This window comes from Okibacterium sp. HSC-33S16 (assembly GCF_024171565.1).
In the GTDB taxonomy this organism is placed as follows: Bacteria; Actinomycetota; Actinomycetes; order Actinomycetales; family Microbacteriaceae; genus Mycetocola_A.
Window position 1 is genome coordinate 569,467 of sequence record NZ_JALJZZ010000001.1, and the last position, 115,343, is coordinate 684,809.

The following is a 115,343-nucleotide window of genomic DNA, read 5'->3' on the forward strand; positions in this document are numbered from 1 at the left end:
CGAGTTCTCCATTCTCTCTGTGACGAAAGGTGACGCAATTCGGCATCTTCGCGACTACACCGGCGCCACGGCGGTCCTCTACGCCGGTGACGATGTGACGGATGAGGACGGCTTTGCCGCGCTGGGCGCTGGCGATCTCGCCCTCAAATGTGGAGAGGGAGAGACGGGGGCGAAGTACCGTGTTGCGTCGCCTTCCGAGGTGGCTGCTGTCCTTGCAAGGCTCGCCGAGGACCGCGCTGCAACCGGCCGATGAATTTCAGGGCATGTTCGAGGTTCTAGACTCGATCTATGTCAGAGATCGACCTGAAACCTCGCAGTAGAGCAGTAACAGACGGAATCGAAGCCACAACGTCGCGCGGAATGCTCCGTGCCGTTGGAATGGGCGACGAAGACTGGGACAAACCCCAGATTGGTATCGCCTCAAGCTGGAACGAAATTACCCCGTGCAACCTGTCGCTCGATCGGCTCGCTCAGGGCGCCAAGGAAGGCGTTCACTCAGGTGGCGGATACCCGCTGCAGTTTGGAACGATCTCCGTTTCTGACGGCATTTCCATGGGGCACGAGGGAATGCACTTCTCCCTGGTCTCCCGCGAGGTTATTGCCGACTCCGTCGAAACCGTCGTGATGGCCGAGCGTCTTGACGGCACCGTGCTTCTCGCCGGCTGCGACAAATCGCTGCCTGGAATGCTCATGGCCGCGGCCCGTCTCGACCTGGCCAGCGTCTTTCTCTACGCCGGTTCCATCGCGCCGGGTTGGGTGAAGCTCAGCGACGGTACAGAAAAAGATGTCACCATCATCGACTCGTTCGAAGCCGTCGGTGCCTGCAAGGCCGGGACGATGAGCGAGGAAGACCTCAAGCGCATCGAGTGCGCCATCGCCCCGGGCGAAGGCGCCTGTGGCGGTATGTACACCGCCAACACGATGGCATCCGTTGCCGAAGCACTTGGAATGAGCCTGCCGGGGTCCGCTGCACCGCCCTCGGCTGACCGTCGCCGGGACTACTTCGCGCACCGCTCAGGTGAGGCCGTCGTCAACATGCTCCGTCTCGGAATCACCGCACGTGACATCCTCACGAAAAAGGCTTTTGAGAACGCAATCGCGGTCGCTATGGCATTCGGCGGATCTACCAACGTTGTGCTGCACCTGCTCGCGATCGCTCGCGAAGCCGAGGTCGACCTGACGCTGGACGACTTTAACCGCATCGGCGACAAGGTGCCGCATATCGGTGACCTCAAGCCATTCGGCAAGTACGTCATGAATGACGTCGACCGCCACGGCGGAGTGCCCGTTGTGATGAAGGCCCTGCTTGACGCCGGCCTGATCCACGGCGACTGCCTTACGGTCACCGGCAAGACTGTTGCTGAGAACCTCGCGGAGCTGAACCCCATGCCGCTTGATGGTGAAGTTATCCGCACGCTGGATAACCCCATCCACGCGACCGGCGGTATCACGGTTCTCAGCGGTTCGTTCGCTCCCGAAGGTGCCGTCGTGAAGACGGCCGGGTTCGATGCTGACATCTTTGAAGGCCCTGCGCGGGTCTTTGAACGTGAGCGTGCGGCCATGGATGCTCTCACCGAGGGCTCGATCGTCGCTGGCGACGTTATCGTCATCCGGTATGAGGGACCGAAGGGTGGCCCTGGTATGCGAGAGATGCTCGCCATCACGGCAGCCATCAAGGGCGCTGGGCTCGGAAAAGATGTACTACTATTGACGGACGGTCGATTCTCAGGCGGCACAACCGGCCTCTGCATCGGCCACATAGCACCCGAAGCGGTGGACGCTGGTCCCATCGCCTTCGTGCGCGATGGTGATCTGATACGGGTCGATATCGCAGCTCGGTCGCTCGACCTACTTGTCGACGAAACAGAGCTTGCAGCCCGCCGCACTGGCTGGGCACCGCTTCCCCCGCGCTATACCCGTGGCGTCCTCGCGAAATACTCCAAGCTCGTGCACTCCGCCGCGGAGGGTGCGATCACTGGATAGTGTGACGCCTCGATTCAGATCTCTACTCAACAAGGGAACCCATACGATGCCTGCGGATTCTTCTCCCGCCATATCGCCATCCACTCTCAAAGCTGCTCACACTAACGACGCGCAGACGCCAGAACTCCTCACAGGAGCACAGGCTGTCGTTCGTACCCTGGAACTGATCGGGATCACCGACGTCTTCGGCCTGCCCGGCGGCGCGATCCTTCCCGTCTATGACCCGCTGATGGACACGACGAAAATCCGTCACATCCTTGTCCGTCACGAGCAGGGTGCCGGCCACGCTGCCGAGGGTTATGCGGCCTCCACCGGGAAGGTGGGCGTCGCGATCGCCACCTCGGGGCCAGGCGCGACCAACCTTGTCACGGCCATCATGGACGCGCACATGGATTCGGTGCCGCTTCTCGCGATCACCGGCCAGGTGTTCTCAACCCTGATGGGGACCGACGCATTCCAGGAAGCGGACATCGTCGGCATCACCATGCCGATCACGAAGCACTCCTTCCTGGTGACCGACGCGGCAGACATCCCCTCGACCATTGCGGCGGCGTACCACATTGCCTCTACCGGTCGGCCGGGCCCCGTGCTCGTGGATATTACAAAGGACGCACAGCAGGACACTGTCCCGTTCATCTGGCCGCCGAAGATCGACCTTCCGGGCTACCGTCCGGTGACGAAGGCGCATGGCAAGCAGATTCAAGCCGCAGCTCAGTTGATGGTCGACGCGAAGAAGCCCGTGCTCTACGTCGGTGGAGGAGTCATTCGTGCCGAGGCTTCCGCCGAGCTTCTCGAGCTGGCAGAGCTGAGCGGCGCTCCGGTCGTGACGACGCTCATGGCACGGGGAGCGTTCCCCGACTCACACGCGCAGCACCTGGGAATGCCTGGAATGCACGGAACTGTACCCGCTGTTCTCGCGCTGCAGGAATCCGACCTGATCGTCGCTCTCGGCGCTCGGTTCGATGATCGTGTGACGGGCAAGACTGCTCTCTTCGCGCCACACGCCAAAGTTATCCACGTCGACGTCGACCCCGCTGAGATCTCCAAGATCCGCACGGCCGACGTGCCGATCGTCGGCGATGCCAAGGACGTCATCGTCGACCTCACCGCGGCGTTTACGTCGGCTCGTCAGGAGACGACCCCCGACATCGAGGCGTGGTGGAGCTACCTCAACGGCCTCCGCGAAGAGTTCCCATTGGGTTACACCGAACCGACCGACGGTCTGCTTGCGCCTCAGCATGTCATCGAACGAATCGGCCAGTTGACCGGGCCTGAGGGTGTTTACGCGGCCGGTGTCGGTCAGCACCAAATGTGGGCAGCCCAGTTCATCAAGTACGAGCGTCCCAACTCGTGGCTGAACTCCGGCGGCGCAGGAACCATGGGTTACTCCGTGCCTGCGGCTATGGGGGCCAAGGTCGCGGAACCCGATCGTGTGGTGTGGGCCATCGACGGCGACGGGTGCTTCCAGATGACCAATCAGGAACTCGCTACCTGCGCCATTAACAAGATCCCGATCAAGGTGGCGATCATCAACAACTCGTCACTCGGCATGGTTCGCCAGTGGCAGACCTTGTTCTACGACGGCCGGTACTCAAATACAGACCTCAACACCGGGCACGACACCATCCGCATACCTGACTTCGTGAAGCTCGCGGAGGCCTATGGCTGCCTCGGCATTCGGGTGACATCGGCTGACGAGGTGGACGCGGCCATCCAGCTTGCGTTGGATACCAACGACCGCCCCGTCGTGATCGATTTTGTGGTGAGCGCCGACGCGATGGTGTGGCCCATGGTTCCCCAGGGCGTCAGCAACAGCTACGTCCAATACGCCAGGGATCACAGTCCGTCGTTCGATGAGGAGGCCTAAAGATGACCACCCATGTATTGAGCCTCCTCGTCGAGGACAAGCCAGGTCTGCTCACCCGCGTTGCCGGACTCTTTGCACGACGCGGATTTAACATTGAATCCCTCGCCGTCGGTAAGAGCGAAGTTCCCGGGCTCAGCCGGATCACCGTCGTCGTCACCGTCGAAGGCCTCCCACTTGAACAGATCACGAAGCAGCTCAACAAGCTGGTCAACGTGATCAAGATTGTTGAGCTGGACCCTGCCCAGTCGGTACAGCGCGAGCACCTTCTCATTAAGGTTCGTGTGGATAACACCACGCGGTCCCAGGTACTCGAAGCGGTCAATCTCTTCCGTGCACGAGTTGTCGACGTCGCCACGGACGCCGTTGTGATCGAGGTGACCGGGGACTCGGGAAAGACGAACGCCCTGCTTAAAGTGCTCGAACCATACGGCATTAAGGAGATGGCGCAGTCCGGCCTCCTGGCCATCGGGCGTGGCTCCAAATCCATCACTGAACGCGTATTCAAGAACTAAATGGCGAGTGGTCCGTGCAGAGCACGGTCCGCCGCATCACAACCTCAACAACAAGGAGATAAATAAGTGGCTGAGATTTTTTACGACGCTGACGCCGACCTCTCGATCATCCAGGGCAAGAAGGTTGCCGTTGTTGGATACGGTTCGCAGGGGCACGCCCACGCACTGAACCTCCGCGACTCGGGTGTCGAGGTCGTCATTGGCCTCAAGGAAGGCTCCAAGTCGATCGCCAAGGCTGAAGAGCAGGGCTTCGTCGTCAAGAGCGTTTCCGACGCAGCCGCCTGGGCCGACGTCATCGTGATTCTCGCGCCGGACCAGTTCCAGCGCACCATTTACGCCGAGTCCATCAAGGACAAACTGTCCGAGGGTAAGGCACTCGTCTTCGGCCACGGTTTCAACATCCGGTTCGGTTACATCGAAGCTCCTGAGGGCGTCGACGTTCTCATGGTTGCGCCTAAGGGACCAGGCCACACCGTTCGCCGTGAGTACGAAGCTGGCCGCGGCGTTCCCGTTATCGTTGCCGTTGAGAAGGACGCATCGGGCAACGCGTGGCCGCTGACCCTCAGCTACGCCAAGGCTATCGGTGGACTTCGCGCCGGTGGCATCAAGACGACCTTCACCGAAGAGACCGAGACCGACCTGTTCGGTGAGCAGGCCGTTCTCTGCGGTGGCACCTCACAGCTCGTCCAGTACGGCTTCGAGGTTCTCACCGAGGCTGGCTACCAGCCGCAGGTCGCCTACTTCGAGGTTCTCCACGAGCTCAAGCTCATCGTTGACCTCATGTGGGAGGGTGGCATCGCCAAGCAGCGTTGGAGCGTTTCCGACACCGCTGAGTACGGTGACTACGTCTCCGGCCCCCGAGTCATCGACCCGTCGGTCAAGGAGAACATGAAGGCCGTTCTCGCCGACATTCAGTCCGGTGCGTTCGCGAAGCGGTTCATCGACGACCAGGATGCCGGAGCTCCAGAGTTCCTCGAGCTGCGCGCCAAGGGCGAGGCTCACCCGATCGAAGAGACCGGCCGCGAGCTGCGCAAGCTCTTCGCGTGGAACGCGTCGAACGATGACGACTACACCGACGGTTCCGTCGCGCGTTAGTCAGCACTCCCAACAGTAAACGGCTCCTGCCTTCGGGCAGGAGCCGTTTGTGCGACGTGCATCAGGTTGAACCGGCGAGGTCGCTTAAGCCCTGCTGAGGAACACTTCGATGACCGGTACCGGTACCGGTACCGGTACCGGTACCGGTGTCGCTGGCCGTCGGACCGGCACGTGCAGGGTCACGGTGTTGTCCCCGAGGCCCGTCGGCCGAGTGTGCTGGTTGGGCTGGTCGTGCTCGGGGAGATGCACCGCGCAAATGCCCCAATGAATGAAGAGCCCGAAGCACCCGTGGTCGAACTAGGAAAAGTCGGGTGAGGAAAGCGGGCCAGTAGTCGTGGTCTTCTTTCGCGACAGGTTCGGCGACGGTGATGCTGCTTTCTGAAACACGGCCTCCCTCCACTCGATGTTCGCTTCTGGACTCGTTCCGCTGGCGTGTGTAGCCGGCCGGGATGCGGGTCGTGGGTGCGAGCAAACGGCTACGCTGTAAATCATGAGCACGGATGGCACTGACGACGATGCACTGACCTGGGCCGGTGACGACGAACCAGCGCAAACCACGCCACCCGGTCGTTCCACCCCGACTGAATCGCCGACACCGCGGGTCGCGTCAGGGTGGAAAGTCGTGGGAAAAACGGGCACAACCGTCAAGACGGCAGACGCAACACCGCCGCGCACCCAAATGGGATCGGTTTCCCTGGTTGTGCATGGAGTCCTTGGAGGGGTCTACCTGCTGTACGTCATCGGCTGGCTTGTCGCCGCCCAGCGTGATGGGGCGGCGCCCTCTGACATCGTCGGAAGCGCGATGTACACCGCAGGACTGTGGTTGGCTGTGCTCGCGCCCGCCCTGTGGTTCGGGACCGTACTGTGGCTGACCCGGGCAGCAGCATCCTCCCGGATGAGGCTGATCGCGCTGGGAATCGGCGTTCTTGTCCTCGTACCCGTTCCGTTCCTCGTCGGAGGTGGCGCATGAGCGCGGAAGTGCCCGTCGTCGATACGCCGTCTCGTCGCGTCCCACGGTGGGTCACGACAACGCTGGCCGTTATTTTTGGTCTCCTCTTCGCCTATGACGTGTGGGAAGCAGTCGGCAACGTTATCGGCATCAGTTGGCTCGTCTCAGGGACGGAGACCGCGATCTCGGTCTTCGGGTGGGTGGTCCTCAGCACCAACATCCTGGTGCCGATTGCGCTCTTCCTCCTGGCGTTTCGACTGGGGCGGCGCAGGGACCTGCTCGCCCAAATACTGCTCTACCTCACCGGCCTCGGTGTCTCCGCTGTGATCGCTCTGGACATCGTTGCGCTCTTCGGTGCGGGCCAGCTGCTGACGTAATACGCCATTCCAACCGAGTAAAGTTCAAGTACGAGCGCTCCGACCGCTGCAGCGCCCGACACCATCCCCGTTGCAAACAAAGGATTCATCTGTGTCAAAACCGGTCGTGTTGATCGCCGAAGAACTCTCCCCAGCGACCGTTGATGCCCTCGGGCCCGACTTTGACGTCCGGAACGTCGACGGCACAGACCGTCCGGCTCTCCTCGCTGCGCTTGCGGACGCGTCCGCGGTTCTCGTGCGCTCGGCGACCAAGGTCGACGAGGAAGCCATCGCCGCCGCCCCGAATCTCAAGGTGATCGCGCGTGCCGGCGTCGGACTGGACAACGTCGACATCAAGGCGGCCACCACGGCCGGCGTCATGGTCGTGAACGCACCGACCTCGAACATCATTTCGGCCGCCGAACTCACCGTTGGCCACATCCTGAGCCTCGCCCGGCACATCCCGCAGGCGCACAACGCTCTCGCTGCTTCGCAGTGGAAGCGTTCGAAGTACACCGGCACGGAGCTCTACGAGAAGACCATCGGCATCATCGGCCTCGGCCGCATCGGGGCCCTCATTACGGCGCGACTGCAGGCCTTCGGCACCAACGTCATCGCGTACGACCCCTACGTCACAAGTGCTCGGGCCCAGCAGCTCGGCGTTCAGCTGGTGACCCTCGACGAGCTCCTCGCTCAGGCTGACTTCATCACCATTCACATGCCGAAGACCCCTGAGACCACCGGGATGATCAGCACCGAACAGCTCGGGCTGATGAAGTCGAGCGCATACATCGTCAACGTGGCTCGCGGTGGACTCATCGACGAAGACGCGCTCTACGACGCTCTGGTCTCCGGCACGATTGCCGGCGCTGGCCTCGACGTGTTCGTCTCGGAGCCGCCCACCGACGAGAAGCTTCTCTCGCTGCCCAACATCATCGTTACCCCGCACCTCGGCGCATCGACCGAAGAAGCACAGGAAAAGGCAGGTGTCTCGGTCGCGAAGTCTGTGCGCCTTGCCCTCGGCGGCGAGCTCGTTCCCGACGCGGTCAACGTTGCGGGCGGCGTCATCGACCCCTACGTGCGTCCGGGCATTCCGCTCGTCGAGAAGCTGGGCCAGATCTTCGCGTCCTTGACCACCTCGCCGCTCACGAGCGCCGACGTCGAGGTTCACGGCGAGCTCAACGACTACGACGTGAGCGTGCTCAAGCTGGCTGCCCTCAAGGGCATCTTCACCAACATCGTGAGCGAGACGGTGTCGTACGTCAACGCGCCGCTGCTTGCGGAGCAGCGCGGCATTGTCGTTCGATTGATCACGGATGCCGAAAGCAACGAATACCGCAACGTCATCACCCTGCGCGGTGCGTTGAGCGATGGGTCACAGGTTTCGGTGTCTGGAACGTTGACCGGTACCAAGCAGATTGAGAAGCTCGTCGAGATCAACGGCTATGACGTTGAGGTTCCGATCTCACGCCACCACATCGTGATGCTCTACACCGACCGTCCGGGAATTGTCGCGGTCTACGGTCGGCGGTTCGGCGAAGCATCCATCAACATCGCCGGTATGCAGGTCGCACGCCGCGAGGCCGGGGGACAGGCGCTCAGCGTTCTGACCGTCGATTCGCCGGTACCCGATGAGATCCTCGAAGCTGTGCGCGCCGACATCGACGCGACGGTACTTCGTGAGATCGACATCACCGAGTAGCTACACGCACAGACAAAGGGAGGGCAACCGCGGTTGCCCTCCCTTTGTCTGTGCCGGCTAGAGCGTGTCGTTGCGCTCCGCGGTGTCAATGCGTCCGCCGGTGGCGGGGTCGACGGTACTGCGGTTGGTGACGACCGAGCGACGCTTGCGGGTCATCAGCGCGAGGCCGACGATGAAGACGACGAGCCCTGCGCCCATCAGGATGTAACCAATGAGGTCGAGGTCGACCCACTCGACCGATACGTTGACGGCAAAGGTGAGAATCGCGCCAACCGCGATCAGGAAGATTCCCAAACCAATACTCATGGTGCTGCTCCTCTAATCGGAGGATCCGCGGTGGATCCACTCACGACCGATCGAAACCGGTCTGCCGACACAGTACTGGCGGAGGATTAATCCACGCTAGGGGTGGAGAATCGGTCGAGAACTGTGAGAAGGCTGTCGATGCCCTCGGCAGACACGTCGGCGGGGTCGGGCGTTCCCATGCCGCGCATGGCCGAGTTGAAATAGAGGCCGTCGCTCACAAGTACGATGGCGCGGGCCGTGGCCGGGTCGCCAACCGCCTCGGTGATCACTGCCAGCCATTGGCTCCGGATGCTTGCGAGGGCTTCGCCAGCGCGAGCGTCTGCCGCCTGAGCGAGGCGCGAAGTGGCGATGAGGGCGCGGTCGAGCGGGCTTGATGCGTCGATCGAGGTGCGGATGAGGTAGTCGACCGGTCCAGCCGGGGCCGCCATCATCAGCACCAGGTCCTCGTCGGTGAGCCGGTGCAGCCGCTCCACCAACCCGGAGGAGAGGGCCTCCTTCGAGCCGAAGTGGTAGAGCAGGCCGCCCTTTGAGACGCCGGCGCGGGAGGCGACCGCCTCGAGAGTGGCACCTCGCTCACCCAGTTCAAGGAGGAGGTCTTCATAGGCGATCAGGATGCGCTCCTGGGTCGAAGCGGCCCGCGGCATTCGCTCATCTCCGTGTTCATGGTTCGAGGTCACTTGTTCACTGTACCGTCCAGCCGGTACAGTGGTCGAGGCGCACGCCATATTTGTGAAGGGAAAATTCCGCAATGACCACGTCACTTCCGACGCAACAGGCCTCCGTTTCGGAGAGAGTCGGGGCACGTGGATGGTGGGCTCTTGCCGTACTGATGTTGCCCGTGCTGCTCGTTTCCGTGGACAACACGGTCCTGAATTTCGCGTTGCCCGCCATTTCGGAAGATCTGACGCCGAGCGGAACGCAACTGCTCTGGATGATCGACATCTACCCGCTCGTGCTCGCTGGACTGCTCGTTTCGATGGGGAGCCTGGGGGACCGGATCGGGCGTCGGCGGCTGCTCCTCATCGGTTCGGCGGGTTTCGGCGTCGTGTCGCTCATCGCGGCCTTCGCGCCCACAATTGAGTTGCTGATCACGGCGCGGGCCATCCTGGGGTTCTTCGGCGCGATGCTGATGCCGTCGACGCTGTCGCTCATCCGCAACATCTTCACCGACCGAGACCAGCGCCGGCTTGCGATTGCGGTGTGGGCGAGCGGATTCGCCGCCGGGAGTGCGCTCGGGCCCATCATCGGTGGGCTGCTGCTCGAGCAGCTCTGGTGGGGCTCCGTCTTCCTCATCGCGGTGCCCGTGCTGCTGCCGCTGCTCGTTTTCGCCCCAGTGCTCGTGCCCGAATCCCGTGACCCGAACCCCGGCCGCCTTGACCCAGTGAGCATTGTGCTGTCGCTTGGCACGATGCTGCCGCTGGTGTACGGCATCAAGCACGCTGCGACAGAGGGGCTCGACGTTCTGGCGGTGGCCTGCATTGCCGCTGGCGTTGTCGCCGGGGTGCTCTTTGTGCGTCGGCAGTTCCGGGTTGAGTCGCCGATGCTCGATATGGCACTGTTCCGGATTCCGCAGTTCAGCGGCGCGATTGTGGTGAACCTGTTCAGCGTCATCGCCCTCGTCGGTGGATTGTTCTTCGTCACGCAGCACCTGCAACTCGTGCTCGGACTGTCGCCCCTCGCTGCCGGATTCGCGCTCGTTCCGGGCCTGCTGACGATGATCGTTGCCGGGCTGGTCATCGTGCCGATCGCGGCGCGCGTTCGGCCCACCATCGTGATTCCGGTGGCCCTTGCTTTCTCGGCCCTGGGCTACGGGGCTATTGCCCTCACCGGCGGCGACGTCTCCGCGAACGGCATAGCCCTGTGCTTTGTGGCACTCGGCTTGGGAATCGGTTCGGCAGAGACCGTCTCGAATGAGCTCGTCCTCGCCCATGCGCCCGCCGCCAAAGCGGGAGCAGCGTCTGCCGTCTCGGAGACGGCGTACGAACTGGGTGCTGTGCTCGGAACGGCGACGCTCGGTACCATCCTGACGGCGTCGTACCGAAACGCGGTCGTCGTGCCCGACGGCCTCACCGGCGAGCAGTCGCGAGCGGCGGCCGAGACACTCGGGGGAGCGGTGGCGGTTGCAGCCGAACTGCCGGCTGAGATCGGAGCGCGACTGCTCGACTCAGCCAGGGTTGCGTTCGACAGCGGGGTTGGCCTGGCCGCTTGGGTCGGTTTCGCACTCATCGTCGCCGCCGGCGTGGTCGGTGCACTCTCGCTCCGCAACGTGCGGGGGAGCGGCGAGGCGGCGCAGTAGGCTGGAACACAGTCATCCTTGTCCTTTCGCACCCATGGAGCGCACATGCCCGGTCCCGTCAAGCTTGCAGTCATTCCGGGAGATGGGATCGGACCGGAGGTCGTCGCTGAAGCGATCAAGGTGCTGGATGCTGTCACGGCGGCGAGTGGGACAACCTTTGAGAAGACGTGGTTCTCTCTCGGTGCTGGCCGGTTCCTCGAGACCGGGGACGTTCTCACCGACGACGACCTCGCGAGCATCGCGTCGCACGACGCCATCCTTCTCGGTGCCGTGGGCGGTGTCCCGGGTGACCCCCGACTGAGAAACGCCAACATTGAGCGCGGGCTCCTGCTGCGGTTGCGCTTTTCCCTCGACCACTACGTCAACCTGCGGCCCACGCGGGTGTATCCCGGCGTTCCCAGTCCGCTCGCGAACGCCGGCGATGTTGACTTCGTCGTGGTTCGTGAGGGCACCGAGGGGCCGTACGTCGGTAACGGTGGAGTGATCCGCCAGGGGACGCCTCATGAAGTGGCCAATGAGGTATCCGTGAACACCGCATTCGGTGTGGAGCGTGTCGTGCGGTTCGCTTTCGCGCAGGCGGCCCAACGGCGAAACAAACTCACGCTCGTCCACAAGACGAACGTGCTGACCTTCGCTGGCGGCATGTGGCAGCGCATCGTGAACGAGGTTGCCGTGGAGTTCCCGACGGTCACCGTTGACTATCTGCACGTGGACGCCGCGACGATCTTCATGGTGACGGACCCTGCTAGATTTGACGTGATCGTCACAGACAACCTCTTCGGCGACATCATTACAGACCTGGCCGGCGCAATCAGCGGTGGTATCGGGCTGGCGGCCTCGGGAAACATTAACCCGGATGGCGCCTTCCCGAGTATGTTCGAGCCGGTCCACGGTTCAGCCCCCGATATTGCGGGACAGCAGAAAGCGGACCCGACCGCCGCCATCCTCAGCGTCGCGCTCCTGCTCGAGCACCTGGGCCTCGTTGACGAATCAGCGGCGGTAACGACAGCCGTGACCGCAGACATTGCCGGTCGGGATTCCCGCGCACGCAGCACCTCGGAAATCGGGGATGCGATCGCTCGCGCTCTCGGCGCACACTAGACAAAACGCAACATTGAGCGTCAGCTCACCGAAGGATCGAAATCATGGCTCTCGCAGCAGACACAGAAACCGAATACTTCCCGCTCAGCTTTGAGCAGCGGCCGAACGACAGTGTTGTCGCCGAGGCCGAACGCGAAGTCATTCTCGCCAACCCCGGGTTCGGAAAGCACTTCACCGACCACATGGTCGCCATCGACTGGACCGTCGAGGAGGGGTGGCATGACGCACGGGTGCAGCCGTACGGACCTTTGCAATTGGACCCCGCAGCATCCGTTCTTCACTACGCCCAAGAAATCTTCGAAGGCCTCAAGGCGTACCGGCATGCCGACGGATCTGTGTGGACCTTCCGCCCGGAGAAGAACGCGGAACGGTTCCAGCGATCTGCGCGACGACTCGCGCTTCCTGAGCTGAGCGTCGAGGACTTCATCGAGTCGATCGCCCAACTCGTGCGCACAGACATTAACTGGGTTCCTGACGGTGACGACACGAGCCTGTACCTCCGACCGTTCATGATCGCCAACGAATCATTCCTCGGTGTGCGTGCGGCACAGCGCGTCGGGTATTACGTCATCGCGAGCCCGGCTGGCGCCTACTTCTCCGGCGGCGTGAAGCCGGTATCGATTTGGCTTTCCACCACATACAGCCGCGCCAGCCGTGGGGGAACCGGTGCAGCCAAGTGCGGCGGCAACTACGCGGCATCGTTGCTGCCCCAGCAGGAAGCGGCCGAGAACGGCTGCGCCCAGGTACTCTTCCTGGACGCCGAGTCGAACAACCGCATTGAAGAGCTTGGCGGCATGAACATTTTCTTCGTCCACAAGGACGGAAAGGTCGTCACGCCGGAACTCACGGGCAGCATCCTCGAAGGCGTGACTCGAGACAGCATCCTCCAGCTCGTGCGCGACCGCGGCTTCGCGGTTGAAGAGCGCGCCGTCACCATCGACGAATGGCGTGAGGGCGTCGAGTCAGGAGACATCACCGAGGTGTTCGCGTGCGGTACGGCCGCGGTGATCACCCCAATCGGTGAGCTCAAGAGCCCGGACTTCTCGATCGGAGCGCCCGACGCCGAGCCGGGAGAGCTCACCCTCAGCATTCGTGAAGAACTGACCGACATCCAGTACGGCCGCCGCGAAGACACCCACGGCTGGCTCTACCGGCTCGACGCTTAATTCGACAGAAGGATCCCTGTGAAAATCGCACGCTTCAGCCACGACGGCGCCATCAACTTTGGAATCCTCGACGAGACGGACTTTGTCGTTCTCGCGGGAGACCCCATGTTCTCGGGGTTCGAGACCACAGGGGAGCGCGTCCCGCTCGCCGACGCCGTTCTCTTGGCACCGGTGATTCCTCGGTCGAAGGTTGTGTGCGTTGGTAAGAACTACGCGGACCACGCCAAGGAGATGGGCGGGGAAGCCCCGGAAGAGCCGCTGCTATTCCTCAAGCCCAACACGTCGGTGATCGGGCCGAACGACCGCATCGCGCTCCCGTCACTGTCCCGGCAGGTCGAGCACGAGGGCGAGCTGGCCGTCGTTATCGGGTCTGTCGCCAAGAATGTGCGGGCTGAGGACGCCGACAGTGTCATCTTCGGCTACACCATCGCGAACGACGTCACCGCGCGCGACCTCCAGCGTTCCGACGGTCAGTGGACCCGAGCGAAGGGCTTCGACACCTTCTGCCCCCTCGGCCCGGTGATCGAGACCGAGTTCAGCTTTGACGGCGCAAGCCTCGAGACCCGGGTGAACGGTGAGGTTCGTCAGAACGCGCCGCTCACCGACATGATCCACTCGGTTGCCGAGATCATCGCGTACGCGTCGGCTGTCTTCACCCTTCTCCCTGGTGACGTCATTCTCACCGGTACACCGGCGGGCGTGGGGCCGATCGTATCGGGCGACGTGGTCGAGGTGGAAATCGGCGGGCTCGGCACTCTGAGGAACGCCGCCGTCTAGCGTATCCCCGGGGCGCCGGGCGTTGAGCGACTAGGATTAACCCTGATGTCCAGCGCAACTACACCCCAGTTCTCCACGGCCACCGGCACGGACGTTCGCGTTCGATTTTGCCCTTCCCCGACAGGTACGCCCCACGTCGGACTGATCCGCACGGCCCTTTTCAACTGGGCATACGCGCGGCACACCGGCGGCAAATTGATCTTCCGTATCGAAGACACCGACGCGGCGCGAGACAGTGAAGAGAGCTACCAGCAGATCCTCGACGCACTGCGTTGGCTCGAGCTTGACTGGGACGAGGGTGAGGGAGTCGGCGGAGACCAGGGTCCGTACCGCCAGTCGCAGCGTTTCGACATCTACTCCGATGTGATCGAGCGGCTCAAGGATGCCGGTCATGTCTACGAGAGCTTCTCGAACGCCGAGGAGATCGACGCCCGCAACACGGCTGCCGGTCGCCCCAAGCAGTTCGGATACGACAACTTCGACCGCGACCTCACCGAGGAGCAGAAGGAGGCCTTCCGCGCCGAAGGTCGTTCACCAGCACTTCGCCTCCGCGTGCCCGACTCCGACCTGAGCTTTGACGACCTTGTCCGTGGTGAGATCACCTTCCCGGCCGGTTCCTTCACGGACTTTGTCGTCGTGCGTCCGAACGGGCAGCCGCTGTACCCCTTCGTGAACCCGGTCGACGACGCTCTGATGGGTATCACCCACGTCCTCCGCGGCGAAGACCTCCTGCCATCGACCCCCCGACAGATCGCGCTCTATCACGCGCTCATCGACATCGGACTGACCACGTTCGTGCCGCGCTTCGGTCACCTTCCCTACGTCATGGGTGAGGGCAACAAAAAACTCTCCAAGCGTGACCCCGAGTCGAACCTGTTCCACCACAAAGACCGTGGTTTCATCCCTGAAGGACTCGTCAACTACCTCGCACTACTCGGGTGGGGTCTCTCGGCTGACCGCGATGTGTTTTCGCTCGACGAAATGGTCGCAGCGTTCGATGTTGTCGACGTCAACCCGAGCCCTGCGCGCTTCGACCTGAAAAAGGCGGAGTCGATCAACGGCGACCACATTCGTTTGCTGGCCGCTGACGACTTCGCAGAACGCACCATTCCGTACCTGGTGGATGCGGGCATCCTCACCGAACCGCTCACCGACGACCAGCGCCGCATCCTTGCCGAAGCGGCCCCGCTGGTTCAGGAACGCATCGCCTTGCTCGGCGAAGCTCCCGGAATGCTCGGATTCCTATTCACGGATGCCACGGGCTTCGTTTATCAGGACGACGCGCTGAAAAGCCTTCCGCAGAATGCCACCGAGGTGCTCGATGCGTCGCTCACCGCTCTCGCCGACATCAACGATGCTGACTGGAATGCGACAAACATCCAGGGCGCACTCGCTGCGACGCTGATCGAAGGGCTGGGGCTCAAGCCCCGCATTGCCTATGGCCCCCTCCGCGTCGCCGTCTCGGGCCGCCGGGTGTCCCCGCCGTTGTTCGAGTCCATGCACATCCTCGGCAAGGCTGACGCTCTCGCACGCCTCGAGCGACTGAAGACCCACCTCGCGTCGTGAGCGAGACCTTCGACGTCGTCGTGATCGGCGGTGGGCCTGCCGGGCTCTCCGCCGCGCTGAACCTCGTGCGCGCTCGCAAGCGGGTGCTCCTCCTCGACGGAAACCGCCCGCGTAACGCGGCCACACTGTTTTCACACGGGTTTCTCACCCGTGACGGTGTCTCACCGCTCGAGTTGCGCAAGATCGGGCGTGAGGAAGTCGCCGGGTATGCCAACGCCGACGTGCAGTTCGCCCGCGTCACGCGGGTGACTGCACACGACGACGGATTCCGGGTCGAGGCCGAGGGCATCCGCGGCTCGGCTGATCGCGACGTGGTGACGCGTCGCGTGCTCGTCGCGACCGGGCTCACCGAAACGCTGCCGGCGATTGGCAACATGCGTGCCTACTACGGCACCGCTCTGCACAGCTGCTTCGAGTGCGACGGTTACGAAAAGGTGGGGGAGGAGCTCGCCATCATTGGCGAGAGCGACGATCTGTACGAACGCGCACTTCTCGCAACGGTCTGGTCAGACGACGTGATCGTCTTCACGAACGGTGTGGGGATCGTGTCAGATTCCGATGAGCGGATGCTTTCGGATCGCAATATTCCCGTCGAACGTCGCGAGGTGGCTGAGTTCGTCGGAGACCGCGGGCAGCTCAGCGGACTGAAGCTCGTCGATGGAACGATCGTTCCTCGCACAGCGGGGTTCGTGCGGCCGCTCTGGCACGCGACTCACTCCTACCTGGACGCCCTCCAGCCGCGAACTGACGAGCTGGGACTCCTTCTCGTGGATCAGGGTGGCCGGACGAATGTCCCGGGCTTATATGCCGCTGGAGACATCACTCCACCAGGACCGGAGCAGCTCATCGTCGCCGCAGGCGCCGGTGCGCGGGTCTCGGCTGCCATCGTGCGTGACTCAATTTGAGAGTGGGTCGCGGTTAGGCTACAGTTGACTCTCGGCCGGGGGTAATACCTAAAGGCCCTTGGGGTATGGTGTAATTGGCAACACGGATGATTCTGGTTCATTTGTTCTTGGTTCGAGTCCAGGTACCCCAGCAGTAAGACCCTCGCTTCGGCGGGGGTTTTTTGTTTCGCCGTCGTTGGCGCCTCCCACGTTTTTGCTTGCCTCGTCACCGCTTCGTGGCCTGTACGAGAGTGCCTTGGATACCGGGGCAATCGCCGGCGCCCACCTGATGCATCAGGGCTCGCCAGTCTCAGGGGCGAGAATGGAGGGCATGAATGCAGAACCGGATCACGAGCTTGACGCGCTGATCAGGGCGATACCAGAGGGCTGGACGCGGGTACGGATGGCAGGCCAGGACTGGGGTGTCACGCGTACAACGCGAGCGGGCGGCAAGGTCATGTCCCTTGATGCCGACCGTCTCGGCGACAGCGAGCATTTCGGCGCAAACGTGTGGATTACTTCTGAGGGCTACTTTCTCAGACCATGCGAGGTGCCCGCAGAGAAAGTCATGCAGCTTCTGCGTGATGCCGCGGAAACCCTGGAAGGGTGAGCGATATCGCGTGCCCTGTACGCAATAACGTCATCGGCGGCGCGCGTGCCACGACTGAACTCAACGCGCAGTTGACGGCACGTGACGTCTTCGCTGAGAACACGCCAGTTGGATACTGAAGGCGCCGGCTATCGACGCGGTCCGCGGCGGTCGTGCCGGTCAGTCGCCCTACCAGATCGTGCCGCCGCCGACCGAGATGCCGGCCCACGTGATTGCAATGAAGATCCCTGCGAATACGACGGGGGCGATGCCTTTGCCGTTACGCGCAATCCCCTTGAAGAGCGCAATAACGGCCAGAATCGCGGCGATGACGGACAGTCCGCCGCCAAGAATCAGCCCGATGAACAGGGGGATAGGCATGAGCACGAGGCCAGCCAGCGCGAACCAGAAGGCGGCCCAGGCGGTCGGATTTGAGGGGCGTGCGATGAAGGAAGACATGCGTCTATCATCTCCCGCTTCGTAAGGCGGTTGGTCGACCTCGCCTGCACCCGAGGTGTCAGCCGGTCCGCCCTCATCCCGGCCAGAAATATCTTCAATTGCGGGGACGGTGGCGGCCGCCTCGCTCTTCGGTCGCTCAACTTCTGTCGCTACTCTCCGAAGGTTCTGAGGCGGCGCGGCTTGGCGACGAAAGGGTCTGTTACGGAACGTGACGAACGTGGTCCGGATCCGAAGCTTCGCCAGATATTTTGGCTGTAGAGCCACAGTCGATGCGGGATGACCCACACCCCGAACCCGGAGATGTGTGGTTCCGAATCATCTATCTGACGGTATGCACCGCACCCCATACCCCAAGCGCGAAAAATAGGAGCCACCGTGACGAAGTCATCCCCCAAGAAACTCAAAATACGCATCCTTGCCTCGCTGGCCGTCGTACCACTTGCAGCGCTCCTGGCGGGTTGCGTTGGAAGCGCCGGTGCCTCCGAGGACACATCGGCTGAAAACGAAACCGTCAAAATCGGTGTCGTCGGTGCGAGCGACCCGTACTGGGAGACTTACGTCGACGCAGCAGCTGATGAAGGGATCACCGTCGAACTCGTCGACTTCTCGGACTACAACCAGCCGAATCCGGCACTGGCCCAAGGTGAACTCGACCTCAACCAGTTCCAGCACATCATCTACTTGGCGCAGTTCAACGAAGCCAATGACGAGGACCTCGTCCCCGTCGGGTCGACAGCGATCTACCCGCTCGGCCTGTACTCGACACAGTACGACAGCGTGGAGGATATCCCGGATGGTGCCACCGTCGCCGTTCCGAACGACCCCAGCAACCTGGCCCGCGCCCTCCTCGTGCTGCAGTCAGCCGACTTGATAACCCTCACGGGAGGTGGAAGCACCTATTCAACGGTTGCCGAGATCGATGAATCGACGTCGCGTGTCAAAGTCACTGAACTGGACCCCACCCTCACGGCGACGTCCCTTCCCGACGTCGCAGCGGCAATCATCAACAACGACTTCATCGTCGACTCCGGTCTCGAAGCAAGCGATGCGATTGCACAGGACGACCCGTCCGACCCCAATGCGCTTCCGTACGTCAACATCTTCGCCGCACGTGCTGAGGATGCGGACAACGAGACGTACAAGAAGCTCGTTGAGATCTACCAGAACACGAAAGCTGTCACAGACGGCGTGATTGAAAACTCGGGCGGCACGGCCGTGATTGTGAAGAGCGATGTCAAGGATCTGAGTACCTCGCTTAAGACCGAGCAGGAAAACATCGCAAAGCAGGGTTAGCCGCGACTCGGCACGAGAGGCGAGAGGCGCTGGAGCTACGGGTCCGGTGCCTCTCAGCTTGATGAAGCCTTCATCCGAGGACCGTCGGCGTGGCTGGGGTCGTGGCCAGCGCGCACGGAACCTCCAGCAGCATGCGGACGGAGCCTCCAACTTGGCCCGTGATCCACGAGGTCGCATGATTTGATGGGCTACTGCGAGTAGCGTCCCGCCTACACAGATAAAGTTTGCGCACCGGAGAGCTTACGGAAACAGAAACTCTGGTGGAGAGGAGACGCCGTGGTTGTGTCGAGCGCGGGCATCCTGCTGTACCGACTGACAGATGAGGCGGAGCTGAAGGTGTGGATCGCCCACATGGGCGGTCCGTTTTGGGCAAGAAAGCAGGCCGCGGCTTGGTCGATCCCGAAGGGGGAATTCGACACTGGAGAAGACCCATTCGTGGCGGCTCGGCGGGAGTTTGAAGAGGAGATCGGTGTGCCAGCCCCTGACGCGCCCTATTCCTGTTTGGGTAAATTCCCGCAGCCCTCGGGCAAGATCGTAACCGTCTTTGCGGCGGAGGCAGACTTCGATGTTGATCGGGTGCAGAGCAACACTTTCGAATTGGAATGGCCCAAAGGATCCGGGGTGTTGAAGGAATTCCCCGAGGTGGACGATGCGCGGTGGGTGGGGCTTGAAGACGCCCGCACAAAGCTCGTTCGCGGGCAGGTCGCCGTGCTCGATGCCCTGACGCAGATGTTACGGGCCGAAGGCCGTCTCGGTGATTCAGCTCGCGGTTAGGAGTACGCGCCGAGCACCTCGCGGCGGGACGGCACCAGCGCTCGTCTGAGACGCTGATGTGATAGCCGATCAGTCAGAGGCCGGAACTCTCCGAGGTCGTAGCCCGCTTGATATCGTCGTGGGTCCGCTCGAAATTCTCGAGCTCATCGCGATCTTCGGGAAGGGCTGGCCGCGATCGACGAGCACGGGATATCCCGTATGCACTAAGAAAGCCGACTGGACCGACCGAAATGACGTTGTCCCGAGTGGCAACGAGCGGCACGCCGCAAGCAATTCGAAGAGCAGAAGGATCGATACTCCTTAACCTGTTGCGCAGCAGGGCATCATGAGAGCCTTCTACCAGAAGTGCTGCCGTGTAGTTCGCTCGCACACCGAGGGTTGCTGCACAGCACTCAAGTGTGCTCATCTTGGTTCGACAAAGGAGGCCCCAAATGAGCGATCCGTCCTGGACCCAAGTGGTTAAGACTGTCGAACCGGAACAACCCGAGCTGAAGAGGGTGCTCGGACCGGGACTGCTGCTCCTGTTCATCGTCGGGGACATCCTCGGCACGGGCATCTATGCACTCACGGGCCAAGTCGCCGCTGAAGTGGGAGGCGCTGCCTGGCTCCCATTCCTGCTCGCCTTCGCCGTGGCAACGGTGACTGCCTTCTCGTACCTCGAACTTGTCACGAAATACCCTCAGGCAGCGGGCGCTGCGTTGTATACGCATAAGGCGTTCGGTATCCACTTCTTCACGTTCATCGTCTGCTTCGTGGTGATGTCCTCCGGAATCACGTCAGCATCAACGGCCTCCCGCGCGTTCGCGGCGAACCTCGCCGTGGCTTTCGGGATCCCTGACGAGACGGTGACGACGATGCTCATCGCGCTCGCATTCATCGTCCTGATCACCGTGGTCAATCTGCGCGGCGTCGCCGAGAGTGTGTGGCTCAACGTTGTGTTGACTCTCGTGGAGCTCTCCGGTCTTCTCCTCGTCATCCTGATCGGTATGTGGGCAATCGCGGGCGGTAACGCTGACTGGTCGCAGGTTGTCGCGTTCGAAACTCCCGAGGACAAGAACGTATTGCTCGCGGTCAGCACAGCCACGTCGTTGGCATTCTTCGCGATGGTTGGTTTTGAGGACTCGGTCAACATGGCCGAGGAGACCAAAGACCCGAGCCGGATCTTCCCCAAGATGATGTTGACGGGACTTGGGATCGCGGCGGTGATCTACGTCCTCGTTTCGATCACCGTGGTGGCTCTGGTGCCCATCGGTGATTTGGTCGGCAGCGAGACTCCTCTGGTTACTGCGGTCGAGGCGGCGGCACCGGGTTTCCCCATCAACGACCTTCTCCCGTTCATTTCCATGTTCGCCGTCGCCAATACCGCGCTGATCAACATGATGATGGCAAGCCGTTTGCTCTACGGCATGAGCCGGCAACAGGTCTTGCCGCCGTTCCTGTCGAAGGTCGCGCCCAAGCGGCGCACCCCCTGGGCGGCGATCCTCTTCACCAGCGCACTGGCCATCGGCCTGATCGTCTACGTTTCACTTGACGCTGAGGGATCGATCGTCGCGTTGCTTGGCGGAACAACCTCGTTGCTGCTCCTCACCGTTTTCGCCGTGGTGAACGTTGCTGTGCTCGTGCTGCGTCGGCAGCCCGTCGATCACAAAACCTTCCGGACGCCGGTGGTCCTGCCGATTATCGGAACACTCACCTGCCTTTATCTGGTTCTCCCGTGGACTTCGGGGCGGCCGGTGGGGCAGTACTGGATCGCGGTTGTGCTCCTGGGAATCGGCGTTTTGCTGTGGGGAGCCGAGCGGCTCTACACGATGAGTAGACGCCGCCGTGAGAGCCACACATAGCGGCGACCGCGCTCTCGAGCTTTAACCGTTAACGGCAGTTCAACCACGCGAAATCGGCCGAGAAAGCACCTCGAAGCCGTCTTGAGACGTCCAACGGAGTTCACCGCGTTGGAACGTTTGCGTGACCGTTCCGTCCTCGTGGGAGACGGTATCGCCCGTCGGGTGGCCGAGCTCGGAGAGTCCTCCGCCGAGGCGTCGATGCTGGACAGCGAACTCAGCCGTCATGACGTGCGTGCCGCCGGTAAGCGATGAATAGAGTACGCCGTTCTTGAATTGCTGGCTCTGCCCGCGACCGTCGACGGTACGAACGTCGCCTGTTGGCATGCCGAGCTGACCGTCCGGCCCACCAAGCTCCGCGTAGCGGGTAGCGATCAGCCCCGAGACGATTCGCGCGCCGTCCGCCTGAGAGACATAGATGAAGCCGCGTTCGAATTGTTGACCCGACTTGCCTGACGGGTACGTGGTGGTATCGGTTACCGGCGCGCCCAGCGTCTCACTGGTTTTGTCATAGAGGGCAATGACCCGGTCGAGGACCATGTGGGCGGTGTCGCCCACCTGAATAATGGCCCCGTTCTTGAACGGCTGACGGGTGACGCCGGATGCAGTGTCCGCGGCGTCAGTGGGAGAGCCCAGGGCGCTATCCGGGCCACCGAGGCGTTCATAGGTTTCGCCGATGGTGCCGGTGGTCTGATGGATGCCGGTTCGGCGGGAAATGAACAGCCACCCGTTCGAGAACTTCTGGCCGATCGTTCCGTTCTTGTACGTCACAGTACTGCCCGCGGGTGATCCGAGGGACCCGGCAGCCCCTCCGCGCTCACCATAGACGTTGGCGGCTGCCGTCAGGAGGTATTGCGCGCCCTGCTCCGGGGTATGGATGGCAATACCGTTTTCAAATTCTTGTTGTGTCAAACCGGTCGAGAGGACAGATGCGGGTGCGAGGGGGGCCCCGAGCACCCCGGATGGACCGTTCTCAACCACGTAAAGATCACCGATCGCGCCCGTCACAGCGATAATCTCGCCGTCGGCCGACGCGCGGTGAAGCCATCCGTGTTCGAAAGACTGGCTCGACTGATCGCCTTGTGTCTGAGTGTTCGTCGTCGGGTATCCGAGCGGACCGCTGACGCCGCCCGCCGTAGTGAGGGCTGAGTGAAAGTCTCGCAGAACGAATCGCACACCCGTCTCTGTGGACGAGTAGAGGACGCCATTCCGGAACGTCTGCGAGTGCTCCTTGGCAGGGCTGGCGGGATATCCGAGGAACCCCGCCGGTCCTCCGGTGAGGTTGTACGCCTCACCGAGGTCGCCGGTGGTCGCCGTTGCGGTGTCGGTAGACTTTTCCCAGTACGCCCAGCCCGATGTGAATGCCTGGCCGATTCCGCCGTCGGTATAAGTCAGCACTTCGCTGGTCGCGACGCCCAGACCGTCAGCAGCCTGAGACAGCTCTGGCGCTGTGCTGAAACGCAACGGCCCCCGCTGCGCGACCGGCGTGGAACCCGCGCGGACCGATCCGAACCACGTCGTGAAGAGATTGAAAAAGTTGCGGTTTCCATAGGCGGAGCACGCATCTCCGGTACCCGTCCCCGCCGCGAGTGCGGCCGCGTTCGGCTGGTACGGAGTGTAGGTGTAGAGAGAAGCCGTCGCCATATTCTCGATGTGCACCTCAGATGAGCCGCATGACGCGGTGGGTGACCATCGAATGGCGACCCTTTTTCCGGGAGCGTACTGAGTGAACGCTTTCGACGTACCCTCCGGGTTGGTGTAACGAATGAACTGGGACGCTGACTTGTACACTTGGTTGAAGAATCCGAAGTATTCACTGTCGCACGGGGCCGTGTCGGGGCATCCGTAGCCCATCGCGATGGTGTACTTCCGTTCGGTGGGCCTCGTCGTCGTAACGAGACCCTGCTCCTTCTCCATCAGGACAAGAAGCACCTGCGGGTTGATGCCGCAGGCGGTTGCGACCGAGGAAATAATGCGGGCAGCAGACTCCCTCGACCCGCCGTTGTATCGCGAGCACATCGCATCCGCAGGTCTCGGGGTGGTGGCGAAGGTCGCTGCCCGAAGGCAATCGGTGGCCTCGCAGGCGCTGCCTTTGTCGTCGAGAAAATTCTGGATTTCGCTCTCGGTCATCGACTGCGCGTTGTAGAAGACCGCGTCATCGATGATGTTTCCGGCGTTGAAGACCGGCGCATCCGCACGCGCAGACAGCACGGCCCCCGTGGCCAGAACGACGGCGATCACCGCAACGACTGCAACGATGACTGCAGCCCGTCGTGGCAGGCTTCCGCGGCGCTGTGCACGGAGCGGAAACGGAGGGGTGTTAATGGTTGATCCTTGAAACGAGTGAGGCGTCTTGGGTTCGGCTTCTCGTCATACTGTCGGCCGGCCCGCCGTGTTCGTCAGGTGCGCTTCGATGCCGATGAACGGGCATCCGCTCAGATCACTGCATGATGCTGCTCGGCGGTCACCGGTTAACGCAGCAGAGCCCCGGCAAGCGAGGCTCTGCTGTGCGGCGCGGGAGAGATCAGTTCTCGACGAGAGCGTCCATCGGTTCGATGGGCTCCTCATCCGGGTCCCGACCGAGCAGGAACAATCCTGCATACGGTTCGAGGCGCACGGTGAAGCTCTGCAGGTCGTCGACGTGACCGATCTCCTCACCGGTCTGGGCGTTGTAGACGATCCGTCGCGGCGTGAGCGCAGATGATCGCACGGTTCCTTCGATCGTCTCACCCGTGAAGTTGAGAACGGTCACCTGGAGCCGTGCGTCCTCGAGGGTCGGGTCGCCACCGTCGAGCCGGTGCACCATCACGAGCATCCCGGGGTGGGCGACGTCCGGGATGTCGAGCTGCGTGCCGATGTCGAGTCCGAGCGTGCTGCGGGTCTCGAGAATACGAGCGACCTGGCTGGCGAATGAGTTCTCATCGTCGAGCTGATGCGGAAGCGAACCGTACAGCGAACGGCCACGAGGCATCCCCGAACTGGAAGAATTCGCTTCGGGTTCGGAGTCCATCAGATCGTGCGCGCCCCGGTGTACCCAGCGCGTGTCACCTTCGGCGATGAGGTCCTTCACCTGCTCGGACGGCAACGGCAGCATGCCCAGCAGATCCCAGGCGCTCAGTGCGAACACCCCGGGCTGCCAGGCGTTGAACATGACGAGAAGAAGATGAGCCTTGCGGATGTTGTCGATGTGCTCTTCGGTGATGGCGTCGAGCGTCGTCAATCCCTGGGCAGCTGCGATAGCGGATGCTGTCGTGCACGCAATTCCGTTGGTCGTAAAAACGAGATTGTAATCGGCAGCATCGCCGGTGAGCTTCTCCACCAGGTCAGCCCTGATGGTTTCGGCAAGCTGCGCCCCGGTGATGTCCTCGTCGCGGAACGGGTAGACGTCGTTGCGGTGCAGTGTTGCCCAGTGCACCAGCTCGTAGGTCAACTCGTCGTGGTTTTGGAGGGCGTGCACCAGGCTGACCGGCTCGACACCGGTGGAGAGTGAGGTGCGGAGGGTAAGCCGGAGGAACTCCGTGTCGCCCATGGCCAGAGCGTGCTGGTAGGCGGGTCGGTTGATGAAGTCGTAGGAAAGGTCGGCGCCGACACGGCCGGTGTCGCGAATGTCCTCCATCGTGAGGTTGAGCTCCTGGAAGGAGAAACCGCCGACTTTGCGCACCATGCTCGCAATGACGTGGTTGGCCGCCTCGGAGAGCGGGTGGCCCTCAGACCAGGCCGGTGACCCCTCAGCGCTCTTCTCCACGCCGAGGAATCCGTTGGCGTCGAGACGCAGTGCGCTCGAGCCGAGGTCACCCAGGGAGTGCAGCGCGTCGCCGATGACCAGGCGCATGCCGGCGAAGGTCGGGTCGAGCCAGTTGATCGAGGGCTGGCCCTGCTTGAAGTAGTGCAGGTACACCCAGCGGCGGGTTCGGCCGTCGGCGCCGAGGACCGGGGCCGTGACGCTCCAGTTTGTTTCCTTGTGGCCGGGGGAGTAGAAGATGACCCGCTGCAGCTGGCCGATGATGTACCCCAGGTCGGCGAGGCGTGCTTCTGTCGCCGGATCCAGGTTGACCGAATCGCGGTGCTCGGGAACGTCGGGGAGTTCGTGCCAGTCTTCTTCCGGGATTTCGACCATGTGGTAGATGCCCGGGTAGTCCTTGTACCCCATTTCGGCCAGTCGGAAGTCGGCGCCCTTGCCAGTGTGACCCGGGACGATGTCGTCGATGACGCTTCCGCCATACTGGTCGGCAACATCGGAGAGCTGACGGAATTCGTCGTCGGAACCGAACGCCGGGTCGATCTGGGTGCTGATGCGGTCGAAGTGACCGTCGACGCTTGCGGTGCTCGTCCAGCCGGTGATGCCGCCGGCCTGCTTGACCGGCCCGGTGTGCACGGCAGTGATGCCGATCTTCTGGAACGCCTTCCACAGTTCCTCGTCGCCGAGGGCAGCGAGGTAGGACTGCCCGGAGGCGGTGATGAGCGAAATTGGGTATGCCGTGAACCAGACCGACGCCGTCTGGATGGCTCGCCGCGCGTCAGGTCGCGCGTAGGGGTTGCGCCACATGCTTGGCTGGCCGGAGAGACCGCGGCCGAGGACCTCGGCGTCGCGAAGCATGGATTGCCGGATCAGCCACTCGACGTACGAGGGGTTCGATGCGTCCGCAGAACGCGGATCGGAAAATGACCGGCGAATGCTGCTCGCCCGCATGTTTGAGCGCGGGCGGAGGCGCTTGGGACGCGCCGGATAGAGATCTTCGTCGTACGTGATTTCGATTGGCTCGATCTCGATCTCGATCTCGGGTTCGTCAGTCATCGTGGCGTGCTCCTCTGCCCGTGCATACCAAACGGCGGTCGACCGTTCTGCGTAAGCACGAGTATGCCGGTTATCCGGAATAAGCGGCAATGAGAGTCGACCGGTGGTGTGCCGCGCCCAATTGGTGTAACGGAGTTGACGATGCCACCTGACCCCTAGAGTGGTCGCATGGCCTTTGAGGGGAGACCAGTGATAACTCAATCGTTCCGTGCCATCGTGGTCGAAGACGATCCCGATGTGCTGTTCTATGTGCAGACGCTTCTGACGCGCCGGGGGTTCGACGTTCGCGCGTTATCTGACCCGCTTCTCGCCGCTGAGGCGACCCGGCAATTTCACCCCGACGTCGTCATCACCGACATCGAAATGCCCGGGCTCAGCGGACTGGACCTCATTGCCCAGGTCCGTGATGCGCAACCCGGAACACCGGTTGTCGTGATGACCGCACACGTGTCGGTGAACTACGCGGTTTCTGCGCTGCGTAACGCCGCCGACGAGTTCCTCACGAAACCAATCGCATCGAAAGAGCTCGTCGGTGTGGCCACGCGTCTGGCCGAAGAATTTCGCCGCGCACAGGCATCCGTTCATCGAAATATTGTTCTGGCCATCGGAGCGCACCCCGATGACGTGGAAATCGGTGTTGGCGGCCTGCTGGCCGCGCACCGTGCTGCGGGGGATACGGTGGCGATTCTGACGCTCTCGCGCGGATCACGTGGCGGAGAGGCAGATGGCCGCCAGCACGAGTCGCTCGCGTCGGCGGAGATGCTCGGAGCGCGACTGTTTCTCGAGGACCTGCCCGACACCGCGATTAGCAACGCTGACCCGACAGTGGGAATCATCGAGCGGGTGGTGGCCGAGGTCAACCCGACGACCGTGTACACGCACAGCGACCACGACCGGCACCAGGACCACCGGGCCGTGCACAGCGCTGCGCTGGTGGCAACGCGCCGTGTGAAGACTGTCGCGTGCTTCCAGAGCCCGTCTGCCACGGTTGATTTCCGGCCGAACCGGTTCGTGTCGATTGACGGGTTCACCGAAAGGAAGCTCGAGCTGCTGAACTGCTTCGCCTCGCAGGCGGGCATTCGCGACTACCTTGAACCGGACTTTGTGCTGGCCACCGCTCGCTATTGGAGCAGGTACGGCACCGGAAAGAACTGCGAACCGCTCGAAATCGTGCGGGAAGCATCCGACGTTGTGGCATCGCACGCCGACATCGAGAGCGCCGTGCGCGCCGAGAAGAACCGAATTTACGAGCAGGGAGCCTCACGATGACCCGAGTTTTAGTCACAGGAACAGGGGGACCGGCCGGAGTTGCCGTCGTGCGATCCCTGCTGAACCGCGGAGACGTCGAGCTGTTCTCGGCCGACATGGACGGTTGGGCAAGCGGACTCTATCTGGTGCCAGCCGATCACCGCAGAATTGTTCCGCGCGGGCTGGCTCCTGACTTTGTGGACGCGATTATCGAACTTTGCACAAACGACCACATTGACGTGGTGTTCTCAACGGTCGACGCGGAGCTGCCAGCGCTGGCTTCGCGCCGTGATGAACTCCAGGCCGAGACCGGCGCAGTTCTGACCGCCCCGACTCTCGCAACACTCGACGTGACCCTCGATAAGTTCCTGCTGGCCGAGCGCTGCACGCCGGTTGTACGGGTTCCGGAGACGCGCCTGCTCAACGCCGACGGCGCTGCGGCCGACTGGGACTTCCCGGTGATCGTGAAGCCCCGCCGCGGTGCCGGATCGCGAGGAGTGCGTATGGTCGAGAGCCGTGACGCATTGAACTCGCTCGGCGTCGACGAGGCACTGATCATTCAGGAACTCCTGCCGGGCGACGAGTTCTCTGTCGACGTTTTTGCGGATGCAGATGGTCACGTGATCGCATCGGTTCCGCGCACCCGTACCCGGGTTGATTCCGGTGTCTCGATTGCGGGGCACACCGTCAAAAACGATGAACTCGAACAGACTGCCGCCGCGGTGGCCGGCGCCATCGGCCTGGTCGGTGTCGCGAACGTTCAGCTGCGGTACGACCGGCACGGGGTCGCGGCGCTGCTTGAGGTGAACCCGCGGTTTCCAGGCGCCATGCCCCTGACGATCGCCGCCGGCGTGGACATGCCCTCGCTCGCCCTCGACCTGGCGCTCGGGGCAGAACTGCCGAGCAGCATCGACTTTGCGGAGATCGCCAACGTGCGGTTCCTCGAGGATGTCTTCGTACCGACGAGCGAGATCCTGTACTCCGAGAACGCAGCACACGACGAAGGTCTCGAAGAATGAGTCAGAACGCCGCGTCGATCCTGGCCGGGGATCACCATGTCCACTCCACCTTCTCCGACGACGCGACAAGCACCCTTGCCGAGAATGTCGCGGCGGCGGTAGAACACGGGGTCGCGCGTCTCCGGCTGGTCGACCACGTTCGCCAGTCGACCACCTGGGTTCCGGATTTCCTTCGGGCGGTCGCAGAGCTCGACGTGCCCGATGGGCTGACGGTGCTGACGGGCGTCGAGGCGAAGATTCTTAACGCCTCGGGATCGCTCGACATCCCACCGGGATTGAGCTTCGGTGACGGTGGAATTGATACCGTCCTCATCGCCGACCACCAGTTTCCTGGAACGGACGGACCCTGGTCGCCGCGAGAAGCGCGCGAACGCCTCGATCAAGGCCTCGACGTCGGATACGCACTCGACCTCCTGATCGGTGCTCTGGTCGGCGCCATGGAGTCAGTGCCGTCAGCTCAGTTGGCACACTGTTTCTCCATCCTTCCCAAGATCGGCTTGTCGGAAGGCGACTTCACGGACGACCAGCTTCGGACGTGGGCGAGGGCAGCGGCTCGAACGGGAACCCTCCTCGAAGTCAACGAAAAATGGGCATGCCCCGGACCGCGCGCCCTGCGGGCGGCTGTGGACGCTGGCGTCACGCTCGTTGCGTCCACGGACAGCCATGCGGCCGGAGACATCGGACGGTATGCGCGTGTGAACCACCTCCTCGCTGAGGCGGGTGTCGAATGACGGGAATTGATATCGGAGCGATCACGGCGGGAACCCTGACCGTCGTCTTCCTCGTATTTGTCTTCACCGGCGCCATCCCGGTGATCTCGGCGGCGTACTCGTTTCTCGCCATTCCGCTCCACGCTTTCCGCAATCACTACGCGAAGGCCAAGCCATACACCCCTCGCGTTGCTATCGTCATTCCGGCGTGGAACGAAGGTGCGGTGATCGGTGCGTCCATCGACCGGCTTATGGCGCTCGACTACCCCCTCGAATCGCTGCGGCTGTACGTCGTCGACGATGCCAGTACCGACGACACCCCTGACGTTATCCAGGCGAAAGAACAGCAGTACCCGGGCAACGTCTTCCACCTGCGACGTGAACAGGGTGGTCAGGGCAAGGCCCACACGCTGAACCACGGCATCCGACTGATCCTCGAGGATGACTGGATGGAAGCCCTCCTCGTCATGGATGCCGACGTCATCTACACACCGAACTCCCTTCGACGGATGACCAGGCACCTCGCAGATCCTGATGTTGGAGCGGTCTCCGCCTACATCCGCGAAGGCAGCAAAGACAAGAACTACCTCACCCGGTTTATTGCGCTCGAGTATGTGCTCTCGCAGCCAGCCGCGCGACGCGCCCAGAACGTTCTGGGGGCTCAGGCTTGCCTGGCCGGAGGGGCACAGCTTCACTCGCGGGAGAATCTGATCGCGATCGGCGGACAGATCGATACCTCCTCGCTGGCCGAGGACACAATCACGACGTTCGAAACGCAACTCCGCGGGCGGAAGGTGGTTTTCGAACCGCTTGCCGTTGTGCTCGCCGAGGAACCCGGTTCCATCGACGCGCTCTGGAAGCAACGGCTGCGCTGGGCTCGAGGTAACGTCACCGTGACGTCGAGGTATCGACGCATCTGGTTCCGCCCGTCGCGTGTCCACAAGCTCGGCACAATCTCGTTCGGCCTGGTCTGGTTCAGCTTGTGGTTGCTTCCCATCGCGATGGTGCTGTCGTCCATCGGGCTCGTCGGACTTCTGCTGCTCGAAAGCGATCTGGCGTCAACGGTCTTCCGCGCGCTGTGGATCTCGGCCGCCTGCACCTTCGCCTTCACCCTGGCTCTGGGGGTGCAGCTCGATTCTGAACTGACGCGGATCACGTGGCGCGAAGTGCTGACCTTCCCGGGCATCATCTCGATGCTCGTCATGCTGACGGCGTTCTTCCCAGGAGTCCTGCTGGACTGGGTGCCGAGCCTGTTTCATCTGAGGTTTACATCGGATGGGCTCTTTTGGGTGACCCTGTCGATCTACATCTGGATCTCTGTGTCGATGTTCGGCGCCTGGATAGCGCGAAAGATTGAGAACACGGCAATCGGCCGGGTGCTCACTCCCGTTCTGATCTATCTGGTCGGATATGGTTCTCTCTTGTGCGCGATCACCTTCGACTCGTACATCAAAGAACTGCGACATGCTGAGGCCAAGTGGGACAAGACAGAAAAGACGGGACGGGTGACCGCGTGAGCGCTCCAGATCTGACACCCACCGACCCGCGCAATCCCGGGGACGCCTTCCTCCAGCAGGAGATCGACGAGAACAGGCTTTCCGAACGCGCGCTGATTCCACAAGCACTCATCGCCTTTGCGTTTGTTGCCGTGCTCGTCATTGTGAGGGAGATCTTTTTCGTATGAGTGATCCCACCCGAGTCCTTATCGTCGAGGACAACCCCGATCAGCGCGACCTTCTCCGGCGCAACTTCGAGCGCGCTGGATGCACGGTCGTCCTCGCAGAGAGCGCCGAGGCGGCAACAGCGGAGTACCGCAAACACACCCCCGATCTCGCGGTTGTCGACCTAATCCTTCCCGGCATGGACGGCCCCACCTTCATCGATCAACTCAAATCGGAGCGACCCGATTGTGCCATCGTCGTGACCAGTGTCCTCGACCCGGCCGACTTTCCAACGTCCGATGGAGTGCTACCAAAACCGTTCACACGTGCGCAAGTTGACGCGGTCCTCGAGTCGTGTCTCCCGGAAAGGCAACATCAATGACCGAAGGTCCGCAGCGCCGCGTAGTAATTGCAGATGACGATGCTGATATGCGGATGCTTGTGGAGATTGCGGTGCGCAAGGCGGGCATGATGCTCGCTGCGGTGGCCACAGACGGAGACCAGGCGTGGCAGGCAATCCTCGACCACACGCCGGATCTGATTGTGCTGGACGTTTCGATGCCGGGGATGAGCGGCCTCGATGTGTGTCGTCGTGTCCGCAATGATCCCACTCTCGCTCACATTCCCATCCTGTTGCTGTCGGCCGGCGTGAGCGGCGCTTCGCGCGAAGCTGGCAAGCAATCCGGAGCAGACGATTTCATGCCGAAGCCGTTCAGCCCGAAGGCGTTGATTGAAAAACTTATCGTCCTGTCTAGCGGACGGGGAAGCGAGTGAGCCTGCTGTACAGAGCGGCGAAGTGGGTCATCCGCTCCGACCGACCGAGTCCGTTGCTCAAGCATTTCCCCACCGTGATTGCATTGGCGGTCGCGATGCTCATTACGGTGTGGTTCGGGCTCCCCATGCCTCAGCCAATCGCCGTCGTGTGTTCTGCCGTGGTTGGTGCCGGGTCGGTTGCCCTCGCCGCGTGGTTCTCCCGCAACGAGGCAACAACCCGCTGGGTTCTTGCCGTGCCGCTGGCAGGGCTGCTCGCGGTCGCATTGCTTCGCCTGGGAACGGGCGGTGCCACCTCGCTCTTTGCGTCGCTCATGATTCTTCCGATCGTCTGGATAGCGTCGGAAGACGGTCGACGATGGATTGCCGTTGCCGGATTGGGTACCGCTGCGGCCATCATGCTTCCGTTTGCCGTTCTCGGAGAGGAACCACGCGATGCGACTGAGTGGCTGAGGGGCGTCGTCGCACCGCTCGTATACACGATGGTTGCAGCGGTCATCAATGAGATGTCGAGGCAGAACCGCTCACAGTTACGAGCCATCCGCGCACTCGCCGAGCAACGCGAAGGGACTCTGGCTGAATCCCTGGCTCAAGCAAGCCAGCTTCGCGAATCCGAAGCTGAGCTGCGCCGGGCGAACTCATTCACATCGAGCGTCCTCGACGCGGTGACGGTGCAGTCGATCATCGGAACCGATCTCACCGGTCTTGTCAACGTGTGGAACCCGGGCGCCGCGTCCATGTTGGGTCGAACAGCCGAAGAGACGCTGGGGCGCGCGTCCATCCTCGACTTCCATCTCGACGACGAACTCGAGAATCGTTCACGAGAGCTCAACTACCCGACCGGAGCAACCGTGCTCAACCCCGGATTCTCCGCGCTTGTCGAGTCAGCTCGCCTCGGGGTGGCCGAGATGCACGAGTGGACCTACCGACGCGCTGACGGCAGCGAGTTCCCGGCCGAAGTGGCTGTCACGCGACGGGTGGACGATCGAGGCGCGACCACCGGATACATCTTCGTCGCGACGGACATCACCCAGGCGGTGGAGGTCTCCCGCCTCAAGGACGAATTTGTCGGCCTGGTCTCGCACGAACTTCGCACACCGCTCAGCTCAATCCTCGGCTACCTCGAACTCATGAAGGACGATGAGGATGCGCCGCTCTCGGACGAGCAACAACTGTACCTGGGAGTCGCCGAGCGTAACGCCCATCGGTTGCTCGGGCTTGTGGGAGACCTACTCTTCACGGCACAGGCAGACTCCGGTGGATTCCCGCTCGCCGTGGGGGAGGTGGCCGTCGGCGACGTGATTACCGGCGCCGTCGCCTCGGCGCGACCGGTCGCGGACGCGGCCGGCATCACACTGGAGTCGACAGGCGTCCCCAGCGACCTCGTCATTGAGGCTGATCGTGGACGCCTCGGCCAGGCCATCGACAATCTCGTGTCCAACGCCATCAAATTCACGCCGCGAGGTGGCAGCGTCTCGGTCGGGCTGGTCGAACCCGACGGCGACGGTCCGCTCGAGATCACGGTGCGAGACACCGGCATGGGAATCCCCGCCGCTGAGCTTGACCAGCTCTTCACCCGGTTCTTCCGCGCCACGACGGCCACCGCAAACGCGGTTCCGGGCGTCGGCCTCGGTCTCGTCATCACCAAGGCCATTGTCCAGGCCCACCACGGTGAGCTCGATGTGTCGAGCGTGGAAGGCGAAGGAACGGTGTTCACCCTCCGGCTGCCGGTCGACGCGCGCGTCCTCTCCTAGATATCGAGCGTGTCGCCGGGTGCGAGCGGAAAGAAGGTGCCGCCGTTCTGCTTCGTCGCCCACGTGATGCGGGTGTTGGCCATCTCCTTGCCGGCCTTGGCCAGCACCATCTCGTGGGTCGGGAAGCTGCGCCGCGGCTTGACCGTCAGCACGTAGTCCATCACGTCGCCGATCTTGAGCCACGGAGCCCCGGCAGGAACAGCCATCACGTCAACCTCGACGCCCTCCGGCACGGTATACGAGTCGCCGCCGTAGTAGACGCTGCCGTTGATGAGCACCCCGACGTTGTCGACGACCGGAATCGACGAGTGAATCACATTGTGCTTCGACCCGAAGAATTCGAGCCGAAACGGACCCACCTCGATCGTGTCACCAGCGGCAACCACTTCGACGTCAAAGCCGGCGGCAGCTGTCGCAAAGCCCTGCGGGCCGAAAATCCGCACGTCGGGGCTCTTTGACCGAATCCGCTCGAGTTGCTCGGGCGTCCAGTGGTCGGGGTGCTCGTGGGTCACAACGATGGCGTCCGCTTGCGCACCGTCGGTGATGGCCGTTGTGAACGAGCCCGGGTCGACAAACAGTTTCCTGCCCGAGTCCTCGAGGACAAGGGCGGCGTGTTCGAGTTTCGTCAACTTCATACCCCGAGCTAACTCGGTCGAGCCGTCCTGAGCAAGGCGACGCGGCGACTGCTGGCATACTCACATCGTGACCACCCTTCGCCGCATCGCGGTCGCCATCAACCCCGAGGCCTCGTTCGGCAAGACCCGTTCCGTCGGACCGGCTGTCATCGCCGCCCTCGAAGCGCGAGGCGCAACGGTGCTCCCGCTCCAGGAGCCCAACATTGAGCTTCTCCGGCAGAGCGTGAAGGTAAGGGTCGGTCAGGGCATCGACGCCCTCGTCGTGGTCGGAGGTGACGGCATGGTGAGCCTCGCCGCCAATGCACTCGCCGAGACGACGATTCCGCTCGGCATCATTCCCAGCGGCACCGGAAACGATGCGGCACGCGGTCTCGGAATTCCCATCGGGGACACGGATGCTGCGGTGCAGCTTCTCTGGACGGCTCTCCAACACGGTCCCCGCGCTATCGATGTCGGAGTGGTGCGCCATGGACTTCACACCACCCGATTCGTCGGCATCCTCTCCGCGGGCTTCGACGCGATCGTCAACGAACGCGCGAATACCTGGGCCCGGCCGCGGGGGAGGAGCCGCTACACCCTCGCCCTGATACGCGAACTCGCCGTGCTGAAACCGCGTCGGTACGAGATCACCGTCGATGGAGTCACCTCCGAGCGGCGCGCCGTTCTCATCGCCGTTGCCAACAACGGTTCGCTTGGTGGCGGCATGCGTGCCGTCCCGCACGCCAGCATGGAGGACGGGCTGCTTGACTTGTTTGTTGTCGCGCCGCTGTCGCGCTGGCGATTTCTGCGGCTCTTCCCCCGCGTCTTCTCGGGAACGCACACCGACCTCGACGTGGTCTCATTTCGCACGGTGTCGAGCGTGACTCTAGACGCGGACGTCCTCATTGCCTACGCTGACGGTGAGCGTATCGGTTCGCTTCCGGTCGAGGTCAGCGTGCTCCAGCGGGCGCTGTGGGTGCTGGCCTAGCGCTCGATTTGTTCGCGCCGAATTCCTGTGTCATACTCATACACGTTGTTTCCGGCCCCATCGTTTAGCGGCCTAGGACACCGCCCTCTCACGGCGGCAGCACGGGTTCAAATCCCGTTGGGGTCACAACTCATAAAAACCCTCGTAACAGGTTTCTGTTGCGGGGGTTTTTGTGTTTAATCTCTCAATCGGCAGTTCCTGCATCGCGTGCTGCTTTTCTGCCGCCATGGGGCATCCGTCGCAGTTTCTTCATCTCTAATGTTGCGAACATGTAAAGACACCGGCCATAACGCCGAGCCTGCCTCACCTCCTGCATCCGGTTGTGCTAGTAAAGGAGCACACCAAAACACTGCGGCGTCGCAGACCCCCATTCGCGCGCCTTGGTGTCCATACATTCACAGAAGGGGAGACGGATATGGCATCCGCATCCACCAACGGCAAGCGAATCGCTACAGCCACCGCAGCATTCGCTGTGACGGCCCTCGCGATCTCTGGCTGCGCAGGCACCTCAGGAAGCAACTCCTCGGGCGGATCAGCGAAATCGATCACCGTGGGAACCACGGACAAGGTCACAACGCTCGACCCGGCCGGTTCGTACGACAACGGTTCGTTCGCCGTCATGAACCAGGTGTTCCCGTTCCTCATGAACACCCCGTACGGCAGCCCCGACGTCGAGCCCGACATTGCGGAGACCGCAGAGTTCACGGCGCCGACCGAGTACACGGTCACGCTCAAGGACGGGCTCAAGTGGGCCAATGGCAACGAGCTCACCTCGAGTGACGTGAAATTCTCGTTTGACCGCCAGCTCGCCATCGCCGACGACAACGGTCCGTCGTCGCTGCTCTACAACCTCGACAGCGTCGAGACCCCGGACGAGACCACAGTCGTGTTCAAGCTCAAGCAGGAGAACGACCAGGTCTTTGCGCAGATCCTCTCCAGCCCGGCCGGCCCGATCGTTGATGAGGACGTGTTCGCTGCTGACGCCCTCACCTCTGACAAGGAGATCGTTGACGGCGAGGCATTCGCCGGCCAGTACACGATCGCGAGCTACGACTTCAACAACCTGATCTCGTACAAGGCCAACCCGGACTACCAGGGGCTCCTCGGCAAGGCGGAGACCGAGACGGTCAACGTCAAGTACTACGCAGAGTCGGCTAACCTCAAGCTCGCCGTGCAGGAGGGCGACATCGACGTAGCGTTCCGCAGCCTCAGCGCAACGGACATCGCCGACCTCGAAGGCAACGACAAGGTGAAGGTGCACCAGGGCCCCGGTGGAGAGATCCGCTACATCACCTTCAACTTCAACACCCAGCCGTTCGGTGCATCGACACCTGAGGCCGACCCGGCCAAGGCTCTCGCCGTGCGCCAGGCAGTTGCTGACCTGATCGACCGCGAAGAGATCGCCGAGGAAGTGTACAAGGGCACATACACCCCGCTGTACTCGTTCATGCCTGAGGGCCTGACCGGAGCGACCACCGTACTCAAGGACCTGTATGGCGACGGAGACGGCGCTCCGTCCGAGGAGAAGGCCGCTGAGCGTCTGAGCGCGGCTGGAATCACCACCCCGGTCGTGCTGAACTTGCAGTACTCGAACGACCACTACGGCCCGTCCTCGGGTGACGAATACGCACTGATCAAGTCGCAGCTCGAAGCCTCCGGCCTGTTCACGGTCAACCTGCAGACCACTGAATGGGTCCAGTACTCGAAGGACCGCTCGAGCGACGTCTACCCGGCGTACCAGCTCGGCTGGTTCCCCGACTACTCGGACGGCGATAACTACCTGACGCCGTTCTTCCTCAAGGAGAACTTCCTCGCGAACCACTACGACAACCCGGAAGTCAACGACCTGATCCTCAAGCAGGCGACGACCGTTGACGCCGACGAGCGCGCGAGCATCTTCGAGGAGATCCAGGCCAAGGTGGGTGCGGACCTGTCGACAGTGCCGTACCTCCAGGGGTCGCAGGTCGCTGTTGCCGGAGCTGGCGTTGACGGGGTTACCCTCGACGCGTCGTTCAAGTTCCGCTACGCACCGCTGAGCAAGTAAGTTATTCCCGCTGAAGGTTCACCTTCAGTAGTTCCTGCAGGGCGATCGGTTACCACCGGTCGCCCTGCACACCTTTGTGATTGGCAGGTTGACCGCTGAGTTCCCTCACCATCCCGGCGACGAACGGGGCACCCACACCCGTGTCGAAGCCGGCATCCCCCCGCCCCCGGAAGGGCTCGGGCGGAAGCTTCTGGCGCTATCTCGTCATCCGCTTCCTGCTCATCATTCCGACCGTCTTCATCCTGGTCACGCTTGTGTTCATCCTCATGCGTACGACCGGAGACCCGATCACCGCTGCCCTCGGCGACCGGCTCACTGCCGTCGAACTCGCCGAACGTGTTGCTGCGGCTGGCTACGACCGGCCGATCTTCGTCCAGTACATGGAGTACCTCGGACAGATCCTCACCGGTGACTTCGGCACAACGCTGAGCGATAACCGCCCTGTGCTCGAGGTTCTCCTCACCTATGGCGCCGCAACTCTTGAGCTCGCCTTCTACGCCCTCATCGTCGCATTCGCGGTCGGTATTCCCCTCGGCATGGTCGCCGCATACTTCCGTGACAAAACTCCGGACGCCATCCTGCGCATCGTCGCCATTCTGTTCTACGCGACCCCCGTATTCTTCGCGGGCATGCTCCTCAAGCTCATCTTTTCGGTTTGGCTCAAGGTGCTCCCGGTTTCCGGCCGTGGAACCACGACCACTGAACTCGAGATGCAACTGCTCGAAGGCAAGACGGGCATCTATCTCTGGGACGCGCTTCGGATCGGCGACCCGGGCATCCTCGGCGACGTGCTGGCCCACGCCGTGCTTCCCGGCCTGACGCTTGGACTTCTCACCGCAGGAATCTTCCTCCGCCTGGTGCGGACGAACGTCATCGGTACGCTGTCGACCGACTACGTTGACGCCGGTCGTTCGCGCGGAGTCCGCGAGTTCCGACTCGTCACCAAGCACGCCTACCGGCCCGCGCTCATCCCCATCATCACGGTGATCGGCCTGCAGATCGCGCTCCTCCTCGGCGGCGCCGTGCTGACCGAGACCACCTTCGAATGGAAGGGGCTCGGCTTCCAGCTCGCGGAGTACCTGCAGGCGCGCGACTTCGTTGCCGTCCAGGGCATCGTTGTGCTGCTCGCTGTGATCGTTGCCCTCACCAACTTCATCGTCGACGTGATCGCCGCTCTGATCGACCCACGAGTGAGGTACTAAGCATGGCCATCACCACAGCCACATCACCATCAACGCCCAAGCGCAGCCTTTGGCGACGCCTTCCCATCGTCCACCAGCTCTCGCAGAGCGTGGGAATCCAGCGCGGCATGCTCGTCACCGGACTCGTGCTCACCGCCCTGTTCGTGCTCACTGCACTCCTCGCACCGATCCTCGCGCCGTACGGCTACAGCCAGCTGCGTGACGAGTCGGGCGGATTCGGAGCACAGCGCCCGCCGAGCGCCGAGCACCTGCTCGGAACAACGGTCGGCGGATACGACGTCCTCTCTCGCGTCATCTGGGGTGCCCAGACCGCGCTGAGCGTTGTCGTTGTCGCCGTTCTGCTGTCGATCTTCGCCGGCGTCGCGCTCGGACTGGTCTCCGGCTACTTCGGTGGGTGGCTCGACCGCATCCTCGTTGTCGTCTGCGACGCGATCTACGCATTCCCCACCCTGCTCCTGGCCATCGTGATGTCGATCGCCATCTCGGGAGGACAATCCAGCCTGTGGGGAGGAATCTTCGCGGCCGCGATCTCCATCACCGTGGTCTTCATCCCGCAATACTTCCGGGTGATCCGCGCCGAGACGGTGCGCATCAAGTCGGAGGCCTATGTCGAGAGCGCAAAGGTCGTCGGAACCGGGAACGTCCGCATCATGTTCCGACACGTCCTCCGCAACGCGACACGTACACTCCCGTTGATCTTCACCCTCAACGCATCCGAGGCCATCCTCACGCTCGCGGGCCTGGGCTTTTTGGGCTTCGGTATCGAACCGACCTCCGCAAGTGAGTGGGGCTTCGACCTCAACAAGGCACTGTCCGACGTGTCGAGCGGCATCTGGTGGACCTCGGTTCCGGTGGGCCTCGCGCTCGTGCTTGCCGTTCTCGGCATGACGCTCGTCGGCGAGAGCCTCAATGACCTGGCCGACCCGCGTCTCCGCGGACGCCGTGCCGTCGCCGCCTCCTCAGGAACGGTCGCCGAGACGTCGGTCGTCCCCGGCGGTAGCCTCACGGCAGGACCCGGCGGCCTCGCCGGTCTCGAGAACGAAGGACGATCATGACCGACGTACTGCAGATTCGAGACCTCGATGTCTCCTTCGCCACCGACGCGGGTGCCGTCAAAGCGGTCGACCGCGTCAGCCTGACCGTCGGCCCCGGCGAAGTCGTTGCCATCGTGGGGGAGTCGGGCAGCGGCAAGACCGTGACTGCCAAAACAATCCTCGGGCTCCTACCTGAAACGGCAACGCGATCCGGTGCCGTGCTCCTGCGCAGCAAAGACGGGTCGAGCGAAAACGACATCGTCTCCGTCTCGAAAGACCGGCTCAGGCAGATCCGTGGCGCCGACGTTTCGATGGTATTCCAGGAGCCGTCGACCGCCCTCAACCCGGTCTACACGGTGGGATGGCAGATCGCCGAGGGCCTCCGCGCCCACGATCCGAAGCTCAGCGCCAAGGCGGCTCGCGCCCGCGCCATCGACATTCTCACCCGGGTCGGCATTCCCGAGCCTGAGGTGCGAGTCGACTACTATCCGCACCAGTTCTCCGGTGGCCAGAAGCAGCGCGTTGTCATCGCCATGGCTCTCGTCCTCGACCCCGGTCTGATCGTCGCCGACGAGCCGACAACGGCGCTCGACGTCACGGTGCAGGCCGAAATTCTCGACCTGCTTCGCCGCTGCCGCGACGAGTTTGGGTCGAGCATCGTCCTCATCACCCACAACATGGGTGTGGTCGCTGACCTCGCTGACCGTGTCGTCGTGATGTACCAGGGAGAAATCGTTGAGGAAGCGGATGTCTACAGCCTCTTCGCGAATCCCCAAAACGATTACACCAAAAAGCTCCTTGCTGCCGTTCCCCGCATTGGCCAGAAAATCGAGGCGGCTGAGCGCAAGGCGCCCATCGCTCGCGACGCCGAGCCGGTGGTCCGTGCCGAAAAGCTCCAGATTGAGTACCCGGGCCGCATGGGTCGGCCTGGGTTCAAGGCCGTTGATGGCGTGAGCTTCTCGATCGCTCCGGGTGAAGTGCTCGGGCTCGTGGGGGAGTCAGGCTCAGGAAAGACCACGATCGGCCGGGCCATCGCGGGACTGACCAAGGTCACAGGTGGTTCTCTCCGTGTCCTCGACTCCGAAATGAACGGAATGAAGGAACGGGCGTTCCGCCCGAAGCGCAGCTCGATCGGATTCGTCTTCCAGGACCCGGCGTCGAGCTTCAACCCGCTGCTCACCATCACCGAGTGCGTCGCCGAGCCGCTCAAGGTGCACCGTAAGGACCTCGACGCCCGCGCGGTGTCGCAGCGCGTTGGCGAACTGCTCGAGGCCGTTCAGCTGCCACGGTCCTATGGCGATCGCTACCCACACGAGCTCAGCGGCGGCCAGCGCCAGCGCGCGAGCCTGGCGCGGGCGCTTGCCCTGAACCCAAAACTGCTGGTCGCAGACGAGCCGACGAGCGCCCTCGACGTATCCGTCCAGGCGCGGGTGCTCGAGTTGTTTGCCGAGCTCCAGGCCGAACTCGGTTTCGCGGCCCTGTTCATCAGCCATGACCTCGCTGTCGTTGACATCCTGGCCGACCGGATCGCTGTTCTCTACCACGGCAAATTGATCGAAGAAGGAACCGGGGTCGAAGTCCTCGGAGCGCCGAAGGATCCGTACACACAGCGGCTGCTTGCCTCACTGCCGGTGCCGGACCCGATTGCGCAGGCCGAGCGGAGACGCCTTCTCGCCGATCTCATCGCCGGGAACCCACCGGCCTAGGGCAGAGCAGCTCATGAGCGGCGTCGGCTCCGACCGATTCGGGACAGCAGGGCCCCGAATCGTCGGAGTCGACATCGCCCGGGGAATCGCGATCCTCGGCATGTTCGTCGCGCATACTCTGCCCAATCCGGGCGACACCGAGCTGATCGCCGACGGGCGCTCGTCTATCCTCTTCGCGACACTCGCCGGGGTGTCGCTCGGTATTGTGTCCGGCCAGGATCAGCCCACAGTGCGCGGCTCACGCGCCCGCGTCTACCGGGCCGTGCTTATTCGAGCCCTCGGCATCTTTCTCCTTGGCGTGGTCCTGGCCTCGATGGCCAGCGAGATCGCCATCATCCTCGATTACTACGCGATCATGTTTGTGCTCGTGCTGCCCGCCCTCTTCCTGCCTCGGTTCGTCCTGGTCGGGCTCCTGGCCCTCTTCGCCTGGGGAGCCCCGGCCCTCGCCGCCGCTGTCGAGGGTTCACGTGTCGAACAGTCGACGTCGCTCGCCGACATAGCCCGCGAGTATTTTCTGACCGGCTACTACCCGGCATTGGTCTGGCTGCCGTTCCTCCTTGCTGGGCTCATCGCAGCCCGGTCCGGGCTCACCCGCCCCTCGACCCAGTGGGCGCTCGTTGCGGTGGGCTGCGTTTCCGCGTTCGCCGGGTACGGCAGCGCCCGGGTCTCACCGTCCATCACCGCAGAAGCACATTCCGGCACACCAGCAGAGATCTTTGGCTCAGGTGGAGTGGCTCTCGCCGTACTCGGTGTCTTGCTGTTGCTGACCTCGTCCACTAACGCCGCAGTGCGTCGGGCAGCGACGCTGGTGTTCTCGCCGGTCGCTGCCGCCGGCTCGATGGCGTTGAGTGTCTACACCGTGCAGATCCTGGTGCTCGCCATTGCCGTTCGGGTGCGCGACGGATCCGGCGCAATCGACTATCCGGGCTGGCCGCTCCTCTGGACCCTCATCGTCTGCACCCTCCTGTTCGCCTGGCTGTGGCGCCGTTTCCTTGGTCAGGGCCCGCTCGAACGAGCCCTCTCGGCGGCAACGGGGTCCCGCCCGGGCTGAGCAGGAGCCGTTACGACTGTTCGCGCGCCTCGGCCCGACGGATCGCCTTGGCGGCAAGCACGAGTGCCAGGTGAGAGAACGCCTGCGGCGTGTTTCCGGCCTGGCGTCCCGCCGTCACGTCGTATTCCTCCGAGAGCAACCCGACGTCGTTGGTGAAGCTCACCAGTCGATTCATCAGCCGACGAGCGTCGTCCAGCCGTCCGCTTTCGGCATACTGCGTGACCAACCAGAACGAACAGGCGAGAAACGGATGCTCCGTCCCCGGCAGGCCATCCACCCCGGCTTCTGTTCGATAGCGCAGCACCACGCCATCGCGAAGAAGGTCGGCCTCGATAGCGGCGACCGTTCCGAGCATGCGCGGGTCCGTCGGGTGGCAATAGCCCACTTCGGAGAGCTGAAGGAGGGACGCATCGACCTCGGTGGTGCCGTAGTACTGGGTGTAGCTGTTGCGCTCCGCATCGAAGCCTTCGGTCTCGATTTCCTCTCGGATCAGGGCGCGCAGCTCGATCCAGCGGTCAACCGGCCCGTCGAGTCCGAACTCGGTCACCGCCCTGATGGCACGGTCGAAAGCGGCCCACATCATCACCCGCGAGTGGGTGAAGCGCTGAGGCGCTCCCCGGATCTCCCAGATTCCCTGGTCGGGGGCTTGCCAATGGGTTTCCATGAAGCTGATCAGCGCCCGCTGGAGCGACCACGAGTATGCGGTTTCGGCCACTCCAGCGACGCGCGCGTTATGGAGGGCGACCATAACCTCACCGATGACGTCCGACTGGAACTGCAGGGCTGCCGCATTGCCCACTCGCACCGGTGATGAGCCGCGGTAGCCGGGCAGGTGCGGCAGTTTCCGCTCCGGGAGGTCGCGCTCGCCCCCGAGACCGTACATGATCTGCACATCCTTCGGGTCACCGGCAATCGCCCGCAGCAACCAGAGGCGCCAACGGTCGACGCTCTCGGTGATGCCGCAGGAAATGAGGGCGGTGATGGTGAGTGATGCGTCGCGCAACCAGACGTACCGGTAATCCCAGTTGCGGCTGCCGCCGAATTGTTCGGGCAACGATGTGGTCGCGGCGGCCACGATGCCACCGGTCTCCTCATGGGTCATTGCGCGCAGGGTGAGCAGCGAACGGGCGACGTCTTCGGCGTATGAACCGTGTTGCTCGAGAATGGCCGACCACTCAGCCCACCAGTCGCTCGTGAGACGCAGTTGCTCGTCGACATCAAGGGGGCCGGGTGGTTCGCGGTGCGAGGGGTACCAGGTGAGTGTGAGGTCGACCACAGCGCCGTCGCTGACGACGAAGGAGTTTGCGTGTTCGTGGTCACTGGCGAACAGTTCGGGGCCGCGGACCACGATTCCGTCGGGGCCGGCCACAGCGACGAGCGCGACGCCCGTGTCTTCGACGACCTTCCGCACCCACGGCATCGCTGTTGCGTAGCCGAACCGGATACGCAGCTCCTGCGAGAATTCGACCGTTCCAGAAATCCCGCGCACCCGGCGCACGACGTCGGCGCGGTGATCGGTGCGCGGCATAAGGTCGGTCACCTCGGCCACTCCGGTGTCGGTGGTCCAGGTGGTCACCAGGGTGAAGGAGTCGCCGTCGTACCGGCGCACCGCCGATGCGGAGGGTGACGACGGCGCGAGCCGCCAGCGCCCGTGATCTTCGGTGCCGAGGAGCGCACCGAACATGGACGGCGAGTCATACCGGGGCATGCAGAGCCAGTCGATACTGCCGTCGATGCTGACCAGGGCAGCGGTATAGCAATCGCTGATCAGTGCGTAGTCTTCAATGCGTGACGCCACTCGTTCAGTGTGGCATTTCACCTGCGGGCGGGCAGCTTTTCTCTCCGACTCTCAGCGAACGTCCCGATTACGAGCGCAACGCCTGTCGCTCACCCGCCGCCCGTGCGATGGCACCCGAATCAACATGCGTATCGGCCAGCCGGTGCTCTGCGGGACTGATCGGAGCAGTCCCGACGGGTGCGGTCTGGTGTCCGCCGGGAGCAGCGGATTTCGACATCCTGTCGATTGCGGCCAGTGCGAGAGCCGACACGATGAACACCATGTGGATGACGACTTGCCAGAACACGCCCTGGGACGTGTAGTTCTCTCCGGTCAGGTCCTGTCCACTGCCAGCATCCGTCATATCTCCGACTTCGATGAATGTCTTCAGCAGGTGGATCGATGAAATGCCGATGATTGCCATCGCGAGCTTGACCTTGAGCACATTTGCGTTGACGTGCGAGAGCCACTCCGGCTGATCGGGGTGCCCGTTGAGGTTGATCTTGGAGACGAACGTCTCGTAGCCACCGATGATCACCATGATGAGCAGGTTCGCGATCATGACCACGTCGATGAGGCCGAGGACCGCCAGCATGACACTCGCCTCGGTGACGTCAGCGGAATGGTTGATGACGTCATCGCCCAGGTGCCACAATTCCTGGACAAAAACCCAGACGTAGATGAGCTGGGCAGCAATCAGGCCGAGGTAGAGCGGCGCCTGGAGCCAGCGGCTGAAGAAGATCATGTAGCCGATGCTGGAAACGGCGAAACTGCGGGCGGCCGGGGGAGTGGGAGAGGACACGGGGCTCCAGGGGGAATGGGCGGGTGCTGCGCGAGAACAGCAGTGGATAAATCCTAGGGTGGCGAAGCTGAGAGCTTGGGTGTGAGTCAGAGGCAGCGACGGCATCGGCTACAGTTGACCGAGCGAAGGGGAGTATCCCTCTGCACGGCATCCGTCATCACGGGTCACAATGGTGAGACCCCGGGCGTCGTGGCACGGCACAACTGGTCGTTGCGGGAGAGACTTTCGGGTAATTCTTGTACCCTTTTTCCCTACTCATCTGAAAGGCCCGGATGAACCTGGCACTTCCTCTCTGGTTCGAAATCGGCTCCTACGTGGTGCTCGGACTCATTCTGCTCGCCGACCTCGCTCTCGTGGCGAAGCGGCCGCACATCCCGTCGATGAAAGAGTCCACCCTGTGGGTGGTGTTCTACGTCACGCTGGCGCTGGTGTTCGCCGGACTGATGTTCCTCACGGCGGGCGGCGAGTACGCGGGGCAATTCCTGGCCGGGTGGCTCACCGAGTACAGCCTGTCAATCGACAACCTGTTCGTGTTCGTGATCATCATGGCCCGGTTCTCGGTGCCGAAGCGGTTGCAGCAAGAAGTGCTCATGGTCGGCATCATCATCGCGCTGATCTTCCGCGGCATCTTCATCCTGCTGGGCGCGCAGCTGATCGAAAGCTTCAGCTGGATCTTCTACCTCTTCGGTGCATTCCTGCTCTTCACCGCGTGGAAGCAGGCCTTCGGTGAGAACGAGGATGCCGACGACGGCGAAACCGCACTCATCTCTTATATGAAGCGGCACATCAACATGTCGCCGGACTTCCATGACTCGAAGCTCCGCACGGTGATCGACGGCAAAAAGGTGTGGACGCCCATGCTGGTCGTGTTCATCGCCATCGGGACGACCGACGTCATGTTCGCGCTCGACTCCATCCCGGCGATCTTTGGTATCACCCAAAGTCCGTTCATCGTCTTCACCGCGAACATTTTCGCTCTTATGGGACTGCGACAGTTGTACTTCATGCTCGGCGGCCTGCTCGAGCGACTCGAGTACCTCAAGTACGGCATCGCGTTCATCCTCGCGTTCATCGGTGTGAAACTTGTGCTGCACGCAATGCACGAGAACGAGTTGCCGTTCATCAATGGAGGCCAGCACATCGAGTGGGCGCCCGAGGTGAACACCTGGACCTCATTGGGTGTCATCATCGTTTCGATGGCCGTAGCGACCATTGCGAGCCTGATCAAGGCGCGCCGGGACACCCCGAAGAAAGAAGCCGTCTCAAGCGAGTGATATTCTGAGGATCGTGCTGTTCCGGATGCTTCTTCTTAGCTGCCGCGACGGGGCCTAGTCACCAGGCCGCCCCGTCGCGGGGTTCGTCGATGCCTGATCCACCACTCTTCCAAGGAACGCATCATGCAGCAGACAACAGAGTCCACTGAGCAGGCGCCGGCACACGCGCCAACCAGTAACCCGGAACACGCAGCACCGGCTTCGAAGCCGCGGACGCTCGCGGAGAAGGTCTGGGACGATCACCTCGTCGCCAAGGGCGATGACGGAAATCCCGACCTCATCTACATCGACCTCCACCTGGTCCACGAAGTGACGAGTCCACAGGCCTTTGATGGCCTCCGGCTCGCCGGGCGACCGGTTCGTCGCCCCGACCTCACGATCGCAACCGAAGACCACAACACGCCGACCATCGGCATCGATCGGCCCATCGCCGACCTGACCAGCCGCACGCAGATCGAGACGCTACGGAAAAACGCCGCCGAGTTTGGCATTCGACTGCACTCGCTGGGTGACATCGAGCAGGGAATCGTCCACGTGGTCGGTCCCCAGCTCGGCCTGACTATGCCTGGGATCACTGTGGTCTGCGGCGACTCACACACCTCCACCCATGGCGCCTTCGGTGCGATGGCGTTCGGGATCGGAACGAGCGAGGTCGAGCACGTCATGGCGACCCAGACGCTGCCGCTCAAGCCGTTCAAAACCATGGCGATCAACGTTGAGGGCACCTTGCGCCCCGGAGTCACCGCGAAAGACATCATCCTCGCGGTCATCGCCAAGATTGGAACCGGCGGTGGCCAGGGCTATGTGCTCGAGTACCGCGGTTCGGCCATTCGTGCGCTTTCCATGGAGGGGCGGATGACCATTTGCAACATGTCGATCGAGGCCGGCGCACGCGCGGGCATGGTGGCGCCGGACGCCACCACCTACGCCTACCTGCAGGGCCGCCCACACGCTCCGTCTGGCGCGGACTGGGACGATGCTGTCGCCTACTGGGACACTCTTGCCACCGACGAGGGCGCCACATTCGATGCTGAGGTGTTCCTTGACGCCAACACCCTCGACCCCTTCGTCACCTGGGGCACCAACCCGGGCCAGGGAGTGTCGCTGAGCGACGCGGTGCCGAACCCGGCAGCCATCACCGATCCCAACGAGCGGGCCGCCGCCGAGCGCGCGTTGGAATACATGGACCTCGCCGCAGGCACCCCGATGAAGGAGATCCCGGTCGACGCGGTCTTCATGGGCTCCTGCACCAACAGCCGGATCGAAGACCTTCGCGCCTTCGCCTCGGTGATCCAGGGCAAAAAGAAGGCCGACGGTGTGCGCGTCATGGTGGTGCCCGGCTCCGCCCGCGTGCGCATCGAAGCCGAGGCTGAGGGCCTCGACCAGGTGATCAAGGACTTCGGCGCTGAATGGCGATTCGCCGGGTGCTCGATGTGCCTCGGAATGAATCCGGACCAGCTCGCTCCAGGCGAGCGCTGCGCGTCAACGAGCAACCGCAACTTCGAGGGCCGCCAGGGCAAGGGTGGACGAACTCACCTCGTGTCACCGTTGGTCGCTGCAGCAACCGCGATCCGCGGCACACTTTCCAGCCCCGCCGACCTCGAAGGAGCGAACTAAGCATGGACAAGTTCACGACGGTCACCGGCATCGCTGCACCGCTGACGCGGTCCAACGTCGACACCGACCAAATCATCCCCGCGGTCTACCTCAAGCGCGTTACGAAGACGGGTTTTGAGGACGCGCTTTTCGCCGGGTGGCGGCAGGACCCCGATTTCGTCTTGAACCAGCCGCAGTTCCACGGCGCCAGCGTTCTGGTCGCCGGTCCGGACTTTGGTACCGGCTCGTCGCGCGAGCACGCCGTCTGGGCGCTGCGCGACTTCGGATTCAAGGTCATCCTCAGCCCGAGGTTCGGTGACATCTTCCGCGGCAACTCCGGTAAGCAGGGCCTCTTGGCTGCGCAGATCTCCGAAGATGACACCAAACGGATCTGGGCGGAAATAGATCGGGCACCGGGAATAGAAATTACCGTCGATCTGGTTGCCAAGACTGTCACTATCGGTGAGCTCACGGTTTCATTTGAGATCGATGATTACACTAGGTGGCGATTGATCGAAGGCCTTGACGACATAGGCCTGACCCTGCGTGACGAGGCGCGGATCACCGAATTTGAGGCAGCCAGGGAAAACTGGCGCCCCAAGACACTTCCCATCAAGTAATCAGGCTGCGCAGGTAAAACATTTGACTTCACTTCTTCAGGATGCATCACGGGCAGGAGCCAGCGTGGGGCTAGCAGGAGACAAAATCACCATTCACGGTGGACGTCCGCTCTCCGGTCGCATCGAACTGAAGGGGGCGAAGAACCTGGTGACCAAAGCCATGGTTGCCGCCATCCTCGGTGAGACGCCCAGCGTCCTCCGCGACGTCCCGGACATCAGCGATGTCCGGGTCGTTCGCGGTCTTCTCGACGTGCATGGCGTCAAGGTGACGAGCGACGAAGAGGGCGTGCTCATGCTCGACCCGTCGAACGTCGAGAGCGCGCATATGGCCGACATCGACGCACACGCAGGATCGAGCCGTATTCCGATCCTGTTCTGCGGTCCTCTGCTGCACCGACTCGGTGAAGCGTTCATCCCCGACCTCGGTGGCTGCCGCATCGGTGACCGCCCGATCGACTACCACCTCGAGGTGTTGCGCCAGTTCGGCGCCGTCGTCGAGAAACAGCCGAGCGGCATCCGGATGAGCGCCCCGAACGGTCTCAAGGGCACCAAGGTGCACCTTCCGTACCCCAGCGTTGGCGCCACCGAGCAGGTCCTGCTCACCGCCGTCCGTGCCGAGGGAATCACCGAGCTCCGCGGTGCAGCGATCGAACCCGAGATCATGGATCTCATCAACATCCTGCAGAAGATGGGTGCGATCATCACGGTCGACACCGACCGTGTCATCCGAATCGAAGGCGTCGACCGGCTCGAGGGCTACAGCCACACCGCCCTGTTCGACCGCAACGAAGCCGCCAGCTGGGCTGCCGCTGCCCTCGCAACCGAAGGTGACATCTTTGTGGGCGGTGCCCGCCAGGGCGAAATGCTCACGTTCCTCAACGTGTTCCGCAAGGTCGGTGGAAAGTTCGACATCCACGATGACGGAATTCGTTTCTACCACCCGGGCACCCCGCTCAACCCGGTGATCATCGAGACCGATGTGCACCCCGGGTTCATGACCGACTGGCAGCAGCCGCTCGTTGTTGCACTCACCAAGGCTCAGGGCGTATCGATCGTCCACGAGACCGTGTACGAGCAGCGCTTCGGTTTCGTCGACGCACTTGTCGAGATGGGTGCCACCATCCAGGTGCACAAGGAGTGCCTCGGTGGACAGGCGTGCCGGTTCGGTCAGCGCAACTTCAACCACTCAGCGGTGATCTCCGGCCCGACGAAGCTTCACGGTGCCGACATCGTCGTCCCCGACCTCCGTGGTGGGTTCTCCCACCTCATTGCGGCGCTCAGCGCCGAGGGAACGTCGACGGTGTCCAACGTCGGAATCATCAGCCGCGGTTACGAGAAGTTCATCACGAAGCTCGAGCAGCTGGGAGCCGACTTCGTTCTCGAAGGATAATGGGGCGGTGACCGCTGCACCCCGAACCGTGCGCCCCCGGGCGAGCGCGGAAAAGACCCGCCCGTCCATTTACTGGCTCCTCGCATCAATAGCGTTGCCCCCGGCTTCGCTCATGATGCGACTGAAGATTTCGGGTGGCGAGAAACTTCCGCGCAGCGGAGCGTTCATTCTCGCCCCCAATCACTTCAGTGAGATCGACCCCATTGTCATCGGCGTCGCAGTCTGGAAGCTCGGTCGTGCGCCGCACTTTATGGCGAAAGCCGGACTGTTCAAGGTCCCGGTGATCGGCTACTTGCTGCGAAAGTCCGGCCAGGTGCCGGTCGAGCGTGCCGGTGCCGTGCGCGGCCAGGACCCGGTCGCGATCGGTGGCGAGCTCGTCGACAAGGGGCAGGGCGTCGTCGTGTACCCGGAGGGTTCGCTGACCCGCGACCCCGACCTCTGGCCGATGCGCGGAAAAACGGGCGCCGTCCGAATTGCCTTGACCCACGGCATCCCGATCACGCCTGTCGCTCACTGGGGAACCGACAAAGTGATGGCACGATACTCACGCAAGATCAATTTCTTCCCGCCGAAACGTGTTGACGTCAAGGTGGGAGACCCGGTTGATCTGTCACGGTTCGCCGATCGGCCACTCGACCAGGCGACTCTCAGCGAAGCAACGGCCGTCGTGATGGCCGCGATCACCGAGTTGCTGGCTGACTTGCGCGGCGAGACGCCGCCAGCCGAGCCGTGGGATCCCAGCAAGCACAACCAGAAAGACACAGGCCGCTTTTGAGCCGTAAGACAACAGCACGTGTCGCCGTTCTCGGCACGGGCAGCTGGGGCACGACCTTCGGCAAGATCCTCGCCGACGGCGGATCCCAGGTCACCATGTGGGCGCGACGCCCCGAGCTGGCCGCAGAGATTTCCAAGTCTCACCGCAACAGCGACTACCTCCCTGGGGTCCTGCTCCCGTCGAACTTGACGGCAACCGCCAACCTCGCCGACGCTCTCAAGGGCGCCCAGCAGGTGTTCATCGCGGTGCCGAGCCAGTCGCTGCGCGAGAACCTCGTCGCCATCCGCCCGCACATCGACGACACCGTGATCGTGGTGTCGCTCATGAAGGGCGTGGAGAAGGGATCCGGGCTTCGGATGAGCGAGGTTATTGCTCAGGAGCTGGACATTGACCCCGCGCGCATCGCCGTGGCATCCGGTCCGAATCTTGCCCTGGAAATCGCCCGCGAACAGCCGACGGCCGCTGTCGTGTCGTCGCAGAGCCTCGAGACCGCCTCTGCGGTCGCCCTGCTGGCACGCAACAAATATTTCCGAACGTTCGTCAATACGGATGTCATCGGTACAGAATTCGGCGGCGTGCTGAAAAACCTCATCGCGGTCGCGATCGGCATCGTCGACGGGGTCGGCTACGGCGAGAACACCAAGGCGTCGATCATCACCCGGGGACTCGTGGAGATGACCGACTTCGCGGTTGCGCAGGGCGCGAAAGCGGAGACACTCTCGGGACTTGCCGGGCTGGGCGACCTCATCGCCACCTGCCAGTCGCCGCTGTCCCGCAACAACACAGCCGGGCGGCTGCTCGGCCAGGGCTACAGTTTTCCGGCGGTGGTCAAGCAAATGCAGCAGACCGCTGAGGGCCTCGCGAGCGTGGCTCCCGTGCTCGAACTGGCCCGCTCGATCGGCGTGGAGATGCCGATCGTTGAACAGGTCAAGCAAGTGCTCGACGGCACTCTTGACCCCAAAGACATTGCACCGCACCTCACGACAGACAGCGACGAGCCCCAGGGCGAAAGGACAAACGATGATCGAGAAGCGCCGGGTGGTGGTGTTGTTTGGAGGTCGTTCAAGCGAGCATTCGATCAGTTGCGCAACGGCCGGGGGAGTACTCCAGGCAATTGACCGCTCGCTCTTCGACGTCGTACCGGTCGGGATCACCCGTGACGGCATTTTCGTTCTTGAAGAAGACAAGCCTGAGCGGTTTGGCCTCGACCCGTCGCACTTGCCTGAGGTCGTCGACAACGGCAGCCGGGTGCGGTGGCCGGAAAGCGCAACGAGCCGCGAGCTGACTGTCACGGTCAACGACGAGTTGACGTCCCTCGGCGACATCGACATCGTGTTCCCGATTCTGCACGGGCCGTTCGGAGAAGACGGCACGCTCCAGGGCATGCTCGAGCTCATCGACATGCCCTACGTCGGAAGCGGAGTGCTCGCCTCGTCCCTGGGCATGGACAAGCACTTCACCAAGACTGTGCTTGAGCACGCGGGAATTGCGGTGGCGCCGTGGCGCACGGTGTCACGTCGTGACTACCACGTGGACGACTCCGTGGCCCACGACGCTCTCCGTGAGCTCGGGGCGCCCGTGTTCGTCAAACCGGCTCGCGCGGGGTCGAGCGTCGGAGTAAGCAAGGTCACGTCGCCCGAGCAGCTTGATGCTGCCATGCGCACCGCTTTCGCCGAGGACTCGAAAGTTCTGATCGAGAAAGGCATGCCCGGACGCGAAGTTGAAATCGCCGTGCTTGGCGGGCGTCCCGGAGAACCTGCACGGGCATCCGTCGCTGGTGAGATCGTCATCACCGGACGTGATTTTTACGACTTCGACGCAAAATACCTCGACGCTCCCGGAATCGAGCTGGTCTGCCCTGCTGACATCGACGCCGACACTCTGGCCGCGTTACAGTCGATCGCTCTGCGGGCGTTCGATGCTATCGGCGCCGAGGGTCTCGCGCGCGTGGACTTCTTCCTCACCGAGAACGGCATCGTGGTCAACGAGGTCAACACCATGCCCGGGTTCACCCCGATCTCGATGTTCCCGAGCTGCTGGATCGCGAGCGGCCTGAGCTACGCCGATCTCATCACCGAACTCATCGATGTCGCCGGCGAGCGCTTGGCGGCTTAGTCGAGCACGTCTTCAGCACCGACGCACGCCGTCGTCTGCGGAATCACGGACACGGCCCCGGTGAGGTCAATGAGAGCCGTCGTCCCTGACACTCCACCGGTCGTCGCGTCGGAGTTGATGACGACCTCAACGGCCGGGTCGCGGCCGTATGTGGTGTACCGGTAGGTGTCTGTGGCGGCATCGCTCTCGTCGGCGATCCAATCGATGCCGTTGAGCGAAATGCACGCGTCGGTGGTCGGGCCGGGGACAGCGACACCGCAGTGCAGCAGAACGGCGCTCGGGGTTCCCCATGCGCCGGTTGCCTGCGCGTTCGTCTCGCGCTTCGGCTTGTCGGCAACCGTCTCGGGCAACCGCACCACGACATCCGCACACACCGGGTTGTTGGCGTCGGCGGCCGGCGACAGTGAGACCGCCTGGCTGCAGCCCGTCACGCCGAGCGAAACGACGCCGGCCAGCAAGACGCTGGCGGCCAGGGTACGGGGGAGTGAAGAGCGAGGAGACATCCCTTTCAGGCTACCGTTGAACCCATGACGCAGCCTGACAACTCCCGCCCTGCTCCCGACGGCGAGACGGGCGACACCGTTGGACGCGTGCATGAGCTCGCCGTGCTCGAGCGAATCTTCCCGTTGCTTCCGTCGGCATCCGCCGCGCTGCTGGGGCCCGGGGATGACGCCGCGGTGATCGCAGCGCCGGACGGCAGGTTCGTGGTCACGACCGACATGATGGTGCACGGCCCGGACTTTCGGTTCGCCTGGTCGAGCGGGCACGATCTCGGCTGGAAGGCTGCGGCATCGAACCTCGCAGACGTCGCCGCCATGGGTGCACGACCGACCGGCCTCGTTGTCGCGATTGCCGCTACCCGTGACACTCCGGTGACGATGCTCGAGGAGATCGCGACCGGGCTCCGCGACGCGTGCGCCGAACTTGCGCCGGGCTGCGGCGTCGTTGGTGGTGACATGTCGGTCTCCGACACGTTTACGCTCGCCATCACCGCATTCGGGGACCTCGAGGGCCGGGCCCCGGTCACCCGCTCGGGCGCGCGTGCCGGCGATGTGATCACCCTGAGTGGCGATGCCGGCCGGGCTGCCACCGGGCTTCGCCTGCTCTTTGCGGAGGGCGTTGACGCCCAGGGGAACCCCGACCGCGAGCGAGCCGCTGCCTTGCGCGCCCGGCATCCCGATACCGTTGGGGCCCAGCTGGCACCGCGTCCGCCGATCGGGTCTGGCGTCGCCGCTGCAGAAGGTGGAGCGACCGCGATGCTCGACGTCTCAGATGGCCTCGCGCTCGACGCCCGGCGTATCGCCACTGCGTCGGGGGTTACGCTCGACCTGCAGCGTGACCTTCTCGGCGCGGATCCCGACACCGCGCTCCGTGGCGGCGAAGACCATGCGCTTCTCGCCACCTTCCCACCCGACGTCGCGATTCCCTCCGGCTTTCGGGTGATCGGCCGGGTGATGGCCGGCGCGGGGGTCACTCTCGATGGCACTCCGATCGGCGGCGTGCTCGGCTGGGATCCCTATGAGGGATGGAACGGGCGAACCGGCTAGCCTTCTGCGGGCTCCGCCCACCAGACCAGGGTTTCGCCGTACTTCTTGCTCCGCACCGGCAGAAGACCCAGGGGCCAGGTCGGTTCAGGCGACCGCGAGCTCCGCTCGACCACCACGAGGGCATCGTCAGCCAGAAGCGGCACCAGCGCTGTGAGGTTCGACGACAACTCGCCCTCAGGCAGGTCGTATGGCGGGTCAAGAAACACCAGGTCGAAGGCGCCGACCGCCGAGTCCAGGTAACTTTGCACCGAGCGAGCGGCCACGTCGATGACCAGCTTCTGAGGAGCAGCGTTCGACACAGCTTTCGCGTTCTGACGGCAGACGGCAGCTGCCGGGGCGCCCCGCTCAACCAGAACCACCTCACTTGCCCCGCGACTGGCGGCCTCGAGGCCGAGTGCGCCCGAGCCGGCATACAGGTCGAGCACCTGCGCGCCATCGATCACGCCGCGTGCGTCCAGCGCAGAGAACATCGCTTCACGCACGTGGTCGCTCGTCGGGCGGGTACCCGATTTCGGCACTCTCAGGGTCAGGGAACCGGCAAACCCGGAAACGATTCTGGTCACCCGCCCACAGTACCGGGCACGCTGACGGCGAGTGTCTGGGCGTCCGAATAGACTCGAGCCATGAACGCGGAGCCCCTGGCCACCAAGCTGGACAGCGTCATCGGTGGTCGCACGGCAGCGGCGTTCAAACGTGCCTTCGGGGTTGTCACGCTCGGCGACCTGCTCGAACACTACCCGCGGCGTTACGCCCGCCGCGGCGAATTGACCGCGTTGAGCGAACTGCCCGTCGGTGAAGCCGTCACCATCGTTGCCGAAGTGCTCGAGGTGCGTGAACGCACCATGAAGGCGCGCAAGGGGTCAATCCTTGAGGTCCGCATCAGTGACGGAAAAGGCGTACTCAACCTCACCTTCTTCAACCAGGCCTGGCGCACGCGCGAGCTTCGCCCCGGCGCGCGCGGTATCTTCGCCGGCAAGGTCGGTGACTATAAGGGTGCTCTGCAGCTGGCACACCCTGACTACGAACTGTTCGAGTCGAGCGAGCAAGACACCAGTCCGTCTGCGGCCCGTAAGTGGGCCGAAACCCCGATTCCGATTTACCCGGCAACGAGCACGGTCGCGAGCTGGCAAATTCACAAGGCCATGGCCCTCGTCCTCGATGCGCTGCCCGAGCTCGACGATCCCATCCCGCTTGAGGTGCGCCAACGCGACGAGCTGCTGAGCTACGGGCAAGCCATCGAGAAAATTCATCGTCCCCAAACGGATGCCGATTGGCACGTCGCGCAACACACCTTGCGATATCGCGAAGCTTTTTTGTTGCAGGCAGCGCTTCTCCAACAGCGGCAGATCGCCCGGCTTGAGCAGACCACCCCCCGGATCGCTGTTCCTGGCGGGCTCCTCGAACAGTTCGACGCCCAGTTGCCCTTCCACCTCACCGGTGACCAGACCCGGGTGGGTGCCGAAATCGCCCGCGACATGGCCGAACCCATTCCGATGAACCGGCTGGTGCAGGGTGAAGTCGGGTCGGGCAAAACCCTCGTCGCCCTCCGCGCCATGCTTGCAACGGCCGACTCCGGTGGCCAGTCGGCGCTTCTCGCACCCACCGAGGTTCTCGCTGGCCAGCACCTCCGCTCTCTCGTGCGTTCGCTCGGCCCCGACCTGTCCGCCCGGCTCTTCCCCACTCTGCTCACCGGAACTCTCTCGGCGGCCGAGAAGCGCAAGGCGATGCTGCGCATCGTGAGCGGCCAGGCTCGGATTGTCGTTGGCACCCACGCGCTCCTCGCCGAGAGCGTCACCTTCTACGACCTCGGACTCCTTGTCGTCGACGAGCAGCACCGGTTTGGCGTCGAGCAACGTGCTGCGCTCCGGCAAAAAAGTCACCAGCCACCGCACGCCCTCGTGCTCACGGCAACCCCCATCCCTCGCACCGTCGCCATGACCGTGTTCGGCGACCTTGAGGTCAGCACCATTCGAGAGTTGCCGGCCGGCCGCGCCGGCATCGAGACCTTCGTAGCCGGTCTTCCCGAACACCCGGGCTGGATCCACCGGGTGTGGGAACGGGTGGGCGAAGAAGTTGCCGCCGGTCGGCAGGCGTTCGTGGTGTGCTCCGCCATCGACGTCAACGAGCCTGACGATGACGACGTCGACCCGGCGGATCCGAACGTTCCGGTCCCCGAGCTCAGCGAGAAGAACCCGGGCCCGCCGCGGTCAACGGTCGTCGGCACCCTGGCTGAACTGCGCAGCATCCCGGCCACCGCCGGTCTCCGCATCGAGGCGCTGCACGGGCGCATGCCCGGCGATGAGAAAGACCGAATTATGCGTGCCTTCGCGGCGCACGAGATCGACGTCCTCGTGGCCACAACGGTCATCGAGGTGGGTGTTGATGTTCCCAACGCGTCGACGATGGTCGTGCTCGACGCGGACCGCTTCGGTGTGTCGCAACTGCACCAGCTGCGCGGCCGGGTCGGTCGGGGGCAGTGGGCCGGGCTGTGCCTGCTCGTCACCAATTCCTCACCAAACACGCTCGCGCGCGAGCGGGTCGACGCCGTTGCGAGCACCCTCGACGGGTTCGAGCTTGCCCAGGCAGACCTCGAACTCCGGCAGGAGGGCGACGTGCTCGGCAGCGCCCAGTCCGGTGGGCGCTCCTCTCTCCGGCTTCTGCGGGTGACCACAGATGGTGAGCTCATTGCCCGAGCCCGGAGTGACGCGCAGGCACTGCTGGAGAACGACCCGGCACTCACTCAGAACGCTGGCCTCCGGCATGCTCTCGCGCAGCGAGTGGACTCCACGACCCGGGCAGCCCTGTCCAAGAACTGAGCGTGTGTTGCGTTGGGGCCGTCATCCCCGGTTGGGGGTAACGGCGGGTCGCTGCGGATTCTCTGGGGAGTGGCTTCGGTCGTTCCGGCTGCCGCTAGGCTGATGCCATGCAGAGGATCGCCGTCGTTCCAGGCTCATTCGACCCCGTCACGCTCGGGCATCTCGATGTGATTGAGAGAGCCGCAGGCCTCTTCGACGAGCTGCATGTCCTCGTGGTGCACAATCCGTCCAAGGTGGCGCTGTTGCCCATTTCTGAGCGGGTGTCGCTGCTCGAAGAGTCCATTCGTGATGCGGGAATCGGCGGCAACGTTGTCGTCGCATCGTGGAGCGTCGGCCTCCTCGTCGACTACGCGACCGACGTCGGGGCGAGCGTCCTGGTCAAGGGCATCCGCTCACAGGTGGATGTCGCATACGAAACGCCCATGGCCATCGTCAACCGCCACCTCGCCGGCGTCGAGACGGTGTTCATGCTCCCTGATCCGGCGCACGCCCATGTCTCGAGCTCGCTCGTTCGACAGGTCTCGTCGCTCGGCGGTGACGTTACCCCTTACGTTCCGGCGCCAGTGGCCCGATTCCTCCAGCGATCATGACCACTGCACCACTATCAGCTGCCGCCGAGACGACACCTATGGACACCACGGACACCGCGGACCGACTCGATGTGGCCGAGGCGCACCAGCTCGCCGCTGACATCATCCGCAATGTCGAGTCGGTCATCGACGGCAAACACGCCGTCGTGCGCACAGCCCTCACCGTCCTGCTCGCCGAAGGGCACCTGCTCATCGAAGACGTGCCAGGCGTCGGCAAGACCATGCTGGCCAAGGCGCTTGCCACGTCGATCCACGCCACGGTGAGTCGGATCCAGTTCACGCCTGACCTGCTGCCGAGTGATGTCACGGGCATCTCGGTGTACAACCAGGCCGAGCGCCGGTTCGAGTTCAAGCCCGGCGCCGTGTTCGCGAACATTGTCATCGGCGACGAGATCAACCGTGCCTCGCCGAAGACCCAGTCGGCATTGCTCGAGTGTATGGAGGAGGGGCAGGTCACCGTCGACGGGGCGACCTATCGCCTGGCGAGCCCGTTCACGGTCATCGCCACTCAGAACCCGATCGAAATGGAAGGTACATACGCCCTTCCCGAAGCGCAGCGTGACCGCTTCATGGCCCGTATCTCGATGGGCTACCCCGATGAAGCGGCGGAACTCAGCATGCTGGCGTCACGCGATATTTCGACGCCGCTTGCCGATCTCAAACCGGTGGTGACGGCATCCGCTTTACAACGCATGATGGCGAGTGTTCGTGACGTGTACGTCTCGCCAGCCGTGAAGGAGTACGCGGTGCGCATCCTGCGTGCGACGCGTGAGCACCCCGACCTGCGGCTCGGCGGCAGTCCGCGGGCGACGCTGCAGCTCGTGCGCGCTGCGAAGAGTTTCGCACTCGTTGCCGGGCGTGACTTCGTGCTTCCCGACGACATTGACGAGCTCGCCCAGCCGGTGCTCGGCCACCGGCTGATGCCGACCAGCCGGGCGCTCGGGCACCACCAGCACACCGATGAACTGATCCGGGACATCATCGACGGGATCCTCGACCAGACTGTCGTTCCACAGCCGCACAGCTCAGGATCCTGACGATGGCCACTCCTCGCCCGGGACGGTCGCGGGCCGTCCGGCCAACGGCCCGGGGGTGGAGTGTGCTGATCACGGCGGCGATCGTGCTGGTCGCCGCCACCGCCATCGACCGCCGTGAGGGGCTGTACCTGTCGATTTTTCTCCTGCTGCTCTTCGCCGGGAGCGTGATCTACGTGCAGGCCCATAAGCCGTCGCTCAGCGCGGTTCGTACATTTTCACCCTCGAGCGTCATGGTGGGTGAACCCGCGACCGTGACGACGCGCGTGCAGTCGAAATCGAACCTGGACACAGTTGCCCTGTGGAGCGAACAGGTGCCGATGGTGTTCGGCCGGGTGCCACGCGGCGAGCTTCCGCAGGGGCGCTGGGTGCGCGGGCGGGGCTATGCCACCGAATTGCAGTACGAACTCCGGTCAAGTCACCGCGGGAGGTACCCGGTCGGCCCGCTCTGGGTGACCTCGGGAGATCCGTTCGGACTTGTCCACGCTGAGCGCGCCATTGCGGGCACTCGTGAGCTGTCGATCACCCCGCGGGTCACTGTGCTGCCCAACGCGGGGCTCAGGGACGCCAGCGGTGACGGAGTGCGGCACGAGCTCAACCACTTCGCGGTGCAGCGCGCTGACGAGCTCATCGCCCGTGAATACCGCACCGGCGATTCGCTTCGTCGGGTGCACTGGCGGCAGACCGCGCGCCGAGGTGAGCTCATGGTGCGTCAGGAAGAACGGCAGGGTGATCCCGAGGCCGCACTGCTGCTCGACACATCGCTCGCCGCCCGTGGAACCGAATCCGGCGCGATGACCGAGGCTCACTTCGAACGCATGGTCGAACTGACCGCTTCGCTCGGGGTGCACCTGCTCGACGCGGGCTACCAGGTCTGGCTGGTCGAGACCGTGACGGATGTCGTCCCTCTCGTGCCAGGAACAACCCCGTTTGCGACGTCACAGTTTGAACCCGGCGCCGCGTCCGCCCTCCTCGACACCCTGGCCGAAACCCAGCGCTGGCCGGTGCCGGACGATTACGACGTCACGGCCGGACTCGGACCGCTCATCCGGCGCACCGGAATCGTGATGCCGGTCTTCGCGGTGCTCGGACAGGTGTCGGCGCTCGGGGCCCGTCGGCTGGCCGGCATGAAGATCAACGCCGACCCCGCCGTCGCTTTCTTCGTTCCGGCGGAGAACCGCGGCCGAGGCGATGCGCCCCTCGACCTGCAGGCCCTCGGCGACGCGGGCTGGCGCACCGCCGCATTCTCCGAGCACACCCCGGTAGCCGAGGCGTGGTCGCGAGCCGTCTTCGGCACCTCAGCACAGGCCCCGCGCGAAGGGCGTGGTCATGTCAGGCACTAGAACGCTCGTCCCGGAACCCCGCACGGCTCCACGTGCCCCGCAGCCTCCGGTTTCGTCGTCGGCTCGCTCCGCTCGGAAGAAACGCCAGGCCGACCTCTTCACCCGACGGCAGAACGGCAGCCGGCTGTGGCCGGTCACGCTCGCCACACTGCTCGTCTACCTCGTCGCCATCTCCACACTGTCGCCCCTACTCGATGGGGCCTCGTGGTGGCTCAGCATCGCCATGCTGGGCGTCGTCATCCTGTGCTCAGCCGCGGCGGCGCGGAGCTTCGGCGCCCGAACCGGCATGGGTGCCCTGGTCGGCGTGGTCGTCTGGCTCGCGATGCTCGTGCTTTTCTTTGCGTCGGAGACCGCGCTCGGGCTCGTGATCCCCACCTGGGACACCGTTGAGGCATTCCGCGGCCTCACCGCCGACGGCATTCGCTCGATTAACCGTCAGGGCACACCGGCGAATGCCGATCTCGGCATCCGATTTGTGCTTGCGGTCGGCGCTGGCGCGTTTGCCCTGCTCGCTGATTTTGTCGCCGTTGTGGTGCGGATGCCTGCCCTGACCGGGATCCCGCTCGTCGCAATTGCGCTCGTCCCCGGCTTCGTCATCGGCGAAGTGAACCTCGTCGCCCTCGCGCTCTGCGCTGCCGCCTACCTGGTTCTGCTCTGGTCAGACACCCGGGCGAGGCAATCGGCACGCCGTCAAACGCACGGCATGCTGGGCATCGGAGCGGTCGCCGTCATGGGGTCGCTTGTTCTCGCCGCCCTCGCGCCGGGCTACAACGGTGAGAGCCTCTTCCAGGCCACGGGCGGTTCGACTTTCGGCCGGGGCGTCAGTCCACTCGTTGACCTCGGCAAAGACCTCCGCCGGCCGGGCGGGGCCCGTCAGTTCAGTTACACGACGACGACTGAAGAGTCGCTGTACTTCCGTCTGCTCACGCTCGACCGCTTCGACGGCACCACCTGGTCAGCGACCCGCTCCAACGATCGGGTTCTCAATGAGCCCGACCTCCTGGTCGACGTGCCGGGGCTGTCAACCGAGATCGCCACCGAACCGACGACGACCACCGTCCAGGTGGGCGCCATGGTCGCCCCGTGGCTGCCGGTGCCGTTCCCGAGTGTTCGGGTGGTTGGGGTATCCGGGCGCTGGCTGTGGGATACGGAGGGGCTGACGTTGTCGAGTCGGCTGTCGAGTGCAAGCGGGCAGTCGTATATCGCCGAGAGCGTCCTGATCAAGCCCACCCGCGAGCAGCTCATCGCCGCGCCGGGCGAGTACCCCGACGACGTCAGTCGGTTCCTCGAGCTCCCGCCTGAGATGCCGCAGATCATCACAGACACGGCGAACGACGTGGCGGGAAACGCGACAAACGGGTTTGACAAGGCCTTCGCTCTCCAGCAGTACCTCCGCAGCACCGACTTCACCTATTCGATCGAGGCTCCGGTTGAAAACGGGTACGACGGCGACGGGTTCGATGTGATCGCCGAGTTCCTGGAACGCAAGAGCGGATATTGCGTTCACTACGCGTCGGCGATGGCGATCATGGCCCGCGCACTTGACATTCCGGCCCGCGTCTCGCTGGGTTACCTGCCGGGCGATCGGCTCGGCGGCTCGGGGGAGAGGCGCAACTACACGGTGGGCACAGACGACCTGCACTCCTGGCCCGAGCTCTACTTCACCGGTATCGGTTGGGTGCCATTCGAACCGACGCCCGGCCGGGGTTCCGTACCCGACTACGCCGTCTCGCTATCGAGCGGTGCGTCGACGGCCGGGCCCAATGACCTCGACTCGGCCAACCGGGACCCCCAGCAACAGGGGCCAGCAGCACCGGCCCCTGAAGCTCAGAACGCGGGCAGCGCCGGCGAGTCACAGCCTCCCGTCGGTATGTTCGTGGCCCTCGGCCTCATCGCGCTCATCGTCGTCGGGGTGCCAGCCCTGAGCCGGGACGTCCGGCGGCGCAAACGCTTTCGCGCTCTCCTGACCGGCCGCGCAGGTCCGCCAGAGGCGTGGGCCGAACTCGTCGATAGTGCCGTTGATGTCGGCATCGACGTCAGTGAGGCCGACACCCCGCGCGGGTTCGCCACGCGGCTGTCGAATGACCTTGCCCTGAGCGACGCCGATGGCCAGGCGCTCACCCGGCTGCTCACCGCCGTGGAACGACTTCGTTTCTCGTCAACCGGATCCTCGGTCAGCGGAGAAGCGCTCGTCGCTGACCTCACGCGACTTCGGCGGGCGATGGCGATAAACGCCCCGGTGCCTGTGCGGATTCGCGCGGCGTTCGCGCCGGCATCCGTTCTGCGGGGAACATACAGCACACGTCCAGCGAGGGCCCCGAAGCCCCTGTAGAATTTCTCGGTGACTAAATACACCAAACAGCCATTCGCGGTAAACATCCGCGACCTCGTGCGGCGACCCGGTGAAATGCAGGAACGCGAAATCACCGTCGACGCTCCGGAGAACTGGGGCGCCGGTCTCATCGCCGTGACAGAGGGCACTCCCGTGACCGAGCACCTCCGCCTGGAGTCGGTCCACGAGGGCATTCTCGTCACCGCCGAGATCGACACTGTTGCGACCGGGGAGTGCGGAAGATGCCTGATTGACATCTCCCAGAGCGTCCAAGTCGAGTTTCAGGAGCTTTTCGCGTACTCTGGTGAAGAAGCTTCTGATTTAGAGGTTCACAATGACCATGTGGATCTTGAACCCCTGATCAGAGACGCAGTGGTTTTATCACTGCCGTTTCAGCCGGTATGCCGGCCAGACTGTCCCGGACTCGACCCAGAGACCGGTGAGCGGCTGGCAGAACACCCGGATAGAAAACCCCGAGAGCACCTGGATCCTCGCTGGTCCGCGCTCGCCGGGTTCTCCCAAGAACCAAGCTCCGACAACTCGGATGCTCCAAGCAAAGAAGAGAGATAAGTCATGGCTGTCCCGAAGCGGAAAATGTCACGAGCCTCCACCCGCATGCGCCGTGCACAGTGGAAGGCTGACGCCCCAACCCTGGTGAAGACCGTCGAAAACGGCAAGGTCACCTACAGCCTGCCGCACCGTGCGAAGGTCGTTGAGGACTCCGCAGGCACCGCCCTGTTCATGGAGTACAAGGGCCGCAAGGTCGCCGACGTTTAGTCTGCGCTTGTCGCTCGCTGAAACCGAGAGCTGAGAAGTGTCGGTAACAGAAAGCTCGACAGACCGAGGGTCGCTTCTAGCGACCCTCGGTGTGTCACTTAACGAAGCGGTGTTCGAGCTCGCGCTCACACACCGCTCTTTTGCGTACGAAAACGGCGGAATCCCGCACAACGAGCGTCTTGAGTTCCTCGGCGACAGCGTGCTGGGGCTCAGCGTCACCCAGAAGCTGTACCGGGAGAACCCGGAGCTTCCGGAGGGCGCGCTGGCCAAAATGCGTGCGAGTGTCGTGTCGACAGTTGCGTTGGCCGAAATCGGTCGGACGATCGGCCTGGGACAGTACCTCCGTCTCGGTCGGGGTGAGGAACTCACCGGCGGTCGAGACAAGGCGTCGATCCTCGCTGACACCATGGAAGCGCTCATTGGTGCCGTCTACCTCGATCAAGGTCTCGAGACTGCGTCAGCCCTCGTGTTGAGATTGGTCGAGCCGCTCCTCGAAGACCCGGCTCGCTTCGGAGCAGCCATGGATCCGAAAACAAGCCTGCAGGAAGAGGCCGCTCGTCACCGCGCGCCGGCGCCGGTCTATCAGATCGAAGCATCGGGGCCCGATCACAATCGCGTGTTCGTGGCAACGGTGACCGTGGGTGACCTCGTCACCGCCGTCGGCGAAGGCACGAGTAAGAAGCACGCCGAGATGGCAGCTGCCCTGACCGCGTGGACCGAACTGAGTGCCCGAGCTTCCTGAGGTTGAGGTGGTGCGTGCCGGACTCGAACCGGCCGTCACCGGCGCAACGATCACCAGTGTTGACGTGCTCGACGTACGTTCTCTCAAACGTCACAACGTGGCATCCGGAATGTTCATTGATGTTCTCGAGGGACGCACCATTCTCGCCGCATCGCGCCGCGGGAAGTTTCTCTGGTTTCCCCTCGACAACGACACGGCTCTCGTCACTCACCTGGGGATGAGCGGCCAGATGCTGCTGCGACTGCCGGGCACCGATGACCGGCTGACGCGGATTCGGATCGGCATCGAGTCGCCGGACCATGGCGAACTGCTCGTTAACTTCGTCGATCAACGAATCTTCGGCGGGATGGCCGTTGACAGGCTGCTGCCGACGGCTGACGGGTTCCCGGGCGGCTTCTCCGGTGCGACCATCGGGCCGGCTTTCGTGCCGAGCCAGGTGGCGCACATTGCGAGGGATCCGCTGGACCCGGCCTTTGACGAGAGGCGATTTTTCGCGCTTCTGGGAAAGAAGGCGACCGGTATCAAACGTGTTCTTCTCGACCAGACCGTCGTGTCAGGCATCGGCAACATCTACGCTGACGAAGCGTTGTGGGCTGCGAAGATTCACTACGACCAGCCGGCGTCGTCGCTGTTGAAGCGTCGGGCAACGCTGTTGCTCACCGAAGTGCGGGCGGTGCTTCAGAAAGCACTCGCCGAGGGCGGCACGAGCTTCGATGCGCAGTACGTCAACGTCAACGGGGCGTCGGGCTACTTCGCGCACAGCCTCAACGCGTACGGCCAGGCAGGGAAGCCGTGCCCGCGCTGTGGAACGCCGATTCGCCGGGAGAAATTCATGAACCGGTCGTCGCACTTCTGCCCGAAGTGCCAGCGCCGGCGGTAACGCCTCGATGCGCGGGACGAGGGTCGAGCCCATTCGCTCGTTTAGGGAGAACGGCGATCCCCGGCGAGGATGGGAATATGACGCTTGCATTCATCCGCCATGGACAGACGAACTGGAACTTCGAACTGCGGCTCCAGGGATCCACCGACATTCCGCTCAATGACACCGGGCGCCAGCAGGCGCGCGACGCGGTCGCAACCCTCGACGGGGTGACCTGGGATGCAATTGTGAGCTCGCCCCTGAGCCGTGCACGGGAGACCGCGTCGATCATCGCTGAGGGACTCGGTATTGAGTTGGGGCCCACGTACGACGAATTGGTCGAACGGCACTACGGCGACGCCGAGGGTGCAACCGCCGAGATCATCGCCGAGCGGTGGCCGGACCACAACTACCCGGGTCTTGAATCAATCGAGTCCGTGGTTGCCCGAGGCACGGCCGCGCTGAAACGGGTTCACGCCGACTACGGTGATCGCAACACTCTGATCGTGTGCCACGGCACCCTGATTCGGTACACGCTGTCGGCATTGGCGGGCCGAGAGTTCGATCAGATCCGTAACGGGTCTGTCGCGACGTTTGACCGCAACGGTGACGAGTGGCGCGTGTTGAGCGTCAACGACGAACCGGTCATCGAAGTGCCGGTCGGCTGAGCCTAGCTTCCGACCGCTTTCTTCCACGCCGCTTCGCAGCCGATCGCCTCGAAACCGACAGCTTCGTTGACGTCGAGCATGGGCCGGTTCTCCTCGGCATTGAAGGTCGTGATGCGCGGCGTCGTGGGGGAGACACGCATGACCTGCTCGAGGTTGGCGAGCTTGAGCAGCGTCCCTAGTCGATGTCCCCGATGCTCCTTGAGCACAAGGGTGTCCTCCTGAACGGCAGGTCGCCCCTCCTGTTCGGGTACAGCAATGTCGGTGTAGCCGACCAATCGTTGGGACGGAACGTGGAGGGCGGCCGAGGTCAGGTTGAGCCGCCCACCTGCCTCGTTCATATCATTCAGGTTGCGCATTCGATCGTCGTCCCAGAGCTCCTCGGCGAATTCGATGGCGGCCGCCGGGGCATCGGTCGACATCCGCTGGTGGAGACGCGCCATGTCGGTGAGCCATCGATCGGGGCACCGGCCCGCCCATTGCACGACTTCATAGTCCACAGCGTGTGGCTCAGCGTCGCGACGACGCTCGGTGAGGAGGTCGGCGCTCATCGGTAGTTCGACGCGCGAGATCCGGTCGACCTGCTCTAAGGAGTAACCGTGGGCACGGGCGAACCGCACGGCGGCCGAGTCTCGATCGACGGCGCCGAATCCGGTCGGCGGCACGAGCACTTCAGAAGACGCGGGGAGGGCATGGGAACTCCACGACTGGATCACCGTGAGGCCGTTCTCGGCAGCGATTCGTTCGAGGACAGTCAGTATCGCCGTTCCGATGCCGTGCCTGCGCATCGTGCTGGCGACCTGCACTTCGATGAACGCAGCCGGAGCGTTCTCCTCCGGCTGCCACTCGTACACTCCACGCCCGACGACGCCACCGTTCAGCCGGGCGAGGAAAAGCCGTTTGGGTGCATATGGGTCTCGAAAGGTGGCGAGGAGCTCACGCGCTGTTGGCGCCGCGTCGTCGGTGCCCAGGATCTCGCGCTCGATCGTGTTGCGGAGCTCGACCATTTCGGTGAAGTCCTGGCCCTCGGGTGAATCGAGGCGTGCAGGAAGCGGGGCTTCATCGATTGACAGGCCGGAAACATCCGCAGAAATTGTCATGAGAGGCTCCCGATGTCCGTTGCTGCCGCGGCGCGCGGGCAGCGGACCAGCTTAGGCAGGGCGCGCGTCAGCTGTAAAGGGTCGATATTTGCCGTGCTTGCCCGGGTCTATCGGGGTGTAAGGGCGTTCGTTCGGTACGGTAGTGCAGAGATTTGTGCGCCAGAACGGCGCCATGGAACCGGAGCGCACGTGTATTTGAAGAGCCTCACCCTCAAGGGCTTCAAATCGTTTGCGCAACCGACGACGTTCGCGTTCGAGCCCGGGGTCACCTGTGTGGTCGGACCCAACGGGTCCGGCAAGTCCAATGTTGTTGATGCTCTGGCCTGGGTGATGGGGGAGCAGGGCGCCAAAACGCTTCGCGGCGGCAAAATGGAAGACGTCATCTTCGCGGGGACGTCAACTCGCGGCCCTCTCGGCCGTGCCCAGGTGATCCTGACCATCGACAACTCGGACGGGGCGTTGCCGATCGAGTACACCGAGGTCACCATCAGTCGAACCCTGTTCCGGAACGGCGGCAGCGAGTACGCCATCAACGGCGAAACCTGCCGGCTGCTCGACGTGCAGGAGCTGTTGAGCGATTCGGGCCTCGGCCGTGAGATGCATGTCATCGTCGGCCAGGGCCAACTCGACGCGGTGCTGCGTGCCACCCCGGAGGAGCGCCGCGGTTTCATCGAGGAAGCGGCTGGAATCCTCAAGCACCGCCGTCGCAAGGAGAAGACGCTCCGCAAACTGGAGGCGATGCAGACCAACCTCACCCGGTTGAGTGACCTGGCCGGGGAGATCCGCCGACAGCTCAAGCCGTTGGGACACCAGGCAGAGATCGCCCGTGAGGCCCAGTCGATCGCCTCGATCGTTCGTGATGCCAAGGCACGGTTGCTCGCCGATGAGGTGGTCACGCTCCGCGCCCTGCTTGATGGATACGGTCGCACCGAGAGCGAGCGACACACCGAGCGTGTCGTGCTGCAGGAGCAGCTCGAGCAGAAGCAGTTGCGCATTGCCCGCATCGAGCAGGCGCAGGTGGGTGACGCGGTTGATGCGGCCAGACGCACAAGCTTCGCCCTCGAATCGGTGCAGGAACGACTTCGCAACCTTTTCACCCTCGCCAACCAAAGGCTGGCGCTTCTCGGTGCGCAGTCCGAGTCATTCGACGCGTCGTCGAGCGTGACCCGTGGCATGGTCGACGATGCCAGGGCCGAGGTTGAGACGCTCAAGCAGGTGATCCTCACGGCTGAAGATGCCTGGCGGTCGGCGCAGCAGGCCACGCTCGCGTCGCGCGAGCGGCTCGACGCCATGGACATGGAGATCGCCGCCCAGAGCGCACTCGTGTCCAAACACGACCTCGAGATCACCAAGCTCACCGGCCAGGCCGACGCCGCGGCGTCACGCCTTGCCGCCGTGAGGGGCGAGCGCCTCCGGCAGGAGAACGCCCTCCAGGCCGCGACCGAACGCCGTGAGGCCGCGCTCCGCAATGCCGAAGAGGTGGAGGAGTCTGCCGCAGACGTCGACGCCGGCGAAAACGGACTCGATGAGGCCTACGAACTCGCCCAGGCCCAGGTCTTTGAAACCGAAGCCGAGATTGAACGCCTCCGCGAACTGCTACACGGCCATGAACGTGAGCGTGACGCGCTCGCCGCCCAAACCAGTGCCCTCTCGCGGGCGCTCAACATCAAGGACGGCTCGGCTGATCTCATCGCGGCCGGGCTCGACGGCATCCGCGGCCTCGTCGCCGAAGCGGTCTCGGTGTCGCCGGGCTTCGAGGCTGCCATCGCCGCCGCCCTCGGCACCCTCGCCGATGGGCTGCTCGCCGACAACCGCGCCGCAGCCGAGCGCGCCATCGCCCACGCGAAGGATCACGACCTCGGTCGGGTCGAGATTGTCATAGCGGATGCTTCCCGCCGGTCGGTCGAATGGCCGTCGGTTGCCGGCGTGGTTCCAGCGACAGATATTGTCACGGCTCCCGACGGGGTGCTCGGTATCCTCGGTTTCATCGGCATTGCCGACGACGTTGACGCGGCTCGCGCCGCCGCCCCGCAGCTCGCGAACATTGGCGGACCGGTGACCCTGATCACGCGCTCCGGCGACGTGCTCACCGACTTCGTGTTGCGCGGCGGCTCGGGTGCGAAGCAGGGACGAATCGAGCTCATCGCCGAGCGTGACGCCGCTGCAGAACGACTGACCGAGGTCACCGCGGCGCTCGAAGACGTTCGCTTCGAGTTGGCCGAGCAGCGCGCCACCCTCAGTTCAGCGAAGGAACGCTCGAAGGCCGCGCTCGCTGCCCTCCGCGAGTTCGACGCACAGCTCGCCGCGCAGGCGGAGAAGCTTAACCGTGCACGGGTGCAGGTCGAGGCGTCGACCGCGGAGAGCGAACGGCTGAGCGCGGCCTTTGCCCAGTCCGCCAGTGCTGTCGCCGAGGCCGAGGCGGCCGCAGATAAAGCCAGAGCCGAACTGGATACCGCGCGCTCGCGTCCCCGTCCCATCCTCGACGTCTCCGGCCGTGAGACCCTCCAGGGCGAGCTCGAGCAGGCTCGCGAGCGAGAGGTTGAGTCCCGCCTGCAACTCGAGACGGCGCGCGAGCGCGTGCGTTCCGAAGAGCAACGGGTCAAGAACCTGCTCGCTCAGATGGAGGCCGACCGGGTCGCCGCCGAAGCTGCGGCCCGGCGGGCGGTCATCCGTCAGCAGCAGGTCGACGCGGCAACCGCCGTCGCCGAGATCCTCCCCTCCGTCCTCGATTCGGTCGACGGATCGGTCGCGGAGGCGAAACTCGTGCTGGCGAAGGCCGAGGAAGAACGGGCCAGCCAGAATGCCGAACTGACCGGGCTGCGCCGCGAGGAGCAGAGTCTCCGCGAACGCCTGCAGGTGATCACCGAGAACGTGCACGGGCTCGAACTGCAGATCTATGAGAAGAAGCTTCACCTTTCGAGCCTCCTCGAGCGCGCCGCGAGCGAGTTGGGTCTCGTTGAGGACGTGCTCGTTGCCGAGTACGGGCCGGAGGTGCTGATTGCGACCGACGCGGCGCCGATCGACGGCGATTCCGAAACCGAGAGTGACGGCATCCGCTTCTCGCGTCCTGACCAGCAGAAGAGACTGGATAAGGCGCAGCGCAAACTGGCGCAATTGGGCCGGGTGAACCCGCTCGCGCTCGAGGAATTCGCTGCGCTGGAGCAGCGCCACAAGTTCCTCACCGAGCAGCTCACCGACCTGACAAACACGCGCAAGGACTTGCTGACGATCATCGAGGAGCTCGATGACAAGATGCAGACTATTTTTGCCAGCGCGTTCGAAGACACCCTCACGGCGTTCGGCGAGGTGTTCCCCGTGCTGTTCCCTGGCGGAACCGGGTCAATATCGCTGACCAACCCCGACGACATGCTCACAACGGGCATCGAGGTCACCGTGAAGCCCGCCGGAAAAAAGATCGAGCGGCTCTCGTTGCTCTCCGGCGGTGAACGCTCACTCGCGGCCGTCGCGCTGCTCATCGCCATCTTCAAGGCCCGGCCGAGCCCGTTCTACATCATGGACGAGGTCGAGGCCGCGCTCGACGACGCCAACCTGGGCCGGCTGCTCACCATTTTTGAGGACCTGCGGCTCTCAAGCCAGCTCATCGTCATCACGCACCAGAAGCGCACCATGGAAATCGCCGACGCGCTCTACGGGGTCTCGATGCGCCAGGACGGTGTTTCGGCCGTCGTCGGTCAGCGCGTGGCGAACGAAGAGAAAGCGGGCTAACTCCAGCCCCGACTCTCGTTAGTCTTAGTGCATGGCACAACTTTCGTCCTGGTCACTGTCAGGCGCCCTGAAGGGCATGTTCTCGAAGCCCACGATTGACGAAAACACGTGGGAAGATCTCGAATACGCCCTGCTCACCGCAGATTTCGGACCCGACGTCACCGAAGCGGTAATCGACGACCTGCACGAGAAGGTTGATCGTTACCGCACGACGGATCCACGTGACCTTCAGCGGATGCTTCGCGAATCACTCGAAGAACGTCTCTCGAAATATGACACCACCCTGAAGCTCACCGAGCGGCCAGCCGTCGTTCTGGTCGTCGGTGTCAATGGCGTCGGCAAGACCACGACCATCGGCAAGTTCTCGAAGTTCCTCGGCACCTACGGGCGCACCGTTGTTGTCGGCGCAGCAGACACGTTCCGTGCCGCAGCCGTAGAACAGCTCGCCACCTGGGCGGAGCGCGGGGGAGCACAGATCGTCCGCCCTCAGCAGCAGGGGCAGGATCCCGCATCTGTGGCGTTCCAGACCGTCGATTTCGCTAAGCGCAACGGCATCGAGATCGTGCTCATCGACACCGCCGGGCGATTGCAGACCAAGGGCGGCCTGATGGATGAGCTCTCGAAGATTCGCCGGGTGATCGAGAAGCAGGCACCGATCTCTGAAGTGCTGCTCGTTCTTGACGCCACCACCGGACAGAACGGACTCGCGCAGGCCGAAGCGTTCATCGAACACGCCGGAGTCACGGGCCTCGTCCTCACCAAGCTCGACGGCTCGGCCAAGGGCGGCTTCGTGCTCGCCGTGCAGGAAAAGACCGGGATCCCGATCAAACTCGTCGGGCAGGGAGAGGGCATTCACGACCTCACCGGTTTCACCCCGCACGTCTTTGCACAGAAACTGGTGGGCTGACCATGACAACCGAACACGACTTTTTCGGCGCGCTCGAGACCGATGCAGACGGAGCGATCTACTGGTCGGAGACCGTCGAGGTCGGCGACCAGGCTGTCGACGTCTCGGTGAGCTCGCCCGGTGGCCAGACGGTCACCCTCGAAGGACTCGACACGGCAGCGGGCTTCGTGAGTTCGCTCGACGGACTCGACCTTCGTGCTCGCGAAGCGATGCTCAGCGACGTCGACAACCGCAACTCCGACGTGACGAGCTTCATCGAGTCGACCGTCGAGGAGGCCGGTGACGACCTCCTCGAGATGCTCGTCGACCGCTCGGGTGACAACGATGTCGACATCATCCGGTCACTGCAACTCGTCCGGGTAAGCATTTCCCCGCACCAGACCGGGGAGAGCGCGCCGTTCGCGGCGTTCGAGTTTGCCTTCGACCCCGACAACTCCGATCTCGCGCTCGTGGTTTCGCTGTCCAACCGGGGCGAATCGGTGGGCATCGAACTGCTCGAGTAGCCGCGTCGCGCTGTCGGGTCTCCAACACCCGGCCAGGCTCGGTAAACTGGTCGTCAAATGGCTACTTTTGGAAACCTCTCAGACCGGCTCTCCGAGACTTTTAAGAACCTCCGCAAGAAGGGGTCGCTGTCGGCATCCGATGTTGACGGCACCGTTCGCGAGATTCGTCGCGCATTGCTCGACGCCGACGTCGCGCTCGACGTCGTCAAGGAATTCACCGGCAAGGTCAGGGAACGCGCCCTCAGCGACGAGGTCAACAAGGCGCTCAACCCGGCCCAGCAGGTCGTTCAGATCGTCAACGACGAGCTCGTGGCAATTCTCGGCGGGCAGCAGCGTCGGCTCGAGTTCGCGAAGAACCCGCCGACCGTCATCATGCTTGCCGGTCTGCAGGGTGCAGGTAAAACCACCCTCGCCGGAAAGCTCGCCAAGTGGCTGGCCAAAGACGGGCACACTCCGCTGCTCGTTGCGGCTGACCTCCAGCGCCCCAATGCCGTGACCCAGCTGAGTGTCGTGGCCGAACAGGCCGGAGTTGCCGTTTACGCTCCCGAGCCCGGCAATGGAGTGGGTGACCCGGTTCGCGTGGCTCGTGACTCGATCGCGTACGCGAAGACCAAGCAGTTCGACACGGTTATCGTCGACACCGCCGGTCGGCTCGGCGTCGATGCCGAGCTGATGAAGCAGGCGTCGAACATCCGCAAGGCCGTCAACCCCGACGAGGTCCTCTTCGTCATCGACGCCATGATCGGCCAGGATGCCGTCAAGACGGCGCAGGCCTTCCAGGAAGGCGTCGACTTCACCGGAGTCGTGCTGTCCAAGCTCGACGGTGACGCCCGCGGTGGTGCGGCGCTCAGCGTCGCATCGGTGACCGGTCGGCCGATCATCTTCGCCTCCACCGGTGAGGGACTCGACGACTTCGAGCCCTTCCACCCCGACCGGATGGCCAGCCGCATCCTCGACCTCGGTGACATCCTCACCCTGATCGAGCAGGCGCAGCAGGCGTTCGACGAGGACGAAGCCCGCGCCATGGCGGAGAAGTTCTCGACCGAGACCTTCACGCTTGACGACTTCCTCAAGCAGATGCAGCAGCTGCGCAACATGGGCTCCATCAAGAAGATGATGGGCATGCTTCCTGGCATGGGCCAGATGAAGCAGCAGCTCGACTCGTTCGACGAGCGGGAGATCGTCCGTACCGAGGCGATCATCCAGTCGATGACGCTTGCCGAGCGCCAGAACTCGAAACTGCTCAATGGGTCACGCCGGTTGCGCATCGCGCGTGGTTCCGGATCAACCGTGACCGAGGTGAACGCGCTCGTCAACCGTTTCGAGCAGGCCGCGAAGATGATGAAGACCGTCGCCAAGGGCGGCGTTCCGCAGATTCCCGGAATGGGACCGATCCCCGGCGCGCGCGGCGGAGGTTCCAAGAAGCAGCAGCCCAAGAAGAAGGGTTCGAAGAGCGGAAACCCGGCGAAGCGTGCGACCGAGAACGCCGCGCTCGCGTCTGGTGCCAAACCAGCCTCAGCGGGTGCTCCCGGCGGAACCGGCTTCGGACTCGGGGGAGCGGCCGGTTCGGCCGCGCCGACCGAAGAGGAACTCGCCAGCCTGCAAAAGTTCCTCGGCCGCTAGGCCGGTGCTGAACCCTCACGCAGATCGGCGATGAGGGTTCGCACCACTGCCGTGAGATCACCGTCGTTTGCGGCAGCCGTCGCGAGCTGATGTTGAGCGCTGCCGCCAGCGTCGATCAGCGGCACAATCGACGCGAGTTCCTCGGCGCAACCCAACCGTAATGCGATGGGTTCGAGAACGTTCACCAGATCGCGGATGTCATCACTCACCGGCTTCTGCGTACCGTGGTGGTCGGTGATGACGACAGCGTTGAGGCCGTAGCGGGCAGAGCGCCACTTGTTCTCGCGCACGTACCACGGCTGGAGTGTGGGGAGTTCTTCTCCCTCGTCCAGCAGAGTGGAGAGGTGTTCAACCAGGCAGTGGATGAGTGCGGCGATGGCAGCGAGCTCAGCGTGAGTGGACGCACCATCGCAGAACCGAACCTCAATGGTTCCCCAGTGCGGTGACGGACGAATATCCCACCGCACTTCGGTGTAGTCCTCGATTGTGCCGGTCGCCTTCATGTCGTCGACATACGCTTCGAAATCCGGCCAACTGGTCAGTTGGTATGGCAGGCCTGCTGTCGGCAGCTGCTGGAACATCAAGGATCGGTTGGACGCATACCCTGTGTCGACGCCGCCCCAGAACGGGCTCGATGCGCTGAGTGCCTGCAGGTGTGGAAAGAACCGCAGCATGCTGTTGAGAATCGGCATGACCTTCTCGCGGTCCTCGATCCCCACGTGAACGTGCATGCCCCAGATGAGCATGTTGCGCCCCCACCACTGGGTTCGTTCGATGAGCTTGTGGTAGCGCGCCTTATTCGCCACCGGCTGGTCATACCACTGGCCGAATGGGTGTGAACCGCTGCCGATGAGCTCGATTCCGCGAGGGTCGGTGACACGGCGGACCTCTCGAAGCTGTCCATCCAGGTCGGCGACGGCGTCCCGGACACGATGGTGAACGGAGCTGACCAGCTCGACGGTGTTGAGCAGAAGTTCACCGGTGATGTGGGGGTGGGGCTGGCCAGCCGGGTCCTCCAGGGCACGCAGGATTTCGTCTGCGACAGAAACAAGTTCACCGCTGTTGCGATCAACGAGCGCAAGTTCCCATTCGATACCAACTGTCGATCGCTCTGACCGCGTGAACTCGATGCCCATACGCTTGTTCCACCTCCGCCGCGGGGATCGCAGCACACGGTAATTGTCCCATGACGACCAAACAGTAGGCCTAGGCTTTCGTTATGACCACTTCTCTGAACCGCCCCATCCGCATTGGCGCTCAGTTGGCACCCCAGCACGCCGAATACTCCACAATCCGGGATACTGTCGCGGAACTGGAAGATGCCGGCGTCGACATCCTTTTCAACTGGGATCACTTCTTCCCGCTGTCCGGTGAGCCCGATGGTCTTCACTTTGAGGCGTGGACCATGCTGGGCGCCTGGGCTGAGCAGACCAGCCGGGTCGAATTCGGCACCCTGGTGAACTGCAACAGCTACCGCAACGCCAACCTCCAGGCCGACATGGCCCGAACGCTCGACCACATCTCTGGCGGACGCTTCATCTTCGGAACCGGCGCCGGCTGGTTCGAACGCGACTACGACGAGTACGGATTCGAATTCGGCACACCGGGTAGCCGAATTGCTGCGCTCAGCCGCGACCTCCCGGTCATCGAGGATCGTTGGTCGAAGCTCAACCCGGCGCCGACTCGAAAGATCCCCGTCATGATCGGCGGTGGCGGAGTGAAGAAAACCCTGCGGATCGTCGCCGAACACGCCGATATCTGGCACAGCTTCAGCTCTCCCGAGGTCTTGGCCGAGAAGCTCGAGGTGCTGCGAGGTCACGGCGAAGCGGTCGGCCGGGACGTCAGCGAGATCGAGATCTCCACCGAGTTGCGAAGCTCAACCGAGGAGAACGCGGAGAAGCTGCACGCCCTCGGCACGACGATGTTTACAGTCGGACTCAGCGGTCCTGACTACGACATCGCGAAGGTTAAGCGGTGGCTGGCGTGGCGCGACAGTATGAATGGCTAGCTACAACTCGGGCGGGTGGTCACAGATTGCCGAAATATCTGACAGAATGGTTAGTCGAGTCTGTACCCGCCCGACCCTCTAATCAGGCGCTACAGCAATAAAAGCTTTCGGACCGAGTGTGCCCCCACGCTCCCGGTGACGAGCACAATCACACAACAAATAATTCAGGAGAATTGTGTCTGTCAAGATTCGTTTGAAGCGCATGGGCAAGATCCGCGCACCGTTCTACCGCATCGTCGTTGCTGACTCGCGCACCAAGCGCGACGGCCGCGTCATCGAGGAGATCGGCAAGTACCACCCCACCGAAAACCCCTCCTTCATCGAGGTCAACTCGGAGCGTGCACAGTACTGGCTCTCCGTCGGCGCACAGCCGACCGAGCAGGTCGCTGCACTCCTCAAGCTCACGGGCGACTGGGGCAAGTTCAAGGGCGACAAGAACGCTGTTTCGACCGTTCAGGTGAAGGAGCCGAAGGTTCCTTTCGTTGCTGACGAGAAGAAGAAGCCTGTTCTCAAGCCGAAGGCAGAGAAGCCGGCCGCTAAGGAAGAGGCTCCGGCCGCTTCCGCAGACGAGACCGCTGCAGAAGAAGACAAGGCGTAACACATTGCTCGCACCTGCTCTCGAACACCTCGTCAAGGGGATTGTTGACAATCCGGACGACGTGACCGTCGTAGCGCAGAGCTCACCACGCGGTGAGGTCCTCGAGGTTCGTGTGAACCCCGAGGACCTCGGCCGGGTGATCGGCCGCTCTGGCCGAACGGCAAAGGCACTGCGCACCCTGGTTTCTGCCCTCGCCGATGGTCGACGCGTTCGCGTCGACGTCGTCGACACCGATTCCTAAGGTGAGCACCGACAAGATGCCGAAGACCCAGCTACGGGTGGGTCGGCTCACGAAGGCCCACGGGCTCAAGGGAGCCATCAAGCTCGAACTCTTCACCGACGACCCGGACAAGCGTTTCGTCCCCGGTGCCGTTTTTACCCTTCAGGTTCCTACCGGGTCGCCCTGGCACGGCAAGACGCTTACGCTGAACGAACTGCGCTGGTACAACGGACACCCCGTCGGATTCTTCGAAGGTGTTCCCGACCGCACAGCGGCCGAGACCCTCGTCAAAGCGATCCTGTGGATTGAGCAAGACACCGCTGAGCCCTCCTCGGAGGAAGACGCCTGGTACGACCACCAGCTCGTCGGACTCGCGGTCTCTCGAGACGGCCAGACAATCGGAAGCGTCGCTCGCGTCGAGCACTTCCCGGCCCAAGATCTCCTCATCGTCAAGACCGACAAGGGTGAGGTCATGCTCCCCTTCGTCAAAGCACTCGTTCCCGCCGTCGACATCGCCGCAGGAATTGTCACCATCACGCCTCCCGCCGGACTCTTCGAAGAGTTGCCCGAGGACGACGAGGATGACGCATCCGCCGCCGAGGACGTGGACTCCACTTCGACCGACTCGGTCGGGACCGTGGCCAACGACGACGACGCCCCGCAGGCCTAACTCCGCCTCGAGACCGTTCCATGCTTCTGGCAGTGGATCGGTTTCATGCGGCTCGTCGCTGAGGCGCAGTCTTGCGGAAGCGATCGTGCTGGTGAGCGAGGCCAAACCCTCGATTCTCGCTTAGGGTTAGGGCAACTGTTCAGGAGCCCAGCCATGCAGAAGACCTCACTCACCGCACTCGCCCGGAACGAACTCGAGAACGCGAAGGTCGCGTCGAGCGGACGAAGCGCGACAACGATTTTCGGCGGACACGAGCACGCTCTACGGCAAACCCTCATCGCGTTCCGCGCCGGCGAGAAGCTCAGTGAGCACGAGAATCCGGGTGAGGCCACAGTTCAGGTGCTCGTCGGGAGAGTAATTCTGGAGGCAGGGCCCACCTCGTGGTCCGGTTGGATCGGGGACTTGCTCATCGTTCCCGATGCTCGACATAGCCTCGAAGCCGTCGAAGATTCCGTCATCCTTCTCACGGTGGTGAAGCTCGGCTGACGGGACCGCGCGGTCACGCTGCCGCTGCCCCGCCGCATAGGATTTCCCTTATGCGTATCGACATCGTCACGATCTTTCCCGAGTTCTTCGACGTGCTCGACATCTCCCTCCTCGGCAAGGCCCGCCAGTCCGGAATCATCGACCTCGGCGTGCACAACCTGCGCGACGCCACGACCGATCGTCACCGCACCGTCGACGACACCCCGTACGGCGGGGGAGCGGGCATGGTTATGAAGCCCGAACCGTGGGGTGAGATTCTCGACGGAATCCTCACATCCGACACGGAGCGAGCCGACGCCTCCAGCGAGACCCTCGATGACGGCCCGATCGTCATCTTCCCGTCGCCGGCCGGCGAGGTGTTCACCCAGGCGATGGCCCGGGAACTCTCCGCCGAAAAGCATCTCGTCTTTGGCTGTGGCCGGTATGAGGGCATCGACCAGCGGGTGTTTGACCACACCGCTACCCGCGCTCGCGTGCGGCTGGTCAGCCTCGGTGACTACGTACTCAACGGGGGAGAGGTCGCCGTGATGGCCATGATCGAAGCGATCGGTCGACTGATTCCAGGTGTTGTGGGGAACCCTCACTCGCTCGTTGAAGAGTCGCACGAGGACGGGCTGCTCGAAGCGCCGAGCTACACGAAGCCCGCATCGTGGCGCGGACTCGACGTTCCGCCGATCCTGCTCAGCGGGAACCACGGCGCGATCGCCGCGTGGCGCCGCGAGCAGCAATTGGAGCGTACCCGGCGGGTGCGACCCGACTTGCTTCAGCCCTGAGCGATCACCCTCAGATCGCGGGGACTTTCCCAGCACAGCGTCCTAGGCTGAGCGCATGATTGTACGTCGGACATTCCGGACCTGGATGTTCATCGCGTCCGTAGCCCTCCCCATCTGGCCGCTCGTCGGATGGGGGATCTTTGGCGGAGGTGGCTGGGAGTTCCTTGGCCTGGTCGTCGCCATGCCGATCCTCTTCGTCGTTCTGTTGGCCGTGTCGGCCCTCATCGCCGTGCGTCCCTCGGTGCGGCGGGAGAAAGCCGTTGCCTGGTGGGACGTCGCCGTCCTTACACTGTGGCACGCACTGATCATCGGCTTCGGGCTGTTCGGCCCGAACACATCAACCTTCGCTGTGCTTGGCGTTCTCGTCGGAATCGCCGCGTTCTGGTACGTCGTCTGGGCCTTCTTCAAGGACGCCGCCAAGCGGGCGCGCGAAACGCTCGCGGAATTCGAACAGATGGCGACGGCGCCAACCCAGCGACGGGTCCCGCAGTCCGGACCTGGCGGCGAGAACGTCATCATCGTGCAGGAGAACCCGCAGGACGATCACCGATAGCGACTCGCTCGCTTTGCACGTGGCATCCCTTTCATGGCAGAATAGAACATTGTGCCGCGGCCGGACTCTGCCACAGGGGAGTAAGCGCCTTTCGTCTTGAATTCTCAAGGCAGCGGACACCTTTCAACTATCCCTTATGCGTAGTCGACCTGTGGCGGTTACAGAGAGCGAATTATCATGCACATCCTCGACAGCGTCGATGCAGCATCCCTCAAGAGCGACATCCCCGAATTCCGCGCCGGTGACACGGTCAAGGTTCACGTCAACATCGTTGAGGGCAACCGTTCTCGAATCCAGGTCTTCCAGGGCATCGTTATCGGTCGCCAGGGCGAAGGCGTCCGCGAGACCTTTGCCGTTCGCAAGGTCAGCTTCGGTGTTGGAGTCGAGCGTAAATTCCCGGTTCACTCCCCGGTCATCGAGCAGATCGAGGTCGTCACCCACGGTGACGTTCGTCGTGCCAAGCTCTACTTCCTCCGCGAACTGCGCGGCAAGAAGGCGAAGATCAAGGAAAAGCGCTTCAACTAAGTTCGCTGCCTGAGCGAAACTATCCCGAGCTCCCCACCGATAAACTGGTGGGGAGCTCGGGCGGTTAAATGACAGAAACATCAGTGCCAGCAGACAACACCTCTGCACGGCTTCGACGGCGATCCCAGAAGAAGGGCGTTCTCCTCTTTGTAAGGGACGTTCTCGTGATCTTCCTGGTGGCGTTGCTCGTCTCCTTCCTCATCAAGACGTTCCTCGTGCGGTCGTTCTTCATTCCGTCGAGTTCGATGGAACAAACCCTGCAGATCGACGACCGCATCCTCGTGAACGAACTCGTTCCGAACCTCGTCGATCTCGAGCGCGGCGATGTCGTCGTCTTCCGCGACCCGGGCGGATGGCTGCCGCCAACAGCCGAACCGACCCAGCCCCCGCTGGTGGCCGCCGTTGACTGGGTGCTTTCGGCCGTTGGGCTCTCCGCCTCCGACAGCGACGATCACCTCATCAAACGCGTGATCGGGCTCCCGGGGGACCATGTCGTCTGCTGCAACACGCTCGGCCAGATGAGCGTGAACGACGTGCCGCTGAACGAGCCGTACATCACCCTTCCCGCTGGCGTCACGAACGTGTCGAAGGACGCTTTCGACGTGACAGTGCCCGCGAACTCCCTGTGGGTGATGGGCGACAACCGGTACAACTCCAAGGATTCGCGGTACAACCGCCAGCAGCCGGGAAACGGCTTTGTGCCCGTGGACAACGTGGTCGGTCGTGCCTTTGTCATCAGTTGGCCGAGCGCGCATTGGAGCTGGCTCGACAACCACCCCGCCGTCTTTGCCGGCATCCGGGATGCGGACCAGCAGTGATGGCGGTGTCCGACCCGACCGATGACCTTGAGCGTGAGTTCTACTCGTCGGGCACACAGTTCGTCATTGGGTGTGACGAGGTCGGTCGGGGAGCCGTTGCCGGCCCGGTCGCTGTCGGGATGGCCGTCGTGGCCGAAACCTGTGGCAACCACCCCAAGGGACTGCGTGATTCGAAGCTCCTGAGCCAGAAGCGCCGGGAGGAACTTGAGCCGCTGCTGCGAAAATGGGTGCTTTTTGGTGCGGTGGGAATGGCTGATGCAAGGGAGGTCGACGATCTCGGCATCACTCACTGCCTCGGCCTTGCCGGAAAACGGGCTCTCCACTCGCTTCACGCCCAGGGCGCAGACGTCTCATCGAGTGTCATCCTGCTCGACGGCAATCATGATTGGTTGAGCCCGGTACTCACGAGCCCGCTCGATATTCGCACCCGCATCAAAGCTGACCGGGATTGTGTGTCGGTTGCCGCGGCATCCGTTCTGGCAAAAGTGCACCGCGACAGCATGATGATCGCGCAGGACGCCGTGACGCCTGGCTACGGCTGGAGTGGCAACAAGGGGTATGGCAGCGGGGAGCACCTGGACGCGATTCGGCAGCTCGGAATGACCGATTTTCACCGGAAGAGCTGGCTCGTTTCCTACGCGTAGGATGGACTCACCATGGAAGAAGACGAGTTCGAGGACTACGACCGCGAGGTCGAGCTTGCCCTGTATCGCGAGTACCGAGACGTTGTTTCACAGTTCAAGTTTGTGATTGAGACGGAGCGACGGTTCTATCTGGCGAACGACGTCGACCTCGTCCGCCGCGACACGGAGCATGACTTCTATTTTGAGATCACCATGACGGATGTCTGGGTGTGGGACGTTTACCGCTCGGATCGCTTCGTAAAGAGCGTGCGCGTTCTCACGTTCAAGGACGTCAACATCGAAGAGCTTTCGACGCGCGACTTTGAACTGCCGAAGGAACTCGCGCTCGACGAGTAGTGTGTCGCACCCGGCTCAGTCGGTGCGGAGCGCGTATTCAACGGCCTCGTCGATCGACAGGCCAGGACTGGCTGTGCCTGTGGCGAGTCGCTCGCTGTTTTCAGCGGCCAGCAGGGGCGCCAGATAGCGCTCAGCGAACGAGAACCGGTTCGCGCCGGACAACCCGGTTTGCTTGCGCAACTCGTCGGCGGCCGAAAGTAAGCGGCCGGCTCTCTTCAGGCGGCGTTCGGCCGCAGCGATGGCGGTGAGCCCCTCCAAGCCGTAGGCCACACCCTCGGCGTGCCCGATGTGCGCGGCCGTTGCCAGACTCTCTTCGAAGAGTCGGCGTGAATCGAGGGTCTTGCCGTTGACGAACTGGGCCCAGCCGAGGTGCTGCAGGGCGACGGTGGTGCCGAGGTCGTCGTGTCCCTCGCGGGTCAGGGCGAGGCTTTGCTCGAATCGTCCGATGGCGTCGGGCACCGCGTTTTGCATGAGTGCGAGGCGCCCGAGTGTGACCAGAGCCATTGCTTCACCCCAGCGATAGTCCGCGTTGTGCAGCAGCTGGACGCTGCGCTCGAGCGACTGTTGCGCGCTGAAGGTGTTCGGCTGGGTGTCGGCGACCATGGCGAGGGCAAGGAAGATTAGAGCGAAACCCTCACCAACGCTGTCGTGAATGCTGTGGAACAGATCAACCGATTCGACAAGTCCAGGAACCACGTGGTCGTTCGCATCGTGCCAGAGCGTGATCGATCGAGTGAAGTAGAGCGCGATGGCGCGCGTGCGCTCGGTGATTGGTGTGTTCGATGCGAGTACCTCGTCCATCCACGCCCTGACTTCGCCGAGGAGACCAGCGACCCACCAGTAGATCAGGAGGCACCAGGCGAATTGGGCAATGGCATCGAAGTCTGCGGTGTCGAGGAGATACCGGGCGGCCGCTCGCAGGTTGTCGCGGTCGAGATTGAGCTGCTCGATGATGTCGTGCTGCAGAGTTCCCTCGAGGTCATCTTCGACCCGTGCCGCGACCCCGAGGTAATACCGTGCGTGTGCTGATCGCGCGGCAGTGCCGTCGCCAGAGCTGTCGAGTTGTTCGAGGGCGTATTCCCGCACGGTAGCCAGCATCGAGAAATAGGGCCGACCGCCGCGATCTGATTCGCGGACGAGGCTGTTGTCGACAAGGACCCCGAGCGCCGAAACGATGTCATCCCCGCTTGCGTCTGACACGCCAGCCACGGATTCGACTGCCTCAAGGGAAAAGCTTCCCGCGAAGACGCCCAGGCGGGCGAGGAGTCGCTTCTCGTCGGAACCCAACAGGTTGGTACTCCACTCGATGGTGCTCCGGAGCGCTCGCTGTCGGGGCGGTAGGTCTCTCGCCCCACCGGAGAGCAGAGACAGCCGACGGTCGAGCCGTTCAAGGATGGCCGCGGGAGGGAGCAGTCGAATTCTTGCGGCCGCAAGCTCGAGAGCGAGGGGGACACCATCGAGTGCGACGCAGATTGCGGCGATGGCGCCGACGTTGTCTGGTGTGGCTTCGAAGTCGGGCTTCACGGCACGGGCTCGCTCGACGAAGAGTGCGACCGACGCCGCGGTCATTGCTTTGCGTGGACTCAGTGACTTCGCCATAGTGGGGAGCCCAAGCGGTTCGACCTCGACGGCATGTTCTGCGGAGATTCGAAGTAGCGATCGACTGGTGACGAGGAAGGTGACGCCCGGCGCACCGGCGAGCAGGGTGCTGAGTGTCGGGGCGGCGTCGAGCACCTGCTCGAAGTTGTCGAGGACGATGAGCATGTTGCGGTCGCCAAGGGCGGTGCGGAGTTTGTCCATAACTGGTTCGTCACCGGTGTCCAGGACGCCCAGGGCCTCAGCGATGGCGTTCGGAACAAGGGCGGCGTCGCTGACGGGGGAGAGATCAACGAGGGTCACCTCAACGTGCGGGTCCGTGGCAACCCGTCGAGCAAGTTCAAGTGCGAGGCGGGTTTTGCCGATGCCGCCTGAACCGAGGAGCGTGACGAGACGAACGGGCTCTTTGCGAAGCAGCTCCTCGATCGAGGACAGCTCTGCTTCCCGGCCAATCAGCTCGGTGAGTGCCGTAGGGATGGCCCTCGAGCGCGTCGTGGTGACTGCAGGGACAGTGATGGCGTCGGTTGATGGCTGGCGGCTCTGGTCAAATCGCTCCGCCAGGAGGGTGGCAAGGTCGGCCTCGACAAGTCGTCGAAGTTCCTGCGGTGTCGCGAATGACTTGAATGCGGCCTGGTCGTCGTCGCGCACTCGGATGAGAAGCTCGGCGAGCCGGGGCTCCCGGCCTGGGGCTGGTTCGCGGATGTAGATGAGTTCGGGCAGGTCGGTGCAGAGGTTGTACTCATCTTCAAGCCCGGACACCGACTCGCCAGGTGCCACCCACCCGTATCGCTCAGCGTAGATCCCAACGAAGATGTCACTCTGTTCCAGATAGGCCCGATACAACTCGCGCGGCGGATGCGGGCGTGCGCCCAGTTCGAACATCACCGGTGCGAGATGCAATCGCTCGACGGCGGCGCGCACGAATTTTCGCTCGATGGCGAGTTCCTTCAGGGTGGAACTGACGAAGACTCGCAACCGTTGATCGGGTGTTCGGATACCACCCTGGGTATGCGTCATGGGGAAAGTCTGCCGAATGCGCGGGTCGCGGTCTAGACCTTATTTGAGGGTCGCTCAGGTTATTCGACCGAGCGGGATTACCGGGCGACTGTCAGAACCTCTGCGCCGCTCGCTGTGATTGCAATCGTGTGTTCGCTATGGGCCGTGCGGCATCCTGTGGCGCTGCGCAGGGTCCAGCCGTCGGCGTCGGTGACGAGCGCATCGGTGTCCACCATGATCCACGGTTCAAGTGCCAGCAGCAGGCCGGACCGGAGTTGATATCCGCGACCGGGTTGACCGGTATTAGTGATGTGCGGGTCTTGATGCATCGTTGAACCGATGCCGTGCCCGCCGAACTCGGTGTTGATCGGATATCCCGCCTCGGAAAGTACCGATCCGATGGCATGCGAGATGTCGCCGATGCGTTGACCGGGCCCTGCGGCGGCGATGCCGGCAGCGAGCGCCCGTTCGGTGGCATCGATGAGGGCGGTGCTCTCGGCGGGCCGTGATTTCCCGACGATAAAGCTGATGGCGGAGTCCGCCGCGATGCCGTTCTTCGACACCGCGATGTCCAAGGTGAGCAGGTCGCCATCAGCCAGAGCGTAATCGCGCGGCAGCCCATGAAGCACGGCGTCATTGACCGACGTGCAAATGTAGTGACCGAATGGTCCACGTCCGAACGAGGGCGCATAGTCGACGTAGCACGACTCCGCATTCGCATCGGCGATCATTTTCTGTGCCCAGCGATCGATCTCCAGAAGATTGGTACCGACTCTGGTTCGGTTCTTCAGGGATTCCAGAATGGTGCCCACTAAAGCACCGGACGCCCGTGCCCGGTCCAGCTCGGCGTCGGTCAGAATTTCGATCACGTGAGTCCTCGTTTCCTCGACCAATAACTATACCGGTCAGGGAATCCCGGTATTAGTATTGGTGTCATGGTGCGAGTCCCCCTGACATCCGATGAGGTCGAGCGCGGAAAGCGTCTCGGCGCGCTGCTGCGTCAGGCGCGTCAGCAACGCTCGATGCTTGCGGTTGCCCTCGATGCCGGGATCTCTCCCGAGACTCTCCGCAAGATCGAGTCCGGCCGAGTCGCAACTCCCGCCTTCCCAACGATCGCCGCTATCGCTGGTGTCCTCGATTTGTCTCTCGACGACGTCTGGGCGGCGATTATTCGACCGAGTGAAGGTTCTGGGCGCGACGCCTCCACTGACACAACGTCGATGCGCATCGCCTCCTGACTGAACGTTACCGACTCCGACTTTTTCGTGCGTCGGCGGAGCCGTGCCACGATGGTCGTCATGTCGAAGCCCGAGACCCGCGGTTCTCAGCGCACCCGAAACTATCGCCTTCGCTCCATGTCAGGGCGGGACCCGGAGGAGCGCCATCGCACGGCCACGCCGCTTGAGTTGCTGTTTGATCTCACCTTCGTCGTCGCAATCAGTCAGGCGAGTTCGGAACTTTCCCATCTGATCGCCGAAGGACATGTGGGTTCTGCTCTTCTGTCCTTCGCCTTTTGCATGTTCGCGATCTGTTGGGCCTGGATCAACTTCTCGTGGTTTGCGTCCGCTTATGACACGGACGATTGGTTCTTTCGGATCACGACCATGGTTCAAATGGTCGGTGTGCTGATTCTGGCGCTCGGCCTGCCCGCTGTCTTCGATTCCATTGACGGCGGGCAATACGTCGACAACCAGATCGTGGTCGCCGGCTATGTCGTCATGCGCGTTGCCATGATCGCTCAGTGGCTGAGGGCTGCTCGCGGTGACCCCGCCAGGCGCCGTGTGGTGCTCACCTACGCTGGGTTCATCACGGTGGCGCAAGTTGGATGGATCACGCTTGCCGTCGCAAATGTCTCGCTTGGGTGGTTCGGCGTGTTCGCGGTTGTGCTGTACCTCGTCGAGCTTGGTGGACCCATCACGGCTGAAACACGGTTCGGAAGCACGACCTGGCATCCGCACCACATCGCCGAACGATACGGGCTGCTCACGATCATCGCTCTCGGCGAGGTCATTCTTGGGACCGTTGCCTCAGTGTCGGCAGTGGTCGACCTGCAGGGCTGGAGCGTTGAAGCGGTGTCTCTCGCCGTTGCAGGGATCGGGTTGGCGTTCGGATTGTGGTGGGTGTATTTCGTCTTTCCTGTCGGGGAGCTGCTTGCTCGACATCGGTCTCGGAGTTGGGGATGGGGCTACGGGCATATTGCACTGTTCGCATCGGTCGCTGCGGTCGGCGCTGGACTTCACGTTGCGGCCTACGTCGTTGAGGGAGCTGCCCACGTGGGTGTCGTTGGCGCGATCACTGCTGTCGCTGTGCCCGTTCTGCTTTTCTGTGCGACGCTGTTTGTCCTGAGCAGCTTGCTTTTGGGCGAAGTTGCCGTATTCCAGGTGGTGCCGTTCATCGGTGCGGGCGTTCTTGCGGCAGCTGCCATGCTGCTCGCGGCTCAGGGCGTTTCGCTTGCCGTATGCCTGCTGGTCGTGACGGCTGCTCCTGCAGTGATCATCGTGGCGTTCGAGGCGGGTCTGCATCGGCGTCAAGCCGCCGCGATGAAGCGAGCACTTAGGTGACGCCCCCTTATTTGAGGAGCCGCGAGAGCACTCGGTCGGCGAGCACCTTGCCACCGGTCTGGCAGGTTGGACAATACTGAAAAGTGGTGTCTGAGAAGATCACCTGCCGCACCATGTCGCCGCATACCGGGCACGGTTCGCCCGTTCGTCCGTGCACCTGAAGACCGGATTTCTTTTCCTTTTTCAATTCGGATGCCGCGAGGCCGTCAGCGCGCTCGATCGCGTTGCGCAGCGTGAACTGCAGAGCGTCGAAAAGACGAGCCACCTCGTCATCGGTCAATGTGGCCGGTTTGAACGGCGACATCCGCGCCGTGTGAAGAATCTCATCGGAGTATGCATTTCCGATTCCGGCGATGATCGACTGGTTCCTGAGCACACCCTTGAGCTGCGATTTGCCCGCCGAGCGGAGGATCTCTGCGAAGGTCTCGAGCGTGAAGTGCTCCTGCAACGGGTCGGGTCCGAGTCGTGCGATGCCGGGAACCTCGGCTGGATCACGCACTACTGACACGGAAAGGCTCTTTTTCGAACCTGCTTCGGTGATGTCGAGCCCTGACCCGTCGTCGAGGACGAGCCGGGCGGCGAGCGCCGTTTTCCCGGCCCGGGCAGCGAGTGCCGGCGCGTTCTCGCGCCATCGAATCCATCCGGCGCGAGCGAGGTGAATAACAATGTGAAGGTCGTCCGCCGCAATGTCGAGGAACTTCCCGTGCCGAGTGACACTGTGCACCGTGGTGCCAGACAGGGCGCTGACCGGCGGGTCATAGGTCTTGAGCGCTGCAAACGCGATCACATCGAGCCGGTCGATCACTCGGCCGTTGAGACGCGCGCCAAGGTCGGTGGTGAGGGCATGTACTTCAGGAAGCTCAGGCACCCCCTCAGTCTTACGCTCGGCGCCGACATCGTCCAGAGGTTGATCTGTGACGCCAATCGATGCATCAACCCGTCCTTCACAAGGTGCTCCGCCGGTCGGTTAGTCCCCGGTCGAAGGACACCACCACTGAAACACCACCCGTCGCTCCACCATCGGAGTGTGCAGGAATACGTATCGAACCGCATCGCCCTGGGTCATCGTGGTGAAGACCTGGCGTCCGAGCACCTCGTCGGGCAGGGTTACCGAATCCTCGACCGCAACTGGCGGTGCCGGCAGGGCGAAATCGACATCATCGCTACCCGCGGCAATGTTGTGGCGTTTGTCGAGGTGAAGACGCGCTCAACACTTGCCTACGGGCATCCGTTTGAAGCCATCACCCCCACCAAACTGGCCCGGCTTCGTCGCCTGGCCGCAAGATGGTGCGCTGATAATGATCCGCACATCCCGGTGATCCGCATCGACGTGATCGCTGTCCTGTTGCCGTACACCGGGGCACCGCAGATCGAACATCTCGCTGGAGCGCACTCATGACGGTCGGTCGAACGTGGGCAATCGCATTGCTGGGGCTCGACGGTTCACTGATCGAGGTCGAGGCCGACATCTCGTCGCAGCTGCCCAAGTTCATCATCATCGGGCTCGCCGACCGGTCGCTCGGTGAAGCGGAGGGACGCGTGCGGCAGGCGGCGGCGAACGCGGGGTGCCGGCTGTCGGGCCAACGCATCACCGTGAATCTCTCGCCGGCGAGCCTGCCCAAGAACGGGTCCGGGTTCGACTTGGCAATTGCCCTGTCCTGCCTGGCGGCCGACAACGTTGTATCCAATGACTCCATCAATGACGTCGTGCATATCGGCGAGCTCGGCCTCGACGGTCGCCTGCGCCCGACTCCCGGTATCCTCCCTGCGGTGCTGGCCGCAGTGCGCGCCGGGCGAACCACCGTGATGGTCCCTGCGGGCAATGAACAGGAGGCACGTCTCGTGCCGAACGTTCGAGTTATCCCGGTTACATCTCTGCGTGATGCGGCGATCTGGCACGGCGCGGCGTTGTCGCCGCTGCCCGAGACGCCTATCCTCGCGACGGTGACGGATGCTGCACCTCCAGACGACCTGGATCTTGCGGACATCGTCGGTCAGGAAGACGCCGTACAGGCGTTACTGGTTGCTGCGGCCGGCGGCCACCACCTCATGATGCTCGGCCCTCCTGGTGCAGGGAAGACGATGCTCGCGGCGCGATTGCCCGGCGTCTTGCCCGATCTCAGTGTGGCCGAAGCCCTTGATGTGACGTCGATTCGCTCTCTTGCTGGTCAACCGATTGGCCCTGCGCTCGCCTCCCGACCGCCGTTCGAGAACCCTCACCACACAGCGAGCGCGGCCGCGATTCTTGGCGGCGGCAGCAAATTCATCCGCCCGGGTGCGGCCGCCCGCGCCGCACACGGCGTCCTCTTCCTCGATGAGGCGCCCGAGTTTCATGCGAACGTTCTCGACGCTCTCCGGCAGCCCCTCGAGTCAGGCACCATTAGCATTCACCGGTCGCACGCAGTTGCCCACTTCCCGGGACGATTCCAACTTGTGCTTGCAGCCAATCCATGTCCCTGCGGTCAGTACGGCAGCCGTGAGAATACCTGCGTGTGCCCGCCGAATGCTATTCGTCGATACTTGGGCCGGCTCTCCGGACCACTCATGGATCGGATCGATATCCAGTTACGCGTTCACCGGATTTCACGAGCCGAAATGCTGATGTCGGGTGAGAGCGACCGCATTACCAGTTCCCGCGGCCGGGAAATCGTCGCTGATGCGCGCCAACGCGGGATGGCGAGGCTGCAGGGAACTGGCTGGGCAACAAACGGTCAGGTTCCGGGGTCGTGGCTGCGGACGGGAAGCCGGGTACTTTCCCGGCAGGTGACAGAACCCATCGACCGGGCTCTCGAACGCGGCAGCATCACCATGCGCGGGTATGACCGGGTGCTTCGAGTGGCATGGACATTGGCCGACATCGATGCAGTCGAGCGTCCCGAGAAGGCACATATCGGCCGTGCACTGTTCCTTCGGAAGGGGATTTGAGATGCAGCTATTCGGACTGGACGCCGATGAGGTCAGGCGGGCCATCGCTACGGTCGCACCAACGCCAACGATGTCGTTACGGCACACCGGTGCAAGCGCTAACGACAGCGCGGAACGATTTGCGCGAGCGGCATGGACGACTGTGGCTGAGCCCGGTGACGGCACAGCGGGCGGTTTCATTGCGACGGTCGGCGCTTCAACATCGCTGATCTCTCTGGTCGAACAGTGGAGCACAACTCGGATAATGAAGGCGATGGAAGCAGCCCAGGGGGAGGACAGCATGCGCCCGGGCTGGGCGGAGGAGCTCGACAAGGCTCGCGCACGATGGTTGCCACGACTTAATTCGGCAGCCGCGCTCGCCGCCGTCCGCTTGGCGGCTCACAGTCGCGCAACTTTGCTTACCCCGGACGACGCCGATTGGCCCGAGAGTATCAACGACCTTGATGCGCATGCTCCGATCGCTCTGTGGGTGCGCGGTAACCCGGGCCGCTTCGTCGAGTCGAGGCGGTCACTATCGATGGTTGGGGCGCGGGCAGCGACCGGCTACGGTGAGCACGTCACCGTGGAGGCAGCGAGTTCCCTTGTGGGGCGCGGATTCGCAATCGTATCGGGTGCGGCGTACGGCATTGATGGGGCAGCGCACCGCGCGGCTCTTGCGTCACAAGGAACGACCGTGGCCTTCCTGGCCGGGGGAGTCGACCGCCCATACCCGAGCGGACACGACGTCCTCATCGGGCGCATCGTCGAAACAGGCATTGTCGTCTCCGAAGTTCCCTGCGGGGCATCGCCGACAAAGTGGCGCTTCCTTCAGCGGAACAGACTCATCGCAGCGTTGAGCCAGGCAACAGTCGTTCTCGAAGCCGGATGGCGTTCGGGGTCGCTGAACACCGCTGGGCATGCCGCAGCACTGGGCCGACCGTTGGGCGCAGTTCCCGGGTCGGTCACAAGCGCCGCATCGGCGGGCTGTCACCGGTTGATCCGGGAGTACGGCGCGACCTGCGTCACCAACGCCGATGAGATGGCAGAACTCGTCGACGGGGGCGACGCCGTCGCCGAACCTCTGCGCCCCAGCGAGACTGGGGGCGCGGCTTCGTTCACCTCCGATGAACTGCGGGTTCTTGATGCTCTCACCACCCGAACCGGCCGCCCGGTGGCAGACATCGCGAGGCGAACTGGCCTGCCCATCGACGTTGTGCAGGCGGTTCTCGGTGTCCTTCAGATTGGCGGTGCTGTCGCGGAACATCAACACGGTTGGATATACGTCACCGCAGGTCGCTGACGTCCTCAAACCCTCCACCGGCAGATATAGCGAGAGCAATGACGGCTCACAGAGTGAGTCGGCGGTAATAACTTTCGCTAATGCGAGAGTCTGGGAGAGTGAAGATTTCGACAGCGGTGGCGCGATACGTCGATTACATTGCCGTCGAACGCCAATACTCGCCGTCGACCTGCCGGGCCTATGAATCGGATCTGGCCGCGTTCGCGCATTTCGCGGCTGAGCGAAGCATCACTGAGGCGTCGGACATCGACCTTGAGCTCCTCCGCGATTGGCTGTGGGCGTCCTCACAGTCCGGTTTGGGCGCGACGACCCTTGCGCGGCGCTCGTCGTCGGTGCGCGGATGGTCGGCGTGGATGGCCCAGAACGGGCACATCGAGGTGGATCGAGCAGTTCGGTTGCGCTCGCCGAAGACTGGTCGAACGCTCCCGCACGTGATGCAACGGTCACAGATGAAGACCATGCTCGATGCGCTCTCGGAGAGCGCGGGGACGGGCGACCCTGTCGCCCTCCGTAATGCCGCACTCTTTGAACTCCTGTACGCATCCGGCATCCGAGTATCTGAACTGTGCGGCCTCAATCAAGACGACATCGACCTGGACCGGCTCACGCTCCGTGTCTTGGGTAAAGGGTCAAAGGAGCGAGTTGTGCCGTTCGGTGTTCCGGCTCACTCCGCCCTCGTCGACTATTTGAGACGGGGGCGACCGGCGCTGCTTGCGAAGCATAAGCAGAGCACCGACGCCGTCTTCCTTGGAGTGCAGGGCGGTCGCATAGGACCTCGGAGCGTGTATGCGCTGGTCAGCCGAGTTCTTGGATCGATTCCCGGCGGTTCCGCGCAGGGGCCACACACCCTCCGGCACACGGCAGCGACACACCTGCTCGATGGTGGTGCTGACCTGCGCGCGGTACAGGAGCTCCTCGGTCACAGTTCGCTCGGTACTACCCAGATTTACACGCATGTGTCGACCGAGCGGCTGAAAGAGAGTTATCGGGGCGCGCACCCGCGGGCCTGACCGGCTCTCACCGCTTCACCGGCAGCAGAACGGCGCGGGGGACCGTTTCGAGAAGAACAAACGGATTCACGTACTCGCCGTGTAACCGAACGCCGAAATGCACGCATCTTCCGGAACAGTGTCCGCCCGCCGCTACGACCCCGATGGCATCTCCTGCGGCGACTGTGTCGCCATCGCGTACCGACGCAGCGATCGGTTCAATGCTCGCCACCAGGCCTCCGGGTGACGTGATCGAGAGAACCGGGCGGTCGACAACCGTTCCAGCGAAACTCACGACCCCATCCGCAGGGGCGACGAGAACCGCAGTGGGAAGTGCACGAAGATCCACTCCTCGATGACCGGCGGCGTACGGCGTCGCCGGTGCCTCGAACGGACGGAGGACCGCGCGTTCCCCGTCTACAGGCCAGAGCCAGCGCGGGCCTGCAGAGGCGCCTGTGTGTTCCCGTCCGCTGTCCACCGGCCCGGCCGTACCGACAGTCGGGGAACTGGTTGCGGCGAGATAACAGATCAGGGCGATACGCAGGCCGAGTTGCAGGTTCATATTCCGAGTCTGGCGAGTCAGAGTCGCTGATCTTTCCGGGGATGCCTATCCGGGGGCTCGAAGTCAATCCGAGGCTTGATGTTGAGGACGCCATCAGCCCGCAGCGTGCTGCTAGGATATTCGGAGCACCTCGCATGTCGAGGTGACTACGCGTGCCCATTCGGCTCCCACTTCCATCGGTCTCTCTCGTGAATACGACAGGGCGGACGTGCGCCGGGCACCAGGAGGAGCGGTCACTCGGCCGCACTGACAACCGACAGGCGTTCGCCCCGATTACGGGCGCGCCAGAATAGGAGAACGGCTCATGGCCGTCGTAACCATTCGCCAGCTGCTCGACAGCGGCGTGCACTTCGGGCACCAGACCCGCCGTTGGAACCCGAAGATGAAGCGCTTTATCTTCACCGAGCGTTCCGGCATCTACATCATCGACCTGCAGCAGTCGCTCGGGTTCATCGACAAGGCATACGACTTCGTCAAGGAGACCGTCGCCCACGGTGGAACGATCCTCTTCGTTGGAACGAAGAAGCAGGCACAGGAAGCGATCGCCGAGCAGGCGACCCGCGTTGGCCAGCCCTACGTCAACCAGCGCTGGCTCGGTGGACTCCTCACTAACTTCCAGACGGTTTCCAAGCGCCTCGCTCGCATGAAGGAACTTGAAGAGTTGGACTTCGAAGACACCGCAAAGTCGGGCTTCACCAAGAAGGAAATGCTCATCAAGAAGCGCGAGCTCGACAAGCTTCACAAGTCGCTCGGCGGAATCCGCAACCTCACCAAGACGCCTTCGGCTCTGTGGGTTGTTGACACCAAGAAAGAGCACCTCGCTATTGACGAGGCTCGCAAGCTCGGAATCCCCGTCATCGGTATCCTCGACACCAACTGCGACCCGGACGAAGTCACCTACCCGATCCCGGGTAACGACGACGCCATCCGCTCGGTTGGCCTGCTTACCCGCATCATCGCGGACGCAGCAGCAGAGGGCCTCATCCAGCGCCACCAGAAGCCGACCGAGGGCGAAGCCCCCGTCGAGCCCCTGGCCGCATGGGAAGCAGAACTCCTCGGAGCCGACGCTGCAGCAGCGCCTGTCGAGCAGAACGACGCTGACGCTGAAGTAGCCGAGAAGAACGCGGCAATCGCTGAAGACGCTCCCGTCGAGGTCGTCGCTCCTGAGAGCGACGCACAGACCGAAGAGCGCCTCGAGGCGGAAGCGACCGAGGCTGAGAAGCAGCCCGTCGCCGACAACAACTAATCGCAAAAGAGGAGTTTCACGAATATGGCAAACATCGCTCTTGCTGACATCAAGGCTCTTCGTGAGCAGCTTGGGACCGGAATGGTCGACACCAAGAACGCTCTCGTCGAGGCCGACGGTGACATGGAGAAGGCCACCGAAATCCTGCGTCTCAAGGGAGCAAAGGGTAACGCGAAGCGTGCCGACCGCTCCACGAGCGAGGGACTCGTTGCTGCCAAGGAAAACGGCGCAACCACAACGCTGATCGAGCTCGCCTGCGAGACCGACTTCGTTGCGAAGAACGACAAGTTCGTCGCTCTTGCTGACAAGGTCCTCGACGCTGTTGCAGCTGCAGGCGCCTCCTCGGTTGAGGAAGCTCTCGCTGCTCCGGCAGGCGAGCAGAGCGTTGCTGACCTGATCAACGACCAGGCAGCAATCCTCGGCGAAAAGGTTGAGCTGCGTCGTGTCGCGCTTGTTTCGGGTGAGCAGTTCGCTGTGTACCTGCACAAGACCAGCAAGGACCTGCCGCCGCAGATCGGCGTTGTCGTCAGCTACACCGGCGAAGACGCAGAGACCGCTCGCGCTATTGCCCAGCACATCGCGATGTTCGACCCGCAGTACCTGACCCGCGAAGAAGTTCCGGCAGAGACCGTGGACAAGGAACGCGAGATTGTCACCGAGATCTCGAAGAACGAAGGAAAGCCGGAAGCGGCACTTCCCAAGATCGTCGAGGGTCGCCTGACCGCGTTCTTCAAGCAGGTCGCCCTGCTCGAACAGGACTATGCACGCGACAGCAAGATCCAGGTCAAGAAGGTTCTTGCCGACGCAAACCTGACAGTGACGGGCTTCGCCCGCTTCAAGGTCGGCGCGTAAGCACATCATGAGGAGTCCGGATCACGACGTGATCCGGACTCTTTTTTCATGCGTACCGTCACACGCATCACCCGAGTTCTCACAGCTTTATGAAAGGCGATAAACGGATGTCCACAGTCACCAAGAAGCGCAGGGTACTTCTCAAACTCTCCGGTGAGTCGTTCGGGGCAGGGTCGCTCGGCGTCAACCCCGATGTCGTGTCGAACATCGCGCGAGAGATCGCCGAAGCGGCGAAGACTGTCGAAATCGCCATCGTGGTCGGCGGCGGAAACTTCTTCCGCGGCGCTGAACTGTCACAGCGTGGAATGGACCGCGGTCGCGCGGACTACATGGGCATGCTCGGAACTGTGATGAACGCCCTCGCGCTCCAGGACTTCCTCGAGCAGGCCGGCGCCGAGACGCGTGTGCAATCCGCGATCTCGATGACACAGGTCGCCGAGCCATACATCCCGCGTCGTGCCGAACGACACCTTGAAAAGGGCCGGGTCGTCATCTTCGGCGCCGGCGCCGGGCTGCCGTACTTCTCGACCGATACGGTCGCCGCGCAGCGCGCACTTGAGATCGGTGCCGATATCGTGCTCGTCGCCAAGAACGGCGTCGACGGCGTGTACACGGCCGACCCGAAGGTCGACCTCAACGCCACCCGCATCGACCAGATCACCTACCAGGAAGCGCTCCAGCGCGGCCTCAAGGTTGTTGACTCGACAGCGTTCAGCCTCTGCATGGACAACGCCATGCCCATGCAGGTCTTCGGCATGGCGCCCGAAGGTAACGTCACCAAGGCTATTCTCGGTGCCGGCATCGGGACCCTCGTCAGCAACTGACCCGCGGTTCCTGACCGCACCAGCGTCCTCCCCGTAGAATGGAGGACGACTACACGCAACTAGAAGGAGTCGCACGTGATCGCGGAAGTTCTCTCTGACGTAACAACCCGAATGGGAAAAGCTGTTGAGGTTGCCAAGGACGACTTCGCTACCGTCCGTACCGGGCGAGCGAACCCGCAGATGTTCCAGAAGATCCTCGTGAACTACTACGGCACACCGACTCCGCTCGACCAGCTCGCCTCCCTGAACAACGCTGAGGCGCGCACAATGATTGTCAGCCCGTACGACAAGAGCGCGCTCAAGGACATCGAACAGGCCATTCGCGACGTTCCCAACCTCGGAGCAAACCCCACGAACGATGGCAGCATCGTTCGTGTAACGCTGCCGGAGCTCACCCAGGAGCGCCGCAAGGAGTATGTGAAGATTGTTCGCACCAAGGGTGAAGATGCCAAGGTAGCCGTTCGCAACATCCGCCGTAAGGGCAAGGACGACCTCGATGCTCTCAAGAGCGAGGTCGGCGATGACGATGTCGCACGGGCTGAGAAAGAACTCGAGCAGGTCACCAAGTCGCACATCGACGCTATCGATGATGCACTCAAGCGCAAAGAGGCCGAACTGCTCGAGATCTAGCGTTCACGTGCACTCTGGAAATAAGGTGACGGCATGACCGAACCGGCCGAAAAGCCCGGACGGAACAGCCAGCGTTCGAAGCGGATGTCGAGAGACGAGCTTCAGGCGCAGTTGAAGTCACGTCGAGCGGAGATCGAACGGCAGGTGCGTACCACCCGCGCCCAAATCGATCAGGTCAATGAACGGATCGAGGCGCGTGCCGGTCGGAACCTCCTCATGGCCACCGTGTTCGGTCTGGGGCTTGGCCTCATCCTGGTTGCGAGCCTGATCTTCATCAAAGGCATCTTCGTCGCTTTCTGCGCCGCAATTGTTGCCTTCGCGACCTTCGAATTGGCGCGCGCCCTGCGCGAGAGCGGTCGTCGGGTCGACGTCATTCCTGCCGTCGTGGCCGGCGTAGCGATCGTGGGAGGCAGTTACCTTTTCAGCCCCTCTTCGCGGTGGATCGTGCTCGCTGCCGCCGTTGTCTTCGTCGTGCTGTGGCGCCTGGTCGCCCAGCTGTTTGAATCCCGGTCGGGCGGACGGCACCGGCTGGGCCGCGATCTCGTGGCGGCCGTCCTCGTTCAGCTGTATGTTCCGTTCCTCGCCAGCTTCGCCGTCACCCTCGTGCTTCAACCTGAGGGCCAGTGGTGGGCGCTGGCGTTCCTCATCCTCGTTGTGGCCGTGGACATCGGCGCATACGCGAGCGGCTTGAGCTTCGGTAAACACCCCATGGCTCCCAAAATCAGCCCCAAGAAGACCTGGGAAGGATTTGCGGGCGCGGGAGTAGCCGCGGTTGTCACCGGTGTGGTGCTTGCCCTTCTGATGCTCGACACACCCTGGTGGGTTGGAGTGATATTCGGCCTCGCGCTGCTCGGCACTGCAACGCTCGGTGACCTCACCGAATCGCTCATCAAGCGCGACATCGGCATTAAGGACATCAGCTCGTGGCTGCCCGGGCACGGAGGGTTCCTCGACCGCATCGACTCCATGCTGCCGTCCGCGCCGGTTGCCCTCGCGATTTTCACCGTCTTCAGCGCGACCGGAATGACGGCGTGAGTCACGGAGTGTTGATCATGCGGCGATCGTCTGGCGCTGAGAGGATGAACTGGTGAGCACCACATTTCCTCCGGCACGTAAGCGCAGCAAGGGATATAACGTCGCGCAGGTCGACGCGTTTCTCGCGAAAGCCCGCGCCGCGTACGACGCCGACGATTCAGGACCGACCGGACTGACGGCATCCGCTATTCGACACACCTCCTTCTCTCTGGTTCGCGGCGGATATTCAACAAGCCACGTGGATGCTGCGCTGGAACGTCTTGAGGACGCCTTTGCGCTTCGTGAGCGCGAACGTGCATTCGCTGAGCGTGGCAAGGGGGAGTGGCTGGGTGCCGCTCGGGAAACCGCGCAGGTTATTCTGAACCGGATTACCCGCCCGGAGGGGCACCGCTTCCAGCGGACAAGTTTCCTCGCGCAGGGCTATTCAGTCGCGGACGTCGATGCCTTGTGCGACAGCCTCACGGCCTACTTTGAGCGGGGCGTTCCGTTCAGCACCGACGCCGTGCGAACCGCTGTTTTCGGCGCTCAACGCGGGGGATACCGTGAAGCGCAGGTCGATTTGCTGCTCGACAGCGTCACCGAGGTCATGCTCGCTGTGCGGTGATTCGCGTTTCGGACTCGCGATAACCCCCGTTCTGGGCTAAAATCGAAAGATCGTGGCTAAACATCTTGTGAAACTCGAGTCCTCCGCACCCGCTTCCCGAGTCGGCAGGGCGTTTGAGAGACCCCGATCGCGCAGCCCATTCACGCTCTTCTTCTTCTCGTTCGCGGCGGCCGTTGCTGTTGTTGCCGTGAACGTGGTCGACCCGTATTCGGGCGCGACCGCGTCGCCGTATTTCCAGGTCGCCGACCGGTACGACGGGGCCAGCACGCAGGCATTCGCCGTGGCCGGCGCCTATGAAACCAGCTTCACGCGCGATGGTTACGAGTTCGTCGCCGCGCCGATTCCTGAGCCCGTTGTTGTGGTGGAGGAAGAAGCAGAGGACACCTCAACCGGTGGGGCCAAGAAGCCGGCTACTGCGCTTCCCAAGGTCACCGCAGACCCGGGCTCCGCCCAAGCCATCGCGCACGACATGGTTCTGGCGCGCGGTTGGGGCGAAGACCAGTTCTCCTGCCTCGTCGCGCTGTGGAACAAAGAGTCCGGCTGGCGGGTCAACGCAGAGAATAAGTCCAGCGGCGCCTACGGCATTCCGCAGGCTCTCCCCGGAAGCAAGATGGGCAGCGCCGGCAGTGACTGGGCAACTAACCCCGCCACCCAGATCACCTGGGGACTTGGCTACATCACGGGTCGCTACGGAACGCCGTGCGGTGCGTGGGGTCACTCACAGGCTAAGGGCTGGTACTAACGGCCCGTCGGTGTCACACCGGCCAGAATTCCCGGGCGTTTGCCTAAGATGGATTCATGCCAAGAAGCAACCGGCCGAGGGGTCGACGCGATATTCGCTCGACCGACGAGAACGGATCGCTCGAGCACCTGCTCTCCGGTTGGAAGCGCACTGAGACGCGTCGCGGTCGCGAGTTCTATGTTCAGCCGCTGAGCGCTGAGCGTGCCGTGAAGGAATACCTCTGCCCGGGCTGCGGCCTCGGCATTGAGCCGGGAATTCCTCACCTCGTCATTTGGCGAGCGGATGGCGTACTCGGTGATGACGCGGATCTCGCCGCGAGGCGGCATTGGCACAATCACTGCTGGCGCATCGGCTGAAACGGAATTCATGACGATCATTGAAGTACGCGGCGGCACTGTTCTGCCTGCCCGGCGCGAAGACATCACCCTGACCACCCAGGACGGACTCACACTGGTCGGTGAACTGGCGACCCCGCTCGATCGGGCCCCGGTCGCCACGCTCGTCACCCTCCACCCGCTGCCGACGGCCGGTGGCTTCATGGACTCGCACATTCTCCGGAAGGCGGCGGCGCGGCTGCCCGCGATGGCCGACGTGGCTGTGCTGCGATTCAACACACGCGGTACGTCGTCGGACCGGGGAACGAGCGACGGAGAGTTCGGGGACGGCGTTGCCGAAGAACTCGATCTTCGCGCCGCCATGGACTTCGTCACCGAGCGAGGGCTGCCGCGCCCATGGCTCATCGGTTGGTCGTTCGGCACTGAACTTGTCCTCAAGTACGGCAGGGACCACCCGGTCGAAGGTGCTGTGCTTCTCTCCCCTCCGCTGCACCGGGCCACCCAGGAGGAGCTTGATGAGTGGCGCGATGATCGCCGTGACCTGATCGCGCTCATCCCTGAGTTCGACGACTACCTTCGCCCCGATGAAGCGGCCAGTCGGTTCGCCAACGTCCCCAACGCGGTACTGATCGCGGTCGAAGGAGGCAAACACCTGTGGGTGGGGGAGACGCAGACACGGCGGGTGCTGTCCGAGATTGTGGCGGCGGTCAATCCTGATGCGTTGCCACTGCCCGACAAGTGGGAGATCGACGACTAGCCACGCGGAGACGCGTCGTCAGAGCTCGTTCTGACGGGGAATAATCACCTGTTTGATGATGAGCAGTATGGACGCGGCGGTGGGAATTGCGATCAGGGCGCCGAGAAGGCCCAGCAATGACCCTCCTGCCAGAGCAGCGATGACGACCACCGCGCCGGGTACGCTCACCGCCCTCCGCATGATGTTGGGGCTGAGAACGTACGCCTCGACCTGCATGTAGATGAGGTAGTAGATCGCCGCGACCAGCGCTGTCAGCGGGGATCCCAGCCCGGGGATCAGACAGACCAAAGTGATGATGATGGACCCGGTCAGCGTGCCGATGAGCGGAATCATAGAGAAGAAGAAGGCGACGCACGCCAGTACCGGTGGGAACGGTCCCTTGATGATCGACAGGAAGATGAAGGTCAGTGCACCGCTGCAGGCCGCGATACTGACCTGGCCAATCACGTACCGGCCGACCGAGTCTGTGATCTGCTCGGCGAGGTCAGCGAACCGCTCGCGCCGGGTTGCCGGTACGAGCTGGTAGAGGCCACGCTTGATCGAGGGGAGCGACGCGGTGAAGTAGATGGTGAGGATGAGCACGATAAGTGCGCCGAAGAATGCCGCACCAATAGCGACCGCAAATTTGATGGCTCCGCTGCCGATATTCGTGATGTTCGATGTGAAGAAGTCGCCGGTGTCGGCGATGATCTTCTGGAAGTCGATGAAAGGGAACTGCTCCGAAAGGTTCTCGATGAACGGGTAGTCCTGGAACTGGGACTGAAGATCGGGGATGATCCGCACGAGTTCGGAGATCTGGTCGACAATGATCGGGACGACCATCCAGATGAGCCCGGCGAAGAGCGCCAGCAGCCCGACGATCACGATGATGAGCGCCGCCCACCGAGGAACGCGCTTCTTTTCCAGCCAGGTCACAATGGGGTCGAGGCCGAGCGCAATAAAGATTGCGGCTCCGATATAGGTCAGGATCGTTGAGAGCGACACGATCGAGAACAGGATGAGCAGCCCAAGTCCGACGCCGAGAGTGCCGATGAGCCCGAACCGGAACGGGTTCTGTATCTTCACTTGTGTTCCCTCGCCATGGACATTTCATAATCGTAGTGGCCAGCGAACCAACAGCTCATTCGTCATGTCAAACGCGGGCGCTGCTAGCTCCCTCTCAGGGATTTCGGCTAGTCTGAAACGTCTGTGCCTGTTGCTTCCGGCCCGATGCTAACCACAAATCGGGCGAAAATGCCCGTGCGGTTGCAACAGAGAAGGAGATTCAGTGCGATTCGTACTCGCTATTTTGGCGTTTGTGGTTGCCGCGACCATGATTGTGTTGGGCATCGCCCAGCGCACCGTCTTTCTCGGTCCGTCAACTTACGCCGTCGAGACCACCGTCAAGGGTGACCTTCCCTATACCGTCATAGACGGCAAGGTCCTCGTCTCGGAGCCCGGCCAGCAAACGCTGACCGTGTCCGGCAGTGACACCGTGTTCGTCTCGTATGGGAGAACAGCTGATGTTGCCGCGTGGCTCGGGGACGCCGCGTACAACCGCATGAGCATCGACGACGAAAGCGGCGAGCTCGTCAGCAAGGCGGTTACGCCGGGTACGAAGGCTGATCCCGAAAGCACGCCGGAAGACAATACCGCGCCAACGGACGAAGAGCTTGCCGCTCAGGAGGCCGCGCTCGACGACCCTCGGGGATCTGATCTCTGGCTTGCCGAGCACTCCGAAGAGGGTGCCGTTCTCACGACGATCAACGTTCCGGAAGACGTGAGCGTGCTCATTGCCTCCGACGGCACCGAACCAGCTCCAGCCAAGGTGTCGGTGTCCTGGCCGCTCGACAATGCGACACCGTGGGCCGGTCCGTTGATCACTGCGGGTATCGTACTTCTACTCGTCGGATTGGCCCTGTATCTCCTTGGCATCCACCACATGCGCAAGAGTCGAGGCCCGCGTCGCAAGGGAATCAGCGCTGGTCCCGGGATGGAGAAAATGCCGAAGGTGCCCAAGCCGTCGCGTTACAAGTCCGATAAGCGCCACGGAAGTGCCCCGAAGCGCCCCGCGAAACGGTCGATGATCGCGGTAATTCCGATCATGCTCGTTTCATCCCTCGCTTTGAGCGGGTGCTCCGCTGGGTTCTGGCCGGACCTTTCGCCGGACTCCTCTCCGTCGTCGACCCCGACGGCGAGTGCGCTGGAGGCCGAGCCGGAGGAAGACCAGCCAGCTCCGGCCGTCACCACCCCGCAGCTCGAGCGCATCATCGCCCGCATCTCCACCACGACACTCGAAGCCGACCAGGCGATGAACGCTGACCTTGCAGCCACCCGTTTCGTGGGACCGGCGCTGGACGAACGTAAGAGCAACTACGCCATCCGAGCCAAGATCCCGGAGCACCCGCAGTCCCCGGTCATCCCGTCATCGCCCGGTGGGCTCACGCTGCCGCAGGCCACGGACACCTGGCCGCGAACCGTGATGAGCGTCGTTCAGGACGAAGCCGACCCAACCTCGGCTCCCACAGCTATCGTCCTGCTCCAAGCGAGCCCGCGGTCCAACTATCAGGTCGAGTACGCCATGCGTCTGGAGCCACAGGCTGAGATCCCTGAGGTGGCGCCGGCGACCATCGGCGCGGCGCAGGTACCGCCGGATTCGTCCTTCCTCCTGCTTCCACCGAACAAATTGGGTTCGGCATACGCGGACATCATCACGAACGGGGAGAACAGCGAATTCGCTGCGCTCTTCGATGGGGAGGGCGACACACTTCGTGGCGTCATCGCCAGTGACCGTGAGGCCAAGAAAGCTGCGCTACCGACGACGGCATCCATCGAGTTCTCGGTGGCGGCTGGAACGGCGCCTCCCGTCGCTCTGGCAACAAATGAGTCAGGGTCACTCGTCTCTATCAACATCGCCGAGACCGAGGTGGTCAAGCCCCTCGAAGTCGGTGCCAAAATTAAACCATCGGGCGCGGTAGCCGCGCTCAGTGGACTCACGGAAACGGAGAAGGGCGTGCAATCGACCTATAGTGACCAGCTGCTGTTCTATGTGCCTCCGGCAGGCAGCTCCGAGAAGATTCGGCTGCTGGGGTTCAGTCAAGCGTTGACCGCAGCGGCGGAGCTCGCATGAGTGGCGTCCAGCCTGGGCCATCGGCTCTCAACGGTGCCGCTCTTCGCGGAGCCGTAGACCTGTCGAGCCTCGTCAACCGCCCGCCCGCCGGTGCGCCCGCAGCACCCGCGACCGGGGCCGTCGCCCCCAACGCACAGGGCGCTATCGAGGTGCCGTCGCTGGTCCTCGACGGTACTGACGCGAACTTCGCCCAGTTCCTCGAGCTCTCGCAGCGTGTTCCCGTCATCGTTGACCTCTGGGCCGAATGGTGCGGCCCGTGCAAGCAGTTGTCTCCGGTTTTGGAGAAGCTCGTCACCGAATACGGCGGCAAGCTGCTGCTCGTGAAAGTCGACGTCGATGCCAACCCACAGTTGACCCAGGCCTTCCAGGCGCAGTCAATCCCCACCGTAGTAGCCCTCATTGGCGGTCGCCCGTTGCAGCTGTTCACGGGCGCGGTCCCTGAGCCGCAGGTCCGGGATGTTTTCGAGCAGGTCCTGCAGGCCGCTGCCCAGACCGGCGTGGTCTCGTCGGTCCTCGTTGCCGGGCAAACCGTCGAAGAAGCAGAGCCTGTCGAACCGCCACTTCCTCCCCTGCACGCTGAAGCGTACGACGCTATCGAGGCCGGGGACTACCCGAAGGCCATCGCGGCGTACTCTAAGGCGATCGCTCAGAACCCGCTCGACAAGATGGCCGTTGCGGGACTCGCGCAGGTCAGCTTGCTGCACCGTCTCGAAGGCAAGACAATCGAGCAAATCCGGTCAGCAGCTGCCGCTCAGCCCAACGACCTGTCCGCGCAGCTCGACGTGGCAGACCTCGATCTGTCCGGCGGACATGTTGAGGACGCGTTCGACCGCCTGCTCACACTGTTCGAAAGCGCCGACGTTGACGATCGCACCGTGATTCGTACGCGTCTTCTCGAGCTTTTCGAGGTCGTCGGTGTCACCGACCCTCGCGTGGGCCGTGCGCGCGCCCGGTTGACCAACCTGCTCTACTAACCAGAGCCAACGACAAGCTCCGGTCGAGCTCCCCGTCAGGGAGGTCGACCGGAGCTTTGTCTGAGCGAGCCGCCGACAGGCTAGCGGCGCAGTCGCAACCAGATGCTGCCAAGCGGCGGCAGCGTCACTTCCGCCGATGCCGGGCGCCCCGACCACGGTGTGTCTGTCGCAGTGACCGAGCCCATGTTTCCGACGCCGGAGCCGCCGTAGTGGGCAGCGTCCGTGTTGAGCAGCTCTTCCCACTCGCCGGCCTCCGGCAGTCCGACCCGGTGAGCGTTCCTGGGCACACCGGAGAAGTTGAGCAGCACGGCGATGGTGTTGCCCTCTCCGTCTCGACGCAGGAACGACAGCACGCTGTTCTCGGCGTCGCCTCCGTCGAGCAGCTCGAAACCGCTGGGGTCATTGTCGAGCGCCCACAGCGCCGGGTTTTCTTTGTACACGGCGTTGAGCTGTCCGACAAGGTTGAAGAGCCCCTGGTGCGCGGGCTGGTCGAGGATCCACCAGTCGAGGCCGCGCGCCTCCGACCACTCGGATGGCTGCCCGAATTCCTGGCCCATGAACAGCAGTTGCTTCCCGGGGTGCGCCCACATGAACGCCAGGAAGACGCGTGCATTGGCGAGCTGCTGCCAATGGTCCCCGGGCATCCGCGCCAGTAGTGAACCCTTGCCGTGCACGACCTCGTCGTGGCTGATCGGCAGCAGGAAGTTCTCGCTGAACGCATAGACAAAGGTGAAGGTGAGCTCACCGTGGTGGTAGGAGCGGTACATCGGGTCCTGTTGCATGTACTGGAGCGTGTCGTGCATCCAGCCCATGTTCCACTTCAACCCGAAGCCGAGCCCGCCTCCTGAGGTGGGTTTCGTCACACCGGGCCAGCTCGTCGACTCCTCGGCGATCATTACAACGCCGGGGTTGCGCTTGTACGCGGTGGCGTTGGCTTCCTGCAGCAGGCTGATAGCGTGCAGGTTCTCTCGACCGCCGTGTTCGTTCGGCACCCATTGCCCCTCTTCCCTCGAGTAGTCGAGGTAGAGCATTGATGCGACGGCGTCGACCCGGAGGCCGTCGACGTGGAACTCTTCGAGCCAGTAGAGGGCATTCGCCACGAGGAAGTTGCGCACCTGGCTGTCGCCGAAGTTGAAGATGTAGGTGCCCCAGTCCTTGTGCTCACCGAGGCGGGGGTCTGAATGCTCGTACAGCGCCTGACCGTCGAAGCGGCCGAGCGCCCACTCGTCGGTGGCAAAGTGACCGGGCACCCAGTCCATGAGCACGCCGATGCCCGCTTGGTGCAGCTGGTCGATGAGGTACTTGAGGTCGTCGGGGTGACCGAATCGGTTGGTCGGTGCGTAGTACCCGCTGATCTGATATCCCCATGAGCCGCCGTACGGATGCTCCGCGAGGGGCATAAATTCCACGTGCGTGTAGTTCAGGGCACGGAGATACTCGATCAGGGGTTCCGCGATGTCGCGATATCCGTGTCCGGGTCGCCAGGAGCCGAGGTGCATTTCGTAAATGCTCATCGGGCCGTTGTGTGGGTTGTTCGCGGCACGATGCTCAAGCCAGTCGCCGTCCGACCAGGTGTGGCTGGACTCACCGACAACGGACGCGGTCAGTGGCGGCGTCTCGGTGAACCGGGCCATCGGGTCTGCGCGGCGAACCCAGTTGCCGTTGGCCCCGAGAATTTCGAACTTGTACTTGACGCCGGCCTCAACCCCTGGGACGAAGAGTTCCCAGACTCCGGTTGGCCCCATGTTGCGCATGGCGTGCGAGCGGCCATCCCAGCCGTTGAAGTCGCCGATAACCCGAACGGCGCGGGCATGCGGCGCCCACACCGTGAACGCCGCGCCCAGCACCGGGTCGCCGTACGACGAGTGTGTCCTGAGATGCGCGCCCAACGCGTGCCAGAGCTCTTCGTGTCGTCCTTCACCGATCAGGTGCAGGTCGAGCTCGCCAATTGTGGGCGGAAACCGGTAGGGGTCATCAGCGGTCCAGGGGGACCCGTTGTCGTAGCTCGCCCGTACCCGGTAGTCGGCAAACCCGTGCTCGTGGGTGCCTGCCCAGATTCCGCCGTACAGGTGCTCCAGCGGCACTTCGGTGTCGTCGGCGAGAACGGCGGTCACCGTCGTGGCGAGGGGTCGGAGAGCGCGAATGACGGTGTTCGTCCCTGCTGAGTGCTGGCCGAGGACCGCGTGCGGGTCATAGTAGGCACCCGCCGCGACGGCTTCGAGAACCGATTCATCGGGAACCGATACCGATGCAACTGCTGGGGTCACAGCATCCGCTTTCACCGACGATTCCGCGCGCGGAATCTCGGTAGCAGGCGTGACCGGTGCGGCCTGCGGGGGAGTATGGGGCGTTACGGGCGTGTGTGGTGCGTCCGGTGTCGGCCGTGTGCGGTCTGTCACAGGTTCAGCTCCTCAACGTGGAAAATGTGTACCGGTTCAACGAAGGCGTCGAGCCGGACGAAATTGTCAGTTCCCCACTCCCAGCTGTTGCCGGTGATGAGGTCCGTGACGCGGTAGGGGGTGCCCAGCGGAATGCCGAACGCGGTGGAATCAATGTGCACCATGGTCTCGCGAACGGAGTGCGGGTCGACGTTGGCCACAACGAGGATGGTGTCGCTTGTGCCCGACGGAGTGAACGCTTGATCCAGGTGCTTGCTGTACACGAGCATCGAGTCGTCGTCGCTCGTGTGCAGCGTGAGGTTGCGCAATTGCTGCAGGGCCTGGTGCTCACGGCGGATGCGGTTGAGCATGCCGATGTAGATGGACAGCGAGCGGCCGGCGGCTTCGGCGCCCGCGAAGTCGCGGGGCTTGTACTCGTACTTCTCGTTGTCGATGTTCTCCTCCGCGCCGGGGCGGGCGACGTTCTCGAACAGCTCGAAGCCGGCGTAGACGCCCCAGGTGGGAGCGGCCGTTGCGGCGAGGGCCGCTCGGATTGTGAACGCAGCCGGCCCGCCGAACTGAAGGTACTCCGTGAGGATGTCCGGCGTATTCACGAAGAGGTTCGGACGCAGGAAGTCGGCGGTCTCGGTGGAGATGCTCGTAAAGAACTCCTCGAGTTCTTCCTTCGTGTTCCGCCAGGTGAAGTAGGTGTAGCTCTGCTGGAAGCCGACCCGGGCGAGCGCCTGCATCATCGCTGGCCGGGTGAAGGCCTCGGCAAGGAAGATGACGTCGGGGTGCTCGGCGTTGATGGTGGCGATGAGCCACTCCCAGAACTCGACAGGTTTGGTGTGCGGGTTGTCGACCCGGAAAATTTTCACACCGAGCGAGATCCAGTAGCGCACGATGCGCAGGACTTCGGCGCGGATGCCTTCCGGATCGTTGTCAAAGTTGACCGGGTAGATGTCCTGGTACTTCTTGGGTGGGTTCTCGGCGTAGGCGATCGACCCGTCGGGCAGGGTCGTGAACCACTCGGGGTGCTCGGTGACCCAGGGGTGGTCGGGTGATGCCTGCAGCGCCAGGTCGATCGCGACCTCGATCTTCTTCTTGGCGGCCTGGCCAATGAACCAGGTGAAGTCCTCCACCGTTCCGAGGTCGGGATGGATGGTGTCGTGTCCGCCAGCGGGGGAGCCGATAGCCCACGGGGAGCCCGGGTCGTGTTCGCCCGGGTTCAACGTGTTGTTCGGTCCCTTGCGGAACGAGGTGCCGATGGGGTGGATGGGCGGCAGGTAGAGCACGTCGAAGCCCATCGCAGCCACTCCGGCGAGTCGCTTGGCTGCGGTGCGGAACGTGCCCGACTGCCATGAGCCGTCCTTGCGTCGCTTGGCGCCCTCTGACCGTGGGAAAAATTCGTACCAGGAGCCGAGTCCCGCGCGAGCTCGTTCTACCCGGATCTCGGCGGGCTCCGACTCGCTGGCCAGGCCGCTGATCGGGCGCACGCCCACGATCCGTTCGAGCTCGGGGTCTGACAGTACCGCGAAGCGTTTGTCGTCTCCGGCACTGACGTTCAAGAGGGTCTCTGCTGCTGTTGCGAGCACGTCCCTTTCGCGAACGGGTCGGTTCTTGTCGGTGGCGGCTCGGGAGAGAAGCTCGGCACCCATCGTGTACATAAGCTCGACGTCGATTCCGGCGGGGATCTTGATCTCGGCGTTGTGTCGCCAGGTCTCCCATTCGTCGGCATACGCGCGCACCCGGAAGGTCCAGGTGCCGGGTGTCGTCACCTGGGCGAGGACCGAATAATCGTCGAGGCCCACCGTGACGAGGTGCATGGGATGCCGCGCGGTGCGTCCGGCAGGATCGGTGAGCAGGAGTTCAACCCCGATGCTGTCGTGCCCCTCACGGAAGGCCGTCGCGCCGAAGGGGATCACCTCCCCGACGTACCCGCGAGCTGGCCAGCGCCCGCAGGAAACCACGGGCGAGAGCCCCAGAACAGGGATTCGTCCGATTCCCTGCACGGGAGCGGATGGTTGGATGTCTGCCGCACGCGGGGCTGCTGCCGCCGGAGTGCTCGATGCTTTCTTCGCCACGGTCCGACCGTACCGCGAATAGCGCGGCGGAGGAGAGCCTTGACCAAAGTGGCCTGACCGAATAAGGCGGGTGTTCACGTGAACTGACCTCACTCCCTTAGGCTGAGCGCGTGAAGGCCATTCGACGATTTACCGTTCGCCCCGCTTTACCCGAGCGACTGTCCGCGCTGGAATCCCTGGTGGGCAACCTCCGCTGGGCCTGGCATTTGCCCACGCAGGAGCTCTTCTCCGAAATCTCGCCAGACGCGTGGCGCAACTACCAGCACGACCCGGTCAGCCTGTTCGGCGAGATCGGACAACAGCGCATTGATGAACTCGCCGCCGACGATTCCTTCGTCGAGCGCACCAATGCGCTCCGGGCCGACCTTGAGCGCTACCTCACCGAACCACGGTGGTACCAGGGCCTCGAGGGAACCAAACCGGCGAGCATCGCCTACTTCTCGCCTGAGTACGGCGTTGCCGCCGCGCTTCCGCAATACTCAGGCGGTCTCGGCATCCTGGCCGGCGACCACCTCAAGAGTGCATCAGACCTCGGTGTGCCCCTGATCGCCGTTGGATTGTTCTACCGCGCCGGATACTTCAGCCAGTCGCTGTCGCCCGACGGATGGCAGCAGGAGACCTATCCGGTGCTCGACCCCGACGGCCTCCCGCTCCGGGTACTCCGCCAGCCGGATGACAGTCCCGTCGTGATCACCTTGAGTCTCCCGGACGATCGTGTACTGAGCGCTCGTGTCTGGGTTGCCGCCGTCGGCCGGGTCACCCTCCTGCTCCTTGACACCGACATTCCCGAGAATTCCGATGAGCTCAGCCGGGTCACCGACCGCCTCTACGGGGGCGCCGAGGAACATCGGCTCCGACAGGAGCTCTTGCTGGGCATTGGAGGAGTGCGCGCCATCCGTGCCTGGGCCGATCGAACCGGCGGCGGGCTCCCCGAGGTGTTTCACACCAATGAGGGGCACGCCGGGTTCCTGGGGCTCGAGCGCATCGGCGACCTCATCCGGGGCGGGTTGAGCTTCGACGAGGCTCTTCAAGTGGTTCGCAGCGGAACCGTCTTCACTACCCACACGCCGGTACCTGCTGGGATCGACCGGTTTTCCGCTGATCTCGTGCGCCGTTATTTTGAGACCGACCTGCTGCCCGGTGTCTCCGTCGACGACATCCTGGCCCTCGGCAACGAACCGGGCACCGCGGGCGGTGCGTTCAACATGGCCATCATGGGCCTCCGGCTGGGGCAGCGCGCCAACGGCGTCTCACAACTGCACGGGAAGGTGAGCAGGAGCATGTTCTCGTCGCTCTGGCCCGGGTTCGACGCCGACGACGTGCCCATCACGTCGATCACCAACGGCGTTCACGCGCCCAGCTGGACCGCACCTGAACTGACCGCGCTCGCCGAGGCTACCTGGGGCAGCGGTGAGACGACCAACGCCGACTGGACCAGCCCGCAGTTGTCAACCGCTGCGCTATGGGAGACCCGCAACATCATGCGCGCCGAACTCGTCGCCGACGCCCGGCGGCGGGTGGAGCGGGCCTGGGCCGATCAGAACCCGGGCGGTGTCCCGCCGCGCTGGCTCGGCACGATCCTCGACCCGAACATCCTCACCATCGGCTTTGCGCGCCGGGTGCCGACCTACAAGCGGCTCACCCTCATGCTGCACGACACCGACCGGTTACGCCGCCTGCTCACCGACCCTGAGCGTCCGGTGCAAATCGTCATCGCCGGCAAGTCGCACCCCGCTGACGAGGAGGGCAAGCGACTTATCCAGAAGGTCGTCGAGTTCGCGAGCGACCCCGAGGTGCGTGAGCGCATCGTGTTCCTGCCGGACTACGACATCTCGATGGCGCAGAAGCTGTATCCAGGAACCGACATCTGGCTCAACAACCCGCTGCGCCCGTTCGAGGCCTGCGGCACCAGCGGGATGAAGGCAGCACTCAACGGGGCGCTCAACCTCTCCATTCTCGACGGCTGGTGGGAGGAGTTCTTCGATGGTGAAAACGGCTGGGCGATCCCCTCCGCTGTCACCACAGACCCGGCTGAGCGCGACCGTCTCGAAGCCAATTCGATGTATGAGCTGATTGAGCACCAGATCGCGCCGCTGTTCTACGACCGCAACGAGAACGGCGAACCGGAGCGCTGGCTCGGCCACGTGCGCCACACCCTCGCCACCCTCTCACCGCGGTTGAGCGCCGACCGGATGGTGCGCCAGTACGTGTCGGAACTGTACCTCCCGGCGTTCTCGAGCCAGGCTGAACTGCGGTTCGATGGCTATAAGGCCGCTCGCCGCCTCTCGGACTGGAAGCACCGGGTGGGGGCCAGCTGGCCTGAGGTGTCGATCGCGCACGTGGAGTCGGGCGGGCTCGATGCCACGCCACAGGTGGGCGACGAGCTGCACCTCCGTGCATCGGTGCGCCTCGGCAGCCTCTCCCCGGACGACGTCGCCGTCCAGGTGGTTTACGGCCTCAGCAAGACCGGTGATGACCAGTTGCACGACACGCGTACCCGCGACCTGGAGGTCGACACCGAGCGTGCGCCGGCCGAAGAGGGCACCACCGAGTACGTCGGTTCGGTCAAGCTTCGCCGCCCGGGCGGCTTTGGTTACAGCGTCCGCATCGTGCCCAAGAACGACTCGCTGGCCAGTGTGGCTGAGTTGGGGTTGATTCGAACGGCCGAATAGAGCGAATGCCTCGGGGACGAACCGAAACCGGCAACGGTTCGGTTCGTCCCCGGGTTCGGTTAAGCCCGGCCGATGCCGGCCAGGGTGGCGCCGGTCACCGTGACCAGGTCGCCGGGAGCCAGTTCGATGTCGAAACCGCGACGCCCGCCAGAGACGAAGACCGTGTCGAATTCGGCGGCGGACGTGTCGAGCACCGTGCGCAACCGGGACTTCTGGCCCACCGGGCTGATGCCGCCGACGACATAGCCTGTTTTGCGCTCCGCGAGGGTGGGGTCGGCCATTTTCGCCTTCTTCCCCGACACGGCGACCGCGAGTGCCTTGAGATCGAGCGACCCGGCCACGGGCACGATCGCCACAACGAGCGCCCCGTCGACGTCGGCCAACAGCGTTTTGAACACGCGCGCGGGCGACACCCCGAGGGCGTCGGCGGCTTCGAGCCCGAAGCTCACCGCCGACGCGTCGTGCTCATACGGGTGCGGGGTGAAGGCGATGTTGGCCCGGGTCAGGGCGACGGTGGCCGGGGTTCCGCCCGAACTGTCCTTGCGTGTCATGTGTCGCCTACTCGTCAGTCGGAGTCGGAGTGTGCCCGGTAGAGCTGCATTGATGTGGAAGCAACGTCGATGGCGTCCCCTGGGACGGCGCTGACGGCATCCGTGTGGGGAATTTCTTCATCGCTGCGCCAGAGCAATTCGTACCGGGTGACGCCAGCATGTGCGGGCAGGGTTACGGTCACCGGCTCTTCGACGCCGTGCACGATGAGGAGGATGCGGTTGAATTCCTCGAACTCGGGCGTCGACGCAGCGATGTACTGCAGGGTGCGGTTGCGGGCGCTCGACCAGTCATCCTCGCTCATGGTGTTGCCGTTGGCGTCGTACCAGTCCATCGAACTCGCGCTCGGAACGACCTCACCCACCCGCCCGAACCGCACGGGCCGCAAGGCGGGATTCTGCCGCCGCAGCTCGAGTAGGCGCTTCGTGTGCGCGCGCAGGTTGTGCTGCCAGTTGTCGACAGGGAAGCTCAGCCAGGTCAGTTCGGAGTCGTGACAGTACGCATTGTTGTTGCCGCGTTGGGTGCGGCCGTACTCGTCGCCGGCCGTGATCATCGGAATCCCGGCCGAGAGCAGCAGGGTGCCGAGGAGATTCCGCATCGCCTTCCTGCGGGTCGCGAGGATGCCGACATCGGCGGTGGGCCCCTCTGCACCGTGGTTGAACGAGCGGTTGTTGTCGGTGCCGTCGCGGTTCGACTCGCCGTTGCCCACGTTGTGCTTGATGTCGTATGAGACGAGGTCGGCGAGGGTGAAGCCGTCGTGGGCCGTCACGAAATTGACGGATGCCAGGGGGCCGCGAGCGGTAGAAAAGCTGTTGCTCGACCCCGCAAGGCGCGTGGCGAAACCACCGATCCCCACCGGGGCCGCACTGGCGCGTCGCGCATAGTCGACGTCGGAGAGCCAAAAGTTGCGCACTCGGTCGCGGTAACGGTCGTTCCACTCGCTCCAGCCCTGCGGGAACGACCCGGTCTGCCAGCCGCCGGCGCCGACGTCCCACGGCTCGGCGATCATCTTCACGTCGGCGAGGGCGGGGTCAGAGACGATGTCCTGCAGAAGCTCGGAGGTGGGGGAGAACTCGTGGTTGGCCCCTCGTCCCAGCGTGACGGCCAGGTCGAAACGGAAGCCGTCGACCTGCACCTCGTTCGCCCAGTAGCGCAGCGAGTCGAGGACAAGGTCGCGGGCGACAGGGTGTGCGGTGTTGATGCTGTTGCCGCAGCCGGTCACGTCGATGTACGCGCCGTTCGCGGTCTGCCGGTAGTAAGCGTCATTGTCGAGTCCGCGGAGGCTCGTCGTCGGACCGCCCCTGCCCTCCTCGGCCGTGTGGTTGTAGACGACGTCGAGGATCACTTCGATGCCGGCTTCGTGCAGGAGCTTGACCATGCCCTTGAACTCGCGGAGCACCGCGCTCGCGCCCTGGGCCTGTGCCGCCTTCGACGCGTACGGCTGGTGCGGCGTGAAGAAGTTGAGGCTGTTGTATCCCCAGTAGTTGGTGAGGCCCTGCTTGATCAGGCGCTGTTCGGACGCGAATGCGTGCACCGGAAGTAACTCGACGCTCGTCACACCGAGGTCGGTGAGGTAGCCGATGGTCGCGGGGTGGGCGAGCCCCGCATAACTGCCCCGCAGGTTCTCGGGCACTCCGAGGTTGAGTTTGGAGAGTCCCTTGGCGTGTGCTTCGTAGATCACCGTCGCGTCGAGCGGGACGGCGGGCTTCGCGACGCCGCCCCAGTCGAAACTCTCGTCGACAACGACTGAGCGGAACTGTCCCGGAGCCACTCGGGTGATACCCCGGCTGTATGGCTCGAGAAGGAGCCTGGACGGGTTAAAGGCGTGAGTGGGTCCCTCAGGACCCGCGGCTCGCACCGCGTATCGGGCCCCAGGTGTGAGCGAGGCCGAACGCGCGGACCACACGTCGTCGGCACCGCGTTCCATGGCTACGGTTTGGGTGATCCAGTTGGGATCTTTCGCATCGAAGAGCACGAGCTCCAGTTGTTCGGCCGAGTGCGACCAAACGCGGAGCTCCCCGCCGTGCGATGTACTGTGCACACCGAGTGTGCGCTGTGCGCCGGCAGAAGTCATGCGACCTAGAGTAGTTGGGTACGGGTTTCGTACGTGAATCGACGGCAGCAGGGGAGAACGGCATGGTTGTCTACCTCGACCACGCGGCGACGACACCGATGATTCCCGAGGCGATTGAGGCGTACACGGATGCCATGCGCCAAGTGGGCAATCCGGCCTCGATTCACTCGCAGGGACAGTCGGCCAAACGCATGTTGGAAGAGGCACGCGAAGTCATCGCCTCATCCCTCGGCTGCGACCCCATCGAGGTTGTCCTCACCTCCGGTGGAACCGAATCGATCAACCTCGCTCTCAAGGGGATCTACTGGAAACGCAACGCGGATGCCACGCGGCCGGTAATCCTCGCACCCGGCGGTGAACACCACGCGACGATCGACACCCTCGAGTGGCTCGAGAAGCACGAGGGTGCGCACATTGCCTGGCTTCCGCTCGACGACGAAGGGTCCGTCGACCCGGCCGCCGTCGAGCGCGCGCTCGCCGAACACGGGTCCCGGGTTGCGCTGATCACGCTGCTGTGGGCCAACAACGAGGTCGGAACGATCCAGCCGATCACCGAGATCGCGGCGCTCGCCGCGGCCCACGATGTTCCGCTGCACGTCGACGCTGTTGCGGCATACGGCTACCTGCCGATCGACTTTGCGGCCGTGCGTCGCGCGTCAGGAAGCACCGGCAATGCCGGGCTCGTCGGCTTGAGCATCTCAGCACACAAGGTCGGCGGGCCGGTGGGCATCGGAGCCCTCGTCGTCTCCCGCTCCGCAGCCGTTGAACCGCTGTTGCACGGGGGAGGCCAGCAGCGACAGGTGCGCTCGGGCACCCAAGACGTTGCCGGCACCGTGGCGTTCGCCGTTGCGGCGCGACAGGCCGACGCCAGGCTGGCCGTCGAGCCGGCACGGTTAACCGCCCTCCGCGACCGGGTGATTGACGGAGTGTTGGTGGCGGTGCCCTCGGCACGTCTGAACGGGCCGACCGGCGACCGGCGACTCCCCGGCAACGCCCACTTCGCTTTCCCAGGTTGTGAGGGCGACTCCCTGCTGTTCCTCCTCGACATGGCTGGCGTCTCGGTTTCCACCGGGTCAGCCTGCCAGGCCGGGATCCCCGAACCCTCGCACGTGCTCCGTGCCATGGGTAGAAGCGAACTCGACGCTCGCGGCGCCCTGCGGGTCACCCTGGGCCACTCCACAACCGACGCCGACGTTGACGCGCTGCTCGCCGCGGTTCCGCAGGCATACGCGCAGGCGGCGCGCGCCGGGCTCTCCGATCGCACCACAGCGCTCGGTTCCTGATTCGACAGCGCGCATGCAGAAAGCGGCGCGTACACTGTTCCGGTGAAGGTTTTAGCAGCTATGTCAGGCGGAGTTGACTCCGCGGTCGCCGCAGCGCGGGCGGTTGAGGCCGGCCACGAGGTGGTCGGAGTGCACCTGGCCCTGAGCCGAATGCCCGGCACCCTGCGCACCGGAAGCCGCGGTTGCTGCACCATCGAAGACTCGATGGACGCGCAGCGCGCCGCCAACATCATCGGAATCCCGTATTACGTGTGGGACTTCTCGGAGCGATTCAAGCTCGACGTGGTCGATGACTTCATCGCCGAATACGCGGCGGGACGCACCCCCAACCCGTGCATGCGGTGCAACGAGAAAATCAAATTTGCCGCACTCCTCGAGAAGGCCATCGACCTTGGCTTTGACGCGGTCTGCACCGGCCACTACGCGACGATCCTGACCGACGCCGACGGCAACAAGGAACTGCACCGCGCGAGTGCGTGGGCGAAAGATCAGAGCTATGTGCTCGGTGTGCTCACGGCTGAGCAGATCGAACACTCGCTGTTTCCGCTTGGCGCAACGCCGTCCAAGGCCGAGGTGCGTGCTGAGGCCGCGGCTCGCGGTTTCAGTGTTGCCAACAAGCCAGACAGCCACGACATTTGTTTCATCCCCGACGGCGACACCCGCGGCTGGCTTGCCGACCGAGTCGGCGCTGAGAAGGGCGAAATCCTGGATCGGAACGGGTCCGTTGTCGGCTCGCACGAGGGTGCGCAGGCTTTCACCGTCGGCCAGCGCCGGGGCCTCAATCTCGGTGTGCCCGACCCGGACGGCCGTCCGCGGTTTGTCCTCGAGGTGCGGACGAAGACCAACGAGGTGGTCGTTGGACCGAAGGAAGCGTTGGCCATCGGCGAGATCGCCGGGTCACGGTTCACCTGGGCCGGTGTCGCGCCGTCGCATCCCGAGCTCGCGTTCGAGTGCGACGTACAGATCCGTGCGCACGCTGATCCGGTGCCCGCCGTTGCTGTCGTGCAGCCCAACGCCGAAACCGGAGAGCCTGAGTTGATGATTCGACCACGCACACCGCTCGATGGTGTCGCTCCCGGACAGACCGCCGTGGTTTACGTCGGCACGCGCGTGCTCGGCCAGTGCACCATTGACCGTACGGTGAGCGCGGTTCCAGCGAACGCATAATGCACCCGCCGCACAGTGTGCGCGAACGGGGGCCGTGGCATCCGTATGGTGATTGCTGATCCTGCGCTATCTTGACTGGCGTGTCCACAACGACCGATGGAGCGCCTCGTGCGATCACTGAACCGACCCGACGGGTTTCTGCTGGCTGGATAGCGCTGTTCTCGGCGGCATGGCTGGGTATCTGGATGGCGCAACTCACGCCGATCCAATTGCTGTTGCCGGTGCAGGTCGACGCAGCTGTTTCGCCGGCCAACTGGATCGACAGCGTCGTGGCGTTCGGCATCATCTCGGGAGCGGCAGGACTGTGCGCGCTCGTCGTTTTCCCGCTCACCGGAGCACTGTCCGATCGAACGACCTCGCGCTTCGGGCGACGCCGACCGTGGATTGCGGTCGGCGCTCTGCTGTTCGCGGCAGCTCTCGCGCTGCTGGGTTATCAGAACGCCATCGTTGCGGTTGGCGTTCTCTG

The 115,343-nt window shown here is 63.5% G+C and carries 108 protein-coding genes and 2 tRNA genes (2 of these 110 only partly in view); 89 read left to right on the top strand and 21 right to left on the bottom strand.

Features of this window, described 5'->3' with window-relative positions; genetic code table 11:
* The 8 genes from otsB to serA form a co-directional block, all read left to right on the top strand.
* Window positions 1–253, top strand: partial view of a trehalose-phosphatase gene (otsB, locus tag L1277_RS02785; RefSeq protein WP_253374813.1) — the end only. The gene continues 530 nt to the left of window position 1, outside the view; the window shows 253 of its 783 coding nt (coding positions 531–783); the start codon falls outside the window, past its left edge; its stop codon occupies window positions 251–253.
* 35 nt (window positions 254–288) lie between these two features.
* Window positions 289–1,983, top strand: coding sequence for a dihydroxy-acid dehydratase (gene ilvD / locus L1277_RS02790; RefSeq protein WP_253374814.1), 1,695 nt, complete (start codon window positions 289–291; stop codon window positions 1,981–1,983).
* A gap of 46 nt (window positions 1,984–2,029) precedes the next feature.
* Window positions 2,030–3,850 (top strand): acetolactate synthase large subunit, encoded by a 1,821-nt coding sequence (locus tag L1277_RS02795; protein ID WP_253374815.1) that lies wholly within the window; start codon window positions 2,030–2,032, stop codon window positions 3,848–3,850.
* Between the two features lie 2 nt (window positions 3,851–3,852).
* On the top strand, window positions 3,853–4,362 hold the full coding sequence (gene ilvN, locus L1277_RS02800) for an acetolactate synthase small subunit (RefSeq protein WP_253374816.1): 510 nt from the start codon (window positions 3,853–3,855) through the stop codon (window positions 4,360–4,362).
* A 66-nt stretch (window positions 4,363–4,428) separates the two neighbouring features.
* Complete coding sequence (ilvC, locus tag L1277_RS02805) at window positions 4,429–5,457, top strand: ketol-acid reductoisomerase (protein WP_253374817.1); 1,029 nt, start codon at window positions 4,429–4,431, stop codon at window positions 5,455–5,457.
* Window positions 5,458–5,947: 490 nt separating this feature from the next.
* Complete coding sequence (locus L1277_RS02810) at window positions 5,948–6,427, top strand: DNA polymerase III subunit gamma/tau (RefSeq protein WP_253374818.1); 480 nt, start codon at window positions 5,948–5,950, stop codon at window positions 6,425–6,427.
* Complete coding sequence (locus L1277_RS02815) at window positions 6,424–6,783, top strand: hypothetical protein (RefSeq protein WP_253374819.1); 360 nt, start codon at window positions 6,424–6,426, stop codon at window positions 6,781–6,783. Before L1277_RS02810 ends, L1277_RS02815 begins: the two co-directional genes overlap by 4 nt.
* 91 nt (window positions 6,784–6,874) lie before the next feature.
* A complete protein-coding gene (serA, locus tag L1277_RS02820; RefSeq protein WP_253374820.1) occupies window positions 6,875–8,464 on the top strand; it encodes a phosphoglycerate dehydrogenase in 1,590 nt (529 codons plus the stop codon).
* Window positions 8,465–8,521: 57 nt separating this feature from the next.
* On the opposite strand, the gene L1277_RS02825 is transcribed toward serA, so the two are convergent.
* Together L1277_RS02825 and L1277_RS02830 are read right to left on the bottom strand one after the other, a co-directional pair.
* Window positions 8,522–8,770: a DUF6458 family protein gene (locus tag L1277_RS02825; protein ID WP_253374821.1), complete on the bottom strand. Its 249-nt coding sequence runs from the start codon at window positions 8,768–8,770 to the stop codon at window positions 8,522–8,524.
* Between the two features lie 86 nt (window positions 8,771–8,856).
* Complete coding sequence (locus L1277_RS02830; RefSeq protein WP_253374822.1) at window positions 8,857–9,447, bottom strand: TetR/AcrR family transcriptional regulator; 591 nt, start codon at window positions 9,445–9,447, stop codon at window positions 8,857–8,859.
* Window positions 9,448–9,518: 71 nt separating this feature from the next.
* On the opposite strand from L1277_RS02830, the gene L1277_RS02835 reads away from it, so the two are divergent.
* The 9 genes from L1277_RS02835 (at window position 9,519) to L1277_RS15560 (ending at window position 17,289) form a co-directional block, all read left to right on the top strand.
* Window positions 9,519–11,066 (top strand): MFS transporter, encoded by a 1,548-nt coding sequence (locus L1277_RS02835; RefSeq protein WP_253374823.1) that lies wholly within the window; start codon window positions 9,519–9,521, stop codon window positions 11,064–11,066.
* A gap of 45 nt (window positions 11,067–11,111) precedes the next feature.
* Window positions 11,112–12,167 carry a 3-isopropylmalate dehydrogenase gene (locus tag L1277_RS02840; protein ID WP_253374824.1) on the top strand — a complete coding sequence of 352 codons (1,056 nt, stop codon included), beginning with the start codon at window positions 11,112–11,114 and terminating at the stop codon, window positions 12,165–12,167.
* Between the two features lie 44 nt (window positions 12,168–12,211).
* On the top strand, window positions 12,212–13,333 hold the full coding sequence (locus L1277_RS02845) for a branched-chain amino acid aminotransferase (protein ID WP_253374825.1): 1,122 nt from the start codon (window positions 12,212–12,214) through the stop codon (window positions 13,331–13,333).
* Window positions 13,334–13,351: 18 nt separating this feature from the next.
* Window positions 13,352–14,110 (top strand): fumarylacetoacetate hydrolase family protein, encoded by a 759-nt coding sequence (locus L1277_RS02850; protein WP_253374826.1) that lies wholly within the window; start codon window positions 13,352–13,354, stop codon window positions 14,108–14,110.
* A 45-nt stretch (window positions 14,111–14,155) separates the two neighbouring features.
* On the top strand, window positions 14,156–15,676 hold the full coding sequence (gene gltX, locus L1277_RS02855; protein ID WP_253374827.1) for a glutamate--tRNA ligase: 1,521 nt from the start codon (window positions 14,156–14,158) through the stop codon (window positions 15,674–15,676).
* Window positions 15,673–16,581, top strand: a complete 909-nt coding sequence (locus tag L1277_RS02860) for an NAD(P)/FAD-dependent oxidoreductase (protein ID WP_253374828.1) — start codon at window positions 15,673–15,675, stop codon at window positions 16,579–16,581. Before gltX ends, L1277_RS02860 begins: the two co-directional genes overlap by 4 nt.
* A gap of 59 nt (window positions 16,582–16,640) precedes the next feature.
* Window positions 16,641–16,712 (top strand) — tRNA-Gln (locus L1277_RS02865).
* Window positions 16,713–16,891: 179 nt separating this feature from the next.
* Window positions 16,892–17,170: a peptide methionine sulfoxide reductase gene (locus tag L1277_RS02870; RefSeq protein WP_253374829.1), complete on the top strand. Its 279-nt coding sequence runs from the start codon at window positions 16,892–16,894 to the stop codon at window positions 17,168–17,170.
* The gene (locus L1277_RS15560) at window positions 17,167–17,289 is read left to right on the top strand and encodes a hypothetical protein (RefSeq protein WP_256481323.1); all 123 of its coding nucleotides are present in this window, start codon (window positions 17,167–17,169) and stop codon (window positions 17,287–17,289) included. The genes L1277_RS02870 and L1277_RS15560 overlap by 4 nt, the downstream gene beginning before the upstream one ends.
* A 49-nt stretch (window positions 17,290–17,338) precedes the next feature.
* Here L1277_RS15560 and L1277_RS02875 read toward each other — a convergent pair whose 3' ends face one another.
* Window positions 17,339–17,608: a hypothetical protein gene (locus L1277_RS02875; protein ID WP_253374830.1), complete on the bottom strand. Its 270-nt coding sequence runs from the start codon at window positions 17,606–17,608 to the stop codon at window positions 17,339–17,341.
* Between the two features lie 375 nt (window positions 17,609–17,983).
* Between L1277_RS02875 and L1277_RS02880 the strand changes: the two genes are divergently transcribed.
* The 3 genes from L1277_RS02880 (at window position 17,984) to L1277_RS02890 (ending at window position 21,516) form a co-directional block, all read left to right on the top strand.
* Complete coding sequence (locus tag L1277_RS02880) at window positions 17,984–18,901, top strand: MetQ/NlpA family ABC transporter substrate-binding protein (RefSeq protein WP_253374831.1); 918 nt, start codon at window positions 17,984–17,986, stop codon at window positions 18,899–18,901.
* Window positions 18,902–19,177: 276 nt separating this feature from the next.
* Window positions 19,178–19,675 (top strand): NUDIX domain-containing protein, encoded by a 498-nt coding sequence (locus tag L1277_RS02885; RefSeq protein WP_253374832.1) that lies wholly within the window; start codon window positions 19,178–19,180, stop codon window positions 19,673–19,675.
* Window positions 19,676–20,106: 431 nt separating this feature from the next.
* Complete coding sequence (locus L1277_RS02890; protein WP_253374833.1) at window positions 20,107–21,516, top strand: APC family permease; 1,410 nt, start codon at window positions 20,107–20,109, stop codon at window positions 21,514–21,516.
* 39 nt (window positions 21,517–21,555) lie between these two features.
* Here L1277_RS02890 and L1277_RS02895 read toward each other — a convergent pair whose 3' ends face one another.
* Both L1277_RS02895 and treS read right to left on the bottom strand, forming a co-directional pair.
* Complete coding sequence (locus L1277_RS02895; RefSeq protein WP_253374834.1) at window positions 21,556–23,754, bottom strand: LGFP repeat-containing protein; 2,199 nt, start codon at window positions 23,752–23,754, stop codon at window positions 21,556–21,558.
* 283 nt (window positions 23,755–24,037) lie between these two features.
* Window positions 24,038–26,308, bottom strand: a complete 2,271-nt coding sequence (gene treS / locus L1277_RS02900; protein ID WP_253374835.1) for a maltose alpha-D-glucosyltransferase — start codon at window positions 26,306–26,308, stop codon at window positions 24,038–24,040.
* 168 nt (window positions 26,309–26,476) lie between these two features.
* Here treS and L1277_RS02905 point away from each other — a divergent pair, with 168 nt between their 5' ends.
* Genes L1277_RS02905 through L1277_RS02940 form a run of 8 tightly spaced genes read left to right on the top strand, consistent with a single transcriptional unit; the run spans window position 26,477 to window position 33,471 of the window.
* Window positions 26,477–27,577, top strand: a complete 1,101-nt coding sequence (locus tag L1277_RS02905) for a response regulator (RefSeq protein WP_374110148.1) — start codon at window positions 26,477–26,479, stop codon at window positions 27,575–27,577.
* On the top strand, window positions 27,574–28,575 hold the full coding sequence (locus L1277_RS02910; RefSeq protein WP_253374837.1) for an ATP-grasp domain-containing protein: 1,002 nt from the start codon (window positions 27,574–27,576) through the stop codon (window positions 28,573–28,575). The genes L1277_RS02905 and L1277_RS02910 overlap by 4 nt, the downstream gene beginning before the upstream one ends.
* Window positions 28,572–29,306: a PHP domain-containing protein gene (locus L1277_RS02915; protein ID WP_253374838.1), complete on the top strand. Its 735-nt coding sequence runs from the start codon at window positions 28,572–28,574 to the stop codon at window positions 29,304–29,306. Before L1277_RS02910 ends, L1277_RS02915 begins: the two co-directional genes overlap by 4 nt.
* Window positions 29,303–30,802, top strand: a complete 1,500-nt coding sequence (locus tag L1277_RS02920) for a glycosyltransferase (protein WP_253374839.1) — start codon at window positions 29,303–29,305, stop codon at window positions 30,800–30,802. The genes L1277_RS02915 and L1277_RS02920 overlap by 4 nt, the downstream gene beginning before the upstream one ends.
* Window positions 30,799–30,969, top strand: coding sequence for a hypothetical protein (locus L1277_RS02925; RefSeq protein ID WP_253374840.1), 171 nt, complete (start codon window positions 30,799–30,801; stop codon window positions 30,967–30,969). Before L1277_RS02920 ends, L1277_RS02925 begins: the two co-directional genes overlap by 4 nt.
* Entirely contained in the window at window positions 30,966–31,328 is a 363-nt protein-coding gene (locus L1277_RS02930) for a response regulator (protein WP_253374841.1), read from the top strand. Before L1277_RS02925 ends, L1277_RS02930 begins: the two co-directional genes overlap by 4 nt.
* A complete protein-coding gene (locus tag L1277_RS02935) occupies window positions 31,325–31,720 on the top strand; it encodes a PleD family two-component system response regulator (protein ID WP_253374842.1) in 396 nt (131 codons plus the stop codon). The genes L1277_RS02930 and L1277_RS02935 overlap by 4 nt, the downstream gene beginning before the upstream one ends.
* Complete coding sequence (locus L1277_RS02940; protein ID WP_253374843.1) at window positions 31,717–33,471, top strand: cell wall metabolism sensor histidine kinase WalK; 1,755 nt, start codon at window positions 31,717–31,719, stop codon at window positions 33,469–33,471. Before L1277_RS02935 ends, L1277_RS02940 begins: the two co-directional genes overlap by 4 nt.
* Here L1277_RS02940 and L1277_RS02945 read toward each other — a convergent pair.
* Window positions 33,468–34,106: an MBL fold metallo-hydrolase gene (locus L1277_RS02945; RefSeq protein WP_253374844.1), complete on the bottom strand. Its 639-nt coding sequence runs from the start codon at window positions 34,104–34,106 to the stop codon at window positions 33,468–33,470. The two genes, L1277_RS02940 and L1277_RS02945, sit on opposite strands and share 4 nt — an antisense overlap.
* A 67-nt stretch (window positions 34,107–34,173) precedes the next feature.
* On the opposite strand from L1277_RS02945, the gene L1277_RS02950 reads away from it, so the two are divergent.
* The 7 genes from L1277_RS02950 to L1277_RS02980 all read left to right on the top strand — a co-directional run bounded on the left by L1277_RS02950 (window position 34,174) and on the right by L1277_RS02980 (window position 42,110).
* Window positions 34,174–35,073 carry a diacylglycerol kinase family protein gene (locus L1277_RS02950; protein ID WP_253374845.1) on the top strand — a complete coding sequence of 300 codons (900 nt, stop codon included), beginning with the start codon at window positions 34,174–34,176 and terminating at the stop codon, window positions 35,071–35,073.
* Window positions 35,074–35,126: 53 nt separating this feature from the next.
* Window positions 35,127–35,199: transfer RNA gene (locus L1277_RS02955), tRNA-Glu, on the top strand.
* A 289-nt stretch (window positions 35,200–35,488) separates the two neighbouring features.
* Window positions 35,489–37,117 (top strand): ABC transporter substrate-binding protein, encoded by a 1,629-nt coding sequence (locus L1277_RS02960; protein ID WP_253374846.1) that lies wholly within the window; start codon window positions 35,489–35,491, stop codon window positions 37,115–37,117.
* A gap of 140 nt (window positions 37,118–37,257) precedes the next feature.
* A complete protein-coding gene (locus L1277_RS02965) occupies window positions 37,258–38,319 on the top strand; it encodes an ABC transporter permease (RefSeq protein ID WP_253374847.1) in 1,062 nt (353 codons plus the stop codon).
* A 2-nt stretch (window positions 38,320–38,321) separates the two neighbouring features.
* Complete coding sequence (locus L1277_RS02970) at window positions 38,322–39,374, top strand: ABC transporter permease (RefSeq protein WP_253374848.1); 1,053 nt, start codon at window positions 38,322–38,324, stop codon at window positions 39,372–39,374.
* Window positions 39,371–41,059: an ABC transporter ATP-binding protein gene (locus tag L1277_RS02975; RefSeq protein WP_253374849.1), complete on the top strand. Its 1,689-nt coding sequence runs from the start codon at window positions 39,371–39,373 to the stop codon at window positions 41,057–41,059. Before L1277_RS02970 ends, L1277_RS02975 begins: the two co-directional genes overlap by 4 nt.
* A gap of 13 nt (window positions 41,060–41,072) precedes the next feature.
* Window positions 41,073–42,110 (top strand): DUF418 domain-containing protein, encoded by a 1,038-nt coding sequence (locus L1277_RS02980; protein ID WP_253374850.1) that lies wholly within the window; start codon window positions 41,073–41,075, stop codon window positions 42,108–42,110.
* A 10-nt stretch (window positions 42,111–42,120) separates the two neighbouring features.
* Here the strand turns inward: L1277_RS02980 and L1277_RS02985 are convergent, their stop codons facing one another.
* Both L1277_RS02985 and L1277_RS02990 read right to left on the bottom strand, forming a co-directional pair.
* Window positions 42,121–43,908: a glycoside hydrolase family 15 protein gene (locus L1277_RS02985; RefSeq protein ID WP_253374851.1), complete on the bottom strand. Its 1,788-nt coding sequence runs from the start codon at window positions 43,906–43,908 to the stop codon at window positions 42,121–42,123.
* A 67-nt stretch (window positions 43,909–43,975) separates the two neighbouring features.
* Window positions 43,976–44,689, bottom strand: coding sequence for a TIGR00645 family protein (locus L1277_RS02990; protein WP_253374852.1), 714 nt, complete (start codon window positions 44,687–44,689; stop codon window positions 43,976–43,978).
* A 272-nt stretch (window positions 44,690–44,961) separates the two neighbouring features.
* On the opposite strand from L1277_RS02990, the gene L1277_RS02995 reads away from it, so the two are divergent.
* From L1277_RS02995 to L1277_RS03025, 7 genes are all read left to right on the top strand, one after another.
* Window positions 44,962–45,963 carry a TerC family protein gene (locus tag L1277_RS02995; RefSeq protein ID WP_253374853.1) on the top strand — a complete coding sequence of 334 codons (1,002 nt, stop codon included), beginning with the start codon at window positions 44,962–44,964 and terminating at the stop codon, window positions 45,961–45,963.
* 123 nt (window positions 45,964–46,086) lie between these two features.
* Complete coding sequence (gene leuC / locus L1277_RS03000) at window positions 46,087–47,580, top strand: 3-isopropylmalate dehydratase large subunit (RefSeq protein ID WP_253374854.1); 1,494 nt, start codon at window positions 46,087–46,089, stop codon at window positions 47,578–47,580.
* A 2-nt stretch (window positions 47,581–47,582) separates the two neighbouring features.
* Window positions 47,583–48,179, top strand: coding sequence for a 3-isopropylmalate dehydratase small subunit (gene leuD / locus L1277_RS03005; RefSeq protein ID WP_253374855.1), 597 nt, complete (start codon window positions 47,583–47,585; stop codon window positions 48,177–48,179).
* Window positions 48,180–48,243: 64 nt separating this feature from the next.
* A complete protein-coding gene (murA, locus tag L1277_RS03010; RefSeq protein ID WP_253374856.1) occupies window positions 48,244–49,569 on the top strand; it encodes a UDP-N-acetylglucosamine 1-carboxyvinyltransferase in 1,326 nt (441 codons plus the stop codon).
* Between the two features lie 7 nt (window positions 49,570–49,576).
* Complete coding sequence (locus L1277_RS03015; protein ID WP_253374857.1) at window positions 49,577–50,344, top strand: 1-acyl-sn-glycerol-3-phosphate acyltransferase; 768 nt, start codon at window positions 49,577–49,579, stop codon at window positions 50,342–50,344.
* Complete coding sequence (locus L1277_RS03020; protein ID WP_253374858.1) at window positions 50,341–51,462, top strand: NAD(P)H-dependent glycerol-3-phosphate dehydrogenase; 1,122 nt, start codon at window positions 50,341–50,343, stop codon at window positions 51,460–51,462. The genes L1277_RS03015 and L1277_RS03020 overlap by 4 nt, the downstream gene beginning before the upstream one ends.
* Window positions 51,365–52,459: a D-alanine--D-alanine ligase family protein gene (locus L1277_RS03025; RefSeq protein ID WP_253374859.1), complete on the top strand. Its 1,095-nt coding sequence runs from the start codon at window positions 51,365–51,367 to the stop codon at window positions 52,457–52,459. The genes L1277_RS03020 and L1277_RS03025 overlap by 98 nt, the downstream gene beginning before the upstream one ends.
* On the opposite strand, the gene L1277_RS03030 is transcribed toward L1277_RS03025, so the two are convergent.
* Window positions 52,456–52,962: a DUF3515 family protein gene (locus L1277_RS03030; RefSeq protein ID WP_253374860.1), complete on the bottom strand. Its 507-nt coding sequence runs from the start codon at window positions 52,960–52,962 to the stop codon at window positions 52,456–52,458. The two genes, L1277_RS03025 and L1277_RS03030, sit on opposite strands and share 4 nt — an antisense overlap.
* 24 nt (window positions 52,963–52,986) lie before the next feature.
* Here L1277_RS03030 and thiL point away from each other — a divergent pair, with 24 nt between their 5' ends.
* Window positions 52,987–54,006 (top strand): thiamine-phosphate kinase, encoded by a 1,020-nt coding sequence (gene thiL, locus L1277_RS03035; RefSeq protein WP_253374861.1) that lies wholly within the window; start codon window positions 52,987–52,989, stop codon window positions 54,004–54,006.
* Here the strand turns inward: thiL and rsmD are convergent.
* Window positions 54,003–54,569, bottom strand: coding sequence for a 16S rRNA (guanine(966)-N(2))-methyltransferase RsmD (gene rsmD, locus L1277_RS03040; RefSeq protein WP_253374862.1), 567 nt, complete (start codon window positions 54,567–54,569; stop codon window positions 54,003–54,005). The genes thiL and rsmD overlap by 4 nt on opposite strands.
* Window positions 54,570–54,629: 60 nt before the next feature.
* Between rsmD and L1277_RS03045 the strand changes: the two genes are divergently transcribed.
* The 10 genes from L1277_RS03045 to L1277_RS03090 all read left to right on the top strand — a co-directional run bounded on the left by L1277_RS03045 (window position 54,630) and on the right by L1277_RS03090 (window position 65,167).
* Window positions 54,630–56,822, top strand: a complete 2,193-nt coding sequence (locus L1277_RS03045; RefSeq protein ID WP_253374863.1) for an ATP-dependent DNA helicase RecG — start codon at window positions 54,630–54,632, stop codon at window positions 56,820–56,822.
* Window positions 56,823–56,929: 107 nt separating this feature from the next.
* A complete protein-coding gene (gene coaD, locus L1277_RS03050) occupies window positions 56,930–57,412 on the top strand; it encodes a pantetheine-phosphate adenylyltransferase (protein WP_253374864.1) in 483 nt (160 codons plus the stop codon).
* Window positions 57,413–57,450: 38 nt separating this feature from the next.
* Window positions 57,451–58,449: a MoxR family ATPase gene (locus tag L1277_RS03055; protein ID WP_253374865.1), complete on the top strand. Its 999-nt coding sequence runs from the start codon at window positions 57,451–57,453 to the stop codon at window positions 58,447–58,449.
* Between the two features lie 2 nt (window positions 58,450–58,451).
* The gene (locus L1277_RS03060; protein WP_253374866.1) at window positions 58,452–59,789 is read left to right on the top strand and encodes a DUF58 domain-containing protein; all 1,338 of its coding nucleotides are present in this window, start codon (window positions 58,452–58,454) and stop codon (window positions 59,787–59,789) included.
* On the top strand, window positions 59,776–62,121 hold the full coding sequence (locus tag L1277_RS03065; RefSeq protein WP_253374867.1) for a DUF3488 and transglutaminase-like domain-containing protein: 2,346 nt from the start codon (window positions 59,776–59,778) through the stop codon (window positions 62,119–62,121). Before L1277_RS03060 ends, L1277_RS03065 begins: the two co-directional genes overlap by 14 nt.
* Before the next feature lie 9 nt (window positions 62,122–62,130).
* Entirely contained in the window at window positions 62,131–62,691 is a 561-nt protein-coding gene (locus tag L1277_RS03070) for a DUF177 domain-containing protein (RefSeq protein ID WP_374110150.1), read from the top strand.
* A 3-nt stretch (window positions 62,692–62,694) separates the two neighbouring features.
* Window positions 62,695–62,898, top strand: a complete 204-nt coding sequence (gene rpmF / locus L1277_RS03075) for a 50S ribosomal protein L32 (protein WP_253374868.1) — start codon at window positions 62,695–62,697, stop codon at window positions 62,896–62,898.
* Between the two features lie 91 nt (window positions 62,899–62,989).
* Window positions 62,990–63,640: a ribonuclease III gene (gene rnc / locus L1277_RS03080; RefSeq protein WP_374110151.1), complete on the top strand. Its 651-nt coding sequence runs from the start codon at window positions 62,990–62,992 to the stop codon at window positions 63,638–63,640.
* The gene (gene mutM / locus L1277_RS03085; RefSeq protein WP_253374870.1) at window positions 63,624–64,520 is read left to right on the top strand and encodes a bifunctional DNA-formamidopyrimidine glycosylase/DNA-(apurinic or apyrimidinic site) lyase; all 897 of its coding nucleotides are present in this window, start codon (window positions 63,624–63,626) and stop codon (window positions 64,518–64,520) included. The genes rnc and mutM overlap by 17 nt, the downstream gene beginning before the upstream one ends.
* 77 nt (window positions 64,521–64,597) lie before the next feature.
* A complete protein-coding gene (locus L1277_RS03090; RefSeq protein ID WP_253374871.1) occupies window positions 64,598–65,167 on the top strand; it encodes a histidine phosphatase family protein in 570 nt (189 codons plus the stop codon).
* 2 nt (window positions 65,168–65,169) lie between these two features.
* On the opposite strand, the gene L1277_RS03095 is transcribed toward L1277_RS03090, so the two are convergent.
* Window positions 65,170–66,264, bottom strand: coding sequence for a GNAT family N-acetyltransferase (locus L1277_RS03095; RefSeq protein WP_253374872.1), 1,095 nt, complete (start codon window positions 66,262–66,264; stop codon window positions 65,170–65,172).
* Window positions 66,265–66,453: 189 nt separating this feature from the next.
* On the opposite strand from L1277_RS03095, the gene smc reads away from it, so the two are divergent.
* The 4 genes from smc to ffh are packed head-to-tail and all read left to right on the top strand — an operon-like array spanning window position 66,454 to window position 73,023.
* The gene (gene smc / locus L1277_RS03100; protein ID WP_253374873.1) at window positions 66,454–69,990 is read left to right on the top strand and encodes a chromosome segregation protein SMC; all 3,537 of its coding nucleotides are present in this window, start codon (window positions 66,454–66,456) and stop codon (window positions 69,988–69,990) included.
* A gap of 31 nt (window positions 69,991–70,021) precedes the next feature.
* On the top strand, window positions 70,022–70,897 hold the full coding sequence (gene ftsY, locus L1277_RS03105; protein ID WP_253374874.1) for a signal recognition particle-docking protein FtsY: 876 nt from the start codon (window positions 70,022–70,024) through the stop codon (window positions 70,895–70,897).
* A 2-nt stretch (window positions 70,898–70,899) separates the two neighbouring features.
* A complete protein-coding gene (locus L1277_RS03110) occupies window positions 70,900–71,400 on the top strand; it encodes a DUF2004 domain-containing protein (RefSeq protein ID WP_253374875.1) in 501 nt (166 codons plus the stop codon).
* Between the two features lie 57 nt (window positions 71,401–71,457).
* Window positions 71,458–73,023: a signal recognition particle protein gene (ffh, locus tag L1277_RS03115; RefSeq protein ID WP_253374876.1), complete on the top strand. Its 1,566-nt coding sequence runs from the start codon at window positions 71,458–71,460 to the stop codon at window positions 73,021–73,023.
* Here ffh and L1277_RS03120 read toward each other — a convergent pair.
* On the bottom strand, window positions 73,020–74,159 hold the full coding sequence (locus L1277_RS03120) for a glutamate--cysteine ligase (RefSeq protein WP_253374877.1): 1,140 nt from the start codon (window positions 74,157–74,159) through the stop codon (window positions 73,020–73,022). The two genes, ffh and L1277_RS03120, sit on opposite strands and share 4 nt — an antisense overlap.
* An 83-nt stretch (window positions 74,160–74,242) precedes the next feature.
* Here L1277_RS03120 and L1277_RS03125 point away from each other — a divergent pair, with 83 nt between their 5' ends.
* The 11 genes from L1277_RS03125 to L1277_RS03175 all read left to right on the top strand — a co-directional run bounded on the left by L1277_RS03125 (window position 74,243) and on the right by L1277_RS03175 (window position 80,654).
* The gene (locus L1277_RS03125; protein WP_253374878.1) at window positions 74,243–75,031 is read left to right on the top strand and encodes an LLM class F420-dependent oxidoreductase; all 789 of its coding nucleotides are present in this window, start codon (window positions 74,243–74,245) and stop codon (window positions 75,029–75,031) included.
* A 175-nt stretch (window positions 75,032–75,206) separates the two neighbouring features.
* Window positions 75,207–75,629 (top strand): 30S ribosomal protein S16, encoded by a 423-nt coding sequence (gene rpsP, locus L1277_RS03130; protein WP_253374879.1) that lies wholly within the window; start codon window positions 75,207–75,209, stop codon window positions 75,627–75,629.
* Window positions 75,630–75,633: 4 nt separating this feature from the next.
* Window positions 75,634–75,870: an RNA-binding protein gene (locus L1277_RS03135; RefSeq protein WP_090709355.1), complete on the top strand. Its 237-nt coding sequence runs from the start codon at window positions 75,634–75,636 to the stop codon at window positions 75,868–75,870.
* Window positions 75,871–75,886: 16 nt separating this feature from the next.
* Complete coding sequence (rimM, locus tag L1277_RS03140) at window positions 75,887–76,519, top strand: ribosome maturation factor RimM (protein ID WP_253375275.1); 633 nt, start codon at window positions 75,887–75,889, stop codon at window positions 76,517–76,519.
* A gap of 153 nt (window positions 76,520–76,672) precedes the next feature.
* A complete protein-coding gene (locus tag L1277_RS03145; RefSeq protein ID WP_253374880.1) occupies window positions 76,673–77,005 on the top strand; it encodes a cupin domain-containing protein in 333 nt (110 codons plus the stop codon).
* Window positions 77,006–77,055: 50 nt separating this feature from the next.
* Entirely contained in the window at window positions 77,056–77,778 is a 723-nt protein-coding gene (gene trmD / locus L1277_RS03150) for a tRNA (guanosine(37)-N1)-methyltransferase TrmD (protein ID WP_253374881.1), read from the top strand.
* Between the two features lie 55 nt (window positions 77,779–77,833).
* Window positions 77,834–78,331 (top strand): hypothetical protein, encoded by a 498-nt coding sequence (locus tag L1277_RS03155; protein ID WP_253374882.1) that lies wholly within the window; start codon window positions 77,834–77,836, stop codon window positions 78,329–78,331.
* A gap of 177 nt (window positions 78,332–78,508) precedes the next feature.
* A complete protein-coding gene (rplS, locus tag L1277_RS03160; RefSeq protein WP_253374883.1) occupies window positions 78,509–78,856 on the top strand; it encodes a 50S ribosomal protein L19 in 348 nt (115 codons plus the stop codon).
* A 68-nt stretch (window positions 78,857–78,924) separates the two neighbouring features.
* Complete coding sequence (lepB, locus tag L1277_RS03165; RefSeq protein ID WP_253374884.1) at window positions 78,925–79,674, top strand: signal peptidase I; 750 nt, start codon at window positions 78,925–78,927, stop codon at window positions 79,672–79,674.
* Window positions 79,674–80,318 carry a ribonuclease HII gene (locus tag L1277_RS03170; protein ID WP_253374885.1) on the top strand — a complete coding sequence of 215 codons (645 nt, stop codon included), beginning with the start codon at window positions 79,674–79,676 and terminating at the stop codon, window positions 80,316–80,318. Before lepB ends, L1277_RS03170 begins: the two co-directional genes overlap by 1 nt.
* 12 nt (window positions 80,319–80,330) lie before the next feature.
* Window positions 80,331–80,654: a DUF2469 domain-containing protein gene (locus L1277_RS03175; protein ID WP_253374886.1), complete on the top strand. Its 324-nt coding sequence runs from the start codon at window positions 80,331–80,333 to the stop codon at window positions 80,652–80,654.
* Between the two features lie 15 nt (window positions 80,655–80,669).
* Here L1277_RS03175 and L1277_RS03180 read toward each other — a convergent pair whose 3' ends face one another.
* Both L1277_RS03180 and map read right to left on the bottom strand, forming a co-directional pair.
* Window positions 80,670–83,267 carry a DUF4062 domain-containing protein gene (locus L1277_RS03180; protein WP_253374887.1) on the bottom strand — a complete coding sequence of 866 codons (2,598 nt, stop codon included), beginning with the start codon at window positions 83,265–83,267 and terminating at the stop codon, window positions 80,670–80,672.
* Between the two features lie 77 nt (window positions 83,268–83,344).
* Window positions 83,345–84,115, bottom strand: a complete 771-nt coding sequence (gene map / locus L1277_RS03185; RefSeq protein WP_253374888.1) for a type I methionyl aminopeptidase — start codon at window positions 84,113–84,115, stop codon at window positions 83,345–83,347.
* Between the two features lie 66 nt (window positions 84,116–84,181).
* Between map and L1277_RS03190 the strand changes: the two genes are divergently transcribed.
* Both L1277_RS03190 and L1277_RS03195 read left to right on the top strand, forming a co-directional pair.
* Window positions 84,182–84,484, top strand: a complete 303-nt coding sequence (locus L1277_RS03190; protein ID WP_253374889.1) for a helix-turn-helix transcriptional regulator — start codon at window positions 84,182–84,184, stop codon at window positions 84,482–84,484.
* A 117-nt stretch (window positions 84,485–84,601) separates the two neighbouring features.
* Window positions 84,602–85,807 (top strand): low temperature requirement protein A, encoded by a 1,206-nt coding sequence (locus L1277_RS03195; RefSeq protein ID WP_253374890.1) that lies wholly within the window; start codon window positions 84,602–84,604, stop codon window positions 85,805–85,807.
* 7 nt (window positions 85,808–85,814) lie between these two features.
* Here the strand turns inward: L1277_RS03195 and L1277_RS03200 are convergent, their stop codons facing one another.
* Window positions 85,815–86,675 (bottom strand): Fpg/Nei family DNA glycosylase, encoded by an 861-nt coding sequence (locus L1277_RS03200; protein WP_253374891.1) that lies wholly within the window; start codon window positions 86,673–86,675, stop codon window positions 85,815–85,817.
* A 159-nt stretch (window positions 86,676–86,834) separates the two neighbouring features.
* Here L1277_RS03200 and L1277_RS03205 point away from each other — a divergent pair, with 159 nt between their 5' ends.
* The 4 genes from L1277_RS03205 (at window position 86,835) to xerC (ending at window position 91,021) form a co-directional block, all read left to right on the top strand.
* Window positions 86,835–87,206, top strand: coding sequence for a YraN family protein (locus L1277_RS03205; RefSeq protein ID WP_253374892.1), 372 nt, complete (start codon window positions 86,835–86,837; stop codon window positions 87,204–87,206).
* Window positions 87,203–88,732: a YifB family Mg chelatase-like AAA ATPase gene (locus L1277_RS03210; RefSeq protein ID WP_253374893.1), complete on the top strand. Its 1,530-nt coding sequence runs from the start codon at window positions 87,203–87,205 to the stop codon at window positions 88,730–88,732. Before L1277_RS03205 ends, L1277_RS03210 begins: the two co-directional genes overlap by 4 nt.
* Window position 88,733: 1 nt before the next feature.
* Window positions 88,734–90,011 (top strand): DNA-processing protein DprA, encoded by a 1,278-nt coding sequence (gene dprA, locus L1277_RS03215; protein WP_253374894.1) that lies wholly within the window; start codon window positions 88,734–88,736, stop codon window positions 90,009–90,011.
* Window positions 90,012–90,109: 98 nt separating this feature from the next.
* Window positions 90,110–91,021, top strand: a complete 912-nt coding sequence (xerC, locus tag L1277_RS03220; protein WP_253374895.1) for a tyrosine recombinase XerC — start codon at window positions 90,110–90,112, stop codon at window positions 91,019–91,021.
* Between the two features lie 7 nt (window positions 91,022–91,028).
* Here the strand turns inward: xerC and L1277_RS03225 are convergent, their stop codons facing one another.
* Window positions 91,029–91,562 (bottom strand): murein hydrolase activator EnvC, encoded by a 534-nt coding sequence (locus tag L1277_RS03225; RefSeq protein WP_253374896.1) that lies wholly within the window; start codon window positions 91,560–91,562, stop codon window positions 91,029–91,031.
* Window positions 91,563–91,866: 304 nt separating this feature from the next.
* On the opposite strand from L1277_RS03225, the gene rpsB reads away from it, so the two are divergent.
* The 9 genes from rpsB to L1277_RS03270 all read left to right on the top strand — a co-directional run bounded on the left by rpsB (window position 91,867) and on the right by L1277_RS03270 (window position 98,587).
* Window positions 91,867–92,808: a 30S ribosomal protein S2 gene (rpsB, locus tag L1277_RS03230; protein ID WP_253374897.1), complete on the top strand. Its 942-nt coding sequence runs from the start codon at window positions 91,867–91,869 to the stop codon at window positions 92,806–92,808.
* A gap of 24 nt (window positions 92,809–92,832) precedes the next feature.
* Window positions 92,833–93,660 (top strand): translation elongation factor Ts, encoded by an 828-nt coding sequence (tsf, locus tag L1277_RS03235; protein ID WP_253374898.1) that lies wholly within the window; start codon window positions 92,833–92,835, stop codon window positions 93,658–93,660.
* Window positions 93,661–93,767: 107 nt separating this feature from the next.
* A complete protein-coding gene (gene pyrH / locus L1277_RS03240; RefSeq protein WP_253374899.1) occupies window positions 93,768–94,484 on the top strand; it encodes a UMP kinase in 717 nt (238 codons plus the stop codon).
* Between the two features lie 75 nt (window positions 94,485–94,559).
* On the top strand, window positions 94,560–95,114 hold the full coding sequence (gene frr, locus L1277_RS03245; RefSeq protein ID WP_253374900.1) for a ribosome recycling factor: 555 nt from the start codon (window positions 94,560–94,562) through the stop codon (window positions 95,112–95,114).
* A gap of 33 nt (window positions 95,115–95,147) precedes the next feature.
* The gene (locus L1277_RS03250; protein WP_253374901.1) at window positions 95,148–96,149 is read left to right on the top strand and encodes a phosphatidate cytidylyltransferase; all 1,002 of its coding nucleotides are present in this window, start codon (window positions 95,148–95,150) and stop codon (window positions 96,147–96,149) included.
* Between the two features lie 52 nt (window positions 96,150–96,201).
* Window positions 96,202–96,753 (top strand): DivIVA domain-containing protein, encoded by a 552-nt coding sequence (locus L1277_RS03255; RefSeq protein ID WP_253374902.1) that lies wholly within the window; start codon window positions 96,202–96,204, stop codon window positions 96,751–96,753.
* Window positions 96,754–96,805: 52 nt separating this feature from the next.
* Complete coding sequence (locus L1277_RS15745; RefSeq protein WP_253374903.1) at window positions 96,806–97,495, top strand: lytic transglycosylase domain-containing protein; 690 nt, start codon at window positions 96,806–96,808, stop codon at window positions 97,493–97,495.
* A 56-nt stretch (window positions 97,496–97,551) separates the two neighbouring features.
* Window positions 97,552–97,851, top strand: coding sequence for a hypothetical protein (locus L1277_RS03265; protein WP_253374904.1), 300 nt, complete (start codon window positions 97,552–97,554; stop codon window positions 97,849–97,851).
* A gap of 10 nt (window positions 97,852–97,861) precedes the next feature.
* The gene (locus tag L1277_RS03270; RefSeq protein WP_253374905.1) at window positions 97,862–98,587 is read left to right on the top strand and encodes an alpha/beta hydrolase; all 726 of its coding nucleotides are present in this window, start codon (window positions 97,862–97,864) and stop codon (window positions 98,585–98,587) included.
* Between the two features lie 18 nt (window positions 98,588–98,605).
* Here L1277_RS03270 and L1277_RS03275 read toward each other — a convergent pair whose 3' ends face one another.
* Entirely contained in the window at window positions 98,606–99,652 is a 1,047-nt protein-coding gene (locus L1277_RS03275) for an AI-2E family transporter (RefSeq protein WP_253374906.1), read from the bottom strand.
* Between the two features lie 202 nt (window positions 99,653–99,854).
* On the opposite strand from L1277_RS03275, the gene L1277_RS03280 reads away from it, so the two are divergent.
* Together L1277_RS03280 and L1277_RS03285 are read left to right on the top strand one after the other, a co-directional pair.
* Window positions 99,855–101,696, top strand: a complete 1,842-nt coding sequence (locus L1277_RS03280; RefSeq protein WP_253374907.1) for a hypothetical protein — start codon at window positions 99,855–99,857, stop codon at window positions 101,694–101,696.
* Window positions 101,693–102,670, top strand: coding sequence for a tetratricopeptide repeat protein (locus tag L1277_RS03285; RefSeq protein WP_253374908.1), 978 nt, complete (start codon window positions 101,693–101,695; stop codon window positions 102,668–102,670). Before L1277_RS03280 ends, L1277_RS03285 begins: the two co-directional genes overlap by 4 nt.
* A gap of 80 nt (window positions 102,671–102,750) precedes the next feature.
* Here L1277_RS03285 and glgB read toward each other — a convergent pair whose 3' ends face one another.
* Window positions 102,751–104,952, bottom strand: coding sequence for a 1,4-alpha-glucan branching protein GlgB (gene glgB, locus L1277_RS03290; RefSeq protein WP_374110162.1), 2,202 nt, complete (start codon window positions 104,950–104,952; stop codon window positions 102,751–102,753).
* Window positions 104,953–105,065: 113 nt separating this feature from the next.
* Window positions 105,066–107,132 (bottom strand): alpha-1,4-glucan--maltose-1-phosphate maltosyltransferase, encoded by a 2,067-nt coding sequence (locus L1277_RS03295; RefSeq protein WP_253374909.1) that lies wholly within the window; start codon window positions 107,130–107,132, stop codon window positions 105,066–105,068.
* Between the two features lie 110 nt (window positions 107,133–107,242).
* Between L1277_RS03295 and glgP the strand changes: the two genes are divergently transcribed.
* The gene (gene glgP / locus L1277_RS03300; RefSeq protein ID WP_253374910.1) at window positions 107,243–109,804 is read left to right on the top strand and encodes an alpha-glucan family phosphorylase; all 2,562 of its coding nucleotides are present in this window, start codon (window positions 107,243–107,245) and stop codon (window positions 109,802–109,804) included.
* 59 nt (window positions 109,805–109,863) lie between these two features.
* Here glgP and ybaK read toward each other — a convergent pair whose 3' ends face one another.
* Both ybaK and glgX read right to left on the bottom strand, forming a co-directional pair.
* Window positions 109,864–110,355, bottom strand: a complete 492-nt coding sequence (gene ybaK / locus L1277_RS03305; RefSeq protein ID WP_253374911.1) for a Cys-tRNA(Pro) deacylase — start codon at window positions 110,353–110,355, stop codon at window positions 109,864–109,866.
* Between the two features lie 14 nt (window positions 110,356–110,369).
* Window positions 110,370–112,427: a glycogen debranching protein GlgX gene (glgX, locus tag L1277_RS03310; protein WP_253374912.1), complete on the bottom strand. Its 2,058-nt coding sequence runs from the start codon at window positions 112,425–112,427 to the stop codon at window positions 110,370–110,372.
* A gap of 62 nt (window positions 112,428–112,489) precedes the next feature.
* On the opposite strand from glgX, the gene L1277_RS03315 reads away from it, so the two are divergent.
* The 3 genes from L1277_RS03315 to L1277_RS03325 all read left to right on the top strand — a co-directional run.
* Window positions 112,490–113,710 (top strand): cysteine desulfurase family protein, encoded by a 1,221-nt coding sequence (locus tag L1277_RS03315; RefSeq protein WP_253374913.1) that lies wholly within the window; start codon window positions 112,490–112,492, stop codon window positions 113,708–113,710.
* A 42-nt stretch (window positions 113,711–113,752) separates the two neighbouring features.
* Complete coding sequence (gene mnmA / locus L1277_RS03320) at window positions 113,753–114,877, top strand: tRNA 2-thiouridine(34) synthase MnmA (protein ID WP_308215075.1); 1,125 nt, start codon at window positions 113,753–113,755, stop codon at window positions 114,875–114,877.
* An 80-nt stretch (window positions 114,878–114,957) separates the two neighbouring features.
* Window positions 114,958–115,343 carry the 5' end (the start) of an MFS transporter gene (locus L1277_RS03325; protein WP_253374915.1) on the top strand. The gene runs 880 nt beyond the window's last position, so the window shows 386 of its 1,266 coding nt (coding positions 1–386); the start codon lies at window positions 114,958–114,960; its stop codon lies beyond the right edge, outside the window.

Bases quoted from the DNA above. Each gene is read 5' to 3' on its own strand.
- dprA (WP_253374894.1), top strand. From the start codon at position 88,734: ATGCAGCTATTCGGACTGGACGCCGATGAGGTCAGGCGGGCCATCGCT.
- L1277_RS03315 (WP_253374913.1), top strand. From the start codon at position 112,490: ATGGTTGTCTACCTCGACCACGCGGCGACGACACCGATGATTCCCGAG.
- lepB (WP_253374884.1), top strand. From the start codon at position 78,925: ATGACAGAAACATCAGTGCCAGCAGACAACACCTCTGCACGGCTTCGA.
- L1277_RS02935 (WP_253374842.1), top strand. From the start codon at position 31,325: ATGACCGAAGGTCCGCAGCGCCGCGTAGTAATTGCAGATGACGATGCT.
- L1277_RS02920 (WP_253374839.1), top strand. From the start codon at position 29,303: ATGACGGGAATTGATATCGGAGCGATCACGGCGGGAACCCTGACCGTC.
- glgX (WP_253374912.1), bottom strand. From the start codon at position 112,427: ATGACTTCTGCCGGCGCACAGCGCACACTCGGTGTGCACAGTACATCG.
- rimM (WP_253375275.1), top strand. From the start codon at position 75,887: ATGCCGAAGACCCAGCTACGGGTGGGTCGGCTCACGAAGGCCCACGGG.
- L1277_RS02995 (WP_253374853.1), top strand. From the start codon at position 44,962: ATGAACCTGGCACTTCCTCTCTGGTTCGAAATCGGCTCCTACGTGGTG.
- L1277_RS03045 (WP_253374863.1), top strand. From the start codon at position 54,630: ATGAACGCGGAGCCCCTGGCCACCAAGCTGGACAGCGTCATCGGTGGT.
- L1277_RS03125 (WP_253374878.1), top strand. From the start codon at position 74,243: ATGACCACTTCTCTGAACCGCCCCATCCGCATTGGCGCTCAGTTGGCA.
- tsf (WP_253374898.1), top strand. From the start codon at position 92,833: ATGGCAAACATCGCTCTTGCTGACATCAAGGCTCTTCGTGAGCAGCTT.
- L1277_RS02815 (WP_253374819.1), top strand. From the start codon at position 6,424: ATGAGCGCGGAAGTGCCCGTCGTCGATACGCCGTCTCGTCGCGTCCCA.
- L1277_RS02840 (WP_253374824.1), top strand. From the start codon at position 11,112: ATGCCCGGTCCCGTCAAGCTTGCAGTCATTCCGGGAGATGGGATCGGA.
- L1277_RS02825 (WP_253374821.1), bottom strand. From the start codon at position 8,770: ATGAGTATTGGTTTGGGAATCTTCCTGATCGCGGTTGGCGCGATTCTC.
- rpmF (WP_253374868.1), top strand. From the start codon at position 62,695: ATGGCTGTCCCGAAGCGGAAAATGTCACGAGCCTCCACCCGCATGCGC.
- ilvN (WP_253374816.1), top strand. From the start codon at position 3,853: ATGACCACCCATGTATTGAGCCTCCTCGTCGAGGACAAGCCAGGTCTG.
- L1277_RS03285 (WP_253374908.1), top strand. From the start codon at position 101,693: ATGAGTGGCGTCCAGCCTGGGCCATCGGCTCTCAACGGTGCCGCTCTT.
- L1277_RS03265 (WP_253374904.1), top strand. From the start codon at position 97,552: ATGCCAAGAAGCAACCGGCCGAGGGGTCGACGCGATATTCGCTCGACC.
- L1277_RS02870 (WP_253374829.1), top strand. From the start codon at position 16,892: ATGAATGCAGAACCGGATCACGAGCTTGACGCGCTGATCAGGGCGATA.
- L1277_RS03195 (WP_253374890.1), top strand. From the start codon at position 84,602: ATGTCAGGGCGGGACCCGGAGGAGCGCCATCGCACGGCCACGCCGCTT.
- L1277_RS03180 (WP_253374887.1), bottom strand. From the start codon at position 83,267: ATGACGCATACCCAGGGTGGTATCCGAACACCCGATCAACGGTTGCGA.
- rplS (WP_253374883.1), top strand. From the start codon at position 78,509: ATGCACATCCTCGACAGCGTCGATGCAGCATCCCTCAAGAGCGACATC.
- L1277_RS03170 (WP_253374885.1), top strand. From the start codon at position 79,674: ATGGCGGTGTCCGACCCGACCGATGACCTTGAGCGTGAGTTCTACTCG.
- L1277_RS03060 (WP_253374866.1), top strand. From the start codon at position 58,452: ATGGCCACTCCTCGCCCGGGACGGTCGCGGGCCGTCCGGCCAACGGCC.
- L1277_RS02930 (WP_253374841.1), top strand. From the start codon at position 30,966: ATGAGTGATCCCACCCGAGTCCTTATCGTCGAGGACAACCCCGATCAG.
- L1277_RS03155 (WP_253374882.1), top strand. From the start codon at position 77,834: ATGATTGTACGTCGGACATTCCGGACCTGGATGTTCATCGCGTCCGTA.
- ybaK (WP_253374911.1), bottom strand. From the start codon at position 110,355: ATGACACGCAAGGACAGTTCGGGCGGAACCCCGGCCACCGTCGCCCTG.
- L1277_RS03055 (WP_253374865.1), top strand. From the start codon at position 57,451: ATGGACACCACGGACACCGCGGACCGACTCGATGTGGCCGAGGCGCAC.
- L1277_RS02845 (WP_253374825.1), top strand. From the start codon at position 12,212: ATGGCTCTCGCAGCAGACACAGAAACCGAATACTTCCCGCTCAGCTTT.
- L1277_RS03095 (WP_253374872.1), bottom strand. From the start codon at position 66,264: ATGACAATTTCTGCGGATGTTTCCGGCCTGTCAATCGATGAAGCCCCG.
- L1277_RS02910 (WP_253374837.1), top strand. From the start codon at position 27,574: ATGACCCGAGTTTTAGTCACAGGAACAGGGGGACCGGCCGGAGTTGCC.
- L1277_RS02970 (WP_253374848.1), top strand. From the start codon at position 38,322: ATGGCCATCACCACAGCCACATCACCATCAACGCCCAAGCGCAGCCTT.
- L1277_RS03030 (WP_253374860.1), bottom strand. From the start codon at position 52,962: ATGTCTCCTCGCTCTTCACTCCCCCGTACCCTGGCCGCCAGCGTCTTG.
- L1277_RS02960 (WP_253374846.1), top strand. From the start codon at position 35,489: ATGGCATCCGCATCCACCAACGGCAAGCGAATCGCTACAGCCACCGCA.
- L1277_RS03145 (WP_253374880.1), top strand. From the start codon at position 76,673: ATGCAGAAGACCTCACTCACCGCACTCGCCCGGAACGAACTCGAGAAC.
- L1277_RS02810 (WP_253374818.1), top strand. From the start codon at position 5,948: ATGAGCACGGATGGCACTGACGACGATGCACTGACCTGGGCCGGTGAC.
- L1277_RS03090 (WP_253374871.1), top strand. From the start codon at position 64,598: ATGACGCTTGCATTCATCCGCCATGGACAGACGAACTGGAACTTCGAA.
- L1277_RS03065 (WP_253374867.1), top strand. From the start codon at position 59,776: ATGTCAGGCACTAGAACGCTCGTCCCGGAACCCCGCACGGCTCCACGT.
- L1277_RS03190 (WP_253374889.1), top strand. From the start codon at position 84,182: ATGGTGCGAGTCCCCCTGACATCCGATGAGGTCGAGCGCGGAAAGCGT.
- thiL (WP_253374861.1), top strand. From the start codon at position 52,987: ATGACGCAGCCTGACAACTCCCGCCCTGCTCCCGACGGCGAGACGGGC.
- L1277_RS03120 (WP_253374877.1), bottom strand. From the start codon at position 74,159: ATGGGCATCGAGTTCACGCGGTCAGAGCGATCGACAGTTGGTATCGAA.
- leuC (WP_253374854.1), top strand. From the start codon at position 46,087: ATGCAGCAGACAACAGAGTCCACTGAGCAGGCGCCGGCACACGCGCCA.
- leuD (WP_253374855.1), top strand. From the start codon at position 47,583: ATGGACAAGTTCACGACGGTCACCGGCATCGCTGCACCGCTGACGCGG.
- ftsY (WP_253374874.1), top strand. From the start codon at position 70,022: ATGGCACAACTTTCGTCCTGGTCACTGTCAGGCGCCCTGAAGGGCATG.
- L1277_RS03110 (WP_253374875.1), top strand. From the start codon at position 70,900: ATGACAACCGAACACGACTTTTTCGGCGCGCTCGAGACCGATGCAGAC.
- trmD (WP_253374881.1), top strand. From the start codon at position 77,056: ATGCGTATCGACATCGTCACGATCTTTCCCGAGTTCTTCGACGTGCTC.
- L1277_RS02875 (WP_253374830.1), bottom strand. From the start codon at position 17,608: ATGTCTTCCTTCATCGCACGCCCCTCAAATCCGACCGCCTGGGCCGCC.
- gltX (WP_253374827.1), top strand. From the start codon at position 14,156: ATGTCCAGCGCAACTACACCCCAGTTCTCCACGGCCACCGGCACGGAC.
- L1277_RS02905 (WP_374110148.1), top strand. From the start codon at position 26,477: ATGGCCTTTGAGGGGAGACCAGTGATAACTCAATCGTTCCGTGCCATC.
- L1277_RS03250 (WP_253374901.1), top strand. From the start codon at position 95,148: ATGACCGAACCGGCCGAAAAGCCCGGACGGAACAGCCAGCGTTCGAAG.
- L1277_RS03210 (WP_253374893.1), top strand. From the start codon at position 87,203: ATGACGGTCGGTCGAACGTGGGCAATCGCATTGCTGGGGCTCGACGGT.
- L1277_RS03225 (WP_253374896.1), bottom strand. From the start codon at position 91,562: ATGAACCTGCAACTCGGCCTGCGTATCGCCCTGATCTGTTATCTCGCC.
- L1277_RS02890 (WP_253374833.1), top strand. From the start codon at position 20,107: ATGAGCGATCCGTCCTGGACCCAAGTGGTTAAGACTGTCGAACCGGAA.
- L1277_RS02915 (WP_253374838.1), top strand. From the start codon at position 28,572: ATGAGTCAGAACGCCGCGTCGATCCTGGCCGGGGATCACCATGTCCAC.
- L1277_RS03175 (WP_253374886.1), top strand. From the start codon at position 80,331: ATGGAAGAAGACGAGTTCGAGGACTACGACCGCGAGGTCGAGCTTGCC.
- rpsB (WP_253374897.1), top strand. From the start codon at position 91,867: ATGGCCGTCGTAACCATTCGCCAGCTGCTCGACAGCGGCGTGCACTTC.
- L1277_RS02795 (WP_253374815.1), top strand. From the start codon at position 2,030: ATGCCTGCGGATTCTTCTCCCGCCATATCGCCATCCACTCTCAAAGCT.
- L1277_RS02980 (WP_253374850.1), top strand. From the start codon at position 41,073: ATGAGCGGCGTCGGCTCCGACCGATTCGGGACAGCAGGGCCCCGAATC.
- L1277_RS02945 (WP_253374844.1), bottom strand. From the start codon at position 34,106: ATGAAGTTGACGAAACTCGAACACGCCGCCCTTGTCCTCGAGGACTCG.
- ffh (WP_253374876.1), top strand. From the start codon at position 71,458: ATGGCTACTTTTGGAAACCTCTCAGACCGGCTCTCCGAGACTTTTAAG.
- L1277_RS03025 (WP_253374859.1), top strand. From the start codon at position 51,365: ATGATCGAGAAGCGCCGGGTGGTGGTGTTGTTTGGAGGTCGTTCAAGC.
- L1277_RS02835 (WP_253374823.1), top strand. From the start codon at position 9,519: ATGACCACGTCACTTCCGACGCAACAGGCCTCCGTTTCGGAGAGAGTC.
- ilvD (WP_253374814.1), top strand. From the start codon at position 289: ATGTCAGAGATCGACCTGAAACCTCGCAGTAGAGCAGTAACAGACGGA.
- treS (WP_253374835.1), bottom strand. From the start codon at position 26,308: ATGACTGACGAACCCGAGATCGAGATCGAGATCGAGCCAATCGAAATC.
- L1277_RS03270 (WP_253374905.1), top strand. From the start codon at position 97,862: ATGACGATCATTGAAGTACGCGGCGGCACTGTTCTGCCTGCCCGGCGC.
- L1277_RS02975 (WP_253374849.1), top strand. From the start codon at position 39,371: ATGACCGACGTACTGCAGATTCGAGACCTCGATGTCTCCTTCGCCACC.
- coaD (WP_253374864.1), top strand. From the start codon at position 56,930: ATGCAGAGGATCGCCGTCGTTCCAGGCTCATTCGACCCCGTCACGCTC.
- pyrH (WP_253374899.1), top strand. From the start codon at position 93,768: ATGTCCACAGTCACCAAGAAGCGCAGGGTACTTCTCAAACTCTCCGGT.